A 111,328-nucleotide genomic window follows, 5' to 3' on the forward strand; every position below is an offset into this window, starting at 1 on the left:
AGGCGGCCCGCTCGCCGTACGCCAGCCACAGGCCGCACAGCAGCGCGGCGAACAGGTGGGCGGCGAACATCCCGAACGACGCCGAACCGCCGCCCGTAAAGAGCCCCATGTGATCCATGTGGCTCATGCCCGTGTGGCTCATGCCCGTGTGGCCCATGTCCATGCGGCCCATGTCCATGCGGCTCATGTCCATGTGCCCCATGGAGTCCGTCCGCATCGAGCCCATGCCCGGGGAGGCCGGACCACCGGACGACGCGCGCGTCGACTGGGCGTACGAGAACGCCTCGTGCAGCGCCGTCTGCGCGGCGACCGCGACGGTCACGACCAACGGCAGCCCGCGCTCGCGCCCGGCCAGGCACCAGCCCGTCGCACCGGTCACGGCCAGGCCGGCCACCAGCGCCCAGGCGGGCACGTCGCTGCCGGACATCAGGACGTGGCCCAGGGCGGCGAGCAGCACGCAGACGGCCGCGAACACCGCGGCCCGTATCGTGCGCGCACACCACCCTGCTGTCATGGCGCCTCATCATCGCATCCGGGCTTCGGCCGCCATACGGGGGTACACCGACATATATCCGGTGGAGCAGGAGGAGCAGGAGGAGCAGGACACCGGCCGTCGGGCGGCGGGGGCAGCGCGCGGCGGGGGCCACCACCGGCCGTGACCACCCGCCGGCGGCCCCTGGTCACGAGGGCCGGTCTCCGGGCCGGACCACCACCGCGACGGTCTCGACCGGCGCGCTGCGTTCGAAGTGCAGTGTGAACGGCACGAGGTCGCCCGCCCGCCAGCCGGCCGCGGCCCGCAGGGTCACGTCCACGCCGTGCGGCGACATGGACACCTCGCCGCCGGCGGGGACCGTCACCGCGTCCACGCCCTCCTTGTACGCGGCCGTCTCGCCGGCCATGCGGTGCCGGCCGAGACCGATCTCGCCGGGCGCGGCGACGGACGTCACCTTCACCAGCCGGTCGTCCGCGCCACCGACGTTGGAGACGTCGAAGAAGGCGGCGGTCTCCGTGGTGTTCCCGTACGGCAGGTAGACCCGCCCGGCCGAGACGGTGATCCGCGCCGGGCTGCCCGCCTTCCCGGCCCCGGCCCAGGCGGCCAGGCCGCCCAGGGCGAGGCCGCAGGCGGCCACGGGGGCCAGAGCGGCGGTCAGGGCATCGGTCAGCCGGCGGCGCGACGGCCGCCAGGGGCTCCGCTCGGTCATCGGGTACGCCTCCGTGCGGGCGAGGGCTGCCAGGCGCGCAGCCGCAGGCTGTTGCCGACCACGAGCAGCGAACTGACGGACATGGCGGCCGCGGCGAGCATCGGATCGAGCAGACCGGCCATGGCGAGCGGCACGGTGACGACGTTGTAGCCGAAGGCCCACACGAGGTTGGCCCGGACGGTGCCCAGCGTGCGCCGGGCGAGCCGGACCGCGTCCGCCAGGGCCTCGATGTCGCCCCGGACCAGCGTCACGTCGGCGGCCCCGATGGCCACGTCCGTGCCGCTGCCCATGGCGATGCCGAGGTCGGCACCGGCGAGCGCGGCGGCGTCGTTCACGCCGTCGCCGACGACCGCGACCCGGTGGCCCCGCTCGCGCAGGTCGCGCACGAGGCCGGCCTTGTCCTCGGGCGTGCAGCGCGCGTGCACCTCGTCGATGCCCAGGGCCGCGGCGACCGCCCGGGCGGGGCCCTCACGGTCCCCGGTGGCGAGCACGGGCCGGACCCCGAGGCGCCGCAACCGGTCCACGGCCCGGTAGCTTCCCGGCCGTACGACGTCCCCCACCTCGACCAGGGCCTCGGCCACCCCGTCCACGCGCACCAGGACCGGTGTGTGCGCGGCTGCCTCGGCCACGGACATGGCCCGCGCGAGGGCGCCGGGCAACGTGCCGTCCGGAGCGAGGACTTCGACCAGCCGTCCCTCGACCCGGCCGCTCACGCCCCGGCCGGGCACGGCCTCGAACCCGCTCACCTCCGGCAACGGCTCGCCCACCGCCCGCCGGGCATACGCGGTGACGGCCCGGCCCAGCGGGTGCTCCGACCCCCGCTCGACGGCGCCGGCCAGCCGCAGCACCGCCTCCCGGGCCGGCCCGCCGGGCACGGTCGTGACCCGGGCGACGGCCATGCGGCCCGAGGTGAGCGTGCCCGTCTTGTCCAGCACGACGGCGTCGACGTGCCGGAGTCCCTCCAACGCCCGAGGGCCGCCGACGAGCACGCCCAACTGCGCGCCCCGGCCGGTCGCGGCCATCAGCGCGGTCGGCGTGGCGAGGCCCAGCGCGCAGGGACAGGCCACGACCAGGACCGCCACGCACGCCGTGACGGCGGCCTGCGGATCGGCCCCCGCGCCGAGCCAGAATCCGAGCGCGGTGACGGCCAGCGCCAGCACGACGGGCACGAAGACCCCCGCCACCGAGTCCGCCAGCCGCTGCGCCCGCGCCTTGCCGGCCTGCGCCTCGGTCACCAGCCGGGTGATGCGGGCGAGCCGGGTGTCGGCCCCGACGGCCGTGGCACGCACGAACAGCAGTCCCCCGGCGTTGACCGCTCCGCCGACCACGGCCGAGCCGGGCCGCACCTCGACCGGCTCGCTCTCCCCGGTGACCAGCGAGAGGTCCACGGCGGAACCGCCCTCCACCACCTCGCCGTCGGTGGCGATCCGCTCCCCCGGCCGTACGGCGAAGACCTGTCCCACGCCCAGCCGCTCGATCGGGACGAGCCGTTCGGAGCCGCCCTCGCGGACCGAGACCTCCTTCACGGCGAGCTGGGCCAGTGACCGCAGCGCCGCCCCGGTCCCGCGCCGGGCCCGCGCTTCCAGGAAGCGGCCCGCCAGCACGAACAGCGGTACGCCGGCGGCCGCTTCGAGGTAGAGGTGCGCGGCGCCGTCCGATGCCGACGGCAGGAGGGTGAACGGCATCCGCATGCCGGGCTCCCCGGCACCGCCGAGGAACAGCGCGTACGCCGACCAGGAGAAGGAGGCCAGCACGCCCAGCGACACCAGGGTGTCCATCGTCGCCGCGGAGTGCCGCAGGCCCCGGACGGCCCGCGCGTGGAAGGGCCAGGCGCCCCACACGGCGACCGGGGCGGCCAGCATGAAGCACAGCCACTGCCAGTTCCGGAACTGGAGAGCGGGCGCCATCGACAGCACGAGCACCGGCACGGCGAGCAGCGCGGTGACGACCAGCCGGTCCCGCTCCCGCCGCGCGTCCTTTGCCTCCCGGTCGTCCGCGGGCGGCCCGGGCGGCTCGGGCAGGACGGCGGTGTAGCCGGCCTTCTCGACGGCCGCGACGAGTTCCTCGGGGCCGATCCCCACCGGATGGCTGACCCGGGCCCGCCCGTCGGCCAGATTGACGGTCGCCGTGACCCCGTCCAGCCCGCCGAGCTTCTTCTCCACCCGTCTCACGCAGGCCGCGCAGGTCATGCCGCCGACGGCCAGGTCGGTCGTCACCAGGGCGGCCGCGGGTTCCGCCGCGCCCATCAGTGGTCTCCTCCGCGCATGTCCCCCATGTCGTCCATGCCTCCCGCACCGCCGCCACCGCCGCCGTGGCTCGTGCCGGTGCCGTGCATGCCGGGAGCCACGGGCCCGGCCGCGACGCCGACGGCGTAGGACACCGTGAACACCAGCGCCAGCAGCAGGAGGAACCCGCAGAGAGCGGGCGGCGGGGGTGCGAGCCTTCGCGGCGCGGCGCCCGCGCCGGAAGGGGATCGCCGGGACTCGTCCATCAGCCGCGTCTCCAGATCACGTCCGTACGGCGTCAGCCGGATCGAGCCGTACCGCCTCAGGAGTCGGACCGGCCGGCGGCCGGGTTCCCGAACGGGCATATGGCGCACCTCACTCGGCGGCGCCGGGGAGCCCGGCACCCCGGCACCCTGTCGGGCCGTCGGCCGGCCGGTCGCGGCCGCTTCCCCGGGAAAAAGGGGCGGGCGGGGCGCACCTGCCGGCTGAGGGAGTGCGCCCCGCCCTGGTGGGGACGGGAGGGTGGTCAGTGGGGACGGCGGTCGTGGTGGGAGCGGGTGTGGGTGGCGGCCAGGATGATGAACAGGGCCAGGATCGCCGTGGGGGTGGTGATGGTGGCGAGCCAGGCACCGGGGGTGGTGGGGCCGGCGGCCAGGTGGAGGGCGGCCGTGGCCGCCGCCGCGGTGAGGCCGGCCGTCAGGAGGACGGCGACCACGTGGCGGGTGCGGTCGGGGGCCGGTGGGGGCTGATCGGGGGTCAGCTCCGTCCAGTGGGTGGCCGCTTCATGGGTCTCCCGGAAGTGGCGGACGGACGACCAGACGAACAGGGACACGGCCAGCAGGGTGCCGGTCGCGGCGGCCATGACCGGCCACTTCCAGGGGCCCGTCGTGAAGAGGAGCACCGCGACCGCCGCCGCCGTCGACCAGGCCGTCACGCAGGACGCCGCCCGCACGCGGCGGGACAGGGGGCGGTCGGCGCCGGCGCGGAGGTCGGCGAGGGCCGGGAGGTACCAGACGCAGCCGGAGGCGGTCACCGCGGTGGTGGCCAGGGCCAGTACGGGGTGCGGCACGGTCACCTCGCCGCCTCGGCCTCAAGGGCCGCGATCTCCGGGTGGTGCAGGTCGAACGCCGGGGACTCGCTGCGGATGCGGGGCAGGGTGACGAAGTTGTGCCGCGGGGGCGGGCAGGAGGTCGCCCACTCCAGCGAACGGCCGTAGCCCCAGGGGTCGTCCACGCCCACCGGCTCGCCGTACTTGGCGGTCTTCCAGACGTTGTAGAGGAACGGCAGGAGGGCGAGGCCGAGCAGGAACGAGCCGATCGTGGACACGGTGTTGAGGGCGGTGAAGCCGTCGCTGGCCAGGTAGTCGGCGTACCGGCGCGGCATGCCCTCGGCGCCCAGCCAGTGCTGCACGAGGAAGGTGAGGTGGAAGCCCACCGTCAGCGTCCAGAAGGTGATCTTGCCGAGCCGCTCGTCCAGCATCTTGCCCGTGAACTTCGGCCACCAGAAGTGGAATCCGGCGAACATCGCGTACACGACCGTACCGAAGATCGTGTAGTGGAAGTGGGCCACGACGAAGTACGAGTCGGACACGTGGAAGTCCATCGGCGGGGAGGCGAGGATCACACCCGTCAGGCCGCCGAAGACGAAGGTCACGAGGAAGCCGGTGGCCCACAGCATCGGGGTCTCGAAGCTGAGCGAGCCCTTCCACATCGTGCCGATCCAGTTGAAGAACTTCACGCCCGTCGGGACCGCGATCAGGAAGGTCATGAAGGAGAAGAAGGGGAGCAGCACGCCGCCGGTGACGTACATGTGGTGCGCCCAGACGGTGACCGACAGACCGGCGATGGCGATCGTGGCGCCGATCAGGCCCATGTAGCCGAACATCGGCTTGCGGGAGAAGACCGGGACGATCTCGGAGACGATGCCGAAGAACGGCAGCGCCAGGATGTAGACCTCCGGATGGCCGAAGAACCAGAAGAGGTGTTGCCACAGCAGGGCGCCGCCGTTGGCCGCGTCGAAGATGTGGCTGCCGAACTTGCGGTCGCACTCCAGCGCGAACAGGGCCGCGGCCAGCACCGGGAAGACGATCAGGACCAGGAGCGCGGTCAGCAGCACGTTCCACACGAAGATCGGCATGCGGAACATGGTCATGCCGGGCGCGCGCATGCAGATGATCGTGGTGATGAAGTTGACCGCGCCCGCGATCGAGCCGAAGCCGGACAGCGCCACACCCATGATCCACAGGTCGGAGCCGATCCCCGGCGAGTGCACGGCGTCGGACAGCGGGGCGTACAGGAACCACCCGAAGTCCGCGGCGCCGTCGGGCGCCAGGAAGCCGCCCGCCGCGATCAGCGAGCCGAACAGGTACAGCCAGTAGGCCAGCATGTTCAGCCGGGGGAACGCCACGTCGGGCGCGCCGATCTGAAGCGGCATGATCCAGTTCGCGAAGCCGGTGAACAGCGGCATCGCGAAGATCAGCAGCATGATCGAGCCGTGCATGGTGAAGGCCTGGTTGAACTGCTCGTTCGACATGATCTGCAGTCCGGGCCGGGCCAGCTCGGCGCGCATCAGCAGCGCCAGCACGCCTCCGATCAGGAAGAACACGAACGACGAGACCAGGTACATCGTCCCGATCTGCTTGTGGTCCGTGGTCGTCAACCACTGGATCCACGAGGGCCGTGCGCGTCGTACGGCCGGCTGCTGCTCGCCGGCCGCGGTGACCTCGGCGCTCGGCCGTTCGGTCATCACGTTGTGTATCTGTGCCTCGTCCACCGGATGGCGTCCCTCCCAGCTGTGCATGTCGGAGCGGGGCCGGGAAGCGCCACGCGTGCGGGTTGTGGACCCGGCGCTTCCCGGCCCGCCACATGATCGGCCCGGGGGCACCCCCCGCCGATAGGGCTGAACAGTCCCGGGTACGCCTCTCGGTAGGGCCGAGCGGCCCCTGTTTCCGCGCGACTGCCCCTCGTCGCCACGCCCGCCGGTCAGTGGCGGCGGTAGAGGGGCGACCCGAAGACCGCCCGGTCCCCGGGTACGACCGTGAGCTCCAGGCCCCGGTCCAGGCGCACCCGCAGCAGGGGGTCCGCGGCCAGGTCGGCGGCCAGGTCGCGCACGGCGTCCGCCAGGTTGTGGACGGACGCGGGCAGTTGGTCGTCCGTCTCGGACGGGGGCGGTACGACGACGAGCCGGGCATCCGTGTCGCCGGTGGCCGGCAGCAGGTGGGCCCGGTGTACGGCCGGGTGGCGGGCCAGGATCGCGCGCAGGGTCCCGGCGATCTCGGGGTCGTGCGACGGGGGCAGGTGGGGGCGGCGTTCGGCGACGGCGCGCAGGGCGGCGCCGGAGAGTTCGTAGAAGACCGGGCCCGAGAGGTCGATCAGGAGGGTCTCGGCGCCCGCGTGCCAGGCCGCCTCGACCGCCTTGCAGGCAGGGACCGGTGCGGGGCGGGCGTCGGGACGCCAGCGGGCCAGCGCGTCGAGGCTGGTGAAGGCCGGCAGTCCGCGGCGGCCGTCCGGCAGGCGCAGGGTGGCGACCGCCATGTCGCTCGTCTTCTCGCCCTTGCGGCCGTCCGGGCCGGTCTCCGTCTCGCCGAGGACGGCGATGATCGGGACCAGCAGGCGGGCGTCCGCGAGCAGGGCGAGCAGGTCGGTCTCCGCCGTGACGGAGCGGGTCTCGGACCATGCGGACAGGGCGGCGGCGAGGCGGGGTTCCGGTGAGCCGTCGTCGCCCGCGAAGCCCGGGTCGGGGATGTTCTTGCGCTGCATTGCGCGACGCTAACCGGGCGCACGCGGCGGGCGGCAGGGCCGATCGGTCGGGTCGTTCGGCCCTCGGTGCCTCCCGGAGGGGCTCCGTCAGAGCAACGAGCCCCAGTAGTCCCACCAACGCGTGGCGATCAGCATCACGATCCCCAGGTACCAGGTGAGCGGCACCACCCAGTGGAACTCCAGCACGCCCGCCACCACGGCGCGCGGCGCGCGGATGACCCCGTGCATCAGGTTGTGCGCGGTGGTGTACCAGAACATCGCGATGGTGGCCGCCCAGGCCAGGCAGCACCACAGGCACAGCGCGCCGATGTCGTACAGGGCCTGGCTCATCAGCCACATGCAGAAGCCCGCGCCGAACAGGGTGCCCGCGTTGAGGCCGAGCCAGAACCAGCGCCGGAAGCGGGCGCCGGCCAGCAGGGCGAACCCGACGGTCACCACGACGGGGTAGGTGGCGAGGCCCAGGAGGGGGTTGGGGAAGCCGAAGACGGAGGCCTGGGCGCTGCGCATCACGTTGGAGCAGGACAGCACCGGGCTGAGGTTGCAGGAGGGGGTGAAGTGCGGGTCCTGGATCAGCTGGATCTTGTCGATCGTGATCACGAAGGAGGCGAGGATGCCGAGCGCTCCGGTCACGATCAGCAGCCAGGCGTACGCGCGGGAGGCGGTGGCCGTGGCCGTGGTCTCCGGCGGGATCGGATCGGCGCTCCGCCGGTCCCGCTGCTGGGGGGTGGCGCCGGTGGTCGTGTCACTGGTCATCGGACGTGTTCCGCCTTGCCGGTGGAGGTCGGGGGCCGACGGACCAGTGAAGTCAGGGCATGCGGGGGCGGACAAGGGCCGAACGGCCCGTGCGCGGGTGTTCGAGGTCCCCCCGGGAGCGGGCGGAGGGGACGCGCCGACACCGACACCACGCCGACCTCACCTCCGCACGGGCGTCACCCCGGAAGGGCATCACCCGGTACGAACATCCCCCCGGGCATCACGCCAGCGACAGGAACAGCCTCTCCATCCGTGCCTTCATCGCCTCCGCGTCCTGCCCGTCCTTGCGTCCCGACTCGATGTCCGCCACGCACTGCTGCAACCCGGTCGCGATGATCGCGAAACCGGCGCGGTCCAACGCCCGCGAGGCGGCGGCCAGTTGGGTCACGACGTCCTCGCAGTCCCGGCCCTCCTCGATCATCCGGATCACCCCGGAGATCTGGCCCTGCGCGCGGCGCAGCCGGTTCAGCACGGCCTTCAGGGACGCGCCCTCAAGCTCCAGTTCCACGCTCACTCCTCTGGAAATACCCCTAGGGGTACTGTACGTCCGGGTTCGGGGCAAAGGCGAGCGCCTGCGTCCCCCTCGGGGCAGAAGTTCTAGGCTTCCCCCTGTGAACTTCTGGTCGATCTATCAGCATGGCTTCGCGCGCGTCGCCGCGTGCACCGGCCACACCGTCATCGCCGACCCGGGCGCCAACGCCGAATCGGTCCTGCGCCAGGCGCGCCGGTGCGCCGAGGAGGGCGTCGCCGTCGCCGTCTTCCCGGAGATGGTGCTGTGCGGCTACTCGATCGAGGACCTGCTGCTCCAGGACCCGCTGCTCGACGCGGTCGAGGACGCCCTCCAGCAGGTGGTCGCCGGGTCGGCGGACCTGCTGCCGGTGCTGGTCGTCGGCGCCCCGCTGCGCCACCGCAACCGGATCTACAACTGCGCGGTGGTCGTGCACCGCGGCCGGGTCCTCGGCGTGGCCCCCAAGTCGTACCCGCCGAACTACCGGGAGTTCTACGAGCGGCGCCAGATCGCCTCGGGCGACGACGAGCGCGGCGGCACCATCCGGCTCGGCGGCGCGGACGTGCCGTTCGGCGTGGACCTGCTGTTCGCGGCGGACGACGTGCCCGGTCTGGTGCTGCACGCGGAGATCTGCGAGGACATGTGGGTGCCGGTGCCGCCGAGCGCGGAGGCGGCGCTGGCCGGCGCGACCGTGCTCGCGAACCTCTCCGGCAGCCCGATCACGGTCGGCCGGGCCGAGGACCGCAAGCTGATGTGCCGCTCGGCCTCCGCCCGCTACCTCGGCGCGTACGTCTACGCGGCGGCCGGTCTCGGCGAGTCGACCACCGACCTGTCCTGGGACGGCCAGACGCTGATCTACGAGAACGGGGTGCTGCTGGCCGAGTCCGAACGCTTCCCGCTCGGCGAACAGCTGGCGGCGGCCGACGTCGACCTCGACCTGCTGCGCCAGGAGCGGCAGCGGACGGGCAGCTTCGACGACAACCGCCGTACGCACGCGGCCCGTACCGCCGACTTCCGCACCGTCTCCTTCCTGCTCGACCCGCCGGTCACCGCCGACCTGGGGCTGTGGCGCCGCCTCGAACGCTTCCCGTTCGTGCCCGCCGACCCCGACCGGCTCGCCCTCGACTGCTACGAGGCGTACAACATCCAGGTCGAGGGCCTCCAGCAGCGGCTCGGGGCGATCGGCGGACCGAAGGTCGTCATCGGTGTCTCCGGCGGTCTGGACTCCACGCACGCGCTGATCGTCGCCGCCCGCGCGATGGACCGCGCCGGGCGCCCGCGCAGCGACATCCTGGCCTTCACCCTGCCCGGCTTCGCCACCAGCGACCACACCAAGGACAACGCCCACCGGCTGATGCGGGCGCTCGGCGTCACCGCGGCCGAGCTGGACATCACGCCGACCGCGCGGCTGATGCTGAAGGAGATGGGCCACCCCTTCGCCGCCGGCGAGCCGGTGTACGACGTCACGTTCGAGAACGTCCAGGCGGGCCTGCGCACCGACTACCTGTTCCGGCTGGCCAACCAGCGCGGCGGCATCGTGCTCGGCACCGGCGACCTGTCCGAGCTGGCGCTCGGCTGGTCGACGTACGGCGTCGGCGACCAGATGAGCCACTACAACGTCAACTCGGGCGTGCCCAAGACGCTGATCCAGCACCTGATCCGCTGGGTGATCAGCAGCGGCCAGTTCGACGAGGAGACCGGCTCGATCCTCGCCGCGATCCTGGACACCGAGATCAGCCCGGAGCTGGTGCCGGGCGAGGAGATGCAGTCCACCGAGTCGAAGATCGGCCCGTACGCGCTGCACGACTTCACCCTCTTCCACGTGCTGCGCTACGGCCTGCGCCCCTCGAAGATCGCCTTCCTGGCCTGGCACGCCTGGCACGACGCGGAGTCGGGCGCCTGGCCGCCGGGCTTCCCCGAGGCCGAGCGGGGGACGTACGACCTCGCGGAGATCGTGCGCTGGCTGGAGGTGTTCTGCCGTCGCTTCTTCGCGTTCGCCCAGTTCAAGCGCTCGGCGATGCCGAACGGGCCCAAGGTCTCGGCCGGCGGCTCGCTCTCCCCGCGCGGCGACTGGCGGGCTCCGTCGGACGGCAACGCCCGGGTGTGGCTCGCGGATCTCGCGCGCTTCGACTTCGAGAAGGCGGCGGCCGAGCGCTGACCGGCGTGGCGGACCGAAAGCGGTTGCCCGTCAAGGGCGTTCGGCCCGCAGCTGTGGAACCGGTCTTCTTCCTGAGGCAGTCTTTCCCCTCGTGGCGAGCGTTCCGTTTCAAGGGGGACCCGGCGCACCCCACATGGTGGTGTGCGGGGACGACGGGCTTGCGCACCGGCTGGCGGCCGAGTTGCGCGGGGTGTACGGCGAGCAGGTCACCCTGGTGGTGCCGCCGAGCGAGCGGGCGGCGAGACCACCGGTGGTCGGCCGGGCGCGGGCCGCGTCGGCGGCGCTGCTGGACCGGGTGGTCAACGCGACGGTCGGCGTCCGCCCCGTCGTGCCGGGGGCGCCGGGCGCGGCGACCGCGGCCGGCACCGCGGGCGGCGAACCCGTGCTGGAGGCCGTGGAGCTGACGGAGGCGGTGCTCGCCGAGGCCGGGGTGGCGCGGGCGACCGCGCTCGCGCTCGTGCACGACGACGACGAGACCAACATCCGCGCCGCGCTGACCGCGCGCCGTCTCAATCCCCGGCTGCGGCTGGTCCTGCGACTCTACAACCGGCGACTCGGCCAGCACATCGAGGAACTCCTCGACCAGGCGGCCGCGTTGGCGTACGCGGGCGGGGACGACGGGGGCCGGGAGGCGTCCACCACGGTGCTGTCCGACGCCGACACCGCGGCGCCGGCGCTGGCCGCGACCGCACTCGCGGGCACCAGCAAGGTCGTACAGACCGAGGGACTGCTGCTGCGCGCGGTGGAGCGGCCGCTGCCGGCCGACTCCGGGCTGCACACCCTGGCCCTGCTGTCGGTGAGCGACCCCGCCGGTGTCGCCGGCGGGGATCAGCCGCGGCTGCTGCCCGACGACGAGGAGGTACGGGGGGCCGCCGGGCGCACGGCCGTCGTGCTGGAGCAGGTGTCCACGGCGGGCGGGCCTGAGTCGGCGGCCCCGGGGCGCGGGGTGGGCCTCGTCTCGTCGCTCGCCTCGCTGTTCTCACGGCGGCTGCGGTGGTCGCTGGCCGGTCTGGTGGGGTGTGTGCTCGCGCTGGCGATCGCGCTGTGGGCGGTGACCCGGATCCACCCGGTACGGGCCTTCTATCTGACGCTGCTCGACATGTTCGCCATCGACGACCCCGCGCTCGGCGCGGGGATCGGCCGCCAGTTGCTCCAACTCCTTTCCGCGCTGGTCGGGTTGCTGCTGCTGCCGGTGCTGCTGGCCGCGGTGCTGGAGGCACTGGGTACGTTCCGTACCGCCACCTCGCTGCGGAAGCCGCCGCGGGGGCTCGGCGGGCACGTGGTCCTGCTGGGGCTCGGCAAGATCGGCACGCGGGTGCTGACGCGGCTGCGGGAGCTGAACGTGCCCGTCGTGTGCGTCGAGTCCGACCCCGAGGCGCGGGGGCTCGCGACGGCGCGGCGGCTGCGGGTGCCGGTGGTGCTCGGGGACGTCACGCAGGAGGGGGTGCTGGAGTCCGCGAAGATCCACCGGGCACAGGCGCTGCTCGCCGTGACCAGCGCGGACACCACGAACCTGGAGGCGGTGCTGTACGCGCGGACGGTGCGGCCGGATCTGCGGGTGGTGCTGCGGCTGTACGACGACGACTTCGCCACGGCGGTGTACCGGACCCTGCGCGCCGCCTACCCGCGGGCGCTGACCCGCAGCCGGAGCGTGACGCATCTGGCGGCGCCCGCGTTCGCGGGGGCGATGCTCGGCCGGCAGGTGCTCGGCGCGGTCGCGGTGGAGCGGCAGGTGCTGCTGTTCGCCGCGGTCGACGTGGACGGTCATCCCATGCTGGAGGGCCGGACGGTGCGCGACGCCTTCCGCCCCGGCGCCTGGCGGGTCCTGGCCCTCGCCGGCCGCACCGACACTCCCCCCGACCACGTCCTGACCAAGGCCGACCGCGTCGTCCTCGCCATCACCCGCCAGGGCCTGGCCGCCCTCCGCTGACCCCCCACCGCCGGCCTCGCCGCCGGCCCCTCCGGGAGACGCCGGAGGGTTCGGTGGGCGAGTCGGGGCGGCCGGGCGCCGTCAGGCCGGGAGATGCCTCCGCGCGAAGTCCAGTTCCAGGGCCACCTGCTTGATGCGCTCGTCGACGACCAGGGAGCCGTGGCCGGCCTCGTAGCGGTAGACCTCGTGGGTGGTGCCGCAGGCCCGGAGGCGGTGGACGTAGTTGTCGATCTGGCGGATGGGGCAGCGGGGATCGTTGACGCCCGCGGAGATGTAGACGGGGGCCTTGACGCGGTCGACATAGGTGAGGGGGGAGGACGCCTCGAAGCGCTCCGGGACCTCCTCGGGGGTGCCGCCGAGGAGGGTGCGGTCCATGGCCTTCAGGGCCTCCATCTCGTCGTGGTACGCCGTGACGTAGTCCGCGACGGGGACGACCGCGATGCCCACCGCCCAGGACTCCGGCTGGGTGCCGAGGCCGAGGAGGGTGAGGTAGCCGCCCCAGGAGCCGCCGGTGAGGACGAGCCGCTCGGGGTCGGCTAGGCCCGAGGAGACCGCCCAGTCGCGGACCGCCGCCACGTCCTCCAGCTCGATCAGGCCGACCCGGTGCTTGAGGGCGTCGGTCCACGCGCGGCCGTACCCCGTGGAGCCGCGGTAGTTGACGCGGACCACCGCGTACCCGTGGTCGACCCAGGCGGCCGGGCCCGAGGCGAAGGAGTCGCTGTCGTGCCACGTCGGGCCGCCGTGCAGGTCGAAGACGGTCGGCAGGGGGCCGGTCGCGCCCGCGGGCTTCTGGATCAGCGCGTGGATGCGGCCGCCGGGGCCCTCCACCCACACGTCCTCCACCGGCACCGACGGCGGGCACGTCATGCCGGGCGGGTCCAGGACCACACCGCCGGAGGTGGACCGCACCGCCGACGGCTCGGCGGCGGACGACCACAGGTACTCCACGCTGCCGTCCGGCCGCGCCGTCGCCCCGGAGACCGTGCCGGGCGGGGTGGGGACGCGGGTCAGCTCGCGGCTCGCCAGGTCGTACCGGAACAGCTCGCTGCGGGCCTCGAAACCGTGCGCGATCAGCAGGCCCGAGCCGTCCGGGTACCACTCGGCGCTGACGTCACCGGGCAGCTCCAGGGCGAGGTCCGTCTCCTCCCCCGTGGCGACGTCCCACACCAGCGGCTCCCAGCGGCCGCGGCGCTGGTGCCCGATCAGCAGCCGGGTGTCACCGTCGACCGGGGCGAAGCCCAGCACCTCCAGACCCAGCTCCTCGGAGCCGCCCTTGGTGTCGTCCAGCTCGGCGACCGTCGAGCCGTCCGGGCGCAGCACGCGCAGCGCCGCGTGCATGGCGTCGCCGTGCTCGGTGTGCTCGATGGCGATCAGGGAGCCGTCGTGCGAGAGGTCGCCGACGCCCGCCGACTCGCGGTGCCGGTAGATCTCGACCGGGTCCGCGCCCGCGCGGGCCAGGTGGATCGTCGTACCGTCCTCGTCCGTGGAGCGGCCGACGACGGCGGTGCGGCCGTCGCGGCCCAGGGCGAGGCCGGCCGGGTAGGAGGGGGCGAGGCCCGGGACGGCCGGTTCGTCGGCGCCGCCGGTGAAGGGCTGGCGGCGCCAGATGCCGAACTCGTCGCCGTCCTTGTCGTCGAACCACCAGATCCAGGCGCCGTCGGGGGAGAGCGTGCCGTCCGTCGTGCCGTTCGGCCGGTCGGTGGCCTGGCGCTGCTCGCCCGTGGCGCGGTCCCACGCGTACAGCTCGTACGTCCCCGTCGCGTTCGACACGAACAGCGAGCGGTCGGGTGCGTCCTCGGCCCAGTCGGGCAGGGACACCCGCGGTGCCCGGAACCTCTTCTCCCAGTCCGGCATGTCCGCGCTGCCCGGCGTCTGCGGTGCGCTCGGCGTCGTGCTCTCAGTCTTGGCCCCAGTCATGCGCCCATACTGCCTGGCCGCGGCGACAATTGTGTGGCGGGTGGGCACAGCCTGTGGATAACTTTCGCACCATGAGTACGCAGAGCGCCCCGTCGACGGCCGCGCCCGCCCCGACGTACTGCGGGACTTCGAGACCGCCGAGGTGAGCGACGTCACCGGCAGGACGCTGTTGCGCCTCCGGTGCCACCTCGGCCTCGACACCCCCTCCTGGGCGGGCCCGAGCGTGCGGCCTTCGTCACCAGCGACGTGTACGACGCGACCGGCTCCAGGGTCGTACGCGACCACTTCGCGCGGGACGCGCGGGTGTACGACGAGCCCGGTACGTACGCCGACCGGGGCGCCCCGGCGGCGGGGTGGCCGGGCGGGCGCCGTACCGTGGAGGGCGTGTACCGGTTTCTGCTGACTCCGCGCTGGTGGGGCATCAACGTCTTCGTGCTGCTCGCCATCCCCTTCTGCATCTTCATGGGGTCCTGGCAGCTGAGCCGGTTCGAGGGGCGGGTGCAGGAGGAACACGCCGCGAACCGGCAGGCCGCGTCCGACGGCTCCGAGGCGGCGCGGCCACTGGATTCGATGCTGCCGGTGAACAAGGCGACGTCCGGGCGGCGGGTGTCGGCACACGGGCGGTACGGGACGCAGCTGCTCGTGCCCGGTCGGCAGCTCGACGGGAAGAACGGGTTCTACGTCCTCACGCTGCTGCGGACCGATTCCGGGAAGTCGCTGCCCGTGGTGCGGGGGTGGCTGCCCGGGAAGGCGGCCGCGGGGAAGGCGCCCGCGGCGCCGCGGGGTGAGGTGACCGTCGTCGGCGCGTTGCAGGCGTCCGAGACACCGGGGGACAACGGGGTCAGCGCGCAGGGAGGACTGCCGTCGGACCAGACCGCGGCGATCAGTTCGGCGTCGTTGGTCAACCTGGTGCCGGATCGGCTGTACGACGCATGGGTGACGCTGGACAAGGCGGATGCCGGGATGAAGGCGGTGCCGGCGTCGGCGCCGGACGGCACCGGGCTCGATCTGAAGGCGTTCCAGAACCTCGGGTACACCGGGGAGTGGTTCGTGTTCGCCGGATTCACGGTGTTCATGTGGTTCCGGCTGCTGCGGCGGGAGGTCGAGGCGGCACGGGACGCCGCGCTGGGCCTGGCGCCGGAGGACTCGGAGCCGGTGACGGTCTCCGGCTGAGCCCGCGCCCCGGGCGGCAGGGCCGCCCGCGCGGGTGCGGCACGGCTGCCGCACCCTTCCCCTACATGTCCGCCAGCATCCCCGTGTAGTACACCGTCCCCGCGCACTCCCCCGGTACCTTCGCGGCCGCCGTGGGCCCGCCGGAGGCGGCGGTGTGGGTGACCAGGACGCTCCCGTCGGCCGCCACGTCCGCCGTGCCCAGCTGGGGCGTGGCGCCGGAGGAGTTCGCGACGTCGGCCGTGCCGTCGGTCGCGCTCGGGGTCGGATCGGGGGTGGGGCCGCCGCCGGTCGTGCCGCCGGTCGTGCCGCCGGAGGCGGGGCAGGTCTCGGAGGGGACGAAGGCGAACTTCTCCTGGTAGGCCGCGCCGGGCTGGAGGACCAGGCTCGCGACCTCCTGGGAGGGGTCGGGCAGGCCCGTCGCCGCGTCGCCCGCCGCATGCCGTACGACGGCGATCTTCGCGGGGTCCGCCGCGCCCTGCGCACTCGCGCTCACCGTGCCGGCGGCGCTGACCGCGCAGGCATGGGAGGAGACGTTGGTGACGCGGAACGTGCCGTACACGATCCCCGTGGAGTCCGGCGCGGCCGCGCTGCCCGTGGCGGAGCCCAGCTCGGCCGGCGTGCACGCCGGGACGCCCGTGGCCAGGGTGGCCGAGGGGTCCGCGCCGCCGGCGGTACCGGTGCCGCCCGCGTCGCTCCGGCCCTTGTCGCCGGGCTTGTCGGGACCCCTGCCGGGCCGGCCCGCCCCGCCCGGTGCCTCCCGGCCGCCGCTCGCCGGGCCGCCCCGGTCCTTGTCGTGCCCGGTGCCGGACTGCGCCTGCGAGGACTGGCCGGCCATCGCGGTGTCCGGGTCGGAGCCGCCGCCGGAATCGGAGACATGGACGAGCGCCGGGATCGCCGTACCGAGGAACAGGGCCGCCGCGGCCATGCCCACGGCCGCCTGGCGCTTGCGGGCCCGCCGCGCGGGGACCGCGCGGCGCAGATGCTCCAGCGTGCCCGCGCCCGGCTCGATGCCGTCGACCGCGGAGTGCAGCATCCGCCGCACCGCCGCCTCGTCCGACCCGAGCCCCCCGAGCGTCGGGGCGAGCCACTCCCCCTCGGCCGCCGAACCGGGCCCGCCGGAGGCCGGGTTCAGGCCCTCGGAGCCCGACTCCCATGCGTCGAAGGAGCCCTGGGAACCCCGCGAGTCGCGGGAGCCGGTGAAGTCGGCCCGCTCCGGGTCTCGTTCGGGTCCGAGCCCCTCGGTGCTCCTGTCGTCGGGGCCGTGGTTCACAGTTTCGTTCCCAGCGTGCGGTGAGGTGTGGTCGTGGCGATGCGGTGGGGGCGGTAGGTCATGACAACTGCTCCATGGCCACCCGCAGTGCGGCGATGCCGCGCGAACCGTACGCCTTCACCGAGCCCAGGGAGACGCCGAGCGTCTCGGCGACCTGGGCCTCGGTCATGTCCGCGAAGTAGCGCAGGACCAGGACCTCGCGCTGGCGGCGCTGCAGTCCCTTCATCGCCTTGATGAGGTCGCGGCGCTCCAGCTGGTCGTACGCGCCCTCCTCCGCGCTCGCCATGTCCGGCATCGGCTTGGACAGCAGCTTGAGGCCCAGGATGCGCCGACGCAGCGTGGAGCGGGAGAGGTTGACGACCGTCTGCCGGAGGTAGGCGAGGGTCTTCTGCGGGTCGCGGACGCGTTTGCGCGCCGAGTGGACCCGGATGAAGGCCTCCTGGACGACGTCCTCGCAGGAGGCCGTGTCGTCGAGGAGGAGTGCCGCGAGGCCCAGCAGCGAGCGGTAGTGCGCCCGGTAGGTCTCGGTGAGGTGGTCCACGGTGGTGCCGGTGACGGCCTCCGTGACCGCGGTGTCGTCGGCGCCGTCACGCTGACCGGGTATGCGGGCGGGCCGCGCGGCTGGCATGGGCGCGATCACCGGCATGCCGCCGGGCGTGCGGGGACGCAGCGCCGCACGCGGCGGCCGTAGGGCCGCGGTGCCGCGCGCCCCGGTGAGTTCCAGTACCTCTGCCACGCCAGTTGGACACGTCTGACCCCGCCAGGGTTGTACGCGCCGGGCGTCACATGTGCGACATCCGGCGGTGCCTCAAGTGCCGTCATGCGTCCCGCTCTTCCCCTATGTCCGATGTGGGACGGGGCATCCCGCGCCCGGTCCGCTCACGACGCCCCCACGCCCCGAAGAGTGACCGCAAAGACGCTCCCCGCCCTCCGCGCGGTTGCGGAGAGCGGGGAGGCACATCTTCTGTCGCCGAGAGGGGCGGCTCAAGCGGTTTGGACCATCCCGCCGGACACACTTCGCACACAGATCCTACAAAGCGGTCGCACGGCTCACCCGGCGGACTCCTGGGCGACCAGTTCCGCGATCTGGACGAGGTTCAGTGCGGCGCCCTTGCGCATGTTGTCGCCGCAGACGAAGAGTTCGAGCGCGGTCGGATCGTCCAGCGCCTGCCGCACCCGGCCCACCCAGGTGGGGTCGGTGCCCACCACGTCGGCGGGGGTCGGGAACTCGCCGGCCGCCGCGTCGTCGCACAGCACCACGCCGGGCGCGGTGGCGAGGATCTCGCGGGCGCCGTCGACGCCGGCCACCCCCTGGAAGCGGGCGTGGACCGTGAGGGAGTGGGTGGTGACCACCGGCACCCGGACACAGGTCGCGGCGACCGGCAGGCCGGGCAGCGACAGGATCCGGCGGGACTCGTCGCGCAGCCGCAGCTCCTCCGAGGACCAGCCGTCCTCGGCCGCGGTGCCGGCCCACGGCACGACGTTCAGCGCGACCGGCTCCGGGAACGGACCGGTGGCGTCGCCCACGACCCGTCGTACGTCCCCCGGCGCGGTGCCCAGCTCGGTGCCGGCGACCAGGGACAGCTGGGTCCGCAGCGTGTCCACCCCGGCCCGGCCGGCCTCGCTCACCGCCTGGTACGAGGAGACCACCAGCTCGCGCAGCCCGTACTCGGCGTGCAGTGCGCCGAGGGCGACGATCATCGTGAGGGTGGTGGCGCCGGGGTTGGCGATGATGCCGCGCGGGCGGTTGCGCGCCCGGTGCGCGTTGACCTCGGGCACCACCAGGGGCACGTCCGGGTCGGCGCGGAAGGCGCCGGAGTTGTCCACGACCACGGCACCGGAGGCGACGGCGACCGGCACCCACGCGGCGGCGACCTCTTCCGGCACGTCGAACAGGGCGATGTCGACCCCGGCGAAGGCGTCCTCGGTCAGGGCCGCGACCTCGACCTCCACCCCGCGCACGGTCACCTTGCGGCCGGCCGTGCGGGGGGAGGCGAACAGACGGATCTCGCCCCAGATGTCCGCGCGCTGGGACAGGATCTGGAGCATGACCCGGCCGACCACTCCGGTCGCTCCCACGACCGCGAGCGTCGGCTTGGCGGTCATCGGCCGGTGCCTCCGTAGACGACGGCCTCGTCGGTGTCGGAGTCGAGCCCGAAGGCGGTGTGCACGGCGCGCACGGCCTCCGGCACATCGTCCTTGCGGGTGACGACCGAGATGCGGATCTCGGAGGTCGAGATCAGCTCGATGTTCACGCCCGCGTCGGACAGCGCCTCGAAGAACGCGGCGGTGACGCCCGGGTTGGTCTTCATGCCCGCGCCGACCAGGGAGATCTTGCCGATCTGGTCGTCGTAGCGCAGCGAGTCGAAGCCGATGCCGGGACGGTTGCGCTCCAGGGCGTCGATGGCCTTGCGGCCCTCGGTCTTCGGCAGGGTGAAGGAGATGTCCGTCAGGCCGGTGGCGGCGGCGGACACGTTCTGCACGACCATGTCGATGTTGATCTGCGCGTCGGCGATGGCCCGGAAGATCGAGGCGGCCTCACCCGGCTTGTCCGGCACGCCGACGACCGTGATCTTGGCCTCGGAGGTGTCGTGCGCGACACCGGAGATGATGGCCTGCTCCACCTTCTTGTCCCCAATCGGCTCACTGCTGACCCACGTGCCCTGCAATCCGCTGAAGCTGGAGCGGACGTGGATCGGGATGTTGTAGCGGCGGGCGTACTCCACACAGCGGTGGAGCAGAACCTTGGAGCCGGATGCCGCGAGCTCCAGCATGTCCTCGAAGGAGATCCAGTCGATCTTCTTCGCCTTCTTCACCACCCGCGGGTCGGCGGTGAACACGCCGTCGACGTCGGTGTAGATCTCGCAGACCTCGGCGTCGAGGGCCGCGGCGAGGGCAACGGCCGTGGTGTCGGAGCCACCGCGGCCGAGCGTGGTGATGTCCTTCTTGTCGGCGCTGACGCCCTGGAAACCGGCGACGATCGCGATGTTGCCCTCGTCCAGCGCGGTCCGGATGCGGCCCGGCGTGACATCGATGATCCGGGCCTTGTTGTGCACCGAGTCGGTGATGACGCCGGCCTGGCTGCCGGTGAAGGACTGGGCCTCGTGGCCCAGGTTTTTGATCGCCATGGCCAGCAGCGCCATGGAGATCCGCTCTCCGGCGGTCAGCAGCATGTCGAATTCGCGCCCGGCAGGCATCGGAGAGACCTGCGCGGCGAGATCGATCAACTCGTCCGTCGTGTCGCCCATCGCGGAAACGACGACGACAACCTGGTTGCCGTTCTTCTTCGCTTCCACGATCCGCTTGGCGACGCGCTTGATGCCCTCGGCATCGGCTACGGAGGAGCCTCCGTACTTCTGCACGACAAGGCCCACGTGCGCTCCTCGCTCGGTTCGTTTGTGTCGGCTCAGTCTAACGAGCGTCCGAAATCCACCACCCTGCTCCCGCATGGTGAGACATCGACCGGTGAGACCCCGGCCGGCGGGACCGCGGACGCCCGCTTCCGCAGGGCCTCCTGCCCGCCCGGAGCCGGCCCACGCGGAACGTGCCCCGGGTCACACCCTCGGCCGTACCGGTCCCCGGCTCACACCCGTGGCCGTACCGGTCCCCGCGTCACGAACCGGGCCGGATCCCCAGCGGTCCGCCGATCTCCTCGGCCATCACGCGGCCCGCCTCGAACTCCAGGGTCTCGTCGCCCATGGGGGGCTGGTCGGTGTCCAGGCCGTCCAGCTCCTCCAAGGGCTGGTTGAGGCGGACGTGGATGAGGACCGACTGGAGGGCGCGCAGCACGGCGGAGGCCGTCGCGCCCCAGTTGGAGAAGTAGGAGAACTGCCACCACCACAGGGCCTCGGTGGTACGGCCCGCGCTGTAGTGGGCCATGCCGTGGCGCAGGTCGGTGATGACGTCGGCGAGGTCGTCGGAGATCCGGGCCGGCACCGGCGCCTTGCGGGGCTCGTAGGGGTCGAAGACCTCGGAGTAGACGTCGACGGGCTCCAGCAGCCGGGCGAACTTCTCGCGCAGCTCGTCCACGTCCGGCTCCGGGCCCGGGTCGGGCTCGTAGCGCTCGTCCGGGACGAAGTCCTCGTGGGCGCCCAGCCGGCCGCCGGCCAGCAGCAGCTGGGAGACCTCCAGCAGGAGGAACGGGACCGCCGAGCCGGGCTCGTCACCCCGCGCCACCTCGGTGACGGCCACCAGGAAGCTCTCGATCTGGTCGGCGACCTGTACCGCGAAGTCGTCGGGGTTGTGCGACGTGGCGTGCAGCGTGGCGTCAGACATCTAGGAGTCTTCTCCCCTCGAAGGCGCGGCCGAGGGTCACCTCGTCCGCGTATTCCAGGTCGCCACCCACCGGGAGGCCGCTGGCCAGGCGGGTGACCTTCAGGCCCATGGGCTTGATCATGCGCGCGAGGTACGTGGCCGTCGCCTCGCCCTCAAGATTCGGATCGGTGGCCAGGATCAGCTCCGTGACCGTCCCGTCGGCCAACCGCGCGAGAAGTTCTCGTATACGCAGGTCGTCGGGGCCCACTCCCTCGATGGGGCTGATGGCCCCGCCGAGCACGTGGTAGCGGCCGCGGAACTCGCGGGTGCGCTCGACCGCGACGACGTCCTTCGGTTCCTCCACGACGCAGATCACCGAGGGGTCGCGGCGCGGGTCGCGGCAGATGGTGCACAGTTCCTCCTGCGCGACATTGCCGCACGTCGCGCAGAAGCGGACCTTCGCCTTGACCTCCAGGAGCGCCTGCGCGAGCCGCTTCACGTCCGTCGGATCGGCCTGTAGGACGTGGAAGGCGATCCGCTGCGCGCTCTTGGGACCGACGCCGGGCAACCGCCCCAGTTCGTCGATGAGGTCCTGGACCACGCCTTCGTACAACGGACTGCCCTTCCTGGAGACCTTTCGGTACGTACGCTAGTTGGACCGGGGTCAGAACGGCAGACCGGGGATGCCCGTACCGCCGCCCAGGCCCTGGGCCAGGGGGCCGAGCTTCTGCTGCTGGAGCGCCTGCGCGTTCTCGTTGGCCGCCTGGACGGCCGCCACGATCAGGTCGGCGAGGGTCTCGGTGTCCTGCGGGTCCACCGCCTCGGGGTCGATCTTCAGGCCGCGCAGCTCACCGGCGCCGGTCACGGTGGCCCTGACCAGGCCGCCACCCGCCTGCCCGTCGACCTCCGTGTTCGCCAGTTCCTCCTGGGCCCGCTGCAGATCCTGCTGCATCTTCTGGGCCTGCTGGAGCAGCTGCTGCATGTTGGGCTGGCCACCACCGGGGATCACGATCAGCTCCTCTACGTCTTTCTTCTTGGCACGAGCCTACGTGGTCCGGACGGCCACCACACCGCCACTCTTTCGAGTGACAGAGATGGCGGATCTATACCTGATCAAGACCCTCTTCCGGGCGGAAAAGCCGGGGAAGTCACGACCGGGCCACCCGTTGGGCGGTAGGAAGGGTGGCGCACGTCGGCAGGGGATGTCACGCTACGTGACCGGTCGCGATCAGTAGGGAGTGCCGGGTGGGTCAGCCGGAGATGCAGCCCGAGGGGCCGCCCCAGGACGGGCCGGGCGAGGGCCCGGCCGGACCCCGGCCGGGTGATCTGACCGGGCGTGCGCTGCCGCCCGGCGACTGGGGCGAACCCGGCGAGCGGCTGGACGAGCTGTACCGGTGGGTGGAGCACGGGGCGCTGCGGACGGCGGACTGGTATCTGCGGGACCGGGTGTGGAAGCGGCGCGGGGCACGGGTGCTGCGGGCCGGGGCCGCGGCGGGGGCGGTGACCGGGGCGGCGCTGCCGCTGCTGGATCTGACGGGGGTGGTGGCGGGCGTGGCGCCGTGGGGGTGCCTGGCCCTGCTCCTCACGGCCGCGTGCGCGGGCGCCGACCGGTACTTCGGGGTGACGTCGGGCTGGATGCGGGACGTGGCGACGGCGCAGGCGGTGCAGCGGCGGTTGCAGGCGCTCCAGTTCGACTGGGCGGTGGAGGGGATGCGGGAGGTGCTGGGGCCCGCGGAGGGGACGGCGAGCGAGGCGGCGGAGCGGTGCGTGCTGCTGCTGCGGCGCTTCTCGGAGGACGTCACGGAGCTGGTCCGGGCGGAGACGGCCGACTGGATGGTGGCGTTCCGGACGGGCACGGCCCCGCTGGGGATCCAGGCGGTGGCGTACGTCCCCCGCCAGGAGGCGGCGGGGCAGGAGGGGGGGCTCCCGGGGGGCCGCTTCCCGCTGCCGCCGGGGGGCGGGGCACGGCCGAACATGCCGAGGCAGCGGCCGCCGGAGCCGCGGTGAGCGCGGCCGCGGCGCGGAGCCGACGGGGCCGGCTACTCCGCGCCGCGTGACGAGCCACGGCGGGCCCGCGGCCGGATGACGGCCGTCAGGCGCACAGCTTCAGCCCCTCCGGCGTCCAGCACGGCACGTGCCCGTGCGTGCGGATGATGTCCTGCCCGTTCCCCCGCGTCAGATAGGTCAGGAAGCTGGAGACCAGGGAGTCGGCCGGCGGCCGGCCGTAGGTGTAGGCGTACTCGATCTCCCGGTAGGGGTACCGGCTGTGGCCGTGCTCGATCGCGTCCACCGACGGCGCGTCCCCGTCGAGGCTGAGCACGCGCAGGCCCTTCGCGTCGTCGGCGCGGTTCAACTCGCTGTACCCGATCGCGCCGGGCAGCCGGGCGACCTCGGCCAGCACCTGGTCCGTGGAGTCGAGTTCGCACCGCGTCACCGGCGCCGAGGGGTAGTCCTTGTGCACACAGTCGACCGACGTGTTCGCCATCTCGCTCCCGCCGAGCACCCGCCGCTGGAACACCTGCCGCGTCCCGGAGTTGGCGTCCCGGCTGACCAGGTGCACCGGCAGTGGACGCCCGCCCAGCTGCGACCAGTCGGAGACCTCCCCCGCGTACAGCCGGCGCACGTCGTCCGTGGACAGGTTCCGCAGCCCCACGTCGTCGTTGAGGACGAGCGCGAAGACCGACAACGCCACCCGGTTCTCCCGCAGCGGGGAGAGGTCGTCGGGCCGGGGCCCGTCGGACAGGGCGACGACCGCCGGCGAGCCCTGACCCTTGTGCGCCGCCCCCTGAGCGGCCAACTCCCGTGTCCCCGCGGTCGATCCGTGCGCGTCCACCGTGATGGTGGCGCCCTCGCAGTCCTTCTCGTACTTCCTCGCCACCTCCTCCGTCACCGGCTCGAACGCGGTCGACCCGATCACCGTCAGGGTCCCCTTCTCGCAGCCGATCGGCGGCGGGGTGTCGTCCCGGGCCACCACGATCGCCGCCAGGGTCACCACGCACACCGTGAGCATGATGGTGATGCTCCGCGAGGCCCGGCTGAACAGCGGCGGCTTGTCGTCCGGCGTCGCGCTGCGGTTGGGGTGGACCTCGCCGTCCCGGATACCGCCGATCAGCCGTATCTCCCGGCCCACGTCCCCGCCGGTGAGCAGCACCAGCAGCTTGAAGTGGTCGCCCTTGTTCAGCGGGACGGGCGGGATGCGCAGGGTGTTGCCCTGGTAGCCGAAGCCGCGCTCGGCGGCGAAGTGGTCCATCAGATGGCCGGTGTCGCTCGGCTGCGTCACCGAGACCCCGCGCACCGTGCGGTCCGTGAACACCGCGGTGAGGCCGTGGTCCTCGGGACCGGTGTAGTCGGCGCGGTCGATGCCCAGCGAGCCGTCGTTCTCGACGCGCAGCAGCACCAGCGTGGCGTCCGACATGCCCGGCACCTCGTCGAACAGCCCGAGCCGCCGGTTGGCCCGGCCCGACCGCACGTCGTCGCCTATGGCGTTGTCCATCTGGACGCGGTAGCCGATCCTCTTGCGCCGCGGCACCCGGCGCTCGTACCAGACCATGCCCGCGGACGCGACGATGCCCAGCAGCGCCGTACCGACGGCGACGATGTTCTCCGCGCTCAGCCACTCCATGTGGGTGCCCCCGCAACTCCCCGGAGCCGGATGGGGCAGCAACGGTACGCGCGGGCAAGAGGACGAACCGGACACGTTCGCGGAAGTTCGCCGCGCGTTCAACCAACGCTGGGAACAAGCGGGTCGGCCGTCGTCATCCGGTCACTGCCGGGTGTACGTCAGGCTCTCCCCGCCCCCCGGCTGCGCCCGCCGCAACCGCCCGTCCGACAGCAGGCTGACCTCGGTCGGATCGCCGGGCGTGCAGGAGGAGGCGGGCCTGCCGCTGGTCACGGTGGACGGCCCGATCTCCAACGGCCCCCCGCTGCCCGGCTCCTGGCTGAGATCGGCCTCGAACACGCAGCGGTACGACCCCCCGCCGTCCGCCGGCCCCTCCGCGACCAGCGTCAGCACGCTGTCCCCCACCTCGCCCTGCCGGATGGTGAGCCGGCGGGTGTTGGCGCCGCTCGCGTTGTCGATGGTCGCCGTCCAGGTGCCGAGATAGGCGTCCGGGACGGCCCCGGCGGCCGAGGAGGAGGGCGAGGCCGAGGGAGACGGCGAGCCGGGCCCCGGGCCGCGTTCCCCGGAACCGGTCGGCGACGCGGAGCCGGAGGCCGGCGCGGGCCCGGCCGCACCGCTCCCCTTCCCGCCGACCCCGCTGTTGAGCAGCGCGTACACCGACCCGCCCGCTCCCAGCGCGACGATCACCGCGATCACGACGAGCAGCGCCGTGGACCGCCCGCTGCGCCGCTCGGGCTCGGGTTCCGCGTCGTACGGCGGGTACGGCTGGTACGGCTGCTGGGGGTACCCGTACCCGAAGGTCCGCGGGGCCGGCGCGGAAGCGGCGCCCTGCGCGAAGTACGGCGGCTGGAAGGCCTGCTGGGGATGCGGCTGCGCCTGCGGGTACCCGTACGTCCCCGGAGCCGTCACGGGCAGCGGCGCGTCCCCCGCCGCCGGCGACCGCTCGGCGCCGGCCGCGCTCCGCCCCGCCGCGTCCGGCCCTCCCCCGTCGGAGACGGCCGCGTGCTCGGGCGACCGGCCGTCGCCCCCGGCGGCAGCCGCCGCGCCCGACCCGCGAGAAGCCGCCGACGGCGGTCCCTGCGCACCAGGGCCGCCGCCGAGCCCCGCGACCCCCGTCTCCGGCTCCTCCACCTCCAGCAACCCCACGGCGTGCCGCCCCAGTTGGGCCACCAGCGCCCCCGGCAGCCACGGGTCCCGGGAGCGGCCGTCCAGGACCGTGTCCTGCGCCCCCGTGCGCTCCAGCACCGCGTCCAGCGCGGGCCGCGCCGCCGGGTCCTTGCGCAGGCACTCCCGTACCAGGTCGGCGATGCCCTCCGGCACGCCCGCCAGGTCCGGCTCCTCCTGGGCGATGCGGAACATCAGCGCGTGCACCCCGCTGCCGGCGCTCCCGAACGGCATCCTGCCGGTCGCCGCGTACGTCAGCACCGACCCGAGCGAGAACACGTCGCACGCCGGCGTGACCCGGTCCCCCCGCACCTGCTCGGGCGCCATGAACCCGGGCGAGCCGACCAGCGACCCGGTCACGGTGAGCCCCTCGCCGCCCGCCGTGCCCGTCTCCAGGGCGCGGGCGATGCCGAAGTCGATCACGCGTGGCCCGTCGATGGTCACCAGCACGTTGGACGGCTTCAGGTCCCGGTGCACGATCCCGGCCGCGTGGATGTCCTTCAGCGCGTGCGCGAGCCCGGCGGCGAGAATCCGCACCGAGCGCTCGGGCAGCGCCCCGTGGTCGTGCCCGACGACCTGCTGGAGGCTGGGCCCGGCCACGTACCCCGTGGCCACCCACGGCACCGCCGCCCCGGTGTCCGCGTCCAGGACCGGCGCGGTCCAGTACCCGCCGACCCGCCGCGCCGCCTCCACCTCGCGCCGGAACCGCGCCCGGAACTCCTCCCGCGCCGCCAGCTCCTCGCGGACCAGCTTCACGGCGACCGTACGGCCCCGGTCCGAGCGGGCCAGGTACACCATGCCCATGCCGCCCGCGCCCAGTCGCGCCAGCAGCCGGTATCCGCCGATCTTCTGGGGGTCCCCAGGCCCGAGTTCCTCCATGACCGCCCGCCCTTCCCGCCCCGTCAGCTGTCGCAACGGCCCGAGAATAATCCGGTCGTACAAGGTGCCGGAGGCCCCGCCGTCCACGGTTCCGTAACAGGCTTCACGCCCCCGCCCGACTTAATGTCGACAACCTGTCGCGGATTGGGCCCACCCACGGAACAGGACGCCGATACCCCGTCCGTATCCCGGACATTTACGCTCGCCCGCATGACCCCTCAGCCCAATCCCGGAGCCGGCGCCGCAGTGAAGGCCGCGGACCGTGCGCACGTCTTCCACTCCTGGTCCGCCCAGGACCTCATCGACCCGCTCGCCGTCGCCGGCGCCGAGGGGTCGTACTTCTGGGACTACGACGGCACGCGCTACCTGGACTTCACCAGCGGGCTCGTCTACACCAACATCGGCTACCAGCACCCCAAGGTCGTCGCGGCCATCCAGGAGCAGGCGGCGAAGATGACCACCTTCGCGCCCGCGTTCGCCATCGAGGCGCGCTCGGAGGCGGCCCGGCTGATCGCCGAGCGGACCCCCGGCGACCTGGACAAGATCTTCTTCACCAACGCCGGCGCCGACGCCGTGGAGCACGCGGTGCGCATGGCCCGGCTGCACACCGGCCGCCCGAAGGTGCTCTCGGCGTACCGCTCGTACCACGGCGGCACCCAGCAGGCCGTGAACCTCACCGGCGACCCCCGCCGCTGGCCCTCCGACAACGGCACCAGCGGCGTCGTGCACTTCTGGGCGCCGTTCCTCTACCGCTCCCGCTTCTACGCCGAGACGGAGGAGCAGGAGACCGCGCGGGCGCTGGAGCACCTGGAGACGACGATCGCCTTCGAGGGTCCCGGCACCATCGCCGCGATCATCCTGGAGACCATCCCCGGCACGGCCGGGATCATGGTGCCGCCGCCCGGTTACCTCGCCGGGGTGCGGGAGCTGTGCGACAAGTACGGCATCGTCTTCGTCCTGGACGAGGTCATGGCCGGATTCGGCCGTACCGGCGAGTGGTTCGCGGCCGATCTGTTCGACGTCGTACCGGACCTGATGACCTTCGCCAAGGGCGTGAACTCCGGCTACGTGCCGCTCGGCGGCGTCGCCGTCTCGGGGAGGATCGCGGAGACCTTCGGCAAGCGTCCCTACCCGGGCGGTCTCACCTACTCCGGGCACCCGCTGGCCTGCGCCGCCGCCGTCGCCACCATCAACGTGATGGCCGAGGAGGGCGTCGTGGAGAACGCCAAGCGGCTCGGCGAGACGGTGCTCGCGCCGGGTCTCGCGGAGCTGGCCGCGCGCCACCCGAGCGTGGGCGACGTCCGCGGCGTGGGCATGTTCTGGGCGCTGGAGCTGGTCAGGGACCGGGAGACGCGCGAGCCCCTGGTGCCGTACAACGCGGCCGGTGAGGCGAACGCGCCGATGGCCGCCTTCGCCGCCGCGGCCAAGAAGCACGGCCTGTGGCCGTTCGTGAACATGAACCGCACCCACGTGGTGCCGCCGTGCAACACGAGCGAGGCCGAGCTGAAGGAGGGCCTGGCCGCGCTCGACGCCGCACTGTCCGTCGCCGACGAGTACACGGCGTAAGCACCCGGCGCAATCGGTTCGGCGCTGCCGACCGTAAAGCCGGGACGCGTAAGGTGACGTGCTCGTAAGACTCGAAAGAGTTTGGCCATGTGTGCGAGCACGTCACCCACACGCGTGAGGAGAATCCGGCCATGCCCGGCAACGGCGGCATCGTCACCCGCAGCACCCTGCGCCAGCAGATCGCGGACGCGCTCCGTGACGAGGTGCTGGCGGGTCGGCTGCTGCCCGGCCGGGCGTTCACCGTGAAGGAGATCGCCGAGCAGTACGGCGTCTCCGCCACCCCCGTACGCGAGGCGCTGGTCGACCTGTCCGCGCAGGGCATCCTGGAGGCCGACCAGCACCGCGGCTTCCGCGTGCCCGAGTACTCGCTCGCCGACTACCGGCACATGATCGAGGCCCGCAACCTGGTCACGGACGGCATGTTCCAGTCCCTCGCCGCGGGCCACCCGGCCTTCTGCACCCCGCCCGAGGACCCGCTCACCCGCGCGATGCTCGCGACCGTGCGCCGCCGCGGCGAGGAGGCCCAGCGCGCCGCCGCCGCGGGCGACCTCACCGTCCTGATCGGCTACGACCTGCGCTTCTGGCGCGAGCTCGGCGTCCTGTTCGGCAACCCCTACCTCGGCGACTTCCTGCACCGGCTGCGGGTGCGGGCCTGGGTCTGCGTGGTCCAGTACCTGCGCCTCCTCCCCGATCTGCGTGGCCGGCTGTGGGCGGGGCACACGGAGCTGGTCGAGGCCCTGGCGCGGCGCGACGCGGAGGCGGCCCGCGCCCTGGTCGCCGAGGCCAACGCGCACTCTTTGGCGCTGCTGGAGAACCTGTCCGATAGCTGAGCGGACGTGGGGGTATGGGAGCTCACGTGCACGGATTACGCTTCCCAGACCACCTCTCCGTGTGAGGAGCTCTCTTTGGCCTGTGACCTGTGGCTGGTACCGCTCGTCGACGTGTTGTGCCACACGCCGGACAACCCGTTCGCCGAGGAACTCGCGCACTACAACCACGCGCTGACCGCGGCGGGGCTGCCGCCGGTGCCGGTGTACCAGTACATGCCGGGCCTGTCCGGCGAGGTCGCCCCGGTCGCCGGATTCGACTACGACGCCCTGCACTTCCTGCGCCGCGCCTATCTCCTCCAGGTCTGCGGGCTGCCCGTGACGCCGGTGGACGAACTCGGCGGGGACTACGAGCAGTTGCTGGAGATGTTCGAGTCCACGGCCCAGCAGTCGCACCTCGTGTGGCACTACGACCACGCGGGCGCCTACGTCCCGGTCGACTTCCCGCACCCGCTGTCCGACGAACAACTCCTCGCGGGCGGCGGCCCCTTGGGCTCCGCCCAGGCGCTGCTGCGCGAGCTCCAGTACGTCGCCCCGGCCATCGGCATCGACCCCGCCAACCCTCCGGCGCCCCCCGCACCTCCCGCGGCCCCCACCGAACTGGAGGAACCGGCCGCCCCCACCCCCTACGACCCCAACCCCTTCTCCCGCGAACGCCACGTCTGGCTGGGCCTGCACGCCGCCGCGACGCGCTCGCTGGCGCAGGGCTCGATGATCGTCTTCAGCTGACCGGGGCGTGCCCGGCCCGCCGGCGCCGGCCGCGGACGCCGACCGCCCACCCCCTCGACCGGGCGAGACGGGTGGGCGGGCAGGCGGAGCGGCGGAGCGGCGGCTAGAAGACCGGCGTGCCCGCCTGGGTCAGCTTCCAGTTGCTGACCGCGAAGTCGGCCGGGTCGAGGGACTTCTTCGCGGTGACGTAGTCGATCATCAGCTGGCGGATCTCGTTGGTGGAGCTGTACGCGATCTCCGCCGTGGCGATGTGCGGGTAACCCGAGCCACCGTTGGCGCGGTAGTTGTTGACGGCGACCACGAAGACCTGGTCGTCGGCGACGGGGGCGCCGTTGTAGCTGAGGTTCTTGATGCGGGAGCCCTCGGGCTGGGCGATGTCGATGTCGTAGTCGACGCCGGCCGCCGTGTCGTACATGTAGTCCCAGAAGCTGTTGGCGTTCGTCAGCGTCTCGGTGTCGACCTGCGTGCCCGCCGGCACCTGGTGGTAGTACTTGGCCGCGAACTCCAGGTAGTCCTTCAGCTGGGCGCCCGTGAGCTTCTTGCCGTAGAGCGTGTTGTCGTAGATGTAGAGCCCGGCGATGTCCCTGATGGTGACGTTGCCCTGCGGGATGTCGGCGGTGCGGCTGAAGGGCGCCGCGACCGAGATCAGCGGGAGGGCGGCGTCGGCCGCGGAGAGGCCGGCCTTGACCGTCTCGGTCTGGACCTTGTGGATGAAGTCCATGATCGGCGCGTCCTTCCAGCAGGACTCCGCCGCCGAGAGGTCCGTCGTGCAGGTGCCGACCGGGGTGTTGACGTACTTCACCACCAGCTCGTGGTCGGCCTCCAGGAGCTCCTTGATCTCCGGGTCCTCGTCCACCCCGTTGGGGTTGAGGGTCTGCGCCTTCTTGCTCGTCACCTTCCACTGGCCGTGGTGGAGTTCCAGCTCGAAGTCGAAGACGCTGAGGCGGTAGCCCCAGCAGTACGGCTCGGACAGCAGGACGTCCTCGCCGGTCTCCTCGTTCTTGACGGTGTACGACGGCACCTCGACGTGGGTGTGGCCCACGAGGATCGCGTCGATGCCCGGGACCTGCTCGGCGACCAGGTTGGACGCGTTCTCGATGTAGGGGAGCGCGTCGCCCCACGAGGACGAGCCGTCCAGGCCGGAGTGGTCGGTCAGGAAGACGACGTCACAGCCGAGCGCGCGCAGCCGCGGCACGTACTTCTTCGCCTGCTCGACCAGGCCGGGGAAGACCAGCTTGCCGCCGACGTTGTCCTTGTCCCAGATCGCGATGCCGGGGTTGGTCAGGCCGAGGATGCCGACCTTGATGTCGGGGGCGCCGGGGACCTTGATGCGCTTGACGGTGTACGGCTGGAAGGCGGGCCGCAGCGAGGTCGCGTGCAGGGCGTTCGCGCCGAGCAGCGGGAAGTCGCACTGGTCCTCGAACTTGCGCAGCGTGTCGATGCCGTAGTTGAACTCGTGGTTGCCGAGCGCGGCGGCGTCGTAGCGCATGTGGTTCATGGCGACGGCCATCGGGTGCTTGGGGCCCCTCTCGCCGTCGGTACCGGTGATCGGGTCGACCCGGGCGAAGTAGTAGGCGAGGGAGGTGCCCTGGATGATGTCGCCGGCGTCGACCAGCAGCACCCGGTGCTCGCCCTTGGCCTCGCGCTGCTGCTTGATGAGGGTGGCGACGCGGGCGACGCCCACGGAGTTGCCCTTCTTGTCCTTGTAGGGCGCGTCCGCGTAGTAGTCCCAGTCGAAGACGTGGCTGTGCAGGTCGGTGGTGCCCAGGATGGAGAACGACCAGGTGCGCGGCGCCCTTCCGGAGTGACCGGTCTCGGCCGCCTCGGCGGTGCCGCTGCCCACCGTGCCCGCCGCGGCGACGGCGGCGCCGGTGACGGCCGACTTCTTCACGAACTCCCGGCGGTTCATGGGACTGTGGGTCATTCAAGGCTCCTGAGAGTGGAGTTGGCGCGAGCAGAGGGTCGTTCCATGCGGAGGCTACCCGCGTAGATCGTGCTCGTGCCCCTCATCGCCGCAAACCAGGAAATGACCATGTCCAGGTCAAGGATGAGTCATGTTGGCCGAAATGCGAAAGCGCCCGCCGGCCCCGCCCGAGGGCGGAACCGGCGGGCGCTGCCGCACGGTGAAGCCGAGCCGAATTCCGGCTTACAGGAAGGAGTTGACCTCGATCGTCTCGTCCCGGCCCGGGCCCACGCCGATCGCGGAGATCGGGGCGCCGGACATCTCCTCCAGCGCCTTCACGTAGTTCTGCGCGTTCTTCGGCAGCTCCGCGAAGGTCTTCGCCTTGGTGATGTCCTCGGACCAGCCCGGCAAGTTCTCGTAGACCGGCTTCGCGTGGTGGAAGTCGCTCTGCGAGTAGGGCAGTTCCTCGACCCGCTTGCCATCGATCTCGTACGCCACGCAGACCGGGATCTGCTCCCAGCCGGTGAGGACGTCCAGCTTGGTGAGGAAGAAGTCGGTGAGGCCGTTCACCCGGGTCGCGTACCGCGCGATGACCGCGTCGAACCAGCCGCAACGGCGGTCACGGCCGGTGGTCACACCGCGCTCGCCGCCGATCCGGCGCAGCGCCTCGCCGTCCTCGTCCAACAGCTCGGTCGGGAACGGACCGGCGCCGACACGGGTGGTGTACGCCTTGAGGATGCCGATGACCCGGCTGATCTTCGTCGGACCCACGCCCGAACCGGTGCAGGCGCCGCCCGCGGTCGGGTTGGAGGAGGTGACGAAGGGGTACGTGCCGTGGTCGATGTCGAGCAGCGTGCCCTGGCCGCCCTCGAACAGCACGACCTTGTCCTCCTCCAGGGCCTGGTTGAGGATCAGCACGGTGTCGGCGACGTACGGCTTGAGCTGCTCGGCGTAGCCCAGCAGCTCCTCGACCACCTGGTCGGCGGTGATGGCGCGGCGGTTGTAGAGCTTGGTGAGGACCTGGTTCTTGACGTCGAGCGCCGCCTCCACCTTCTGCTGGAGGATCGACTCGTCGTACAGGTCCTGGACCCGGATGCCCACACGGTTGATCTTGTCCGCGTAGGTGGGGCCGATGCCGCGCCCGGTCGTGCCGATCTTCCGCTTGCCGAGGAAGCGTTCCGTCACCTTGTCGACCGTGACGTTGTACGGCGTGATGACGTGCGCGTTGCCGCTGATGAGGAGCTTGGAGGTGTCGACGCCCCGCTCGTTCAGACCGCTCAGCTCGGAGAGCAGGACCGAGGGGTCGACGACGACACCGTTGCCGATGACAGGCGTGCATCCGGGAGAGAGGATGCCGGAGGGCAGGAGGTGGAGTGCGTACTTCTGGTCGCCGACGACGACCGTGTGGCCGGCGTTGTTGCCGCCCTGGTATCGCACCACATAATCCACTGATCCACCGAGCAGGTCGGTGGCCTTCCCCTTGCCCTCGTCACCCCACTGAGCACCGAGCAGCACAAGTGCGGGCACGCGCGTACACCCCTTCCGGGCGGGGCATGTCCAAGGTCAGGGGCGTGGGCGTAAGGTTCACCGCCGCGTGCCACCGCGACCGCCGTTGGCCGCACAACCGTCGGACCGGATGCCCCGGAATAGACGAAGCCCCTGGCGCAATAGCGCAAGGGGCTCTTGCACAAAGATGCTACCCGAGGAAGCGAGGCAGGACCGAGGTGGCGACTTTCGCGACGTCCGATGAGCTGCTGGTGATCATCGATCCGGGGGCACGGCAGACGGACGGGGAGTCCGTACGGATCGCGAAAGACGTGCTCAGCGCGGGTGCGGCGGCCAAGGTCTGTCTCCCGGAGGGGCCCGAGGAATTCGCGCGGGCACTGGGCCGTAGGGGTTCCCGCCGTCCGGTGGTGGTGGGCGACGACACGGCCCTGATACGGGCGGTGACCCTGCTGCACCGGGAGCGGGAACTGGCCGGATGTGTGCTGTCGGTGGTCCCGGTGGGCGAGGCGCTGGCCCTGGCGCGGTCCCTGGGGGTGCCGACGGGGGCGGTGGCGGCCGCGCGGGCGGTGCTGGACGGCGAGGAGCGCCGGCTGGATCTGCTGGCCGACGAGAGCGACGGGCTGGTCCTCAGCGGGCTGGCCATCCCCTCGGCCCCGGTGCGGGCGCCCGCCCCGGCGCCGATGGCGGCCGCCGCCCGCCCCTGGTACCGGTCCCTGGTGCGCACCCTGAGCCCGCGCCCGACCCGGCTGTCCGCGATACCCGCCCCCGGCCCCACCCGGCTGCGGGTGGAGGTCGACGGCGACACCCTGGTGGACCTGGACCAGCCGGTGGAGTCCCTCTCCCTGGCCCCGGCCACCGGCGGCCTGGCGGAACTGACGGTCCATCCCCTCTCCGTGGGCGCGGAGGCGACGCCCCTGCGGGCCTCGGGGCGCACGGTCACGGTCACCGGCCCCGACTTCCACTACCGCGCCGACACGAAGGTGACGGGCCCGGTACGGCGCCGCACGTGGCGGGTGGCCGAGGGGGCGTGGGCGCTGGTGCTGCCCGCCCACGACTGACTCCTCACGCCTCCCTCCAATGGTCTAGTGACAAATATTTAACCGTGCCGACCCCTTCCCGTGCCTACCGGTCGTCCAGCATCCTGCTCCATCAGGACCCAGGGAGCGGACCCGGAGGGGGTCATTCATGGCAGTGGACGAGGGCGTGGTCCCGGCGGCGGAGACCGGCGGAGGCGAAACGATTCACCGGCTGAAACCCAACGCTGTCGGACTGCTGGGCGTGGTCTTCATGGCCGTGGCGACAGCCGCGCCGATCACCGCGATGACCGGGAACGTGCCGTTCATGGTGTCGTCGGGCAACGGCATCGGGGCGCCCGCCAGCTATCTCGTCGCAATGGTCGTGCTGGCAATCTTTTCCGTCGGTTTCACCTCGATGGCGAAGCACATCACGTCGACGGGCGCGTTCTACGGCTTCATCTCCTACGGGCTGGGCCGCACCGTCGGGCTCGCCTCGGGGCTGCTCGCCACCTTCGCCTACGTCGTCTTCGAGCCCGCGCTGATCGGGATCTTCTCCACCTTCGCCACGACCACCCTGCGGGACCAGACCGGGGTGCACCTGCCCTGGTGGGCCTTCGCGATCCTGATGCTGGCGGTCAACGCGACCGGCACCTGGTTCGGGGTCAGCGTCGCCGAGAAACTGCTGGTGGTGCTGCTGGCGACCGAGGTCACCGTGCTCGCCGCGATGGCGGTGTCCGTCGCCCTGCACGGCGGCGGCCCGCACGGCTTCAGCCTCGCGCCGGTCAACCCGGTCAACGCCTTCAAGGGCACGTCCGCCGGGCTCGGCCTCTTCTTCGCCTTCTGGTCCTGGGTCGGCTTCGAGTCCACCGCGATGTACGGCGAGGAGTCCCGCGACCCGAAACGGATCATCCCCAAGGCGACCATGGTCAGCGTCCTGGGCGTCGGGGTCTTCTACGTCTTCGTCTCCTGGATGGCCATCTCGGGCAACGGCGAGGCGGAGGCCGTGCGGGCGGCGTCCTCCGCGAACCCGCTCACGATGTTCTTCGCCCCCACCGAGCGCTACGTCGGCCACTGGGCCGTCGACGTCATGCAGTGGCTGATGATCACCGGGTCGCTGGCCTGCGGAATGGCCTTCCACAACTGTGCCGCGCGGTATCTGTACGCCCTGGGCCGGGAGGGCGTCCTGCCCTCGCTCCAGCGCACGATCGGGCGCACGCACACCCGGCACGGGTCGCCGCACATCGCCGGAGTGGCGCAGACGGTGGTCGCGGCGGTGCTGATCGGCGCGTTCTGGGCCGCGGGGAAGGACCCGTACACCGGGACGTACGTGCTGCTCGCGATCCTCGGGACGATGGCGATCCTCGTCGTACAGGCCGTGTGCTCGTTCGCGGTGCTGGTGTACTTCCGGTCGCACCACCCCGAGAGCCGGCACTGGTTCCGGACGTTCGCCGCGCCGCTGGCGGGGGGTGTGGCGATGCTCGGGGTCGTGGTGCTGCTGGTGTCCCACATGGGTGCGGCGGCGGGGAGCGAGTCGGGTTCGCTGGTGCTGCGGGCCACGCCGTGGCTGGTGGCGGCCGTGGCGGTGGTGGGCGTGTCGTACGCGCAGTACCTCAAGCGGCGGGTTCCGGAGCGGTACGCGCTGCTGGGGCGGACCGTGCTGGAGGAGACGAGGGAACGGTAGGAGCCCTCCGCCCTCAGCAGGCGTACTTCTCGTCCCGGTAGGCCCGCCACCGTTCCATCATCGCGGCCAGGTCCCGCTCGATGAACTCGAAGAAGTCCAGGGTCTCGGCGAGGCGGCGGCCCGCGGGGGTGTCGACGCCGAGGCTGGTGACGCCCTCGCGCAGGGCGTCCTCCCAGCGCTTGATGACGGCTTCGCGGCTGGTGAGGGCCTCGTACCACTGGTCGCTGTGGACGCGGTAGCGCTCGCGGCGGGAGCCCGGCTCGCGCTCGCGGGAGACCATGTGGACCTGGGCGAGGTAGCGCACCGCGCCGGAGACGGCGGCGGGGCTGATCTTCAGCTGTTCGCCCAGCTCGGCCGAGGTCAGGGTGCCGGTGTCGGAGGCGAGCAGGGCGGCGAAGACGCGGGAGGGCATGCGGGCCATCCCGGCCTCGACGAGCTGGGCCGCGAAGCGCTCCACGAACGTCGAGACCGCCTCGGGGTCCCGGGCCGCCGCTTCCGCCCCCACCGCTTCCGTCATGGTGCCTACGGTACCCAACATTAGGGACCTTCGGTAACTTCACAAGTTTGTGAAAGAAGCGTACGTTCGGTCCATGACGAAGGCAATCACGGTCGCCGGGCTGCACAAGTCCTTCGGCCGTACCCATGCGCTGGACGGCCTCGACCTCGACGTCGAGGCCGGCGAGGTGCACGGCTTCCTGGGGCCGAACGGCGCGGGCAAGTCGACCGCCATCCGGGTCCTGCTCGGGCTGCTGCGCGCCGACGCGGGCGCGGTGCGGGTGCTGGGCCGCGATCCGTGGCGGGACGCGGTGGAGGTGCACCGGCGGATCGCCTATGTGCCCGGCGACGTGACCCTGTGGCGCAATCTGTCCGGCGGCGAGGTCATCGACCTGCTCGGCCGGCTGCGTCAAGGGGGTCGCGCGAAGCGCGTCAGGCAGGGTGGCGGTGGGCGACGGGTCGGCGGGCTCGACCCGCGGCGGCGCGCCGAACTGGTCGAGCGCTTCGAGCTGGACCCGACCAAGAAGGGCCGCACCTACTCCAAGGGCAACCGGCAGAAGGTCGCCCTGGTCGCCGCCTTCGCCTCGGACGTGGACCTGCTGATCCTGGACGAGCCGACCTCGGGCCTGGACCCCCTGATGGAGGAGGTCTTCCGGCGCTGTGTGGAGGAGGAGCGGGCGCGCGGCCGCACGGTCCTGCTGTCCTCCCACATCCTCAGCGAGGTGGAGCGGCTGTGCGACCGGGTCAGCATCATCCGCACGGGGCGGACGGTGGAGAGCGGTTCGCTGGCCGAGCTGCGGCACCTGACCCGGACCAGCGTGACCGCCGAACTCGCGAGCGTGCCAGCCGGGTTGGCGGACCTGCCGGGCGTGCACGACCTCGACGTCCAGGGCCGGCGGGTGCGGCTCCAGGTCGACACCGACCGACTCGACGGGCTGCTGCGGGCGCTCGGCGAGTCGGGGGTGCGGACGCTGACGTCGACGCCGCCGACGCTGGAGGAGCTGTTCCTGCGGCACTACGCGCAGGGCGCCGGCGCCGACGACGCGAACCCGGCCGACGACGCGGACGGGGTGGCGGTGTGAGCGCGGCGTCCCTCTCCGTACGGGCCGGTGGCGCCCGGTCGTTCGCCGGTACCGGCGCCCTGGTGCGCTTCGCGGTGCGCCGGGACCGGGTGATGATCCCGGTGTGGATCGCGGTGATCGCGCTGATGGTGCTGTCCATGCCGAACAGCCTCCAGTCGATCTACGGCACCCCGGCCGCCCGCGCCCAGCTGATGCACCAGATGGCGGCGAACACCTCGCTGCGGGCCATGGTCGGGCCGGTCTTCGCCGACTCGCTGGGCGCGCTCACGGCCTGGCGGGTCGGGGTGTACGCCGGTGCGCTCGCCGCCGTGATGAGCCTGCTGGTGGTCCTGCGGCACACCCGGGACGAGGAGGAGAGCGGGCGGCAGGAGATGGTGTCGTCCGGGATGGTCGGACGGCGGGCGCCGCTGACGGCCGCGCTGGTGACGGCGGCGGGCGCCGACGCGGTCCTCGCGGTACTGGTCGCGGCGGGGCTTTCCGCGCAGGGCCGCGCGGGGGCGGTGGCGTTCGGGCTCGGGGTCGGCGGGGTCGGGCTGGTGTTCGCGACCGTGGCGGCGATCACGGCCCAGCTGACGGAGAGCGCGCGGCTGGCACGCGGGCTGACGTCGGCGGTGCTGGGCGCGGCGTTCGTGCTGCGCGCGGCGGGCGACTCGGCGTCGTCCGACGGTTCCTCGGTGCTGACCTGGCTGTCGCCGCTGGGCTGGCTGGAGGACCTGCGGCCCTTCGCGGGCGAACGCTGGTGGGTGCTCGCGCTGTTCGCGGGGGCGGCGGTGGTCCAGGGCGCGGTCGCCTACGAGCTGGCCGGGCGCCGGGACGTCGGGATGAGCTTCCTGCCCACGCGTCCGGGACCGGCGGCCGGGCGGCTCGGCACGGCGGGCGCGCTGGCCTGGCGGTTGCAGCGGGGCGGCGTGCTGGGCTGGGGACTCGGGTTCTTCGTCGCGGGGGTGGTCTACGGCGGGGTCGTGACCGGCGCGACGGACATGGTGCGGGACAGCGACCAGGCGCGGGAGATCTTCCAGCGGATGGGCGGGCAGTCGGGGCTCACCGACGCGCTGCTGGCCGCGTTGATCGGCATGCTGGGGCTGGTCGCGGCGCTGTACATCGTCCAGTCGGTGCTGCGGCTGAACGGCGAGGAGTCCTCCGGCCGGGCCGAACCGGTCCTCGCGGGCGCGGTGGGCCGGCTGCGCTGGGCGGCCGGGCATCTGGTCATCGCCTTCGGCGGCGCGGCCCTGCTGATGCTGCTCGCCGGCCTGGGCTTCGCGGCGGGCTACGGCAAGGACATCGGCCCCCTCGTGGCCGCCTGTCTCGTCCAGCTCCCCGCCATCTGGGTCATCGGCGGCATCGCCGTCCTGCTCTACGGCGTCCTGCCGCGCGGCGCGACGGCCGCCTGGGGTGTCGCGGGCGCCGTCCTCCTCCTCGGCTGGATCGGCCCCGCCCTCAAGGCCCCCCAGTCCCTGCTGGACCTCTCCCCCTTCACCCATCTCCCGAAGCTGCCGGGCGGGGCGGTGCACTGGCCGCCGATGCTGTTCCTCACGGGGCTCGCGGTGCTGTTGGTCGGGGTGGGACTGGCGGGGTTGCGGAGGAGGGATGTGGCGGGGTGAGGTGATCAATCGACGTACTGCTTGAGCTCCTCGGTGTCGAGTTCGATGCCGAGAGGCTGGGGGATCAGCAGCTTGGCACCGAAGGCCTCCTTGTGGGCGTTGCGGTAGCCGAGGCCGGGGTCCGGATCGCTGAACAGCGTGACAGTGCAGTCGTCGCGGTCGACCAGCAGGTAGAAGGGGATGCCCGCAGCACCGTAGGCCACGGGCGTCTCTTGACGATCTCGACGGTCGGTGTCGGAATCGTGGGAAGTGGCTTCAAGGACCAGGAACGCGCCCTTCGGATCGGCCCATTCGCCATGTCCGGCGAAGTGGCGCCTGGGCACGAGGACCGCGTCCGGCCGCACCCGCCCAGCGCGGTACCTCTCCGCCTTCAGTCCCTGCCCCTGGTAGAGGTCCAGGTCGGGCCGTGCCTGCATGCACTGCTGCATCAGCCACAGCACGATGCTGTTGTGGTCGCCGTCCGGCACTTTCTTGACCCCGATCCGTCCGTTGATGAACTCGAACCTGACGGTGTCGTCGGTCTCCCTGGCCGCGGACTCGGCGATCCTCTCGAACTCCTCCACCGACATCTGGGCCGACTGCAACTCGCGCTCTGCCATAACCGTCATGGTGCCCTCCTCGTAAGGCGGGCACCAGCGTGCCGTGCCGGCGGTTGGCATATGCCAGAACAGCCGCGTGATCAGCCGAACGGGTGATCAGCGCACCTCCACGCTCAGACCCTCCAGCCCCCTGATCACGAAGTTCGGCTTGCGGGCCGGTTCGGTCGCCAGGGCGAGGGTGGGGGCCTGGCGCAGCAGCGCGGTCATGGAGGCGGCCAGTTCGAGGCGGGCGAGGGGGGCGCCGATGCAGTAGTGGATGCCGGCGCTGAAGGAGATGTGCGGGTTGTCGGCGCGGGTGAGGTCGAGGCGGTCGGGGTCCGGGAAGACGGCGGGGTCGTGGTTGGCGGAGCCGAAGAGCATGGCGATCTCGGCGCCGCGCGGGATCGTCGTGCCGTCGATCTCGATGTCGTCCAGGACCCAGCGTTCGAAGAGCTGGAGCGGGGTGTCGTAGCGCATCAGCTCCTCGATCGCGGTCGGCACGAGGCGGTGGTCGGCGCGCAGGGCGGCCAGCTGGGCGGGGTTGCGGAAGAGGGCCCACCAGCCGTTGGCCGTGGCGTTGACGGTGGCCTCGTGGCCCGCGTTGAGCAGCAGTACGGCGGTGGAGATCATCTCCTGCTCGGTCAGCCGGTCGCCCTCGTCGTGCGCGGCGATCAGTCCGGAGATCAGATCGTCCCCGGGCTGCCCGCGCCGCGCGGCGATCAACTCACGCAGGTAACCGGAGAATTCGACCGACGCGCGTACCGCCCGCGCCGCCGTCTCCTCGGACGGGTTCAGCTCGTACATCCCGCAGATCGCCGCCGACCAGGGCCGCAGCAGCCCCCGGTCCGCCTCCGGAATCCCCAGCATCTCGGCGATCACCGCCACCGGCAGCGGCTCGGCGACGTCCTTCAGCAGATCGCCGCCGCCGTCCCGGACGAGGGCCGCCACCAACTCGTCCGCCAGCTGCCGCACATACGGCTCCAGCCGCTCCACCGTGCGCGGCGTGAACGCCTTCGACACCAGTCGCCGGATCCGCGTGTGGTCCGGCGGCTCCAGGTCGAGCATCCCGTGATCGTTGAGCGTGTGGAACGGCTCGTGCGCCGGGGGCGGCGCGGCCTTGCCGAACTCCTCGTGCCCGAAACGGTGTTGGTACGTCCGCCCCAGCCGCCGGTCCCGCAGCAGCGCCGAGACGTCCGCGTGGTGCGGCACCAGCCACTGGTCCGTCGGCTCGTACCGGATCACCCGCCCGCGGGCGCGCAGCTCGGCGTAGGCCGGGTACGGGTCGGCCACGAACGCCGGGTCCCAGGGGTCGAAAACGAGTTCACCGGAGCCTGCCATGCGGCGACGCTAACCCGCCGACCCACCGCCTGACCAGGACCGCACCGCACACCCGTCCCTCCGTCAGCCCGGTGTCACCAGGCGCGCCTCGTACGCGAAGACCGCCGCCTGGGTGCGGTCGCGCAGGCCCAGTTTGACGAGGATGCGGCTGACGTGGGTCTTGACGGTGGACTCGGCCACGACCAGGCGCTCGGCGATCTCCGCGTTGGACAGGCCCTGGGCGATGAGGACGAGGACCTCGGTCTCGCGTTCGGTGAGGTCGCCGTAGGCGGTCCGGGCGGTGGGCGAGGGGCGGCGGGCGTCCGGCAGACGGGAGAACTCGGTGATCAGGCGTCTGGTGACGGAGGGGGCGAGCAGGGCCTCGCCGGCGGCCACCACCCTCACGGCATCGGCCAGTTGACCGGCCGAGGCGTCCTTGAGGAGGAAGCCGGAGGCGCCCGCGCGCAGGGCCTGGTAGACGTACTCGTCCAGGTCGAACGTGGTCAGGACGAGCACCTTCGCCGTGGCGTCGGCCGCGACGATCTCGCGCGTCGCCTCGATGCCGTTGAGTTCGGGCATGCGGATGTCCATCAGGACGACGTCCGGGGCGAGCCGGCGCACCTGCTCCACCGCCTCGCGGCCGTTGACCGCCTCGCCCGCGACCTCGATGTCCGGCATCGCGTTCAGCAGGACGGAGAAGCCCTCGCGGACCATCATCTGGTCGTCCGCGATCAGGACGCGGATCGTCATGCGCCGTCCTCGGCTTCGGGGGCCGGGGCCGGCACGGGGAGGAAGACCGCCACCTCGTAGCCTCCGTCGTCCGTCCTGGCCGCCGTCATCTCGCCGTCCAGCATGGTGACACGCTCCCGCATGCCCGTGATGCCGTGCCCGGCGCCCGGCGACGGCTTCAGCAGGCTCGGCGCGGGCGGCGGACCGTTGACCACGCGCAGCCCGAGGCCGCCGAGGACGTACGAGAGCTCCACGCGGGCGCTCGCCCCGGGCGCGTGGCGCAGCGTGTTGCTCAGTGCCTCCTGGACGATGCGGTACGCCGACAGCTCGACGCCCTGCGGCAGTTCGCGCACCGCGCCCGTCACCGCCTTGTCCACGCGGAGCCCTGCCTCGCGCACATTGGCGAGCAGCCCGTCGAGGTCGGCGAGCGTGGGCTGCGGGGCGTCCGGCGCCGCGTAGTCCTCCGCGCGCACGACCCCGAGGACCCGGCGCAGCTCGGTCAGGGCCGCCACCGCGTTCTCCCGGATGGTGGCGAACGCCTTCTCCAGCTCCGGCGGCGGGTTCTCCACCCGGTAGGGCGCCGCCTCCGCCTGGATCGCGACCACCGACATGTGGTGGGCGACCACGTCGTGCAGCTCGCGGGCGATCGTGGTGCGCTCCTCCAGCAGGGTGCGCCGCGAACGCTCGTGCTCGGTCACCGTCTGCTGCGCGGTCACCTCCAGCGCGGCCTCCCGGCGGACGTGCCGTACGGCGACCACCAGCAGGATCAGCGCGGACAGGAGCAGCATCTGGGCCACGTCGGCACGGTCGTACCGGTGGCCGAACAGGCTCGCGTCGAAGAAGCCGTACACCCCGGTCAGCACCCACATCCAGGCCGCGGTGCGCGGCCGGGTGCGGAGCGCCACGACGGTGAGCACCACCAGATGGGAGAGGAAGCTGCCCGGCGTCCACGTCCCGCTCATCCAGTCGCCCCCGCTGACGATCCCGGTGACCGTGCACGCGGCGAGGGACAGCCAGAACGCCCCGGCGGGGCGCACCAGGGTCAGCAGGACCGGTGCCAGGGCCAGCAGTCCGCAGATCAGGGTCGAGGCAGCGGAGGCGTCGGCGCGGGCGACGCCGAGCCACATGGCCAGCACGCCGAAGAAGGCCACCACGGCGTGCGGGGTCCAGGTCGCGTACTCACGCGGCCGGCCCGAACGGCGGCGCACGAAACGGCTGTCGGGGCCGAGGCGCGGCAGCGGACGGTAGGCGAAGGCGTCGTGGAACAGGTCCTGCCGCAGCCCGGCGAGGGCGTCGGCGGCCAGCCGGAACTCCGGGCTGCGCGGGCGGCCGGCCCCGAGCGGTGGCGTGGCGTGCGTGTGGGTCGTCTCGGTCACACGGGAAACGGTAGGCGGCGGGCGGCGGCCGGTCGTCAGCTTGGAGGGGGGTTCCGCGGGGTCCTTCTCAGGTACTACACGGGGCATACGGCCCTCACCGCGCCCCGGGTCTGACCAGGCCCGACTCGTACGCGAAGATCGCCGCCTGGGTACGGTCCCGCAGTCCCAGCTTCATCAGTATCCGGCCCACGTGCGTCTTCACCGTCTGCTCCGCCACCACCAGGCGGACCGCTATCTCCGCGTTGCTCAGCCCCTGCGCGATCAGTGCCAGCACCTCCGTCTCCCGTTCGGTGAGGTCGCCGACGCGCCGGCGCAGCGGGGAGCGGCGGCCGCCGTCCAGGCGGGAGAACTCGGCGATGAGGCGCCGGGTGATGCCGGGGGCGAGCAGGGCGTCGCCGCCCGCCACCACCCGTACCGCCTCGGCGAGTTTGTCGGCGGAGGCGTCCTTGAGCAGGAACCCGGAGGCGCCGGCGCGCAAAGCGTCGTACACGTACTCGTCCAGGTCGAAGGTGGTCAGCACCAGTACCTTGACGGCGGGTTGGGCGACCGTGATGTGTTCGGTCGCCTGGATGCCGCCGAGTTCGGGCATGCGGATGTCCATCAGGACGACGTCCGGGGCCAGTTCGGCGGCCTTGGCTATCGCCTCCCGGCCGTCCACCGCCTGGCCGACCACCTCGATGCCGGGCTGGGCGTCGAGCAGCACGGTGAAGCCCTGCCGCACCATCTCCTGGTCGTCGGCGATGAGCACGCGGATGGCGTCGGCGCCGCTCGTCATGGGGTCTGTTCTCCTGTCGCGGGCGAGGAAGGCGAGAAGGGCGGGGGGACCGGGGGCGGCGGGTCCTCGGACGGGGTGCCGTCACCGGGGAGGAAGGCCGTGACCGTGAAGCCGCCCCGCGCGGTCGGGGCCGCGGTGACCCGGCCGCCGAGCATCGCCGCGCGCTCGCGCATGCCGAGCAGCCCGTGCCCGGCTCCCTGGGAGGGCAAAACCGGCTGCCCGGCGGGGGAGTTGGCCACCTCCAGATGGAGGCCGTCGGGACGGTGGGCGACCTCGACGCGCACCTTCGACCCCGGCGCGTGCCGCAGCGCGTTGCTCAGCGCCTCCTGCACGATCCGGTACGCCGACAGTTCCACGCCTGGGGTGTAGGGCCGCACCGTGCCCCGCACCTCGGCGCTCACGTCCAGCCCCGCGGCGCGCGTGTTCTCGATCAGGGTGCCGAGCCGGGCGAGGGTGGGCTGGGGGGCGTCCGGGGCGGCCCCGGTGCCGGGCGCGCCGAGCCCGTAGGGGCCCTCGGGGTCCTCGGGGTGCGCGGAGCGCAGGACCCCGAGGACCCGGCGGAGTTCGGTCAGGGCCTCCAGTGCGTTCTGCCGGATGCCCGCGAGGTTCTCCTCCAGTTCGGGCGAGGGCCGCTCCACGAGGTGGGGGGCCACCTGGGCCTGGATGGAGATGACCGACATGTGGTGGGCGACCACGTCGTGCAGCTCCCGGGCGATGCGGCTGCGCTCCTCCAGCAGGGTGCGGCGGGCCCGCTCCTCTGCGGTGAGGCTGGTCTGCTCCACGAGTTCGGCGCGCGCCTGCTGGCGGCCGCGCACGGCGATGCCGAGCGCCACGACCACCGCGGACAGCACCACCGCGGCGACCCCGGTCGGCTGGTAGACGACCCCGCCCCAGCCGCCCTCCAGGAGGGCGGTGACCAGCGCGGTCAGGACCAGCGCCTCGACCGCCACCCGGGCGCGCACGCGCAGCGCGAGCAGCAGCATGACCAGCAGGTGCGCGACGATCCCGGCGACGGTCCAGGGCCAGGAGAACACCACGCCGGGTATCCGGCCCAGGTGGTCGTGGACCGCGGCGGCGCACACCACGGTCGCCGCCATGGACAGCCACCAGGCCGCCATGGGCCGGCGCAGCGCCAGCACGGCCGCACCAGCCTGCGCGAGGCCGATCGCGAAGGAGGAGCCGAGACTCACCCCGCCGTTGTTCGCGAGCTGCGCCACACCGCCGGCCCCGACCCCGAACGCGGCCAGGCACACCAGCCCGTGCGGCAGCCAGCGCAGCCACACGAACACCGGCAGCGGATCGCGCCGGAGCGTGCACAGATCGTCCCGCAACACCACCAGCAACTGCCGCGCCCGGTCCGCGAGCAGCGCGAATCCCTGACGACCCCCCGTTTCGGTCACGCCGTCCACCTTAGACACGGCGACCTCGGGAAACACGGGGGCCCGCCCCCCTTTCCCCGTCGCCCGCGACGCCCCGGTGCACCCGGACCACCCGGCTGCGACGACCGTGCGCACCCCGGTCGCGCGCACGGCGGCCACCGCCCTGTTCGTACGACCGGAACGCGCCCCAGCACACCGTCAGGACCAGCGCGAACACCGGGAGCCAGAGGAGGCGGACGGCGATCCAGGCCGGGCCGTCGGGCGCGGTGTGCAGTCCGGGCAGGCGGCCGGCCGGGAGGGCCGCGGCGGTGGTGGCCATCAGGGCGGTCTGGTGCCACAGGAAGATCGTCATCGCGGAGAGGTTGACCGTGGCCACCGCCGCCCACGGCAGGGGACGGCGCATCGCGCGGCGCAGCCGGTCGCGCAGCAGCAGCGCCAGCCCGCACTGGGCGAGGCCGAAGGTGACGGCGGCGAGGGTCGGCGGGTCGAGGTTGGAGACCGCCGCGCCGGGGACGCCGACCATGGCGGCCGGGTAGCCCGCCCAGCCGACGAGGAGCGCCGTGGCCGTCGTACCGGAGGCGAGCAGGACCCAGCCCGCGCGGCGGGTGTCCAGCTCGCCGCGGGTCCAGGCGGCACCGAGGGTGTAGGGGACCAGCCAGCCGGCGGGCAGGTTCGCCCAGCCGAGCCAGGAGGGGCCGAGGTGCAGGCCGAAGCGCAGCACGTCCACGTGCAGGACGACGGCGAGCGGCCACAGCGGGTGCAGCCGGGTGACGAGCGGGGTCGCGGCGGTCAGCGCGGCGAACACCAGCAGGAACCACAGCGGGGACAGGGCGAGTTTGCCGAGTGTGTGGACGGTGTCCGCCGGGGCGCCGGTGAGCAGCAGGGCCGCGGTGACCACGGCCCACAGGCAGAGGAGGGCGAGGACCGGGCGGGCGAGCCGGGCCAGGCGCGAGTGCAGCCACTGTCCGTACGTCAGGCCGCGGGCGCGGGCGGAGGCGAGGCTCTTGGTGGCCACGTGCCCGCCCACCAGGAAGAACACCGCCAGGGTCTGGAAGACCCAGGAGACCGGGGCCAGCCAGGGCATGCGCCCCAGGGGGCTGGCGGTGTGCAGTCCGTCGTCGTGCGCGACCAGCGCGGTGACCAGCCAGTGGCCGAGGACGACACCGAGGATCGCGCAGGCCCGCAGGGCGTCGACGGCGCGGTCGCGGGAGTCGGGGGTGGCCGCGTCGACGCGGCGGGCGCCGTGCCGTATCGCCGACCGGATGCTCCTTGCCGTACGGCTGCCGGTGTCAGGCACGGGTGACCTCCGAGGTCTCGCCGCGGGTGATCCGGGCCAGGTTGGCGAGGGAGGCCGAGCCCGGGGTGAAGTAGCCGCTGTGGTCGGCGTCGCCCGCGGCGAAGACCCGGGCGCCGAAGGCGCGGGAGACCGGGTCGGTGCCGAGGCCGACGGTGGCGAGGAGCAGGTCGACGCGCACGTGCGGCACGTGGGCCACCCAGTCGTCGGTGCCGCGGGCCGCCCAGACGCGGGCGCGGGTGCCGAGGCCGCGGACGTCGTCCGCGCCGGTGCCGGGGCTGCCGACCAGGGCGATGTCGTCCACGTCGAGCCCGCGCGCGGCCCGGCCGCAGACGACGGAGCCGTAGGAGTGGCACAGGAGGGCGAGGTGCGCGTGGGCGGGGGCGAGGGCGCGCAACTGCCGTACGAGGGCGTGCAGACGGGGGGCGGCCTCGTCGGCGCGGGTGGTGGTGGCGACCGTGGTGCTGACCGTGGCCGGGGTGGTGTAGCCGAGCCAGGCGACGACGGCGGTACGGGGCCCGGGGGCGCGGTCGGCGGCCGCGTACAGGGACTCGGCCGCGCGGTGGAAGCGGCCGTAGGTGTCGAGGGAGGTGTCCGAGCCGGGGACGAGGATCGCGATGCGGTCGGCGTGGGCGAGGTCGCCGAAAACCTCGGTGGCAAGGCCCGCGCCGCGCCCGTCGAAGGCCAGCAGCCGGCGGTGGGCCGAGGCCAGAGTGCGGTCGGCGTCGGCGCGGCGGGAGTCGCCGTGGGCGGCGGCCATCCGGGCGGCGCGGTCGGCGTCGGCGCGGTTGGCGGCGTAGACGGTGGTGAGGGCGGCCGGGGTGAGCGGGGGCAGGGCCGCGGGTGCGGGCGCCGGGACGCGGGGTCGGGCGGCCGCGGAGAGGGGGACGGTGAGGGCCGCGGCGAGGAGGGCGGCGACGAGGGTACGGCGGGTGCGGTGCGGGGGGCGCCCCATGGCGGCTTCCTTCCAGCCGACCCGGCCATCGGGCTTGGCTGGAAGGGAAGTTAGGAAGCGAGGGGGGTCGTCGGCGTCCCGCCGGGGAGCTGTCCTGCGGAGTACCTCTCAGGTACTACGGGTATGACCGCGGTTCCCCTTACGGGTCGCTCACCAGGCGAGCTGGGCGATCTCCTCCGCGACGACGGCGCAGGCGTCGGCGGCCGGGTCGATGAGCGGGAAGTGGCCCACGTCCTCCAGCAGCGTCAGGCCCGCCATCTCCCCCGCCCTGGCGGCGGCTTCGGCGTACGCCTCGCTGACCGCCTGCGGTACGACGAGGTCCGCACGCCCCTGTACGAGGGTGGTGGCGATGCCCGTCGGGAGGAGGAGGGCGGGGTCGGCGTACGGTCGCCTCTGCTCGAAGTGCTCGTTGCCGCCGAGGAGTTGGAGCGAGGCGTTCTCGCACACGCCCAGTTCCTCCGCCACCGTGAAGTCGGCGATCGGGGCGAGGGCGACGACGCCGCGCAGGGGGGCGGCTTCGGGTATGCGCCAGGGGGAGTCCTGGGGCAGGACGTGGCGTGCGGCGGCCCACAGGGCGAGGTGGCCGCCCGCGGAGTGGCCGGTGAGGACGGTACGGCGGGCGTCGGCCCCCGGGACCGCCTCGCGGGCCAGGGCCGGGAGGGCGTCCAGGGCGGCGGCGACGTCGTCGAAGGTGTCGGGCCAGCGGCCGGCCGGCGGGGTCCGGCCCTCGGCGGGCGCCTCGCCGCCGCGTCGGTACTCGACGTTGGCCACGGCGAAGCCCTTGCGCGCGAGGAAGTCCGCGAGGGGTGTCACGTGACGGCGGTCGTAGCGGGCGCGCCAGGCGCCGCCGTGCAGGAGGACGACCAGGGGGGCGGGGGCGCCCTCCGCGGTGCGGGGCGCGTAGAAGTCGATCACCTGATCGGGGTGGGGGCCGTAGGGGGCGGTGGCGTCGGGGTCGACCGGGGTGTGCGAGAAGGCCGACTCCTCTTCGGCGGCGGCGCGGGCTGCGGCGGCGTCGTCCGGCATGCTCCAACCTCTCAACGACGGAACGTTCTTGGTGCGGCGGACCGGGTGGGGGTCTTCGTCGGCCGTTGGCGGGGAACGGTACCAGGCGGGTGACGTGCGTCGACGCGGGGCGGGGGTCCGCCCGCCGGCGCGTGCGGGGCGCCGCCTGCGGCCGACCGCCGCGCGGTTCCCCAGGGGTGCGGGGAACCGCGCGACGAGCCGCCGTCGGCCCGCGGCCGACGGCGGTGGGCGGCCAGGGCCCGTCTTCCGGATCTTGCCGGGGTCGCGGGAGAGGCCTAACCCCTCAGAACCGTCGCCAGGACCCTCGCCGCCCGCTCCGCGTCCGCGAAGCTCGTGTACAGCGGGGTGAAGCCGAAGCGGAGGATGTCCGGGGGCCGGAAGTCGCCCACGACGCCCGCCGCGATCAGCTTCTTCATGACCTCGCCCGCGTCCTCGCAGCGCAGCGAGACCTGGCTGCCGCGCTCCTCGTGGGCGGCCGGGGTCACGGATTCCACGCGGTCCCCGGCGTACTGGGCCACGCACTCCAGGAAGAAGTCCGTCAGCGCGAGCGACTTCGCCCGGACGGCGCCGACCGGCACGCCCTCCCAGACGTCCAGCGCCGCCTCCAGCGCCAGCATGGAGAGGATGTCCGGCGTACCCACGCGCCCGCGCACCGCGCCCGGCGCCGGATCGTACGACGGGCTCATGCCGAAGGGGTCGGCGTGGGAGTTCCAGCCGGGCAGCGGGGAGTCGAAGCGGGGCTGCGCCGCGCGGCGGACGTAGAGGAACGCCGGCGAACCGGGCCCGCCGTTCAGGTACTTGTACGTGCAGCCGACCGCGAGGTCCACCCCGTGCTCGTCGAGCCCCACGGGCAGCGCACCCGCGCTGTGGCACAGGTCCCACACCGCGAGGGCCCCCGCGGCATGGACCGCGGTGGTGAGCGACGGCAGGTCGTGCAGCCGGCCGGTGCGGTAGTCGACGTGGTTGAGCAGCACCGCCGCCGTCCGGGGCCCGAGCGCGTCCGGCACCTGCGCGGGCGTCACCGCGCGCAGGGTGCGGCCGGTCAGCCGTGCCGCCGACTCGGCGATGTACCCGTCCGTGGGGAACGTGGTCGCGTCCACCAGGATCTCGGTACGGTCCTCCCCCGCCATCCGTGCCGCGGCCACCACTGCCTTGAACACGTTGACGCTGGTGGAGTCGCCGACCACGACCTGCCCCGGCGCCGCCCCGACCAGCGGGGCGATCCGCTCGCCGATCCGCTCCGGCGCCGTCCACCAGCCGCTCTCCTCCCAGGAGCGGATGCGCAGCTCGCCCCACTCGCGGCGCACGACGTCCGCGAGCCGGTCGGGGAGGTGCGCGGGCAGCGCGCCGAGGGAGTTGCCGTCGAGGTAGACCACGTCGTCGAGGACGAACCGCGAACGCAGCGGCGCGAGTCCGTCCGCCGCGTCCAGTTCCTCGGCCTTCAGGTTGAGTTCAGACATGGGACCGCGCCGTCCACAGCTCGGGGAACACGTTCTTGCGGGCGCGCCTCTCCAGCCAGGCCACCCCGGCGGAGCCGCCCGTGCCGGCCTTGGCGCCCATCGCGCGGCGGGTGGCCACGAGATGGTCGTTGCGCCAGCGCCACACCAGCTCGGCGACGTCGGTCAACGCCTCGCCGAGGCGGACGAGTTCGCCGTCCTGCTCGCCGGAGTAGACGGCGGCCCATGCCTGTTCGACGGCCGCGTCGGGCTCGTGGCGCTGGGAGACGTCGCGGTCGAGGACGGCGTCCGGGATGGCGTGGCCCCGGCGGGCCAGCAGCCGCAGCACCTCGTCGTAGAGGCTGGGCTCGTGCAGCGCCTTCTCCAGTTCCGCGTGGGCGCGGGGCGCGCCGCGGTGCGGGACGAGCATGGACGCGGACTTCTCGCCGAGCAGGAACTCCAGGCGCCGGTACATCGCCGACTGGAAGCCGGAGCCCTCGCCGAGGGCGCCGCGGTAGGAGTTGAACTGGGCGGGGGTGAGACCGGCGAGCGGGGTCCAGGAGGCGTTCAGGGCCTCCAGCTCGCGCACGGAACGCTTCAGCGCGGAGATCGCGGTGGGCACGTCGTCCGAGCGCAGCGCCCTGGCGGCGGTCTCCCACTCGTGCACGAGCACCGTGAACCACAGCTCCATCACCTGGGTGGTGACCAGGAAGACCATCTCGCCGGGGTCGTCCGAGAGGGTGTGCTGGAGGTGGGTCAGCAGGTCCGCACGGACGTAGTCCTCGTACGGCGTCGTACCCGCGAAATCGAGATGCGGGGTCTCGGGCTCAGCGGCCTCGTGGGGGTGAGCCTGTTGGGACATCGCTGTCTCCTGTTGTTGCTCCGGGTAGCGGTCCGCCCCTGCCGATGCCGGCACGGGGGCCCCGGTCCCCAATCGCATCCTCCGCAATGACCACGGGTACGGCAAGGCCCGCCTGCTGCCAGACGGGCCACACAGGTGACAGCCGGTGTCCGGGCTCAGCCGAGGGTCTGGGCCGCGGTGGGCGAGGAGTCCTTCAGGAACTGCGTGCAGCGCTCGTACTCGTCCTGCTCGCCGATGGCCTGGGCGGCACGGGCGAGGGCGTGCAGGGCGCGCAGGAAGCCGCGGTTGGAATCGTGCTCCCAGGGGACGGGGCCGTGGCCCTTCCAGCCGCTGCGGCGCAGGGAGTCCAGACCGCGGTGGTAGCCGGTACGGGCGTAGGCGTACGACTCCACGACCGAGCCGCGCTCGAAGGCGTCGTCGGCGAGCTGCGCCCACGCGAGGGAGGAGGTGGGGTGCTGCGCGGCGACGTCCGCCGGCGCGGTACCCCCGGCCAGCTGCTCACGGGGTTCGGGGTCGTCGGGGAGGTGGATCGGGGGCGGCCCGCCGAGCAGGTTCTCGTGAATGGTCATGGGTTCAGTCTCGCGTACGCGGACCCACGACCGGCGGCACCCCGAAGGGGCGGCTACGAACCGCTCCGCTCCCCCTCCAGCGGTGGCGCGGCGAGCGAGCAGTGCGTATGCCGCTCGGGATGCCGACACCCCGCCGCCGGACGGCCCTTGACCAGGAAGAACGCCAGCCCCGCCCCCACCACCAGCACCCCCGCGCAGATCGGCATCGCCCGGTCGAACGAGGCGTCGAAGGCCGTGGCCGAGCGGTACGCGTCCGCGCCCATCCCCGCCAGCAGCGGCAGCGCCGCCACCGCGACCAGCCCCGCCGCACGGGCCGCCGCGTTGTTGATGCCGCTGGCGACGCCCGCGCGGGCGGTGTCGACGGAGGCGAGGACCGTCGCGGTCAGCGGCGCGACGAGGGTGACCATGCCCGCGCCCATCACCAGCAGCGCGGGGAGCACGTCGGCCCAGTAGCTCGCGCCCGGCCCGACGCGCAGCATCAGCAGCATCGCGACCGCGCACAGCAACGGCCCGGCGGTGAGCGGCAACCGCGGCCCCGTACGGTCGGACAGCGCGCCCGACGCGGAGGAGAACAGCAGCATCAGGACGGTGGTCGGCAGCAGCGCCGTCCCCGCGGCCAGCGGCGACCAGCCGACCGCCACCTGCAACTGGAGCGCGGTGAGGAAGAAGAAGCCCCCGAAGGCCGCGTACACGCACAGCGTGACCAGGTTGACCGCGGTGAACTGGCGTGAGGCGAAGACGTCCGGCGGCAGCATGGGATCGGGGCGATGCCGTTCGACGTACACGAACGCGGCCGCCGCGCAGAGGCCGAGCACCGCGCTCACCGCCACCGCCGCCGTACCCCCCTGCGCCTCGATGAGCGCGTACGTCAGCAGCGCGAGGGACAGCGCGCCCAGCACCGCCCCGAGGACGTCGAAGCGGCCGTGGGCGCCCTCGTCGGCCGACTCCGGCACGTGCCGCAGGGCCACCGGCACGCAGAGCAGGGCGAGCGGCACGTTGAGCAGGAAGACCCAGCGCCAGCCGGGCCCGGAGACCAGCCAGCCGCCCAGGAAGGGGCCGACCGCCGCGCCGATCCCGCCGAACCCGGACCACAGGCCGACGGCCCGGCTGCGGTCGTCGGGATGGAAGGACGCCTGGATCAGGGCGAGCGAGCCGGGGGTGAGCAGCGCCCCGCCGACGCCTTGCAGGGCGCGCGCCGCGATCAGCGGCACGACGTCCGGCGCGATGCCGCACAGCAGGGAGGCGGCGGCGAACCAGACGACCCCGAGCACGAAGATCTTCCGGCGGCCGTAGCGGTCGCCGAGGGAGCCGCCGAGCAGGATCAGCCCGGCCAGCGTGACCATGTACGCGTTGACGGTCCACTGGAGCGCGCCGAGGCTCGCGTCCAGCTCACGGCCGATGCGGGGCAGCGCCACGTTGACGACGGTCGAGTCCAGCATGGCCATGCTGGAGCCGAGCACCGTGGTGAGCAGGATCCACGTACCCCGGGACGAGCCGAGCCGGACTGCGGGCATGCCCCCACATATAACCGGCGTGCGGCGGCGCTGCGCGCGGACACGGCGGTACGGCGGCCCCGGCGGCCTGGTCGTGCCGACCGCCGGGACCGCCGTACGCGATGTACGGACGTACCGCTTACTTGATCCTGTTGCCCGCCGAGCGCAGGTGCTGCGTGGCCTCCACGACGCGCGCGGCCATGCTCGCCTCGGCCAGCTTGCCCCAGGTGCGCGGGTCGTAGGCCTTCTTGTTGCCGACCTCGCCGTCGACCTTCAGGACGCCGTCGTAGTTCGCGAACATGTGACCGGCGACCGGACGCGTGAACGCGTACTGGGTGTCGGTGTCCAGGTTCATCTTGACCACGCCGTTCTCCAGCGCGGTCTGGATCTCCTGCTCGGTGGAGCCGGAGCCGCCGTGGAAGACGAAGTCGAACGGGGACTCCTTGCCGAACCGCGCGGCCACGCCCTCGCTGAGCTCCTTCAGCAGCTCGGGACGCAGGACGACGTTGCCCGGCTTGTACACGCCGTGCACGTTGCCGAAGGACGCGGCCAGCAGGTAGCGGCCCTTCTCACCGAGGCCGAGCGCCTCCGCCGTACGGATCGCGTCGTCGACCGTGGTGTACAGGGAGTCGTTGATCTCGTGCGAGACGCCGTCCTCCTCACCCCCGGTCGGGGTGATCTCCACCTCCAGGATGATCTTGGCGGCGCGAGTGCGCTCCAGCAGCTCCTGGGCGATGGCGAGGTTGTCGGCGAGGGTCTCGGCGGAACCGTCCCACATGTGGGACTGGAACAGCGGGTTGCGGCCGGCCTTCACGCGCTCCTCGGAGACCGCGATCAGCGGACGGACGTACCCGTCGAGCTTGTCCTTCGGGCAGTGGTCGGTGTGCAGCGCGATGTTGACCGGGTACTTCTCCGCGACGATGTGCGCGAACTCGGCCAGCGCGACCGCGCCGGTCACCATGTCCTTGCTGTACTGACCACCGAGGAACTCGGCGCCACCGGTCGAGATCTGGACGATGCCGTCGCTCTCCGCCTCCGCGAAGCCGCGCAGCGCCGCGTGCAGGGTCTGGCTGGAGGTGACGTTGATGGCCGGGTAGGCGAACTTGCCTGCCTTCGCCCGGTCGAGCATCTCGGCGTAGACCTCGGGGGTTGCGATGGGCATCTGTCCGCTCCTTGTGTTGCGGGTGGGTTCTGCTACGGCCCTGACCTAGACCTGGTGGGTGACGTCGTCGTCGGCCCCCCATCTTTCCAGACAGCATTCCAGACCGGGGGTAACGGACGACGCCCCTCCAAGTCCAGGTCAAAGGGGCGCGTCAGTCCAGACCCAGTTCATCCTTCGAGAAGGCGAAGAGGTACGGGACGTCCGCCTGTTCGGCGATCGCCTCGGCGGCACCGGTGGCCCGGTCCACGATCGTGGCGACGGCGACGACCTCCGCGCCCGCCTCGCGCAGCGCCTCCACCGCGGTCAGCACGGAGCCGCCGGTGGTGGAGGTGTCCTCGACGGCCAGGACGCGCCGGCCCTCGACCTCGGCGCCCTCGATACGGCGCTGGAGGCCGTGCGCCTTGCCCGCCTTGCGCACCACGAAGGCGTCCAGGACCTTGCCGCGCGCGGCGGAGGCGTGCAGCATCGCGGTGGCGACCGGGTCGGCGCCCAGGGTGAGGCCGCCGACCGCCTCGAAGTCCAGTTCGGCGGTCAGGTCGAGCATGACCTGACCGACCAGCGGCGCGGCCGTGCCGTCCAGCGTGATCCGGCGGAGGTCGATGTAGTAGTCGGCTTCCTTGCCCGAGGAGAGGGTCACCTTGCCGTGCACCACGGCCTTGTCCTTGATCTGCTGAAGCAGCTCTGCGCGTACGTCGCTCATGGGGCCCAGCTTAAAGGCGCCGCCAGCTCCAGATCGTGGTCGCCTCCAGCGGCTCCAGGGGCGTGACCAGGCGCGGCTGCGTGTTCAGGCCGTTGGGCGGGCCGGTCTGCGGCTCCACGCACACGGCCTCGGCCTGCTCGTCGTAGACCACCACCCACTCCTCGCGGCTGGCCACCTTCAGCTCCAGCCGCTGCGGCCAGGTGAGCGTGACGTCCACCCCGCCGGGCATGCCGAAGCAGTCGTCCCACGGGCCCGGCCCCGGATCGACGCGGTTGCCGGTGGGCAGGTGGTCGGCGCCGCGCTCCTCCTGCCAGGCGGGCGCGAAGTCCAGGGTCACGTCCGCGCCGTCGAGGGTGCGGCAGAACCAGGGGTGCCAGCCGATCTGCGCCGGGAACGAGTCGTCGTACGTCTCCACGGACATCGTCAGCGTCAGGCTGTCCTCGGCGAGCGCCACGATCTGTGTGACGCGCCCGGAGTGCGGCCAGGGGTCGGTCAGCTCGTGCGTGATCACCGCCTCGCGCTCCGTGACGCGGGCGGTGCGCCAGGCGCCGTCGCGGGCGGTGCCGTGGATGGCGTGCGGCGGGGCGTTGAGGGGCATCTGCCGGACGATGCCGCCGTCGAGGAAACGGCCGTCGCGGATGCGGCCGGCCCAGGGCACCATGGGGAAACAGCCGAAGCGGTCGCCCTGCCGCAGCAGTTGCGTGTCGCCGATCCGCAGGCCGCCGACGCGGCCGCCGCTCCCGGGCCGCACGATCACCTCCGCGTCGCCCGCGGTCAGCGTGATGTCTTCGTCACTCACGGGACGACAGTACTGGGGTGTGCGAGCCCCGAGCGCCGCTTCGGGCCGTGGATGACCTGTCGCGCCCACGCGGCTGAGCCGCGGACCGACACCGCCCCCGCGCCCTCCCGAGGCACCCCGCCGCTCAACGGCGTCTGCGCAGTGCCCGTCCCACCACGATCGCCGACGCCACCGCCAACGCCGCCGCCGGCGCCGCCCACTTCAGTGCCTGGTTCGCCGAAACGGTCTGGGGGGCCGGTACCGGGGCATAGCGACCGCGCGGCGGGGCGTGGTCGACCTCCTCCGCGCTGCGGCCGATCATCGTGCGCCGGGCGTGCGCGGCCTCCGCCGGGGGTACGCCGGTGTCGGCGAAGTCGTCCGCGGGGCCCTCCGCGTCCTCGGCCGCGTCCTCCTCGCCGTCCTCGTCGTCCGCGCCGGGGTCCAGCGAGGATGGCGGGATCTCGGCGTCGAAGACGGACGGGTGCCCGGCCTCCGGCTCCTCTTCCCGCTCCTGCGCGCCCTCCCCCAGCCCCTCAAGGAACCGGGTCAGCAGTCGTGCCGCCGCCGAGGACACCGCCTCCGCGGGAAGCTCCGCGATCCGGCCGGACGCGTCGGCCGTGCCCTCGACCGTCACCGCCGTACCGCCCTCGGTGCCGGCGAGGCGCAGGGTGAGGGCGAGCTTGACCGTGCCGGTGCCGCGGGCCTCGGTGGCGTCGCCCTCGACGGTGTACGTGCCGTCCTCGTGGGCGCGCACCCGCGCCGTCCCCCGGTAGGTGACGGAGTGTCCGCCGACGCGCAGCTTGAGGCGGCCGGCCACGGGCGGGGCGCCGGCGTCCTGCTGGAGCCCGGGGACGGCACGGGCGACGCGCGCGGGGTCGGCGAGTGCCGTGGCGAGACGGTCGGTCGGGACCGGGACGAAGACCTGGTGCTCCATGTCGGCTGAGCCTACCCAGGAGCGGCCGGGTCGTACCCTCCCCGGAGCCGGCACATGCGCGGGCGGCCGGTCAGTACCGCGGATGGATCAGGGTGGAGGCGGGCAGCCCCCCGATCCGGGTCCGCTCGGCCGCCCGCCGGTCCGCCGCGAGCGCGGCCGGGGTGAGCGTGCCTGCGGGGGTCGAGGGGTCGAGGAGCAGGGGCGGGGCGGTGCGGCCCGGGGCGGCCAGCAGGAAGCCCCAGTCCTGCGGGGCCTCCGGCGCGCCGACCGAGCGGTCGGGGCCCGCCGGGAAGCCGGGCTCCCGGCCGAGGACGCGGTAGGGAGTGGCGGTGAACCGGGCGGCGCGCAGGGTCGCGGCGACCGTCCAGAAGACGCGGGGGCGGGTGGTGAGGGGGCCCGCGTGCACGACGAGCCGGCCGCCGGGGGCGAGTGCGCGGCGGGTGAGGCCGTAGAACTCCTCGGAGTACAGCTTGGTGCTGGCGGTGATGCCGGGATCGGGGAGGTCCGCGATCACGACGTCGTACGAGGCCGCGGGCGCGGTGCGCAGCCAGCCCAGGGCGTCGGCGACGGTGAGGTGGACGCGGGGGTCGGCGTAGGCATGGCCGTTGGCGGCGGCCAGGCCGGGGTCGCGGCGGGCCAACCGGGCGAGTTCCGGGTCGAGTTCGACGACGTCGACGCGGCGCACCCCGGGGTGGCGCAGCACTTCGCGGGCGGCGAGGCCGTCGCCGCCGCCGAGGATCAGGACGCGGGAGTGCGCTCCGGTGAGGGCGGGGTGCACCAGGGCCTCGTGGTAGCGGCGGGCGTCCCGGCCGCCGACGCGGAGCCGGCCGTCGAGGTAGAGGTCGAGGGGGCGGCCGTCGGTGCCGCCCGCGAGGACGACCTCCTGCGTCCCCGTCTGCACGGCGACCCGGACGTCCGCGCCGTACACCGCCCGGCGCGCGGCGCGTTCGAAGTCGGCGGACAGGGCGGCGGCCGAGGCGAGGATGCCGAGGACGAGGGCGCCGACGAGGAGCAGGGTCCAGCGGGCGCGGCGGGTCAGGTCGCGCCGGAAGAGGCCGAGGACGAGGGCGCCGCCCGCCACGACGTTGACCATGCCGGTGAGCAGCGCGCCGGTCGACTGGCCGAAGAACGGCAGGAGCACGAAGGGGAAGGCGAGGCCGCCGACGAGGGCGCCGACGTAGTCCGCGGCGAACAGGTCGGCCACGGCGGCGGGCGCGTCCTGTCTGCGGATGCGCTGGATCAGCTCCATCAGGAGCGGGACCTCGGCGCCGATGAGCAGGCCGATGGCGAGGGAGAAGGCGACCAGGAGGCAGCGCGGGCCCTCGGCCCACAGCCCGCCCCAGCCGCCGGTCCAGGCGAACACGGCGTACAGGGCCATCGCGCTGCACCCGCCGACGAGCGCGAGGAGCGTCTCGACGGCGCCGAAGCCGACGGCCGTGTGCCGGCGCAGCCGTTTGGCGCCGAGCGAGCCGATGCCCATCGCGAACACCATCACGGACAGCACGACGGAGGCCTGGGTGACCGAGTCGCCGATCAAGTACGAGGCGAACGCGACGAGTTCGAGCTCGTACACGAGTCCACAGGCCGCGCAGACGAAGACGCACCCGAGGACCAGGAACCGCCCGGTGCCGGGCCGGACGGGGAGGCACCCGGGGCCGGTCCGGGAGGGCGGGGCGCCCGGTGGCGCGGGGGCCTGCGATTCGATCACTCTGCGACGTTACGTCACACGACGGGCGCGCTTTGTCACCCACAGGTGTGGATCTGGGGGCAGTCGACCCCATCCAGGTTTATGCCGCGTGAGAGGTCGGTCCGGCCGGGCGTCCGCCGGTTCGCACCGCACGGGCGCCGCCGCGTCCCGCCGCACGGGCGCCGCCGCGTCCCGCCGCGCGAACTCCGCGGGCTCAGGCCGCCTCGGCGTCCTGGCCGCGCTGCCGTTTCCGTGCCCGCGCGCCCACCCGGGTGCGGGTGGCGACGAGTTGGCCGTCCTGCGGGTAGGCGTGCCACGTGCGCCAGTGCACATGGTCGTCGTGCCGCTGGGCCAGCATCGCGGTGAACGCGTGCGGGCTGCCCGGGAAGACGCCGGCGAGCCCGTGCGGGTGCTCGGAGACGAGGGCGAGCAATTCCTGGGCGCGGCCCGCGAAGGAGCCGGGAGTGAGCATCTCGACGCGCGCCGCGAACTCGTACTCCCACGCGCCGACGCGCTTGGCGACGCCGAGCGGCAGCGGGGTGCTGGAGCCGGGGATGCAGGCCACCGTCTCGGAGCACAGGCCGCGCTCCTCCTCCAGGAGGACCTGGTGGGAGGCGCCGAGCAGTCTCAACTGGAGCTTCGCACCGGTCAGTTCGAGGTCGAGGGTGGCCAGGGCGGGAAGCGGCTCGCGCCCGAGGGCCCAGGCGAGGTCGGCAGCGCGCGTATCGGTGTAACTGGTGTTCAGGGTCGTGAGCATGGATCGGCTCCGCTAACACGCAAATGAGGGGAGAGGCCGTGTCAGCCCGGCCGGCCCGGCCGGTACGAGGCGTCTGCGAGACGTCCTGGGGGCTGCGTTGGCTGCATTGGCGTTTTAGAGGGAATCATGAACAGAGGGGCCGCCACAGCGTTTTTACCCAACTTCGGGGGCTTTCCATCCCTCGGGGGGCTCACAGTTCAACTGTTCCACCACGGCGCACGCCGGGCGCGGGCACGGAGACCCGCACCCCGCGCCCCGGCGGCCTCCGCGGGCCCGTGCGCCTCGGCACTCCCCCCTTGCCCAGGGGCCTCGGCGGCCTCCCCTGCACGGGCGTAGAGGAACGTTCGTTCTTGACCGACCGTTCTTTAATCGCCTACGGTTCCGGGCATGGGACGACCACGCGCCTTCGACACGGACCAGGCCGTCAGTGCCGCCGCCGCCCTCTTCGCCGCCCGCGGCTACGAGGGCACCTCGGTGGACGACCTGGTCACGGCCACCGGCGTCCACCGCGGCAGCCTCTACAAGGTCTTCGGCTCCAAACGGGGCCTGCACCTGACCGCGCTGCGCAACCACCTCGACCACGAGATCCACCCGACCAGCGCCGCCATCGCCACCCTCACCGACCCCGCGCAGGCACTGACGGCGGCCATCGCCTCGTACGACAACGGCCCGGCCGCCGGACTCCTCCTCCTCGCCGCCGCCGAACGCGCCCCCCACGACCCGGAGGTCGCCGCGCTGGTCGCGGAAGGCGTCACCGCGCTGGAGGACGCCCTGCGCCCCTCCCACGGTGACGCCGCCCCCCAACTCGCCTCCACCGTCCTCGGTACCCGCCTGCGCCTGCGCGCCCAGCCGGCCGCCCCCAAGGAGCACTGACATGGCCCTGATCTCCATCGACCGCGAACGCGGCCTGCTGACCGCCGAGTTCCAGGGCCTCGACAAGCTCTGGGCGCTCAAGAGCCGCCTGGAGATCCCCCTCGCCCACGTGCGCGGCGCCACCCACGACCCCGGCATCGCCCGCGAACCGAAGGGCATCCGCGTCGTCGGCACCTACTTCCCCGGTGTGATCACCGCCGGCCGCTTCCGCCACGACGGCGACCGCCTCTTCTGGGACGTGAAGAACCCGGACAAGGCGGTCGTCATCGAACTCGCCGACGGCGAAAGCTACGACCGCCTCGTCATCGAGGTCGACGATCCCCGCGCCACGGTGGCCCTCATCGAGCGGTCCATCGCCCGCGGCTGAGCGTGGTCCACCGCGCCTGCCGACCGCCGTCGACACCCTCAGGCGCTCCTCGACCGCCCAGGGCCACCGGCGGCATCGGGCTCGTCCGTCTCAGCTGCTCCCGCACCCCCCACCGCCCCCGCACGACGACCCCCCGCCGCACGAGGAGTGCCCGCCGCACGAGTGCCCCGAGTGCCCCCCGCCACCGCAGGAGGAGTGCCCGCCGTGGTGACTCCCGTGGCTCCCGTGGTGCCCGCCCGACGACGAGCCGGAGTCCCCGGCCCACCAGCTGCTGTCGGCGCTGCCGGCCGCTCCCCCGCTCCCGATCCTGCCTCTGCCCATCCCCCTGCCCATCCCCCTGCCCATGCCCCGGCCCTTGCCCCGGCCCCGCCTGCCACGCCTGTCGGACACCAGCGCGAGGAGCATGAACACGACGAACACACCGCCGAGCCAGATGATGAACGGATCCATGGCGCCACCCTTTTCCGGTTGCCCGAAGCGACCCCCCGTCGGGCGCCTCGTCCCTTCCCGCGCCGTGCGCGGTGCTCCGGGGATGCCCGCCCGCGGCAGCCGTCAAAGCGGAGTTGAGGAACTTCTGAGGGTACCTACGTAAAAAAACCCCTGACCTGCACATATTCGCAGATCGAAGGCAGTCGGGGACTCACTGGGCCGTGGAGGCCGTGATCTTCCTGGGGTGCTGGAACAGCGTGTCGATGGCCCGTCGGGCCCGCTCCCGGCTGTCGGGCATCGGGTGGGCGTACACCCGCAGCGTCGACGCCGGGTCGGCATGCCCCATGTACTTGCTGACGGCCTCGATGTTCTCCCCCGCGTCTGCGGCGTGGTCCGCCGGACAGTCCCTAGTCCCGCTGGGCGGCGAACAGTTCCAGGTGCGCGCAGGTGGGGCATCGATAGGCGTCGATCTGCCAGTGCGGTCGGCCCATCCTCCTGGCACCGCCGAGCGGGCCTCGCCTCAGGGGGCCCGCGATCCACCGCGCGAACCCGCGAGCGCCTTGCCCGGAGTCCTCGACGAAGCCCGGCTCCAGCCCCGTCGCCCCGCATTGGGTGCACCGTATGTTGTTCATCGTGGAAGTGTAGGGAGCAGCCGCGGACGTCGCTCACCAGGGCCGCTTCCCGCGGCCACGACACCGCGCCCGCCACGCCCGGCGAGAGTTGAGGAACTCCGAGGGTCTGAGGGTACCCACGCGAAAGAGGCCGGTGCGGCCTCGTGCAGTAGTCTTCGTTCAGGGGGGTGTCATGTCCGCGTGGATCATGTTGGGCTCTGGCTGCTTCGTCGTAGTCCTGGGCGTGTTGACCTTGACCGGCAGCCGGGCAATCGCGGCGTCCGTGCGGTCGCCCAGGGCTGGTTGGGGTCGGATGGCGATGGGGAGTGCCTTCGTCCTGGACGGCGGAGCCAAACTCCTCGACTTGCCTTCCGGAGCGGGGATGGTCGTCTCCACCATTGCCCTGGGGCTCGTCGTGCTCGGCGCGGTGCTTCAGATCCGGACTGGAGTGTTCGCCAAGGCTCGGCATACCGGCGATGGAAATTGAGCAGCGCCCTCACTCCCCGGCCAGGACGACCGTCAAGTAGGCCACTGATGTCTGACACCAGCGGCTGACACCAACAGCCGCGAACACGGTCGGATTCCGGTGTACTCCAGCGGCCTGCGCCGAGCCGCTCGCCCAGCGAAATGCGGGGTCCGGATGGCACCGTGATCGACCTGACAAGGATGAGCACAGACCTCAAAGCCTGTGCACGGGGCCGTCGTCGCCACCGGGCCGGCGTCCGTCATCGGGGGTCTGCGGTCCCCCCGCCCGCTGGATTGCCGCCTTCCCCACCCGCGAACAGGACGCCGCCGTACACGCCGTCCGCTGATGTCATCAGGACTCGACCGAACAGACTCTGGCCTTGATGCCGATCAGCTCGCACCGGCTTCGTGAATTCCCGCGTGGTCTGTTCACCTTTCGCGGCTGCACCGTCGTGGCCGCCCGCGCCAGCCCCCTTCACCCGGCACTGCGCGAGGAACGAAGAGGACACCCCGGCGGCGCCTGCGCGGGGTGGCCTCTTTCATTTCCGGAGCGGCCAGCGTCCACAGCGTCCGCAACCCTTCCTCCCCTAAGAGCTGCTTTGACCTGCGGAAAAGCGCTCTTAGTAACTCGAAGTGACCGGACGCTGCGGACGCTGTCTTCCCTCAACTCTCCAGGTGATCCGCGACTGAGCACCAGGGTGCGGCGTTCCTTGCGGACGATCAGCCGCATGCCCGGCGGCCAGCCCTTCAGCACGTCGCCCGCGATCTCGGCGACCCACGCACCGTCCCGACCGGCGCCTCTGCTCGGTCCTACTCGGTCCGCAGCGCGGTGGCGGTCCGGGTCCGTGCCGCCCAGCCGGCCGGCGGCAGTGCGCCGAGCAGGGCGATCACGATCCCGCCGGCCAGCAGGGGGATGAGCAGCCCGGCGGTGTAGACGTGGGACACGCTCGGCGGCAGGTGCCGGCCGATCGCGTTCCCCATCGGGGTCAGCGTCGCCTTCTCCACCGCGACCCCGAGCGGGACCCCGATGAGCCCGGCGATCAGGCCGGTGAGGGACACCGAGGTCAGCACCATCGCAATGGTCTGCTTGGGCGTCATCCCGAGGGCCTTGAAGATCCCCAGATCATGAACCCGCTCCCGGGTGTCCTGCACCACCATGCTCAGCACCCCGAGCGCGGCGACCCCCATAATCATCAGCGCGAGCGTGGCCACCAGGGTGCCCATGGTGATCACCACGATGTTCTTGCCCTCGCCCGAGCTCGGCTGGACCGAGGCGTTCAGCGGGGTCAGCGCGGCGGCGGCTGAGGTGGACCAGTCCGATCCGCTGACGTTGCCGGCCAGCTCGACGTTGAACTGCTCGATGTGCGGGGCCAGACCGGCGGCGGTGAAGGTGGCCGCATCCGTCATGACCGTGTAGTCGCCCACGTTGGTGTCGAAGTTGATGCCGACGACCTTCAGCGGCAGTTGCTTGTTCTGCTGCACCACGGTGACGTTGTCACCGACGTGGATCCCCACCGTCGAGGCCAGCTTGTCGCCGACCACGGCCTCGCCGGGCGCTGAGAACCAGCGGCCGGACAGCAGCTCCAGGTTCGTCCAGGAGAAGTCGCCGGTGACCGTGAACACCCTCGGCGGTTCGCCGCCGGGCGGGGCGCCGACGATGGTCGCGCCGCTCTCGCCCCAGCCGAACGCGGCCTTCGTGCCCGGGGTACGGGCGAGCGCGGCGGCCACCTCGGCGGCGTCCAGGTGCGGCCTGCGCGGGTCGTTGGGGCCGTAGCGACCCCAGGGCACGCCTACGTCGGCTGTGGGTATCACAGACTCCGACGCGGCGTTGAAGCCTGAGGTACTGGTGTCCAGGTACTTGTTGAACCCGGTCCCCAGCCCCACCGCGAACGTGACGCTCACCACGCCGAACAGCACCGCCGCACCGACCAGTACGGCCCGGGCCGGCCGGGCGAAGGGCTGGGCCAGACCCAACGACATGGCCCGGGGCAGCGGCAGCCGCGAGGCAAGACGCTGCGCCGTCCGACCGCCCCCGGCCCTGGGGGCGCGGCCGGCCACCAGAGCCTGCACCGTCGGCATCCGGCCGGCCCGCAGTGCCGGGATCAAAGCCGTGATGCCGACGATCAGCAGGGTGCCCAGCGGCACCACGGCGCTGACCCACAACGGAATCGTGGTACTGGCCGCGCCGAGCTGCTTGGTGGCCTCGTCCAGGATCGGCACAGCCAGGAGATTGCCGGAAACCGTGCCGAGCACCACGCCGAGTGTCGCCGGGATCATGGCCTGCGCGATGTAGGCGCGGGCCACCTGCGAAGGGGTGAAGCCCAACGACTTCAGAATCCCGATGCGCCGGATTCCCGAGGCCACAGCCCCGCTGACCACGATCGCGATGATCAGCACCGACATGAACAGCCCGAGGATCCCGAAGCCGGTCAGGAACGGCACGAAGGACTTGGCGTTGCCGGTCGCCTGCTGCTCCGCGGTCAGGTACGACTGTGCGCCCTCGACCGAGCCGGCCGGCGCAGCGGCGGCCAGCGCGTGCTTGTCGGTGGTGATGTCGGCGTCGGTCCCGGCCTTGGCGAACCGGTAGAGCATCTGCACGTCGGACTTGGCACCGGCGGCGGTGAGCCGCGCGAAACCGTCGGCGGTGGCGAAGGCGGTCGCGCTGTCGGTCACCGAGCCGCCGAAGCCGACGACCTTGAACGACGGCTTGCCCGGCAGGGAGGAGAACACCACCGAATCGCCGAAGCAGACGGTGGCATAGTGCTGCCACGGCAGGGCGATCTCGCCCGGGCCGGCCGGCCAGCGCCCCTGGGTCAGCACGAGTTGGTCCATCCCGGAGGTGCTGCCCAGGCCGGGCCGGGTGGTTACGGTGATCGGACCGTTGTCGTGACCGGCGAAATCCTTCTTGGGGCAGTCCGTGCCGACGGTCGTGTCCAGGGCGGTGGCGATCGGGTACGGTCCGGCCGCCTCGGTGACGCCGGCGGCGTGCGCGGTGGCAGCGGCCTGCGCGGCCGTGGCCTTCGAGCCGTCGAACTGGACCGCCAGGTGCGCCCCGTTCCGAGCACTGAAGGCGTGGTCGAACGGGGCCTGCACGACGGCCAGCAGGCCGAGGGAGAGTACTGAGGACGTCACCGCGGCGAACGTCGTCAGGGCCATGACGATGGACTGGATCCGACGCCGGCCCACGCCGGAGCGTACGACCTTGCCGAGCGCGCTCACCGGCTCACCGCCGGCAACAGGCGGGCCACAGGCCGGAATCCGGCCTCGAAAAGGCGCCGGGGCATCGGCGGCTTGCGCAGTGTCATCCGACCGCTCCCGCCGGACGGGTCAGCGGCGTGCGGGCGGCCAGGCCGGCACCGCTGCCGTCGTTGACGACGTCCCGCTCGACCCCGCCGTCCACCAACTCGATCGTGCGGCGCGCGGTGCTCGCGGCCAACTGCACATCGTGGGTCACCAACAAGATGGTCTGGCCCTCGCTGTTCAGGTCCAGCAGCAGCCGGCGCACATCCTCGGCCGAGCTCGAGTCCAGCGCGCCGGTGGGCTCGTCGGCCAGCAGCAGCGCCGGCTTGTTCATCAGAGCCCTGGCCACCGCCACCCGCTGCCGTTGCCCGCCGGACAGCCGCTGTGGGTAGGCCTTGGCATGCCGGTCGATGCCCAGCGAGCCGAGCAGCTCGATGGCCCGCCGCTTCGCCTCACCCTTGCCCATCCCGGCCAGCTGCGCCGGAACCATGACGTTGTCCAACACGGTCAGGTCGTCGAGCAGATTGAAGAACTGGAAGATCATGCCGATCGAGGCCCGGCGGTACTTCGCCGAACCGGCCTCACCCAGCTGATCGACGCGGGTGCCGTTGACGGTCACGGTGCCACTGGAAGGCTTGTCCAGACCGGCGATCAGATTCAGCAGCGTGGACTTCCCGCTGCCGGAATGGCCGACGATCACCACGCAATCACCGGACGCCACGGACAAGGTCACACCGGCCAGCGCGGGCGGCCCGTCGTCGTACTTCTTTATCGCGTCCTGGAGAGCGATCATCGGCGGATTCGTCATGGCCATGAACCTAGGAACGGACCAGGATCCATCGCGTCGGCCGGCGGATGTCACCTCTCCCCAGGCCGTCGGCCCGGCGGTGTACCCCGCGTACATCCCCGGGGCGACGCGTGGAACCGACGCCGCTGAATACGATCTCCGGATGGAAGAGCTTCTCCAGCGTCTCTCGACATCGAAGCGCGTGACCTGGCTGATGTCACGGGCCGTGGTGCCGGCCACCGCCTGCTTCTACGCGATGCTGCTCCCCTGGACGATGCCGGCCCCTGAGGACGGCCTGTTCCGGTTCCCCGACCTTGAGCCCGTCCAGCTGCTGGGTCTGTACATCGCCCTCGCCCTTCCGGTTCTGCTGGTGCGCCGTCTGCCGGCGACCGTCTTCGCGGTGATCCTGGGCGAATCAGTCCTCGGCGATGCCTTCGGCGCGCGGCCCGTGATCGTGTTCGTCCTGCTCGTCGCCTTGGGCGGGTACCTCGCCGCCCGGCGGCCGAAGGCTGCCGCCGTCGGCTCCGTCGCGGGCGTCGCGGCCGCGTTCGTCAACGACATCCACGGCTACCCCGGGGAGACCGTCGGCGACGCGGCCCAGTGGACCGGGGGGATCGCGTTGTGGTTCGCGGTCGCCTGGGTCTTCGGGGGCGTGTATCGCAAACGCCGTGAATACCTCGAAGCCCTGCACGAGCAGAGGGCGGCCCGCGCCGTCATGGCCGAGCGGCTGCGGATCGCCCGTGAACTGCACGACAGCGTCGCGCACAGCATCGGGATCATCACGGTGCTGTCGGGAGCGGCGGCGCGGGTCGTGGAGACCAAGCCCGAGCAGACGCGGCAGGCGCTGACCGGCATCGAGTCCACCAGCCGCCAGACGCTGCTCGACCTGCAGCGCATGCTGGGGGCGCTCCGCCGCGCCGAGCCGGACGACTCCACGCCGGGGGCCGCTCCGCTGGCGCCGGCCGGCAGCCTGGCCGACATCCCGCAGCTCGCCGAACGCACGGCCGACGCCGGGGTGCGGGTCCAGGTGACCTGGCAGGGCGAGCGGCGTCCACTGCCGCCGGAGATCGAACTGTCGGCATTCCGGATCATCCAGGAGTCGGTGACCAACGTGGTGCGGCATTCCGGGGCGCGAATGTGCCGGGTCGCGGTCGGTTACGAGCCGGAAGGGGTGACGATCGAGGTGGTGGACGACGGGGACGACGGTCTCGGCGGGCCGGGCCGTCCGAGTCACTCCGCGGCCGGCGGGAGCGGCTTCGGCCTGCTCGGCATGCGCGAGCGAGTGACGTTGCTGTCCGGCCAGTTCAGCGCGGGCCGGCGTCCGGAGGGCGGATTCCGGGTGACGGCGAGCCTCCCGGCATGAGCGTGCGGGTGCTGCTGGCCGACGACCAACCCCTGATGCTGGTCGGGCTCCGGATCCTGATCGGCGACACCAACGACCTGGAGGTGGTCGGCGAGGCCGGCGACGGCCGTGAGGCGGTACGCCTGGTGCGTGAACTGCGGCCGGACGTCGTGGTGATGGACATCCGGATGCCGGGCATGGACGGGATCGAGGCTACCCGGCAGGCGACCGCCGAGCCGGACCCGCCCAAGGTGCTGGTGCTGACGACCTTCGACGACGACGAGTACGTCTACGGCGCACTGCGCGCCGGCGCCAGCGGATTCCTGCTCAAGAGCATGGCCCTGAACGCGATCCTGGACGCGATCCGCGTGGTGGCGGCCGGCGACGCGTTGCTCGCGCCGAGCGTCACCCGACGGCTGATCGCCGACTTCGCCGGAACCCCCGCCACCCCCGCGGCCCCCGAACCGGACACCGAGCCCGCCGCGGACCCGAGTCCCATCGCGGGGATCACCGACCGGGAGCGCGAGGTGCTGGCACTGGTCGGACAGGGACTGTCGAACACTGAGATAGCCGAGCGGCTGGTGATCAGCGCGGCGACGGCGAAGACCCATGTCGCGCGTCTGTTCGCCAAGCTCGAGGCGCGAGACCGCGTCCACCTGGCGATCATCGCCTTCGACACCGGGCTCGTGCCGCGTAGACGGTAGGGCAGGATGCTCCGCGGAGGTCACCTCGGGCAGCAGGCCGAGCGCGTCGTAGCCCGCTTCGATCGTGAACCGGCCGTCGGCGAGTTTGCCCCCGCACGGAAGTGGTTCGGCATAACCAACATGCTGAGACAGCACACTTAGGCCGGGCCGTCTGTGGGCCGTCCGAAGGCAACCAAGCACGACAGACGACGACAGCCGAGGACAGCTCTCCTCCAGCTCGGACGCGGCGCGTCGGGCGCCCGTGCAGGCGCCCGACCTCGAAGGCTAGTTGAGGAACTCCAGAGCTTGGGCGCAGGATGGCCGCCATGACCTCCACCGCGCGCCCCCTCCTCAACCGCAGGCTCGCCGAGTTCGGTACGACGATCTTCGCGGAGATGTCCGCCCTCGCCGTCGCCACCGGGTCGATCAACCTGGGCCAGGGCTTCCCCGACACCGACGGTCCCGAGGAGGTCAGGGAGGCGGCCGTGCGGGCGCTGCGCGACGGACGCGGCAACCAGTACCCGCCGGGCCCCGGCGTCCCCGAGCTGCGCACCGCGATCGCCGCGCACCAGGAACGCCGGTACGGGCTGTCGTACGACCCCGACACCGAGGTGCTGGTGACGGCGGGCGCCACCGAAGCCATCGCGGCCGCGCTGCTGGCACTGCTGGAGCCGGGCGACGAGGTGGTGGCCCTGGAGCCGTACTACGACTCCTACGCGGCGAGCATCGCGCTGGCGGGCGGCCGCCGGGTGCCGGTCACCCTGCGCCCGCACGAGGGCAGTTTCCGCCTCGACCTGGACGAGCTGCGCGCCGCCGTCACCGACCGGACCCGCCTCCTGCTGGTCAACACCCCGCACAACCCGACCGGCACGGTCCTCACCCGCGCCGAACTGGCCGCGATCGCCGACCTCGCGGTGGAGCGGGACCTGCTGGTGGTGACGGACGAGGTGTACGAGCACCTGGTGTTCGACGACGCCGAGCACCTGCCGCTCGCCACCTTCCCGGGGATGCGCGAGCGCACGGTGACCATCGGCTCGGCCGGCAAGACGTACTCCTTCACGGGCTGGAAGGTCGGCTGGGTTACCGGCGCCCCCGATCTCGTCGCCGCCGTCCGCTCGGCCAAGCAGTTCCTGACGTACGTCGCCTCCGGGCCCTTCCAGTACGCCGTGGCCGATGCCCTGCGCTTGCCCGACGCGTACTTCGACGAGTTCCGTGCGGACATGCGGGCCAAGCGGGACCTGCTCGCGGGCGGCCTGGAGCAGGCAGGCTTCAGGGTCTTCCGCCCGAGCGGCACGTATTTCATCACCACCGACATCCGCCCCCTCGGCGAAAGCGACGGCTTCACCTTCTGTCGCGCCCTGCCGGAACGGGCCGGGGTCGTCGCCATCCCGAACGCGGTCTTCTACGACCATCAAGAGGCGGGCGCCTCCTACGTCAGGTTCGCGTTCTGCAAACGCACCGAGGTACTGGCGGACGCGGCGGAACGGCTCCGCAAGGCGTTCGCGCACTGACCGCCGCTCAACGGGGCCAGTCGTCCTTGGCGCGGCCGTCCTCCGACTCCGGTCGGCCCGCCACCTGCACCGCAAGAGCCCATCGCAACCCGCGCCCCGGTTCGCCTCGCCTTCCGCACGGGCGAAACACCGGAGGCTATTCGGTGTCCTTCGGGTGTCGCGGGGAGGCGTACACAAGGATCACAGTCGAGGTGTCCGGGCTGACCAGGTAGCGGACCCGGCCGGCGCTGGTGATCTCGTACTCCCACTGCTCCAGCTCGGAGCCCTTCCATTCCCTGGTGGCGTGCCTGCCGCGGAGCTGGTGCTGACGGTTCCAGTTGGCCCGCGACAGCGGGTCTGCGCGAAGGGCTTCCAGGCAGCGATGCGCGTTCGGCAACGCCACCCGGCACAGCTCCTCCCAACCGGTCGCGGCTTCCGTCGTGCCGTAAATGACGTTCCAGCCGCTCAGCGGAGGAACACTGACCCGATCGCCTTTCTTCGGGCTCACTCGTGCACCTCGACGGGGCCGAGGTCGACGTCACCGAGCGGACGGAGCGCTTCCCTGAGCTGGTCAGGATCGGCGTTAATGCGGGCAGTGGCCCGCCACGAGACGATCGCCCGGTGCACAGCCTCCCTGGCGCCCAGTTCAGCAGCGTCGGACAGCGCTTCCAGAAGCTCGACAGTGAATTCCCGGACTTCCTCCGCGTCCAGATGGCGCACCCACGGGAACACCTCGGGCAGCGCGAGCAAAAGCGACTTGGCACCGTCGTCCTGCTTCAACAGTGCGAGGAACAGCCGGGACGCCGTGGTCAGGTTTTCCTCAGCGCGCTCTGCATATATGGCCGTTGTCAACACCATGTCGGGCGCGTCTCGGTGCGTGACACGCAGACATCCCAGAGCGGCGGCCCTGGCCGCGACAGCCTTCGGGTTCCGCGACAGATCGGTGAACGAGACGGACTCCGATTCGAATGCCAAGGGCGCGATGCTCATACTCAGACTGTACTCTGATTGTGTTCTGATTTCTAGCGCGCGACGTGGATAGCAGCTGAAAGCCCCACTCCTGCGACAGGACCCGCTCACTCCGACGCTGCTGCTGCTGCAACGAGTTCACCGGGGGGAACCGACCCGGCCCGACGCGGAGCCAGGAAACAAGCGAAGAGTCATACCGGCCCCGGAGGATACGAACCCGAGCTGGGCTCTACGCGGAAGACGATGTGCGGGCAGTAGCCCTCCTCGGCCAGCCAGGCACGGGCCCGGCCGCGCTGCCGCTCGTCGCAGAACCGGTTATAGCGGCTCCAGGAGCGCTCGTGAACAGCGAGGACGTCCTTGAAGCGCCGGAAGGCGCCCCGCCCGCCGATGGCGATCCGCAGCCGGTCGGCAAGACCGGCGTCCTCCACCTCCTCGATGAACAGCTCCATGTCCCGGTAACCGGCCCTGGACCCCAGAGGCGGCACGTACAGCCATCGCTCCGGATCGTCGTCCTCCTCGGTCTCGGGCCCAGGCCCCAGCTCATCGGTGAACGCGGGCCGGCACTCCCCGGTGGACAGATCGATCCGGCCACCGGACTCGGCCGGGTCACCCTCCAGCAGCATGGCGAGCAGCTCCAGATCGACCGCGAGCGGACGCAGGAGGGGGATCGCCGCGTCTCCCGTGGCCGCGCACAACCGGTCCGCCAGCTCCCCATCGCCCCGGAAGCCACGCTCCTGGAGCGCGCCGAGAAACAAGGCCGCCATCTCCGCAGCATCCGGCAGGCCCTGCGCCGCGGCCCCGGCCACACCGTCGCCGGCCAGCTGGAGCACCTCACGCTCGGGTCCACGACGCAACGCCGCCAGCAGCGCCACCCCGTCCCGCGCGTGGAGCGCGCCACGCAGGGCCCGCAGTCCGTCCTCGCCCCATCCCTCAACCACGACCCCGACGGTAACGCGCCACCAAGACATACGACGCCGGGGCCCATCGGTTTCCCGACGCCCGGCTCCGTGCCGGTGTCGGCGCACCCGACGTCTCGGGGCCAGGCGGAGTCGCCCGGTCAGCGGCGCCGCTTGCGGCCGCTCTTACCTGAGGGGCGCCGAACCTTCCGGGTGCGGCCGATGCGGGCGCCGTGGGTACCCAGTGCCCGTGCCGCCAGCTGCCTGAGCTCGTCGAGTGCGGCCCGGTCCGGGTGCGTGGAGTCCAACGCGGCGGCAACCGCGTCCCTGGCCTGGGGGCCCTGGGCACGCAGCGTCTTCTCGGCGCTGTCCCCGCCGCCCGCCAGTTCCACGAGCTGAAGCAGGCTCTCGGCGAGCACCAGCAGATGCTCGGCATCGGTCATGTCCTCCGGGGACAGCAACTCACGGTGCGCCAGCGCGTTCAGCGCCAGCGGCGCCAGTTGTGTGTCTCGCCGCAGCGTGCGCAGCAGCCGCTCGCCCTCACCGTCCGGCAACGCCGCCAGCAGCACATCGAGCATGGCCTGCGCTCGCGTGCGGAAGGTCATGGTCCTTACGGCGTCGGTCAGTTGCCGCAGGGCACCTTCCCGCCCGCCGCGTGCCGTGATCCAGCCGGCCAGCTCCGTGCGGGCGGCATCCGGGTCGTAGTCCTCGGCCAGCACCCCCAGCAGGCCGGCCGCCGGCGCCTGGGCCAGTTCACCCACCAGCGGTGCATCCCTGCCGACCGCCAGCAGCCGCTGTCGTACGGCCCGGGTACCGAGCTCGGTGAGACGGATGAGTTCGACCGGCCCGGCGGTCAGCTCCTCCCGCCGGGCATCGACACGCTCCCGCGCCGCCGGGTCCGTTGCCGCCCCCGCGACGCCCAGCAGCTCCGCGAGCTCCGGCGGCATGCCCGCGGGCAGCTCGGGTCCGGAATCGGAGAGGTCGACGTCCAGGAACACCGGGTCGGCCATCCCGCGGTCACGCTGGATCGCGCCCAGGTCGTCCAGCAGATCGAGTACCGTGCGCAGGTCCCGGTCGGCGTGCTCGAACCACATCCGGTGCCGGAGATCCGACCCACCGTCCAGCTGGAAGCGGGCCCGATAGGCCAGGTGTACGGAGTCACGCAGCCGCGGCCACGGCATCGGGTACGGCAGGCTGTAGAGCGTGTTCAACACATCATCCAGGATGTCCTCGTAGACGTCGAAGAGCATCGACTCCACGTGCCAGCCGCTCCGCGGGCCGATCAGGGCCTGCCGCAGCTCGAAGCACGCGTCGAAGGCGCGCAGCCACAGCTGCAGCGGGTCGGCCAGTACCGGCCGCGCCTTGGCCACCGCGTACAGACGCCCCTTGGCCACCCGGACCAGCCGCGCCTTCTTCGCCCACTCCACCAGCAGGCCCAGCCGCAGCAGGTCGGCCGAAGAGCGCACCCCTTCGGCCTTGTCGCCGGTGTCCAGTACATCCACCAGCTCACGGGCATCTGCCATCCGCAGCCGCCCCGCCGCCGTCACCGCGCGGCCGTCGCGTCCCGCCCACTCGGCGAGTCCCCGCAACTGCGCGAGAATCGCCAGTGCCTCGGCCCGTCGACGCAGCTCGCCGTCCGGGGGGAGCACCACAGGCAGCTGCGGCTCGGCCCGCGCGACACCGTGCAGTGTGTTGCCGGTCAGCCGCCGCTCCATGATCGTATCGAGGACCCGCTGGTCGTAGACGACCTCACCACGCTGCGCCCGCTCCGCGAAGCGCTGCAACGCCGCCCCGTCCAGGACGTCCACGCCCTGCTCGGCGGCTGTCATGGCCCAGAACTTCGCCATCCCCCAGCGGGTGTGGTCCGCCATCGCCGCCGGATACTGCCCCGCCGTCGCGTCGACCGCCGCGAGGGAGTCCTCAAGGGCGGGGCCGCGCGGGTCCGCCAACTGCGTGGCGTGCAGATAGCGCAGCAGCGTGCGCAGTGTGCCCGGGGCGTCGGCGTGCTCCTCCCCGGGACCTTCGGTGACCTGCTCGGGAAGCCAGGAGAGGAGCAGTTCCTCCACGTGGCGCGACTCCCACAGTCCCAGTCGGCCGTCGACAGTCGCCCGGTGCCGGTAGTCCAGCGCCATCTCAGCCGTGAACCCGTCCACCGGCAGCGCCTGCTCCCCGGCCCACCTGACGAGGCGGTCGACCAGCAGCCCGCACGCCGCCTCGAACTCTTCCTCGGCCTCGGGTTCGAACCGCGTCCGCATGAAATTCGCCCACCCTGTCAGCAGCAGTCCTTGCCGCCCCACGCTATCGCCCCTCCGGGGCCGGCAACTCGGCTGAGGGCGAGCAGCCTGCTACCGCAAGGGTCGTACATGGTGGTTGTCACCCCCAGGCGACCGCGGCATTGAACCTCCGTGCGAGGAACCGGGCTTCGCCGCACGGACTCATCGCAACGGACCGGCCGCACCGGGAGTCCTCGTCAGCGGGCGTCCGCCTCGGGCTCCGGGCACGAGAGTTCGTCGAGGGTGTAGACATCGGAGGCTGTCTTCGCATGGCGTCCGAGGGACACGATCGTGTCGTACTGCATCGACTTGATCGTGCTTGAGTGCTCGAAGCTCCGCGGAGTCGTGATCAGCTTTCCGTCGGCCCCGAACAGGACCGTTTACCCCTTGGGGAACTCGGTGTGCACGATCACGTCGACGCTCATGGACGGCTCCTTCCCGCGTGTGGTCAGGATGCGACGGACAGTGCCGCGTCACCGAGCCAACGGTGCGGCCCCATACCGGTCCGGGCAGGTTGTGTGGCCGGCTCACCAGCGGTGCCGAAGATCCGCAGCGGGGTCTGTCGCACGACAGACAAATAGGTTGGCCAACGAGGAGTGGCCTGGGTGACCGCCGCGCCCGCCCTGGTCAGCGCGGTCCGCGCGGCCAAGCAGTTCCTCACCTACGTCTCCTCCGGCCCCTTCCAGTACGCGGTCGCCGAGGCCCTCGCCCTGCCCGACTCCTACTACGACGCGTTCCGCCGCTCCACGCGGGAGCGCCGGGACATCCTGTCGGCCGGCCTCGCGGCGGCCGGCTTCGAGGTGTTCCGCCCCGCCGGCACCTACTTCGTCACCACCGACATCCGCCCCCTCGGCGAGAAGGACGGCTTCGCCTTCTGCCGCGCCCTGCCCGAACGCGCCGGCGTGGTGGCCATCCCCAACGCCGTCTTCTACGACGACCGCGAGGCGGGCGCCCCGTTCGTGCGCTTCGCGTTCTGCAAGCGCGAGGACGTGCTGCGCGAGGCGGCGGAGCGCTTGCGGGCCATGTGAGGGACGGTTCGCCGCCGGTTGGCCGTGCCCTGCTCGCATCCGGGGGCGGATCCTTGCACAGTGCGGAGGTGTGACCCATGCCGGCACCGTTCTCGCTCCGCCCGTCACCGCACCCGGACCCGCGCCCGGGGAGCGCGCCCGCGCCTCCCTGCTCCGGGCGAGCGGCGTCGCCGTAGGACTGTTCCTCGGCGCGCGGCTCGCCGGCGCGCTCGTCCTCACCCTGCTCTCCGGAGCCGCCGGGCGGCCCGTCCTCGCCCTGCTGGGCCGCTCCTGGGACTCCGTCTGGTACCTGGGCATCGCGGCGCACGGGTACGGCCATGCCCTGGGCCGGCACGGCTACAGCGATCTGGCGTTCTTCCCGCTGTATCCGGCGCTGGTGCGGGCGGTGCGCGAGGTGAGCACGCTCGGCGGGGGCGCGGCCGGGCTGCTGGTGTCCTGGACGGCGGCGCTGGTGGCCGCGGCGGGCCTGTACGCGGTGGGGTCGCTGCTGTACGGACGGGCCGTGGGCCTCGCGCTGGTGCTGCTGTGGGGGCTGCTGCCGCACTCGGTGGTGCTGTCGATGGCGTACACCGAGCCGGTGCTCGCCGCGTGCGCCGCCTGGTCGCTGTACGCGGCGCTGACCGGGCGCTGGCTGTGGGCGGGGACGCTGGCGGCGTTCGCCGGGCTCGCGCGGCCGAACGGGTTCGCGGTGGCCGCCGCCGTGCTCGCCGCGGCCGGCTGCGAGGTGTGGCGGCGGCGCGGCCGGGTTTCCCACAGGCTGTGGACGGGCGCGGCGCTCGCCCCCCTCGGCTGGACCGCGTTCCTGCTGTGGGTCGGGTACCGCCGGGGCGATCTGCTGGGCGGCTACTTCGACGTGCAGGCGCGCTGGGGCTCGCGTTTCGACCTCGGGCGCGACTCGCTGCGCTTCGTGCGCACCCTGCTGCTGCACGGCGGCCGGGTGGTGTTCCCGATCGCGCTGCTGCTGGTGGCCGTGGGCGTGGTGCTGTTCGTGCTGCTGGTCCTGGACCGGCCGCCGCTGCCGCTGCTGGTCTACAGCGGGGTGCTGCTGCTGGTCGTGCTCGGCGGATCGGGCATCTTCGAGTCCAAGCCGCGCTTCCTGCTCCCGGCCTTCCCGCTGCTGCTGCCGCCGGCCCGCGCGCTGGTGCGCACGGCGAAAGCCCGGCCCTGGCACGCGGCCGTGGTGGTCGCGGCCCTGGCCGGGCTGTCGTACCTCTACGGCGCGTACCTGCTGGTGCTGGGGCACGCGCCGCTGTAGCGGACTCGGCGGGGTTACTCCCCGGAGTCGGGCTCGGCGTCGGAGCCGGCCTCGCCGTCCTCCGGCTTCTCGGCCCCGTCGACCTCCTGCTCCAGGCCCAGCTGCTCGACCAGCCACTTGTCGAACTCGATCGCGGCCCGCACCCAGCTGACCGTCGAGGAGACGAAGTGGTTGATGTCGACGCCGGTGCCGATCAGCATCTGGGCCTCGCCGATGAGGCGGACCGTGCCGTCGTCGTGGGTGTGGGTGTAGACCTTGGGCCACAGGGTGCGGCGGTTCCAGTCGTCCACCGACTCGAGGAGCTGGGCCTTGTCCTCGATCTGGTGCGGACGGTCGTAGAAGGTCCGCACCGAGAAGACCTGGTGCTCGGCCTCCCCGCGGAACATGAAGTAGGTGCGGAACTGCTCCCAGGGGGCCGCGAGGTCACCCTCCTCGTCGACGACGTACTTCAGCTCCATCTGCTCCAGGAGCTGCTTCACGAGGTCCTGGTCCGGGAGGACGGGGCCGGCCGGTCCCTGGGGCTGCGGCTCGGGCTGGCCCCCGAAGTTCGGAATCGAGGACGGGTCGATGCTCACCGTGTGTTTTTCCCTTCGTACGGATCCCGCCATCCTCCACCATGCGGGGAGGGGGGTGGCAAGCCCTGACGGGGCCTGTCAGTCTTTGGCTGACATGATCCGCTGCCTGGGCGGCGGACCGGTGAACGGACGGGGACGGGCGTGGCGGCACGGGGACGGACCGGATGGTGGCTGCTCGCGGCGGTCCTGGCGGTCCCCGCGCTGGTGCTGGTCTGGGTGGTCGTGACGGTGGTCCGGGCCGCGACCTCGGACTATCCGCTGGGCGGGGCGCCGGAGAAGGTGTCGTGCGCGCAGGCGCTGACGTTCGGCGGCGGGAAGCTGCCGAAGAAGGCGTACGACACGCGGTGCACCGTGCAGAGCTGGATGGACACGACGTATGACGCCGAGTTCCGGATGCCCCGTACGGACGTACGCGCGTGGCTGTCGGACACCTATCCGTACGGCCCGAAGCCCGGCACCGACCTGTGCGACCCCGGCGCCGACCTCTGCGTGAACATGGACTCGGCCGAGGCACCGCCGCCCCCGGGCGCCTACGCCGACGCGGTGACGGTGAACATCACGTACGAGGGCCCGGACCGGGCCCTCGTACGCTTCGCGGCCTTCACCGAGTGAGCGTCACAGCGTCTTGCCCGTCGCCGGGCCCACCAGCAGCCCCTCGCCGAAGCGGTCCACGCGGACCGTGTCGCCGTCCTTGACCTCGCCGGCGAGGATCTCCCGGGCGAGCCGGTCGCCGATCGCGGTCTGCACCAGGCGGCGCAGCGGCCGGGCGCCGTACGCCGGGTCCATGCCCTCCTCCGCGAGCCAGGCCAGCGCCTCGGGCGTGACGTCCAGGGTGAGCCGGCGCTCGGCGAGCCGCTTGCCGAGCCGGGCGATCTGGAGCCCCGCGATCCGCTCCAGCTCCGGCTTGGTCAGCGCGGAGAACACCACCAGGTCGTCCAGGCGGTTGAGGAACTCCGGCTTGAAGGACGCCCGTACGACCTCCAGCACCTGCTCCTTCTTCTCCTCCTCGCTCGCCACCGGGTCGACCAGGAACTGACTGCCCAGGTTGGAGGTGAGCACCAGGATGGTGTTGCGGAAGTCGACGGTGCGGCCCTGGCCGTCCGTCAGGCGGCCGTCGTCCAGGACCTGGAGCAGGATGTCGAAGACCTCCGGGTGGGCCTTCTCCACCTCGTCCAGGAGCACCACGCTGTACGGGCGCCTGCGCACCGCCTCGGTGAGCTGGCCGCCCTCCTCGTAGCCGACGTACCCGGGAGGCGCGCCGACCAGCCGGGCCACGCTGTGCTTCTCGCCGTACTCCGACATGTCGATGCGGACCATGGCCCGCTCGTCGTCGAAGAGGAAGTCGGCGAGTGCCTTGGCCAGTTCGGTCTTGCCGACGCCGGTCGGGCCGAGGAAGAGGAACGATCCGGTGGGCCGGTCGGGGTCGGCGATACCGGCCCGGGAGCGCCGTACCGCGTCGCTGACCGCGCGCACGGCCTCGCTCTGGCCGATGAGCCGCTTGCCCAGTTCGTCCTCCATGCGCAGCAGCTTCTGCGTCTCGCCCTCCAGCAGGCGGCCCGCGGGGATGCCGGTCCAGGCCCCGACGACGTCGGCGATGTCGTCGGCGCCGACCTCCTCCTTGACCATGGTGTCCCTGGCGGCCTCCTCCTCGGCCTCGGAGGCGGCCTCCAGCTCCTTCTCCAGCTGCGGGATCTCGCCGTAGAGCAGCTTGGCGGCCTTGTCGAAGTCGCCGTCGCGCTGGGCGCGTTCGGCCTGGCCGCGCAGGTCGTCCAGCCTCTCCTTCAGCTCACCGACCCGGTTGAGGGACTGCTTCTCCTTCTCCCAGCGGGCGGTCAGACCCCGCAACTCCTCCTCCCGGTCGGCGAGATCGCGGCGCAGCTTCTCCAGCCGGGCGAGCGAAGCGGGGTCGGTCTCCTTGCCGATCGCCAGCTCCTCCATCTTCAACCGGTCGACGGAGCGCTGGAGTTCGTCGATCTCGACCGGCGAGGAGTCGATCTCCATGCGCAGCCGGGAGGCCGCCTCGTCCACCAGGTCGATGGCCTTGTCGGGCAGGAAGCGGGAGGTGATGTAGCGGTCGGACAGGGTCGCGGCGGCCACCAGGGCGCTGTCCGCGATCTGCACCTTGTGGTGGGCCTCGTAGCGGCCCTTGAGGCCGCGCAGGATCGCGATGGTGTCCTCGACGGTCGGCTCGGCGACCAGCACCTGCTGGAAGCGGCGCTCCAGGGCGGGGTCCTTCTCGATCCGCTCGCGGTACTCGTCCAGGGTGGTGGCGCCGACCATGCGCAGCTCACCGCGGGCGAGCATCGGCTTGAGCATGTTGCCCGCGTCCATCGCGGAGTCGCCGCCCGCGCCCGCGCCGACGACCGTGTGCAGCTCGTCGATGAAGGTGATGATCTGCCCGTCGGAGTCCTTGATCTCGGCGAGCACGGCCTTCAGCCGCTCCTCGAACTCGCCGCGGTACTTGGCGCCGGCGACCATCGCGCCGAGGTCGAGCGCGACCAGCCGCTTGTCCTTCAGCGACTCGGGCACGTCGCCCTTGACGATGCGCTGGGCGAGCCCCTCCACGACGGCGGTCTTGCCGACGCCGGGCTCGCCGATGAGGACGGGGTTGTTCTTCGTACGGCGGCTCAGCACCTGCACGACCCGCCGGATCTCCTGGTCCCGCCCGATGACCGGGTCGAGCCGGCCCTCGCGGGCGGCGGCGGTGAAGTCGGTGCCGAACTTCTCCAGGGCCTTGTACTGGCCCTCCGGGTCGGCGGTGGTCACGCGGCGTCCTCCCCTGGCCTTCTTGAAGGCCTCCAGCAGCTTCTTCGCCTCGGCGCCCTGGCGCCTCAGCAGCTCACCGGCGGCCCCGCCCTTGGCGGCGACCCCGATGAGCAGGTGTTCGGTCGACAGGTACTCGTCGCCGAGGTCCTTCGCGCGCTCGCCCGCGTCCGCGATCACGGCCAGCAGCTCGCGGTTGGGCTGCGGGGGCGCGACGGTGGAGCCGGTCACGCTGGGCAGCGAGGCGAGGAGCTTCTCCGTGCCGGCGCGCACCGCGGCCTGGTCGGCGTCGACGGCGGCGAGCAGGTCGGTGATGTTCTCGTTGTCCTGCCCCTGGAGCAGAGCCAGCAGCAGGTGAGCGGGGGTGAGGTCCGGGTGCCCCTCGGTCACGGCCCGGTTGCTGGCCGCGTTGATCGCGTCCCGGCTCTTGTTGGTCAGCTCGGCGTCCACGTGTGCCTTCTCCTCCTCGACATACCTCTGCCTGCATCCCTGCTGACTTAACCAGCGTACATAAAGTTGAGTCTATTCCACTCAAGGCTGCCCGCGCACCGCCCTACGACTAGGTTTCCGGGCATGGCGACCTACTCCGTGGATCCGGGTTCCCCGGACGACGCGTATCTCCGCTTCTGGCGCGAGCGGCATCTGTGCACCCTGACGACCATCCGCCCGGACGGCAGCCCGCACGTAGTGCCGGTCGGGGTGACATACGACCCCGAAGCGCGCCTTGCCCGGGTGATCTGCAACGGCTCCAGCGCGAAGGCGGTCTACGCGCGCGCCGCCGGCCCCGACGGCGCGCTCGCCGCCGTCTGCCAGGTCGACGGCCGCCGCTGGGCCACACTGGAGGGCCGGGCGCGGGTCTCCACGGACCCGGCGCGGATCAGGGAGGCGGAACGCCGCTACGCCGAGCGCTACGAGCGCGAGCCCTCGCCGAACCCCTCCCGCGTGGTCATCGAGATCTCGCTGGAGCGAGCGCTGGGGCGGGGGTGAACGGGGTGGCGGGCGCGAGCGATTCGACGGCGGCCGTGTTCGATCGGATTCGGCCACACTGCGACGTGGCGCATACCCCGATATGTCGCCACGAACAACAGCGGCGTCACCGTGTTCAGGTCACGGTGACGCCGCTGCGGGGGGAAGCACCTGAGCGATCTTTTACGACGGGGGAATCGCGTCAGGCACTGCGGGGGGTGGCTGAGATGGTCCTGAGGTCGGACTCCACCGGCTCGGTGAGCCGGTGATCCCTCTGGTCCAGGTTCACAAAGATCATTCCGTACCGTATGGCACACCGCACCGGCTGGGGCGCCCCACGCGGCTTGCGCAGGCACCGGTAGGCCCGGACGTCCTCCTCCTCGTCGCGCGTGACGACGACCGGCTCACCGAAGACGGTCACCATCAGCGAGTCTCCCGGGTGGGGGATCGCGGTCACCAGATCGATGAAGTGCCAGCCGGAGCGGTAGGCGGTGGCCATCTCACGGCGGAAGGAGCGGTCGTCGGGAGGCATGGTCACATCAGCTCCCCGAACCGTCTGCCGTGCCCACCGTCGTCGCGGTCACCGCAGTCGTGGACGCCGGCGCCGAAGGCCACTTGCTGTCCGAAGGCCACTTGCTGTCCGAAGGCCACTTGCTGTCCGCGCGCACCTCGGTCTTCGCGTCGAGCGTGGCCACCGACGGCCACTTGCTGTCCGCCCGCGCGTCGCTCTTCGCACCGAAGGGGCCACTCAGCACTCCAAGGGCCACAACGGCGGAGAAGGTGGCGACCAGCACCGAGCGAATCATCTTCTTGCCCATGGTCGACTTCGTCCTCACTTGAAGGTCCCCTTCTTCCCCCGTCGGATAAGACGATGGCTCATTCAGGCACATCATGACCACACAATCAGTGCATCATGTTCCTGCATGTTCAGGACCCTGGGGGGTGGAGATTTGACTTCAAATCAGCACAACACGGCACATCCCCATGCGGTCACCGAACTGTGTGGGGAAGGGGGCCGACTTTACGCCAACGCCCTGCGTACCGGGCGTGTCTCGCGTGCTGACGTGGCGTCGGCTCCCTGCCTGATGGAGTTCGCCCTGCTCCACCCCGACCCGGACGATCCCGACTGGCTGCGCCCGGTGCCGCCGGCGGTGGCGCTGGCCCAGCGGCTTTCGCCCATCGAGCGCGAGATCGCCGACCGCAGGCGCTGGGCCGTGCAACTCTCCGACGTATTCGAGCCGTTCCTCGCGCTGAGCAGCCAGACCGGGTCCGCGACCCATTCGATCACGGTCCTGGAGGGCAGCGACCGCATCAACGCCGCGCTCGACCTGGCCACCGCGCAGTGCCAGACCGCGATGCTCACCGTGCAGCCGAGCAACCGCTTCACCGAACGCAACGTGCGCCAGGGCCTGGAGCGGGACACCGCCCTGGTGGACCGGGGCGTGCACATCCGCACCCTCTACCAGCACACCGTCCGCTACAACCTCAAACAACTCGGCTACGTCGCCCAACTGGCCAGCGGCAAGGTCGAGTACCGCACCATCGACGAACTGGTCGAACGGCTCATCATCTGCGACGAGTCGGTCGCCTTCATCCCCACGCGCGACGACCAGCAGGTGGCCCTCGAACTGCGCAACCCCGGGCTCATCCGCTACCTCATCAAGGTCTTCGAGTTCATGTGGAACCGCGCCGTCCCGCTGACCGCCGGCGCCCCGTACGAGACCGCGCCCGACGGCATCACCGAGATCCAGCACTCCATCGCCAAACTCCTGGTGGAAGGCCATGTGGACGAGGCCATCGCGCGCCGGCTCGGCATGAACGTGCGCACCTGCCGCGCCCATATCGCCAAACTGGCCCAGGCCCTGGGCAGCGGCAGCCGCGCCCAGCTCGGCTACCTCATCGCCCAGTCCGGCATGCTGGAACGCGACCAGTGAGCCGGCCGCACCGGCCCCGTGCGGGCCCCTGCCCGGCGTCGCGGCAGGGGCTCACCGGGAGGCGTCCCGCGCCGTCGGCACGCCCCGGCCGCTGCCGTCCAGGCCCGCCTGGGCGATGCGCACCCCGAGTTGGGCACGGCTCGCCGCGCCCAGCGTCTCCGAGAGGCGGGCGATGTGCGCGCGGCAGGTGCGCACGCTGATCCCGAGCCGCTCGGCGATCACCGCGTCCTGATGGCCCTCGGCGAGCAGCGCCGCGATGGACTGCTCCCGGTGCGAGATGCCCTCGATGCCAGTGTCCGGCAGCGGCGCGGTGAGCGGGATGGCGAGCCGCCACAGCCGCTCGAAGACGGTCACCAGGTACTCCACCAGCGCCGGGTGGCGCAGCTCCAGGGCCATGGTGCGGTCGGCGTTCGCCGGGATGAAGGCCACGGTGCGGTCGAAGAGGATGAGCCGGTCGATGACCTCGTCCAGGGTGCGGGCCTCCACCGTGTCGCCCATCAGCTCCAGGTAGTTGAGCAGCCCCTGCCCGTGCCGGGCCACGTGCGTGTACAGGTCCCGCATCCGCACACCCCGCCCGCGCAGGGCGAGCGCCCGGTGCAGGCCCTCGGTCAGCTCCGCCTCCCGCCGGATGCCGCCCGGCTGCACGGTGAGCACCTCGGTGGTGCACGCCTCGGTCGCCTCGTCCATCGCGGCCTGGATCCGCGACAGCCCGTCCAGCACCCGCACGGCGCTGCCGCCGGCCGGCGCCGCGAGCGCCTGCAACCGGCCGAGCCCGGCGTACCACTCGAAGGCGGCCACCGCCGAGCCCACCCGGCGCTGGCTCTCGCTGACCTCGTCGTGGACCCCGCGCAGCAGCCGGGTCATGACCTCCTGCGGGGAGGTGGGCACCAGCCAGTCCATGTCGTCGGGGTCCGGGTGCAGCAGCGCCAACTCCAGCAGACAGGGCACCGCCTCGGCCTCGACGCGCGGCACCCGGCCGCGACGCACCGCCCGCGCGTACACGCGGTCCCCGGCCTCGCACAGCCGGTCGGCACCGTGAGGATGCTGCTCCGCCCTCCGCCCGGCCATCGCGCATTCCACCCCCGGTGTGCTGCCACTTCCGCAGCGCAACTATGCGTGGCGCCGCCCGGGTCCGCAACACGGCTCCCCGCACCCCGGCGGCCGTTAACCACCGCCTTGCGGGGGTATCTCCCAGGCTCCGGGCCTGGGACCGCGGCAAGCCGGCGGCCGCGCCGGGCAGATACGACCCGGGCACCGGCCGCCGCGCCGGGGGGAGTTACTTCAGGCCGATCGCGTTGCACTCCGCCTTGACCTTGGGGACGCAGATGTCGCCGACGGTGTAGATGCCGTCCGCGACGACCGTCTCCTTGATGGTCTTGCGGGTCAGGGCGCTCACCTGGACCAGCTTGGCCGGGATGTCCTTGGTGGTGGGACTGTCCACCTTGTCCTCGGTGAGGGCGTCGAACTGGATGTCCTTGCCCTGGACCTTGGAGACGGCCATCTGCGCCGCGGCCTCGGCCTCGTCCGGGTAGGACTTGTAGACGCTCATGTACTGCTCGCCCGCCACCACCCGCTGCACGGCGTCCAGTTCCGCGTCCTGGCCGGTGATCGGGGGCAGGCTGGTGACGCCCGCGGCCTTCAGGGCCTTGATGACGCCGCCCGCCATGCCGTCGTTCGCGGCGTACACACCCGCGATGTTGCCCGCGCCGAGCTGGCTGATCGCCCTGGCCATGTTGGCCTGGGCGATCTCCGGCTTCCAGTCCGTGGTGTCGTAGCTGGCCGCGATGGTCACCTTGCCGTTCAGCTCGGACAGCGCGCCCTGCTTGAACTGCTTGGCGTTCGGGTCGGTGGGCGAGCCGTTCATCATCACGATCTTCGTCGCGGTGCCCGCGTTCGAGCCCAGCGCGTCCAGCAGCGAGCGGCCCTGCACCTCGCCGACGAGTTCGTTGTCGAAGGAGACGTAGGCGGTGATCGGGCCCTCGGCGAGGCGGTCGTAGGCGATGACCGGGATACCCGCGTCCTTGGCCTTCCGCACCTCGCCCGCGATGGCGTGCGAGTCGACGGCGTCGAGCAGGATCACATCGACCTTGTCGTCGATCATCTTCTGCATCTGCCCGGCCTGCTTGGCGGAGTCGGCGTTCGCGTTCGCGTACGCGACCTTGCCCTGCTTCGCGGTGAGGTCGGAGACCTTGCTCTTGATGATGGGGTAGTCGAACTTCTCGTAGCGCGTGTTGGTCGTCTCCGGCAGCAGCAGGCCCACGGTGATGTCGTTGCCCTTGGCCGGGCTCGCGCTCGTACTGTCCCCCGTCGCGTTCAGTACGCCGCAGCCGGCCAGCGAGAGGGTCGCCGCGGACGCGGCCACGGACAGGACGATACGACGCATACGAGGGCTCACTTCACGTGTGTTTCGGACGTGGGCGCTGCTACAGGACCCAGGTGTCTGAAAAGACAACGCGGAGCCGACAGCCGACGTCAAGGAGCCTTACTTAACGAGTGCGCAACACTACACGCCGCCGATCTTGTGAAAGCCATGCGGAAACCTCTCCAAACACTCTTTACGGACCGTCCATCCAAGGAGTGTTCACGAGGCGGCAAAGAAAAGGCCGTGTCTCGGGGTCCCGGTGCGCCGAAGGGCCCGCGGACGGGGTGCGTCCGCGGGCCCTTCGGCGTGCGTGGTGAAACGGGCGGTCAGTCGCCCTGCTGCTGGGGCCGCTTGGGCCGCCAGACGACCAGCGCGCTCGTCTGCTGGACCTCCTGATAGGGCACCAGGTCCCTGCGGTAGGAGGCGTGCACGGCGGCCTCGCGCTGGCGCATGGTGGCCGCCGCCCCGTCCAGAGCCGCTTCCAGCTCCGCGACGCGGGACTGGAGCGCGGCGACCTGGTTCTCCAGTTCGATGATGCGCTTGATGCCGGCCAGGTTGATGCCCTCGTCCTGCGACAACTGCTGCACCTGGCGGAGCAGTTCGATGTCACGGGCCGAGTAGCGCCGGCCCCGGCCCGCGGTGCGGTCCGGGGAGACCAGGCCCAGGCGGTCGTACTGGCGCAGCGTCTGCGGGTGGAGTCCGGAGAGCTGGGCCGCCACCGAGATGACGTAGACCGGGGTCTCCTCGGTCAGTTCGTACGGGTTGCGCCGGCGGCCTTCCATCACTCTCAAGCTCCCTTCGCGGCCTCGAACAGCTCCGCCCGCGGGTCCTCGCCCGCGGTCGCCTCGCGATACGCCTCCAGTGCGTCACGAGCCTTCCCCGACAGGTCCTCCGGAACACTCACCTCGACGGTGACCAGGAGGTCCCCGCGGGTGCCGTCCTTGCGGACCGCGCCCTTGCCGCGGGCCCGCATGGTCCTGCCGTTCGGAGTGCCCGGGGGCAGCTTCAGGGTGACCGGCGGGCCGCCGAGGGTCGGGACCCGCACCTCGCCGCCGAGCGCGGCCTCGGCGAAGGTGACCGGGACGGTCACCGTGAGGTTGTCGCCCTTGCGGCCGAACACCGGGTGCTCGCCCACGTGCACGGTCACGTACAGATCGCCCGCCGGGCCGCCCCGCTCGCCGGGGGCGCCCTTGCCGCGCAGCCGGATGCGCTGCTTGTCGGTGACGCCCGCCGGGATGCGGACCTGCATGGTGCGCGAGGACTTGGCGCGCCCGCTGCCCTTGCAGTCCGGGCAGGGGTTCTCCGCGATCAGTCCGCGGCCCTTGCAGTCGGGGCAGGGGTCGGTCAGCGAGAAGCCGCCGCCCGAGCCCCGGGCGATCTGGCCGGTGCCGACGCAGGTCGGGCACACCCGGGGCGTGCCGTTCTTGTCGCCGGTGCCGGAACAGGCCTTGCAGGGCTGCTGGGAGGTCATCCGCAGCGGCACCGTGGCCCCCTCGATCGCCTCGGTGAAGCTGAGGGTGACCTCGGTGTCCACGTCCTGGCCGCGGCGCGGCTGCGCACGGGTCGCCCCGCCCGCGCCGCCGCGGTTGAACAGGCCCCCGAAGACGTCACCGAGTCCGCCGCCGAAGCCACCGCCCTGGGCGGTGCCGGCGCCTCCGAAGAGGTCGCCCAGGTCGAAGTTGAAGCTGCCGCCGCCCGCGCCCGGCCCGGGGCGGAAGCCGCCGTTGCCGAACAGGGCGCGCGCCTCGTCGTACTCCTTGCGCTTCTTGGGGTCGCCGAGGACGTCGTTCGCCTCGGAGATCTCCTTGAAGCGCTCCTCGGCCTTGGCGTTGCCCTTGTTGGCGTCCGGGTGGAACTCGCGCGCGAGCTTCCGGTACGCCTTCTTGATCTCGGCCTCGGTGGCGTCCTTGGGGACGCCGAGGACCTTGTAAAAGTCCTTCTCGATGAAGTCCTTGGTGCTCATCCCCGACGTCCCTCCTTCCCGTCCGCTGTGATGACGTCAGCCCTCGTCCGGGCCACCGTTCTCCTTGTCGTCGGCCGCCTCGGGCTTCTCCTCGGCGCCCTCGGCCTTGACCGCCTTGTCCGACTTCGCGGCCTGCGCGCCCGGCTGCGGCTCGGCCACGGCCACCCGCGCGGGGCGGATGGTGCGCTCGCCGATGCGGTACCCGGGCTGCAGGATCGCCACGCAGGTCGTCTCGGTGACGTCCGGCGCGTAGCTGTGCATCAGGGCCTCGTGGATGGTCGGGTCGAAGGGCTCGCCCTCCTTGCCGAACTGCTGGAGGCCCAGCTTGGCCGCCACGGTCTCCGTCGACTCGGCCACCGACTTGAAGCCGCCGACCAGTTCGCCGTGTTCCCGCGCGCGGCCGATGTCGTCGAGCACGGGCAGCAGCTCGGTCAGGAGGTTCGCGACGGCGATCTCCTTGACCGTGACCCGGTCCCGCTCGACCCGGCGGCGGTAGTTCTGGTACTCGGCCTGGAGCCGCTGGAGGTCCGCCGTGCGCTCGTTCAGCGCGGTACGCACCTGGTCCAGCTGGGCGACCAGACCTGCGTCTGCGTTCGCGTCCCCGGCCGGGGCCGCCCCCTCCTTGGGGGCGGCCTTCGGCTCGGCGTCGTCGGAGGTGGCGCCGGAGGGGACGTCGGGCTTCTCCTCGAAGCCCGGGGTCTCCTCCGTCACGCGGCACCGTCCTTGCGCTCGTCGTCCACGATCTCGGCGTCCACGACGTCGTCGTCGGCCTTGGCCTGGCCGGCGTCACCGGCACCCGCGGCCTGGGCGTCGGCGTACATGGCCTGGCCGAGCTTCTGCGAGACGGCCGCGACCTTCTCGGTGGCGGTGCGGATCTCGGCGGTGTCCTCGCCCTTGAGCTTCTCCTTCAGCTCGGCGATCGCGGACTCCACCTCGGTCTTGACCTCGCCCGGGACCTTGTCCTCGTTGTCCTTGAGGAACTTCTCGGTCTGGTAGACGAGCTGCTCGCCCTGGTTGCGGGTCTCGGCGGCCTCGCGGCGCTTGTGGTCCTCCTCCGCGTAGCGCTCGGCCTCCTCGCGCATGCGGTCGACCTCGTCCTTCGGGAGGGAAGAGCCGCCGGTGACGGTCATCTTCTGCTCCTTGCCGGTGCCGAGGTCCTTCGCCGTGACGTGCATGATGCCGTTGGCGTCGATGTCGAAGGAGACCTCGATCTGCGGGACGCCGCGGGGCGCCGGCGGCAGACCGGTCAGCTCGAACATGCCGAGCTTCTTGTTGTACGCCGCGATCTCGCGCTCGCCCTGGTAGACCTGGATCTGCACGGACGGCTGGTTGTCCTCGGCCGTGGTGAAGATCTCGGAGCGCTTGGTCGGGATCGTGGTGTTGCGCTCGATCAGCTTGGTCATGATGCCGCCCTTGGTCTCGATACCGAGGGACAGCGGGGTGACGTCGAGCAGCAGGACGTCCTTGACCTCGCCCTTGAGGACACCGGCCTGGAGCGAGGCGCCGATGGCGACGACCTCGTCCGGGTTGACGCCCTTGTTGGCCTCCTTGCCGCCGGTCAGCTCCTTGACGAGCTCGGCCACGGCGGGCATACGGGTGGAGCCACCGACGAGGACGACGTGGTCGATCTCGTTGATCGAGATGCCGGCGTCCTTGATGACGTTGTGGAACGGCGTCTTGCAGCGCTCCAGCAGGTCGGCGGTCAGCTGCTGGAACTGGGCGCGGGTGAGCTTCTCGTCCAGGTGCAGCGGGCCCTCGGCGGACGCCGTGATGTACGGCAGGTTGATCGAGGTCTCGGTGGAGGAGGACAGCTCGATCTTGGCCTTCTCGGCGGCCTCGCGGAGGCGCTGGAGGGCCATCTTGTCCTTGGACAGGTCCACGCCGTGGCCGGAGTGGAACTGCTTGACCAGGTAGTCGACGACGCGCTGGTCCCAGTCGTCACCACCGAGGTGGTTGTCACCGTTGGTGGCCTTCACCTCGACGACGCCGTCGCCGATCTCCAGGAGGGACACGTCGAAGGTGCCGCCACCGAGGTCGAAGACGAGGATCGTCTGGTCGTCCTTGTCGAGGCCGTACGCCAGCGCGGCGGCGGTCGGCTCGTTGACGATGCGCAGGACGTTCAGGCCCGCGATCTCGCCGGCCTCCTTGGTGGCCTGGCGCTCGGAGTCGTTGAAGTACGCCGGGACGGTGATGACCGCGTCGGTCACCTTCTCGCCCAGGTAGGCCTCGGCGTCCCGCTTCAGCTTCTGCAGGATGAAGGCGGAGATCTGCTGGGGGTTGAAGTCCTTCCCGTCCAGCTGGATCTTCCAGTCGGTGCCCATGTGGCGCTTCACGGACCGGATGGTCCGGTCCACGTTGGTGACGGCCTGCCGCTTGGCGACCTCACCGACGAGCACCTCGCCGTTCTTCGCGAAGGCGACGACGGACGGCGTGGTCCTGGCACCCTCGGCGTTGGTGATGACGGTGGGCTCGCCGCCCTCCAGAACGCTGACGACGGAGTTAGTCGTGCCCAGGTCGATGCCGACCGCACGTGCCATGGTTGATTCCTCCAGCTGACTTGAGTGGAACAGGCTCAAGTGTGCACGAGCGGGGCGCTGGGGTCAACAGACCTGAGTCATCCAGACTCAAGTCTTATCCGTTCCTTACACGCAACTGCCCGCTGACCTGCGTCGATGCCATACGGCGGGGTCGCTGCACCGGGATCCGAACAGGCGCCCTCAGGAGTACGAGCACCACGAGCACCGCTCCTCCCGCCACCCACAGGACGGATCCCTCCCCCGCCCACCCGGCGTGCACGAGCACCCCGGCGAGCACCGCGGCGAAGGAGCCCGCCCCGAGCAGCACCACGGCACCCGGCTGGGTGAGCCCGAGCCGCCGCAGCCGGTGCACCAGGTGGTCCGGGCCGCGCCGCAGCAGCGGACGACGCCCGAGCAGCCGTACGAGCACCACCAGGCCGGCGTCCGCGAGGGCGACGGCGCCGAGACAGAACAGGACCGCCGCGCTCGGCCCGATCGCGTACCCCGCGCGGGTGAAGACGACCGCGGAGGAGAGCAGGAAGCCGGTGAACAAGGAGCCGCAGGCGCCGAGTCCGACCCGCGCGGGATGCCAGTTGTGCATCAGGAAGCCGGTCAGGGCGGCGGCGAACACGCTGAGCAGGACGGCGAGCCCGTCCATCACCTCGATGGCGGCGCAGACGCCCGCACCGAAGGCGGTCACCACGCCGACGGTCCCGGCCAGCCCGTCCGCGTGGTCGAGCCCCCGGAAGGCGAGCGTGACGACGACGATCCCGGCCACCGCGAGCACACCCCCGGCCACGCCCGTCTCGTCGTACGGCACCACGCAGGCCGCCGCCACGGCCGTACCGGCGGCGATCACACGGCCGCGCAGCCGCCAGACGTCGGCGACCAGGCCGAGCGCGGCGACCCCGACGGCGGCGAGGAGGAGGCCGCCCACCCCCTCGCCCAGGGGGGCGACCCGGGTCCATTCACCCGTCCAGGCGACCAGCGAGGTGACGACGGCGACGGCGAGGCCGCCGAGCAGGGGAAGGGGGCGCTGTCGGCGCCGGTCGACGACTCCCGCCCGCCGTGCGGGCACCCGGAGCAGTGCCGCGAGGACGGCGGTGAGCAGCAGGGCGGCTGAGGCCGCGGCGATCCCGTAGAGCACGGCTCTAAGGTAGAGGCGAAAGTAGCAATTCGGGATGAATAACACGATCAGATTGCCCAGCGGGTGATCGACAGGTCACCATGGGCGGCCCCTCAGCGACCCATATCACCCCGCGCTCCCCTGCATCACGGCGGAAGATAGGGGTAGTCTCAGAGGACTACATAAGTTACCGCTTAGTAATGTTGCTCGGTTAATTCGAGGCCGCCCTCAGGAGCCCCAATGCAACTCGCCGCGATCATCGTGTCGCTGGTCCTGATCGTGGTCGGCGTGGCACTGTTCGGCCGCGCCCTCCTGCAGATCTTCAACTTCATGCGTCTCGGCCAGCCCGTGCCGGCCGGGACCAGGACCAACGAGCCCGCACAGCGCACCATCACCGTGGCCAAGGAGTTCCTCGGCCACACCCGGATGAACCGCTGGGGCGTCATCGGCGTGGCGCACTGGTTCGTGGCGGTGGGCTTCTTCTCCCTGCTGCTGACGATCGTCAACGCGATCGGCCAGCTGTTCAAGGCCGACTGGATCCTGCCGGTCATCGGCGACTGGGCGCCGTACAACGTCTTCGTCGAGTTCCTCGGCACCATGACCACCATCGGCATCCTGGTGCTGATCGCGATCCGCCAGCTGAGCAAGCCGAACAAGCCGGGCCGCAAGTCCCGCTTCGCCGGCTCCAACTTCGGCCAGGCGTACTTCGTCGAGGCCGTCATCCTCATCGTCGGCATCTGCATCTTCACGCTGCACGCCCTGGAGGGCGCCCAGCACCACGTCGACGGCTACGAGGCGTCCTTCTTCATCTCGTACCCGGTCGTCGCCTGGTTCAAGGGCATGAGCGTCGGCACGCTCCAGAACCTCACCTACTTCTTCGCCGCCCTGAAGATCGCGACCTCCTTCATCTGGATGATCACGGTCGCCCTGAAGACCGACATGGGCGTGGCCTGGCACCGCTTCCTCGCCTTCCCGAACATCTGGTTCAAGCGCAACGCCGACGGCGGCACCTCGCTCGGCGCGCTGCTCCCGATGACGTCCGGCGGCAAGGCGATCGACTTCACCGACCCCGGCGAGGACGACGTCTTCGGCGTCTCCCAGGTCGAGCAGTTCTCCTGGAAGGGCCTGCTCGACTTCTCCACCTGCACCGAGTGCGGCCGCTGCCAGTCGCAGTGCCCCGCGTGGAACACCGGCAAGCCGCTGTCCCCGAAGCTGCTGATCATGTCGCTGCGGGACAACGCGCACGCCAAGGCGCCGTACCTGCTGGCCGGTGGCGGCAAGACGGTGGAGGGCGAGGAGAAGGCGTCCGAGGAGCAGCTGGCCGGCGTGCCGGCCGCCGCCCTGGCCGAGGCCGAGCGCCCACTGATCGGCACCGCCGAGGAGAACGGCGTCATCGACCCGGACGTGCTGTGGTCCTGCACCACCTGCGGCGCCTGCGTCGAGCAGTGCCCGGTGGACATCGAGCACGTCGACCACATCGTGGACATGCGCCGCTACCAGGTCATGATCGAGTCGGCCTTCCCCTCCGAGGCGGGCACGATGCTCAAGAACCTGGAGAAGAAGGGCAACCCCTGGGGCCTGGCCAAGAAGCAGCGCCTGGAGTGGACCAAGGAGGTCGACTTCGAGGTCCCGGTCGTCGGCAAGGACATCGAGGACCTCACCGACGTCGAGTACCTGTACTGGGTCGGCTGCGCGGGCGCGCTGGAAGACCGCGCCAAGAAGACGACCAAGGCCTTCGCCGAACTCCTCCACATCGCGGGCGTCAAGTTCGCGATCATGGGCGGCGACGAGAAGTGCACCGGTGACTCCGCCCGCCGCCTGGGCAACGAGCCCCTGTTCCAGGAGCTCGGCATGGAGAACGTGATGGCCCTGAACACGGCGTTCGGCGAGGAGCTGGACGACGACGGCAAGGTCACCGCGGAGTCCAGGAAGCCGAAGTCGGCGAAGAAGATCGTCGCCACCTGCCCGCACTGCCTCAACACGCTCGGCAACGAGTACCCACAGCTCGGCGGCGACTACGAGGTCATCCACCACACCCAGCTGCTCCAGCACCTGGTGGACGAGGGCAAGCTGATCCCGGTCACCCCGGTCGAGGGCATCATCACCTACCACGACCCGTGCTACCTGGGCCGCCACAACAAGATCTACACGCCCCCGCGCGAGATCATCGGCAAGGTCCCGGGCCTGCGCAACGAGGAGATGCACCGCCACAAGGAGCGGGGCTTCTGCTGCGGCGCCGGCGGCGCCCGGATGTGGATGGAAGAGCGCATCGGCAAGCGCATCAACAACGAGCGCGTGGACGAGGCCCTCTCCCTCAACCCGGACATCGTCTCCACGGCCTGCCCCTTCTGCCTCGTCATGCTGACCGACTCGGTCAACGGCAAGAAGAACGACGGCAAGGCCAAGGAATCCATCCAGGTCGTCGACGTCGCCCAGCTCCTGCTGGCCTCCGTGAGGACCCCGGTGGACCCGGCGGGCGAGTCCGAGACCGAGACCGCGCCGGAGCCGGAACCGGTCAAGTGACGGCCGCCACGGCCCGCTGAGACCCACAGCGCCCCCTGCTTCGCACAGGCAGGGGGCGCTGTCGTGTTCAGGGGGTGGGGTCGAGGTGGCGAGGGGAGGGTGGCGGGGCCGCACGAGGAGCCCGGAGCCCCGCGGTCGCGGAGCGGCGGCGCCGGGCCTCGTAGGTCACCGAGGCCCGGTGCCGCCGCGGGTCACGCGTTCTTGGGGCCCGCCTGCTGGACCACGTCGAAGGACCACAGGGTGGACCCGGAGGCGGCGGGCTTCGGGCGCTCGCCGCCGCCCTCGCCGCCGCCCTGGTGCGCGGCCTTCATCGGGCCCTCCATCCACGCCTGGAAGGACTCCTCGTCGCGCCAGCGGGTGTAGACGAGGTACTGGTCGGTGCCCTCGACCGGGCGCAGCAGCTCGAACCACTCGAAGCCGTCGGAGTTCTCCACCGCGTGGGCCCGCGAGGCGAACCGCTTCTCCAGGACCTCCCGCTGCTCGGCGGGCACGGTCAGCACGTTGATCTTCACTACGCTCATGAGTCCATCCTGCGCCAGCGGCCCGCCGGCCGCCGCAGGGGGACCCGGTAACGCGCCGCGGCGCTCACGCACCTACCGGCGTCCACCGCAAAGGCGCCGGCGCGGTCTTCGCGGGCCGAGCAGGTTCAAACCCGGAACCATCCCTGGTGAAACGGCTGACGGCCCCTTAGGGGATGTCACAGGTCGGCCGCAATGCCGGGCCCGGACCGCCGGGCCCGGCACGTCACCCTCCGGGACCAGGTACGTTCGATGACGTGGCTGGATTCAGGATCGGACGCGGGGGCCGGGACGACCGCACCCCCCAGGGACAGCAGCAGGCGCAGCGGGGACCGTCGGGCGCCCGCCCCGGCCCGTCGAGCGGGCGACGCGGCCCGTCGCCGTACGGGCAGCAGGGGCCCCAGGCGCCCGGACAGGGCGCGGGACGGCCGTCGTACGGCTACCCGTCGGCGCCGCAGCAGCCGTACCCGCAGCAGGGGGCGTACCCCCAGCAGTCGTATCCGCAGCAGTCGCCGTACCCACACCAGGCGTACCAGCAGCCGCACCCGCAGCAGTCGTACCCGCAGCAGGGCCGGCCGTACGGCCACCAGGGCCGGGCGGACGACGGCCCGGAGTACTTCGACGACGGCTACGCGGGCGGCGCGCCGGACCCGTACGCGGCCAACAACCCGGGCCACACCCAGGCCTTCTCCATCGACGAGGCCGCCGACTACACCCAGGGCTCGACCTACCAGGCCGGCGCCGCGCCCGCCGCGCCGCTGGGCCCGCCCCTGCACTGGAAGGAGCTGCTGCGGGGCATCGTGCTCGCCCCCGACCAGACCTTCCTGCGCATGCGGGACTACACGATGTGGGTCCCGGCCCTGATCGTGACCTTCCTCTACGGCCTGCTCGCGGTCTTCGGCTTCGACAACGCCCGCAAGGAGGCCATCGGCGCCACGCTGTCCAACGCGGTGCCGATCGTGCTGATCACCGCGGTCGTGATGGTGCTCGGCCTGTTCGTGCTGGGCGTGGTCACCCACACCCTGGCCCGCCAGCTCGGCGGCGACGGCGCCTGGCAGCCCACGGTGGGCCTGTCCATGCTGATCACGGCCCTCACGGACACGCCCCGCCTGGTCTTCGCCATGTTCTTCGGCGGTGACGCGGGCTTCGTGCAGATACTCGGCTGGGCCACCTGGCTCGCCGCGGGCGCGCTGCTCACCATGATGGTGTCCCGCTCGCACGACCTGCCGTGGCCGAAGGCGCTGGGCGCGTCGGCGATCCAGCTGATCGCGCTGTTGTCGATCGTGAAGCTCGGCACGTTCTAGTCCCCGGGCACGCGGAAGGGCCCCCGGCGCGCGGTTCGCGCGCCGAGGGCCCTTTTGTTCGTCCGTCCGGTGCCGTCAGGCGTCGAGGACCTGATCGTCCCGTCGTACGACCGGCGACTGGACGCTCCACGGGAAGTTGATCCAGTCGTCGGTGCGCTTCCAGACGTACTCGCACTTCACCAGGGAGTGGGACTTCTCATAGATCACCGCGGAGCGCACCTCGGCGACGGTGTCGAGGCAGAAGTCGCGGACGAGCTTGAGGGTCTTGCCCGTGTCGGCGACGTCGTCGGTGATCAGGACCTTCTTGTCGGAGAAGTCGATCACGTTGGGGACGGGCGCCAGCATGACCGGCATCTCCAGGGTCGTGCCCACGCCCGTGTAGAACTCCACGTTCACCAGGTGGATGTTCTTGCAGTCGAGGGCGTAGGCGAGCCCGCCGGCCACGAACACGCCGCCCCGGGCGATGCTGAGCACGATGTCCGGCTCGTACCCGTCGTCGGCGATGGTCTGCGCCAGCTCGCGTACGGCACCGCCGAACGCCTCGTAGGTCAGGTTCTCCCGCACGTCACTCATGTTCTGGCAGCCTCACACCTGGGTCCGATGGAAATTGACGTAGGACCGCGAGGCGGTCGGTCCGCGCTGGCCCTGGTACCGCGAGCCGTAGCGCTCGCTGCCGTACGGGAACTCCGCGGGCGAGGACAGCCGGAACAGGCACAGCTGGCCGATCTTCATCCCCGGCCACAGCTTGATGGGCAGGGTGGCGAGGTTCGACAGCTCCAGGGTGACGTGACCGCTGAACCCGGGGTCGATGAACCCGGCGGTGGAGTGGGTGACCAGGCCGAGCCGGCCGAGCGAGCTCTTGCCCTCCAGCCGCGAGGCGAGGTCGTCGGGCAGCGAGATGACCTCGTACGTCGACGCGAGCACGAACTCCCCGGGGTGCAGGATGAACGGCTCGTCCCCGTCCGGTTCCACGAGCCGCGTCAGGTCGGGCTGCTCGACGGAGGGGTCGATGTGCGGGTACCGGTGGTTCTCGAACACCCGGAAGTAGCGGTCCAGCCGGACATCGACGCTCGACGGCTGCACCATGGATTCGTCAAAGGGATCGATCCGTACCCGCCCGGCGTCGATCTCGGCCCGGATGTCCTTGTCTGAGAGAAGCACGTAGCGAGGATACGCAAGGCGCGCGGAGCCATGACAATCGCGACGACTCCGCGCGCCGGTTGTCACGACGCGACTACGCCGCGTCGTGACCTGCTTCTACTCCCACTTCTACCCCTGCTTCTCCAGGGCGACCGGTACGGCGCTGCGGAGCCGGGCGCATCGAGGGCACCGCATGAGCCGACCGGGGCCGAGCCGCTCGGCCTGCTGCATCGGGAACGAAGCGGTGCTGAAGACGTGCCCATCCGCACAGCGGACGACGGTGCGTTCCATCAAGTCCCTTAAGTCCCTTCCCCAAGAGGCTCGTCGGGCTGACCAACCCGACGACAAAAGCCACATTACGGGATCAAAGAGACGACTCTCCAGGCGGCACTCCGGCCCCCACCCGGACCCTTCCCCACCCCTCCACCGTACGCCCCAACTCCCGCCCCCCGCAGCCGGATCCCGACCCTGAAACCCACTCAGGCCCCCGAGCCGTGAGCATCGGAGGCCTGCGATGAGGTACAGTGAGCGAGCGTCGGACACGGACCCCTCTCGGGGGCTTTGTCCGGACTTACGCGGGTGTAGTTTAATGGTAGAACATCAGCTTCCCAAGCTGAGAGCGCGAGTTCGATTCTCGTCACCCGCTCCACGTAAAACCCCCAGGCCAGCGGCCCGGGGGTTTTCTGTTGTCTAGACCGGTGCGCGGGTTGCGCACCACAACCGCACCATAAGGACTCGGCTACGTCCCAGTGGCCTCCTCCCTGTGGTGCGCGGAGTCGCCCGTGTGGTTCTTCGCACGCTCGGCGCGCACCATCTCGTCGAGGCCAGCCGCCAGCTCGCGCTGCCGCTCGTCGTCGGAGTGCTGATAGATCAGTGCGGCCTTCTCCGAGGACTGCCCGGCCCGGACCATGGTGTCTTTGAGCGTCGCGCCGGAACGCGTCGACAGCGTGTGTCCGGTGTGACGAAGGTCGTAGAAGCGGAAGCCGTCCGGCAGACCCGCTGCCATACGGGCACGACGCCATTTCCGCCCGAAGGACGTACGGCGGAAGGCCGCCCCCTTCTCGCCGACGAAGACGAGGCCATCAGGCCCCTTCTCCGCGTACCAGGCGAGGTGACGTCTCACGTCCTTCTCCAAGAAGGCCGGAAGGACGACGAGACGAGCACCCGCGTCGGACTTGGTGACCCCCGGAGCACGCTTCCCGTTGGTGCGCTCGGGCTCAGCAACACGGACCCGTATCACGAGGTTGTCCAGGTCGACGTCTCGCCGCCGAAGGCCGGCCAGTTCCTCGGGCCGCATCGGACCGTACGCGCCCAGGTAGACCATGAGACGCCAACGGATGCCGATGGCTTCGGCAAGCGCATCGACCTGGGCGACGGTGGCGATCCGACGCTCAGCCGCCGACTCCTTCCCCGCGCCCTTGATCCGGCATGGATTGCGGCTGATCAGGTCGTCATCAACGGCTGTCTCCATGAGACCTTTGAGCAGCCTGTACGCCTTGGCAACGGTGGTCTTGGCACTTGTTGCCCGCAGCCGCTCAGCACGCCATTCGCGGACGCGAGGAGCGGTGATCTCGTCCAGGTCGAGCGCGCCGAAGGTCGGGAGGATGTGGAGCCGTAGCAGGTGGTGATAGAGGTCCACGGTGCGAACGGCCAACTCCCGTTCCTCGACCCACTTCTCGGCGTATTCGCGGAAGTTCACGGCGCCCGCGTCGGGAGAGCGCCAGTCTCCGCGGCTGAGATCTGCCTCAACCTGCGAGAGCCAGATTTCAGCGTCCTTCTTGGTCTCGAAAGTCTCCGGTGCACGGACCCGCTCACCGTCAGGCGCGAGATACGACGCCGTCCACTTCCCGGACCGGTACTGACGCACGGCCCCGAAACGGCGCCGTCTGCCCTTCTTGTTGGCCATCAGGCAGCCCTCCGCAGTCCGACGCGGCGGAGTCGAATCGGCTCCACGGTCCGAGAGGCCAGGTACTCGTGAAGGGCGCTCTCGGGGATGCGGACGTGTCGGCCGACCTTGACGTACCGGATGCGCCGCTCCTCAATGAGCCGCCGGGGGAAGCGGGCGGTCGTGCCCAACAGCTCGGCGACCTGGTCGACGGACAGGTAGCGGTCGTTCATGTGGTCGGCTCTCCTTCCGTTCCGGGGGCAGGTTCGAGGGACGCGGCAAGCCAGGTCTCGCCCGCGCTGAGGCCCGTTCCGGCGAAGACCCAGTGCGCGAGGACGAGCGTGGTTTCGCCATCCTGGGGTGTGGGCGGGGCGGCTTGTGCGCGGCGCCATTCGGCGCGGGCGTTGCGGAGGGCGCCGAGGGTGGTGGAGTAGCGGCGGGACTTGGTGGAGAAGTGGCCGCGGAAGCCGAGCATGTGCGCCCATGCGCGTAGGCGGAGGTCTGCCAGTTCGGGGCGTGCGCCGAGGACCCAGGCGGTGCGGATCATGCGGCGGGCGTGGTCGGTGATCCGGGCACCGGCCAGCTCGGCGAGGAAGCGGATCGGCCGATCAAGGGTGCCGGTCGCCGTCTCGGCGCCCTTGGTGGCGTACTTGGCGATGTACGCCGCTACGGCCCGCTCAGTCAGCTCCTGGCTGCCGTCGAAGTCGGCGGAGCGGATCGGGCGGACGTCAAGCTGACGGCCGAAGACGAATGAGTGCGCTTGGCCGTCGACAGTCGGACCGCCGACACGAGCGGCGGTGGCAGCGGCGTGGATTGCGTCGCCCAACAGCTCGGCCGTGGCCCAGGCCGGGGGCGAGGTATCGCCGCCCTTGGGGCCGTCCAGGCGGATGACTGCGTGGAAGTGGACGGCTCCGCGCTTCTGGTACTCGGCGACCTTGGCGAAGGAGATGCGGGCGTGATCGCGGAAGGCCCGTTGCGTGAGACCGGCGCGCTTAGCGACCTCACGGCGGAGGTAGATGGAGAAGCGCCGCCACAGGGCCCCTGCGTGCGCGTTCCAGAGCACGGCGGCTTCGTAGTCGTACCTGTCCGGGTCGAGGGGCGTGCCGAGAGCCGGGTCTGTGTCGTCGTGCCAGCCACCGCAGCGGCAGGGCCGTCCGCTGGAGGGGCGGTTGTGGACCGGGCCGAAGCTCGGGGCGGTGAACGTAGCGAAGACGCGCGGGTGCGTGCCGACCTGCTCAGGGGTGCCCTTGCCGCCGCGGAGCCCGGCGGTGATCAGGTGGTAGGTGTCGCGACGGTAGACCTCCGCGCAGGCCGGGCAGCGGGTGGCACGGCGGTTGTTGCAGCGGACGAGGAGGCTTCCGGCGGGAAGGGCGGCCGAGTCGAGGTGGTGCAGGACGCGCCCGACCTCACCGGTCGTGGTGTCGACGGCGTACTCGGTGCGGTGGCCGTCGAGGCGTACGGGGTGGGTGCAGCCGCCCAGGCCGGAGAGTTGGCGCGCCAACTCTGGCAGGGTGCCGAGTGAGGCGAGCATGGAGAGTTCCGCCAGCGGTGGCGGAGTCTGCCGGGTGATGATGGTTCTTCCTTTCGGCTGTTTCGGCGGTTGGGAGGACGGCCCCGGGGCGGCGGGATGCTTGGCGGCTTGTTGCCGCCCCGGCGGCCGGTCAGCGCTTGTTCGTGCTGCTGACGAGGGAGCGCAGGACCACGGCGGCGATGGCCACGGACACGGCCGACACGGCGACCGCGGCCAGGAGCGCGGTGAGGACGATGCCGACGACGACCACGGCGGCGACCGCGCCCACGTAGGGCGCCAGCGGACGGCCGGCCGAGGGCGCCGGGGCGTGGGTGGGATGCGTGCTGACGATGTTCGAGGTGGGCAGGGTCGGGATGTCGGGCAGCTTGGGACGGAGCACGGCGTATCTCCTGTCAGTCGTGGGTGCCGTTGACGACCTCGACCCCGGAGCGGGTGCCGGAGTCGATGGCCGGCGCGAGGAACGTCTTGGAGAGCAGGAAGCCGAACAGCGCGATCACGACGACGATCCAGACGCGGACGCCGAGGAACTTGACCGCGCCCCAGGCGATGAGGCCCAGGACCAGGACGAGCGGCAGCGAGACGGTCACGGTGGCTCCTCAGCGGACGCGGCAGCGGTGGGTACGGGCGGCGAGTTCGGCGGCGGTGCGGCTGTCGTAGTCGGCGGAGAAGCCGCAGCGCGGGGCGGTGCAGGTCGCGGCGTGCTTCTCGCGGGCCCGGCCGTCGTAGTAGGTGGCGACCTGAACGGGGCCGATGCGGACGACACGGCGAAAGCGCGGGGTGGCGGGCATCAGGGCAGCTCCTTGGAGTCCGGGTGGTTCTCGCCGGTGAAGTCGGCGACGTGGTCGAGCAGCCACCGCCGGATCTCGTCGCCCTCGTACGCGTCGGCGGTGAGGATCACGGGTTCGGCGATGAGCATTGCCTCGGTGAGGCGGTTCTGGCGGGTCAGCTCGGCGGCGCGGTTGAGCGCGCGGAGCGTGGACGGACGCACGGTGGGATGTCCTCCAGGTCAAGTGAGGTGACGGGCGGTGATGGCTTCGGCGAGCGACAGCGGGACGCCGAGGCGTGCGCGCAGGGTCGTTGTGTCGATAGCTGTCCCGGTCCGGGTCCGGTGTTCGTCGGCGACCTTGCGGGCGAGGGCGACGAGGGCGGGCGGAACGGGCGTGGGCGTCGAGGGCGGGGCGGGTGCCGGAAGGGGGGCGGAAGGCAGTTCCGGAGCCGGGTCAGCCACGGCCCCCGGTGTCCCGCTGTTCGCCGGGACCGCTTCCGGCGAGGGCTTCGCTTTCCGTGATCCGTGAGCGAGCAGGGTTCCGCCGAGGAAGGCCACCGCGGGCCACCCGGCGACGAGGATGCGCAGCCAGGCGGGTACGGCGTTCAGGTCGAGCAGTCCGGCCGTGGAGACGTTGGCCCCCAGAGACGCCGTCAGGGCGACGAGGAACCAGCACCAGGCGGCCGGCTTCGGCCCGCCGGAACGGAGCCGGTGCCAGGCGGCGACGAGGAGCAGATCGACGGAGACGGGATAGGCCCACGCCTTCCATCCGTTCTGCCCTGCGGCGGCGGCGAGGTCGTGCAGGTGGGCGAAGGACAGGGCCCCGGCGATGACGGCTTGGACCAGGACCGCGTCCGCGCGGAGAGCGGGCCGGGTCATCAGGACGACTCGCCGCGGCAGTCCCGGCCGTCGTCGGGGTCGTCGTCGGACGGGAAGGCGCCGGGCGGCGGCTCCGGAAGGGACACGGCCAGGGACGGGGTCACGGCGTTGACGAACGCCTCGTCAGCGCCCGACGTGTCGGCGTAGAGGGCGAGTTGGCCAAGCAGGAAGACGGTCCGCACGAAGTCCTCGCAGTCGGGGCACATGGCAAGTGGTCTCCTTCTTTCAGGCATGGCAGGGGTAGGGACTTGGCGCGGAACGGCCGCGCCGGCCGCGGGGCGGGGACGGTTACTCGGTGACCGGCTGGGGAGAAGCCATCGACCCGGACGCCGCCTCTACGGGTGCCGTCGGGACATGCGGGCGGAAGGGCGAGAGGGCCGGTACATCGGGGGCGAAGTGCGCTGCGGCGCGGCAGGTGGCCGCCGCGTCGGCGAGGGAGAGGTTCGGGGTGCGGATGCGGGACCAGCCGCCCGAGGTGTCACCGACGACGGCCAGGCCGGGCCGGTCGGAGGGGATGGAGCAGGCGGCCCAGACGGCTTCCGGGGCGATGTCCCCGAGCGCCATCTTCGACGAGGCTTCGTCGTTGACCCGGTGGCAGACGCGACCGGTGAGCTGTGCGCGGAGCATGGTCGCGCCCTTGCCCAGTTCGGCTCCGAAGCGCTGCCCGCACACCTGGAGGTAGATGCCGACCGCGCGGCCGAGCTGGGCGAGGCGGATGAGCTGGGTGACCATCTCGTCGCGCCGTTCCTCTTCCTTCCGTGTGGCGACGAGGAAGAGTTCCGCCACCTCGTCGACGAACAGAACGATGGGCGCCGGACGTTCGTCGTCCGGCAGTCCCCAGATGTCCGAGGTGATCAGTTCGTCCGGGGTGCCCGGGGCGATGCCCTGCCGGGCCTTGATCAGGTCGTATCGGTCCTCCATTTCCTTGACGAGCACCGGCAGCAGCTCGGCCGCCTGGTCAGGGTCGGTGGCCAGCGCGGACAGCCGGGCGGCGAAGGGTGACAGTTCGACACCGCGCTTGCAGTCGATGCCGACCAGGACGACCGGCTGAGTGGCCAGCCGGGCGAGCAGGTTCCGCAGGTACATGGACTTGCCCGACAGCGTGGCGCCGAGGACGAGTTCATGCGGCACGGCCCGATAGTCACGGACGTACGCCGTCGCGTCCTCCCGCATGGCCACAGGGACTCGGAGCAGCCCCAGGCCCGTACGGCTGCGGGGCATGCGCACTTTCCGGAGGACGTCGAAGCCGACGAGGCGCAGTTCGACGAGCCCGGGCTTGACGTCCCGGACGTGCACGGCGTGGACGCCCCAGGCGTGTCGCAGCCGTTCGGCCGAGGCCGCCACGTCCGTCGGCTCCTGGCCGGGGGCCAGCCGCAGCCGCATGCGCAGCCCGGTCGAGGTGGGACGGATGAGGCCCCGGCGGGGCGGGACCGGCCGGACCTCTCGCCGGGTGGTGGCCCGTACGGCCAGGACTCGCCAGCGCGGAGGCTCGACGGTCAGGCCGCAGGCGTCCATGGTCGAGGAGTACGAGGCCAGCAGCCGGGCCACCGACACCGGCAGCCCGACCGTGGACCAGTACGCCGCGGGGTGAGCGTGCCGGACGTAGGCCGCGCCACCTATCGCGGCGAGCGACCCGCCCAGCTCGGCCACCGTCGCCAGGTCCGTCACGGCGATCAGCCCGCCTGAACCATCGGGAAGGCACCAGGAGCAACGGCGGTGGCCCGGTAGGCGATGCCGTGCCGCTGCTGCCCGTTGAACACGCTTTCCCACGGCCGGGCCACCAGACCCGGCAGCGAGACCGGGGCACCGACGGTCAGCCCCTCCGTCACCCCGCTCTCGGGGATGGTGACCTGGATCAGCGACGACTCGCCCTCGTTGATGTAGACGACGCCGACGGTCATCAGTGCCTCGCCGCTCACGGCGTCCTTGGCGATCTCACCGGTCTGCCGGTCACGCACCTTCGGCGCCGGCGCTTCCGTGAGCAGGATCGTGGCGGTCGAGGCGTCAACACGGATCACACGCACTGAGATGTCTCCTTCAGAGTCGGTCCAGTTCGAACCTGACAAGTTGACTTAGCAAGTTCGGAGCTAGAGATGCCAAGTTGACTTGTCAAGCTTGATTCGCGGAAGAATTGATGCGCCGTCAGACGGCTCAGTTCAGGCGGTAGGTGTCCTCCAGTTCCTGCCGATCGGCAGGAAGGAGCACGTCGGAGACTTGCAGCGCCCGCCCGGACGCATCACAGGCGACGACGAGGACACTCAGGACAGGAACGCCGTCAGGAAGCCCGAGCAACTCGGCTTCGGCAGCGTCAGGTAGCCGAGCGGACACCCGCTCCGTCACATGGTCGAAGCGGACTTTCTTGCGCGCCTCCAAGTGCTCACGCATGCCGGACGTCAGCGCGTCCCCTGCGGCCAGGTCGGTCCCGTCAACGAGGCCGGCGGGGAAGTACGACGAGACCAACTCGACCGCTTCGCCGTCCTCCTCGACCAGGAATCGACGCCGGACAGCCTTGGCGCTCTTGGCAAGCCCCAGAGCCGAGGCCACGCGTGCCGGGACCGCCGCTTCGCCGACGTCGACCAGGCGGCCAGGAGTCCGTGACTCATCACGCACCAGGGCCTCAAGGCCGCGCCGGTCTTTTTCCTCGACGACCGCGGGGCGTCCGCGCACGATCGTCCCGTAGCCCTGCCGGGACTCCAGCCAGCCGTCCCGCTTCAGCAGCTCCAGGGCTCGCACGACTGTGGGCCGGGACATCCCGAATGCCTGAACCAGCTGATTCTCGCTGGGAACCCGCGTACCGGGCGCATACGTGCCGTCCTCGATGCGACGTTGGATCGTCTGCGCGAGGCGCACGTACTTGGGTGCCTCCACTTCATACGCCATGAACGCCGCCCGTCGAGATTGGCCAAGTCAACTGGTCAACCAGACTAGCGATGTATCTACCCTGACAGTAGAAGGGGTGGGCACCCTTCTTATGCCCGCCAGGCATCAGCCATCACGAAGGCGACCACCGTTCCCCCGAAGCGGCTGGGCCCGGAGTGCCACGACTCGGCGATGGAGTCGACCAGGAGCAGTCCGCGCCCGTGCGCGTCCTCGGCGTCCGGCCGGCGCAGGCGAACATTCGCCGGGAAGCCGGGATTGTGCACCTCCACCCGCAGCGAGGTGTCGTACCGGAACCACTCCACCCGAACACGCCACTCCCCCTCCGACCGCCCGTAGAGGATCGCGTTGGTCACCAGCTCCGAGATCATCAGCGTGCAGTCGTCGACCGAACAGGCCGGGTTGTACGGAGCGATGAGCTTCCGGAACCAGCGCCGAGCCCGGGGTACGGACTCCGGAGTCGGATCCAGGATCATCGCTCCCAACCGCGGCGAGTCCTCGCAGGGATAGCGGTCGATCACGTATGTCATCCGCGCTCACTCCTTGCCGCTGCCGTCGCAGTCGAGGCAGCGCCGCTTCGACGTGGCACGGGTGCGGTCGTTGGCGGCGGCAAGGGCCACCGATGTGCGCGAACCAACACGCTTCCAGCCACGCCCCCGACATCCCCGGCAAGCTAAGTGCGCGCTCTGATCCGGCCGCCGACTCGTCACGCCCGTGCCCCCTTCCGTAAGTGGCCTTAGCCACTTGCTGGATAGTGGCATTAGCCACTTGCGGTGCGCAAGCCGTTCTCGCGAACTATCTCCCAATCAGGCGAGGGGGTACCCCTGCTCGAACGCCCAGCGGTGCGGCGGGTAGGTCGCCTCGGAGAACTCCAGGGGCCGGTCCTGGAGGTCGTAGACCACGTGGTGGACGATCAACACGGCCGAGCCCGCGTCCAGTTGGAGAGCAGCTGCTTCTTCCTCGGTGGCGGTCCGGGCGCACATGCGGTCTTCGGCGTAACTGCCCTTCCGGCCCGTCATGTTCTCGACGTACATCAGCGTCCCTTCCTGGATCCGCTCGGGTTCCAGGAGCTTGGGCGCGCGCTGGCCGACGTCCGGCGCGAACCATGACGTGGACAGGGTGATCGGGCCGTCCTGGTTGTTCGTGACCCGCCGGCGGTGCGCCGCCCGACGATCCTTCGACAGCCCCAGGGCCTCAGCGACATGATCGGGCGCATCCATCCAGCCGGTGGACGTGATCACCGCATACTCACCGGGCGTGTAGATCTTCCCGGTCTGCCGAGCGCGGCCGTACAACTCCCGTGCACGCCGGTTCACTTCGAGGCTGCGCACGTAGGTTCCCGACCCCTGGCGCTTCTCGACGAGCCCCTGATGGCTCAGCGCCTCCAGCGAACGGGCCGCTGTAGGCCGGGAAACCTTCCAGTCCGCCGCCAACTGCCGTTCCGAGGGAACCTCGTCCCCCGCGCGCAGGTCACCCCGAAGGATCTGATCACGGATGTAGTGCGCGATCTGGAGATACTTCGGCTGAGCCTCCTCGATCTGCGGCATGTCCCCTCCTCGTAAAAGTGGCTATGGCCTTTAGCCACTATAGGGTGAGTGGCCAATACCAGAGCCCGTAATGTGGAGCACATGACGCGGTTGATCGTCGCAGCAGGAGGAGGGGGCGACGCTGTCGCCGCCGCAATGCTTCACGCCGCCCTGTACGGCGACGAGGACCAGGCGGTGATCCTCACCTACGCCTGGGACCGCCTCCTGGTCGACCCGATCCCGGGCCCCCGCGGAGCCAACAACTTCACCGGGCTCGAACCTCTCACCCGCTCCGTCTGGTCAGTGCCGGCCACCGCCGAGCCGATCGCACCGGCAGGTTCCACACTCCCCCGGCTCGCGGCAGCGCTCCCGCACACGTTCGCCTTGCTCGACCCTCACCACGGCGCCGAGGGCATCGCACGGCAGATGGAAGAACTGGTGGACCACCTGACCCCCGCGTCGATCGATCTGCTGGACGTCGGCGGAGACATCCTCGCCCAGGGCGACGAACCCACGCTGAAGAGCCCACTCGCCGACGCGCTCACCCTCGCTGCCTGCTGCCAGGTCAACGCCCCGATCCGACTGCTGGTCGCAGGCCCAGGGCTGGACGGCGAGATCTCGCCCGACGTCCTACGCCCCTTGCTCGGACCTCTTGCCCACACCTTCACGTCGAAGGATGTGGAGGCGATCAGCAGTGTCCTGGAGTGGCACCCCTCAGAGGCAACCGCGATGCTCGCCGCCACAGCCCGAGGAGTCCGCGGTATCTGCGAAGTACGCGACGCCGGCCTCCCCGTCCCCCTCACCGACGAGGGAGCCACCGTCCACGAAGTCGACCTGGACGACGCGGTCAGCCGCAACAACCTGGCCCGCGCCATCATGACGACCGCCGCCCTGGACGAGGCCGAGGCGTACAGCCGGGAAATCTGCGGCTTCTCGGAAATCGACTACGAACGCAACAAGGCAACCTGGCTCACCGGGCCGGCACCGGCGAAGCTCGAACCCGATGACGTACTGTCGCGGCTCGACCAGTTCCAGCGGGAGGCCCAAGCCCGGGGAGTCACCCACACGACCTTCCGCCGCATCACAGAGGCCCTGAACTTCAGCGGCTCCCAGCGCGAAGAGCTACGCCAACTCCTCATCAGCAGCCGCCCGGAGCAGTATGCGGCACCCTTGTGGCAGGTCGTATGACGAGCGACGGCACTCCCGCGTCGGCCGGTCTGCCTGATGGCCAGGCCTTGCTGGCAGGAACGGACTGGGCCGCATTGAGGCACGCCTATGGGTTTGCCACTGAGGCACCGGGGATGCTGGCCGCGCTGTGTGACGCAGACCAGAGCACAAGAACCAAGGCGCTCGATTACCTGCACGGCACCTTGCACCACCAGAACACGCTCTACGAGGCAACGGTACCCGCGGCGCTGTATATAGCCGCGATCTTGCCGGATCCGCGTACGACCCGGGCCGTCATCAAAGAACGCCGTTCCTTCCCTGGTTGCATGCGCGCTGAGCTGCTGGCCTGGATTGCCTCAGTCGCGAGTGAGGTAACAAACGAGGCTGAAACCTTGTGTCAGCGGCTTGGGCTGCCTCTCGACGGCTACCCGCCAGCAGTCGGCATCCGAATGATTCGGCCTCTCCTGTTCTCGGCGTCTCTTTCCTGCACCGAGGACACCGACCGGCACGTGCGCGAAGCGGCTCTGACAGCCTGCATCCCACTCCTCGACGATTCCCAGTTGCTCCACCACCGACGGGCTTTGGTGCCCTTGGTCCGGGAAGTCTTGGGCACGAGTCCACTTTGGCAGCACCGCGAACGAGCCATCGATGCCCTCGACGCATGGGGCGAGGACTCCTCAGGCTTGGAAGGCCAGCGGAACCCGTTCCTGTTCTGCGATTCCGACCTATCGGTCGAAGGCTCACCGGCATGGCCCGCCGGCCCCAGCTCCGCCGAGGGGTACAGCGAAGAACCACCGTTCTGATGGGACTCGCCCAAGATCAACGAAGCGGTCAGCCGGTGAGTTACAACTATCTCTACGGGTTCAAGCCCCGGCTGCGCTCCGCTCCGCCGGGCGCGCTTCCCGGCTCTGGCTGCGCCCGCGCTCCTGCCTTCGGCCCGCTCGGCGCTGCCGCCGCCGACGCGCGCCCACATGTGGATAGGCCGGTAGGCATAAGTCGATCACTGCATAGAGCGGCCTACGGTCAAGACGATGCCTCCGGCGGGGGATCGGCCGGCACCGGGATGGAGGGGGCGCCGTTCCCGTCTGCGAGTCCGTAGTGGCGTGCGCGGGGTGCTCCCATCCCGTCCACCGTCGACCCAGGCAGAGCCGAGCAGACGCGGCCCATGGCGTCCAGGTCGTTCGTACAGTGGCGCGCTCCACCTGGACGCCATGAACCACGCCCGCTCCACGGTGTGTGGGTCGACGGCGGACGGGATGGGAGCTGGGGCAGTTGGCGTGTCGATGAAGGATGCGTGTGCGGCAACCACGTAGAAGGCGGCATTTACAACCCTTTGCGGCGTGGCGCACATCCAGACCCACATCTGCGAAGTCACCTGCGCGACAGCAGAGCTGCATGTCAGCATCGGATTCATTCGGACGGCACGGAGGATGAAATGAGAGCTCAGGAGTCCCGCATCTCTGTGGCGTTGGTGGGTCACCCGATCTACTACCCGTACGAGGTCTGGGATCTAGGACTCGACCAGCTTGACATGTTCACTGAGGAGATCATCGACGAACTCGATGCGATTGCTTGGGCTGATGGCGAGCGGAGCAACCACACTGTGTCTGCGCGGACCGGCAAGCACAGCTGGGGCGCGGCGGGGTCCTATTCCGAGATCGTCATGCAGATCTCGTCGAACGTGGCGGGAGGCGTTGGCGCCGTAGCGATCACGGCAGCGATCAAGACTGTCTACGAGAAGCTGAAAGGTCGCTCGCAGGGTGAGACATGGAATTTCATGCCCTCGGCCGAACGAGCACTCGGGCTCGCGCAAGATCGTATTCACCGGAACCATGATGTGGATGTTGAAAAGCTCACCGTTGTGCAGTCCAGCGCTGACGCGGAGGCTCAACGCTACGAGTTTGAGTTCACCCACGAGGACGGCCGGAAGTTCGGTGCGACGGTAGGTGCCATCGCAGGGATGCCCTCGTGTACACGTGTGTGGGTCCAGAACTTTGAACCCGGGCTGCGCCCTTTGCCCGCACTTCCGGACCAAGAAAGTCGATCCGCCGACTCCAACTCGTCAAGCCCACCGCCGACGTCTGACACCAGCGACTGACACCAACAAGGGCGAACGCCAGTGATCGTGGTCGAACGTCGACGGACAGTTCGTCGAGGCACAGCCTGAGTCGGCAGACGCCCCAGGGATCCGCGATCGACCTGATAAGGATGAGACCAGACCTCAAAACCAGCAAGCAGCACGGGGGCCGTCCACCGACAAGGACGACCCCCGTCGACTTGACTCAGCCGGCGACTCCGCTGACCTTAGCCATGAAAGCCGGGGACGTCTCCGCCCAATACCCCACGAGCTATGCGGATGAATGTATCGATGGATTCACGGCGTTGGGCCTCTGCGGCGTTGTACTGGGGCGTCGATATCCCCGACATCATCCGCTCGACACCTCTGTGCTCAGCATGCAGGCGGTGTAGTTGGATACCCTCGCTTTGCATCTGTTGCCAAACAGCGCTGCCTGCTCCTGCCACCTCTTCGGACCCCTCCAAGGCGACAACGTTGAGCGCCTCAGAGAGGCGATCCATGGCGGGGAGAAGTGCCTCGAGGGATGGATTATCTTCATCAGTGTTCGATGGAGGTTGCGCACGCCAAGCGGCCCGAAGGGCATCCTGAAACGACTCCACGCGTTGCAGGAATATCAAATATGACTCTTTGCGGGTGTCTCTGTGGTGTGTTCTGCGCTGCTCTAGGCGTTCCATCTCAGTGTTGAACTTTTGTGTCTGCAACTGCCTTCTATTTACCCACATGGCAAAGCCGCCGGTAGTCAGCCCGCCACCAAGCGTTGACGCAGCGGTGATTAGGGCTACAGCGATGGTGTCCTTCATAGGCAAGATTGTGATCGCTGCCACCCGCGCCCGTCGATACCCACGGACACGTGGACGACGCCGAGAGCGCCGATCGCCTCATTCCACCTGGGGAAGAGTGAGACAGCCTTCCTGCACCGCCGTCTCAGTTTCCGTCTCATTCACGCCCGTTCACGGCCGTACAGAGGGGGCCAGCGGTCAGGCTCGCCGCACGAACCAGCCGCCCATGAACGCTGATGAACTCCCCGGCACACACCCCACCATCGCACCACCACAGTTGGAAAGCGTGCGCTTCGGCTCGGGCGCTCGACGTGCTGACCCGCGTGCGCCGGATCGCGCGATGCCGCTGGCCATGCGCCCTGCCCTGCGTAGGCAAGGTGCCCCAGTCTGGATGCCCAGACTCAAGGCGGACCGGGGGAGGGGAAAGGACCGTGGGTGAGTGGAAGCAGGGAAAGTGCGGTTGGCCGACGGACCGAGGCAGCTGCCGCAACAAGACGATGAAGGGCACGTCGCGTTGCTACCGCCACCAAGGCGACTGGACGAAGCGCGGCCAGGCCGAGCTGAAGAAGAAGGCGAGCAAGCGCCGCAAGAAGTAGCCCGACACGCGAGGGTGAGTGTCCAACTGCGTGACAACGCCGACGAACAGCAGCGGACGAGCACGGACGGCTGCGGACCATCAGCGCAGGTGAGGGGCAGAACAGCCCGGAGTCAAGGCCCCTTACAAGTTGCTTCGGTCCGAAGAGGTCATCGTCCCAATGCTGCACGACCAGGGTTTCGTTGTTGCAGCTCTGACGGATGAAACGGGCAGCGTGGCTGGGACCGGGATCGGCGGAGGGCAGCGAGGCATACGCGCGCCTGGTCGGTCGGCGCAGTCCGCCGGCGCAGTGAGCAAAGGTGGCTCAGCAGACAATGGGTGCGTGACGTTGAAAATTTGGGTTGATGACTGGCAGATCCAGTGCTGCGGGCAGAGCTTCGCACCGGGGGATGTTGTCTCGTGGAACCTGCTGGAGGTCGATCCTGAGGACTACGCCGACGTCGTGGGTAGCGCGCGTGCGGCGGAGATTGACTTCCGAGAAGAGCATCACGGCGAGGAACAGCAGTGTGCGCCCGCCTCATTGGAGGTGTTGGCGGTTGCAGAGGTGCACTGCCGCTACGCAGTTCCGCCAGGCAGCGCGGCCGATGTCCACTACCCAGTCCGGGACACGACCGTACTGGTTCCTGTCAGCGAAGCGGACGGCTGGGCGCAGGGTCGGCCAGAGGTCCGCTTCGTGGGCTACCTGGTGACTGCCCGGCGTACCAAGACCGAGGCGTGAGGGGTGTGGCTGGGCTCCGCACCACAGATGCACCAGATCGGGCGGGGAACAGCGGGGAACCACGGTGAAAGGAGCCGAACTCGCGGAGGCCGCCCCTGGTCGTTCGCCCAGGTCAGCCGAAGAATCGGCCCTGAATGCCCGCAGCTTCCCAAGCTGAGAGCGCGAGTTCGATTCTCGTCACCCGCTCTATGAGAAACCCCCGAGTCGGAGTGCCGGGGGTTCTTGTGTTGTCCGGATGCCGCCCGGTGCAACGTCATGTCCCCAGGGACGCTGATCACGACCGTATCGACAGGCGGGGCCAACCAGGAGATGACCGGGCGGGCCTGTCGGAAGCACTCCGCAGGACCGGGGTCGAGGGCCACCGCTTCTACAGCTGGCCGGTCATCGACGTCCCCGACGCCGCGAAGTCGATGCCGCGGGTCAGAGGCGGCTGGGGCACCACACCGGGCTCAGAGGGGGAGTTCGAGTGTTGGTTTCAGCGCGATCGACCGCTTCGCCGCGGGGCGCTCCCTGCCCCGCAGGGATTTTCATGCGGCAGCCCCGAGGACAATATCTATGGTCGCGGCATAAGAAATCGGCGTGGCGCACGGTGACTATTCCTGCGATCAGAGTCGGTGCGGAATTATTTACCCAGCAGGGCCGGCATCGACGTGCTACTGTCGTCATCAGTTGCAGGTGAGGTTGCCAGAAGGTTTTTCCGACGGCCGATCATCACGGCGACATGGAATACGCACAGGGCGTGTTCCTGACACCGTCCCCGAAGGAGAAACAAAATGGCTACCGGCACCGTGAAGTGGTTCAACGCGGAAAAGGGCTTCGGCTTCATCGAGCAGGACGGCGGCGGCGCCGACGTCTTCGCCCACTACTCGAACATCGCCACCCAGGGCTTCCGCGAGCTCCTGGAGGGCCAGAAGGTGTCGTTCGACATCGCGCAGGGACAGAAGGGCCCGACGGCCGAGAACATCGTTCCCGCCTGACAATGCGGCACTGACGCATCCTTCGCAGCTGGGGCCCGCACCTTGGGGTGCGGGCCCCGGCTCGCTTTGTTTTCAGGGTTGTCCGACCCGACTGTTTCGGCTCGTTCTCGCGATTCTCTGCGCCGCTCAT

General features: G+C 71.4%; 108 protein-coding genes, 1 tRNA gene and 1 pseudogene (1 of these 110 running past the window's edge). 31 read left to right on the forward strand and 79 right to left on the reverse strand.

The annotated features are described in order from the left end of the window. Positions 1-514 carry the 5' portion of a hypothetical protein gene (locus ACWDD7_RS00255; RefSeq protein ID WP_450455359.1) on the reverse strand. 185 nt of this gene lie to the left of the window's left edge, so only the first 514 of its 699 coding nucleotides appear in the window; its start codon is at positions 512-514; the stop codon falls past the left edge of the window. On the opposite strand from ACWDD7_RS00255, the gene ACWDD7_RS00260 reads away from it, so the two are divergent. Next, a complete protein-coding gene (locus tag ACWDD7_RS00260; RefSeq protein WP_450455361.1) occupies positions 513-659 on the forward strand; it encodes a hypothetical protein in 147 nt (48 codons plus the stop codon). The genes ACWDD7_RS00255 and ACWDD7_RS00260 overlap by 2 nt on opposite strands. A 21-nt stretch (positions 660-680) precedes the next feature. Here the strand turns inward: ACWDD7_RS00260 and ACWDD7_RS00265 are convergent, their stop codons facing one another. The 8 genes from ACWDD7_RS00265 to ACWDD7_RS00300 form a co-directional block, all read right to left on the reverse strand. Next, positions 681-1,202 (reverse strand): copper chaperone PCu(A)C, encoded by a 522-nt coding sequence (locus ACWDD7_RS00265; protein ID WP_450455363.1) that lies wholly within the window; start codon positions 1,200-1,202, stop codon positions 681-683. Continuing rightward, entirely contained in the window at positions 1,199-3,448 is a 2,250-nt protein-coding gene (locus ACWDD7_RS00270; RefSeq protein ID WP_450455365.1) for a heavy metal translocating P-type ATPase, read from the reverse strand. Before ACWDD7_RS00270 ends, ACWDD7_RS00265 begins: the two co-directional genes overlap by 4 nt. Continuing rightward, positions 3,448-3,693 (reverse strand): hypothetical protein, encoded by a 246-nt coding sequence (locus ACWDD7_RS00275; RefSeq protein ID WP_450455828.1) that lies wholly within the window; start codon positions 3,691-3,693, stop codon positions 3,448-3,450. The genes ACWDD7_RS00270 and ACWDD7_RS00275 overlap by 1 nt, the downstream gene beginning before the upstream one ends. 260 nt (positions 3,694-3,953) lie before the next feature. Continuing rightward, entirely contained in the window at positions 3,954-4,502 is a 549-nt protein-coding gene (locus ACWDD7_RS00280; protein ID WP_351869249.1) for a hypothetical protein, read from the reverse strand. After that, complete coding sequence (gene ctaD / locus ACWDD7_RS00285; protein WP_351869246.1) at positions 4,499-6,172, reverse strand: aa3-type cytochrome oxidase subunit I; 1,674 nt, start codon at positions 6,170-6,172, stop codon at positions 4,499-4,501. Before ctaD ends, ACWDD7_RS00280 begins: the two co-directional genes overlap by 4 nt. A gap of 236 nt (positions 6,173-6,408) precedes the next feature. Beyond that, a complete protein-coding gene (locus tag ACWDD7_RS00290; RefSeq protein ID WP_351869243.1) occupies positions 6,409-7,185 on the reverse strand; it encodes an SseB family protein in 777 nt (258 codons plus the stop codon). Between the two features lie 87 nt (positions 7,186-7,272). Then, positions 7,273-7,938 (reverse strand): vitamin K epoxide reductase family protein, encoded by a 666-nt coding sequence (locus tag ACWDD7_RS00295; RefSeq protein ID WP_351869240.1) that lies wholly within the window; start codon positions 7,936-7,938, stop codon positions 7,273-7,275. Between the two features lie 220 nt (positions 7,939-8,158). Next, positions 8,159-8,446: a metal-sensitive transcriptional regulator gene (locus tag ACWDD7_RS00300; protein WP_351869237.1), complete on the reverse strand. Its 288-nt coding sequence runs from the start codon at positions 8,444-8,446 to the stop codon at positions 8,159-8,161. A gap of 103 nt (positions 8,447-8,549) precedes the next feature. Here ACWDD7_RS00300 and ACWDD7_RS00305 point away from each other — a divergent pair, with 103 nt between their 5' ends. Further along, positions 8,550-10,604, forward strand: a complete 2,055-nt coding sequence (locus tag ACWDD7_RS00305; RefSeq protein WP_450455367.1) for an NAD(+) synthase — start codon at positions 8,550-8,552, stop codon at positions 10,602-10,604. 133 nt (positions 10,605-10,737) lie between these two features. Then, positions 10,738-12,534, forward strand: coding sequence for an NAD-binding protein (locus ACWDD7_RS00310; protein ID WP_450455829.1), 1,797 nt, complete (start codon positions 10,738-10,740; stop codon positions 12,532-12,534). A gap of 81 nt (positions 12,535-12,615) precedes the next feature. On the opposite strand, the gene ACWDD7_RS00315 is transcribed toward ACWDD7_RS00310, so the two are convergent. Next, entirely contained in the window at positions 12,616-14,388 is a 1,773-nt protein-coding gene (locus tag ACWDD7_RS00315; protein WP_450455830.1) for a prolyl oligopeptidase family serine peptidase, read from the reverse strand. A 447-nt stretch (positions 14,389-14,835) separates the two neighbouring features. On the opposite strand from ACWDD7_RS00315, the gene ACWDD7_RS00320 reads away from it, so the two are divergent. Next, on the forward strand, positions 14,836-15,624 hold the full coding sequence (locus tag ACWDD7_RS00320; protein WP_450455831.1) for an SURF1 family protein: 789 nt from the start codon (positions 14,836-14,838) through the stop codon (positions 15,622-15,624). A 61-nt stretch (positions 15,625-15,685) separates the two neighbouring features. On the opposite strand, the gene ACWDD7_RS00325 is transcribed toward ACWDD7_RS00320, so the two are convergent. The 7 genes from ACWDD7_RS00325 to ACWDD7_RS00355 form a co-directional block, all read right to left on the reverse strand. Further along, positions 15,686-16,894 (reverse strand): hypothetical protein, encoded by a 1,209-nt coding sequence (locus ACWDD7_RS00325; protein WP_450455369.1) that lies wholly within the window; start codon positions 16,892-16,894, stop codon positions 15,686-15,688. 58 nt (positions 16,895-16,952) lie between these two features. Beyond that, positions 16,953-17,630: a SigE family RNA polymerase sigma factor gene (locus ACWDD7_RS00330; protein ID WP_351869228.1), complete on the reverse strand. Its 678-nt coding sequence runs from the start codon at positions 17,628-17,630 to the stop codon at positions 16,953-16,955. Positions 17,631-17,944: 314 nt separating this feature from the next. Next, the gene (locus ACWDD7_RS00335; protein ID WP_450455371.1) at positions 17,945-19,000 is read right to left on the reverse strand and encodes an aspartate-semialdehyde dehydrogenase; all 1,056 of its coding nucleotides are present in this window, start codon (positions 18,998-19,000) and stop codon (positions 17,945-17,947) included. Next, complete coding sequence (locus ACWDD7_RS00340) at positions 18,997-20,268, reverse strand: aspartate kinase (protein WP_285556958.1); 1,272 nt, start codon at positions 20,266-20,268, stop codon at positions 18,997-18,999. Before ACWDD7_RS00340 ends, ACWDD7_RS00335 begins: the two co-directional genes overlap by 4 nt. Positions 20,269-20,506: 238 nt before the next feature. Further along, the gene (locus ACWDD7_RS00345) at positions 20,507-21,169 is read right to left on the reverse strand and encodes a DUF5063 domain-containing protein (RefSeq protein ID WP_351869221.1); all 663 of its coding nucleotides are present in this window, start codon (positions 21,167-21,169) and stop codon (positions 20,507-20,509) included. Next, positions 21,162-21,761 carry a recombination mediator RecR gene (gene recR, locus ACWDD7_RS00350; protein ID WP_450455374.1) on the reverse strand — a complete coding sequence of 200 codons (600 nt, stop codon included), beginning with the start codon at positions 21,759-21,761 and terminating at the stop codon, positions 21,162-21,164. Before recR ends, ACWDD7_RS00345 begins: the two co-directional genes overlap by 8 nt. Positions 21,762-21,812: 51 nt before the next feature. Then, positions 21,813-22,157 (reverse strand): YbaB/EbfC family nucleoid-associated protein, encoded by a 345-nt coding sequence (locus tag ACWDD7_RS00355; protein WP_351869215.1) that lies wholly within the window; start codon positions 22,155-22,157, stop codon positions 21,813-21,815. 236 nt (positions 22,158-22,393) lie between these two features. On the opposite strand from ACWDD7_RS00355, the gene ACWDD7_RS00360 reads away from it, so the two are divergent. Continuing rightward, positions 22,394-23,155, forward strand: coding sequence for an SLATT domain-containing protein (locus ACWDD7_RS00360; protein ID WP_351869212.1), 762 nt, complete (start codon positions 22,394-22,396; stop codon positions 23,153-23,155). Positions 23,156-23,240: 85 nt separating this feature from the next. On the opposite strand, the gene ACWDD7_RS00365 is transcribed toward ACWDD7_RS00360, so the two are convergent. Both ACWDD7_RS00365 and ACWDD7_RS00370 read right to left on the reverse strand, forming a co-directional pair. Continuing rightward, entirely contained in the window at positions 23,241-24,770 is a 1,530-nt protein-coding gene (locus ACWDD7_RS00365) for a substrate-binding domain-containing protein (RefSeq protein WP_450455375.1), read from the reverse strand. 141 nt (positions 24,771-24,911) lie between these two features. Further along, on the reverse strand, positions 24,912-26,810 hold the full coding sequence (locus ACWDD7_RS00370) for a serine/threonine-protein kinase (protein ID WP_450455833.1): 1,899 nt from the start codon (positions 26,808-26,810) through the stop codon (positions 24,912-24,914). 210 nt (positions 26,811-27,020) lie between these two features. Here ACWDD7_RS00370 and ACWDD7_RS00375 point away from each other — a divergent pair, with 210 nt between their 5' ends. The 3 genes from ACWDD7_RS00375 (at position 27,021) to ACWDD7_RS00385 (ending at position 29,932) form a co-directional block, all read left to right on the forward strand. Beyond that, on the forward strand, positions 27,021-28,376 hold the full coding sequence (locus ACWDD7_RS00375; protein ID WP_351869206.1) for an aspartate aminotransferase family protein: 1,356 nt from the start codon (positions 27,021-27,023) through the stop codon (positions 28,374-28,376). Positions 28,377-28,507: 131 nt separating this feature from the next. Further along, entirely contained in the window at positions 28,508-29,206 is a 699-nt protein-coding gene (locus ACWDD7_RS00380; protein WP_450455377.1) for a GntR family transcriptional regulator, read from the forward strand. Positions 29,207-29,281: 75 nt separating this feature from the next. Continuing rightward, the gene (locus tag ACWDD7_RS00385) at positions 29,282-29,932 is read left to right on the forward strand and encodes a hypothetical protein (RefSeq protein ID WP_351869200.1); all 651 of its coding nucleotides are present in this window, start codon (positions 29,282-29,284) and stop codon (positions 29,930-29,932) included. Positions 29,933-30,035: 103 nt separating this feature from the next. Here the strand turns inward: ACWDD7_RS00385 and ACWDD7_RS00390 are convergent, their stop codons facing one another. Together ACWDD7_RS00390 and ACWDD7_RS00395 are read right to left on the reverse strand one after the other, a co-directional pair. Beyond that, positions 30,036-31,856, reverse strand: a complete 1,821-nt coding sequence (locus ACWDD7_RS00390) for a bifunctional metallophosphatase/5'-nucleotidase (protein ID WP_450455379.1) — start codon at positions 31,854-31,856, stop codon at positions 30,036-30,038. Positions 31,857-32,078: 222 nt separating this feature from the next. Further along, positions 32,079-33,362: an adenylosuccinate synthase gene (locus ACWDD7_RS00395; protein ID WP_351869195.1), complete on the reverse strand. Its 1,284-nt coding sequence runs from the start codon at positions 33,360-33,362 to the stop codon at positions 32,079-32,081. Positions 33,363-33,559: 197 nt separating this feature from the next. On the opposite strand from ACWDD7_RS00395, the gene ACWDD7_RS00400 reads away from it, so the two are divergent. Together ACWDD7_RS00400 and ACWDD7_RS00405 are read left to right on the forward strand one after the other, a co-directional pair. After that, the gene (locus tag ACWDD7_RS00400; protein ID WP_450455380.1) at positions 33,560-34,399 is read left to right on the forward strand and encodes a diacylglycerol kinase family protein; all 840 of its coding nucleotides are present in this window, start codon (positions 33,560-33,562) and stop codon (positions 34,397-34,399) included. A gap of 127 nt (positions 34,400-34,526) precedes the next feature. Further along, positions 34,527-36,038, forward strand: a complete 1,512-nt coding sequence (locus ACWDD7_RS00405) for an APC family permease (protein ID WP_450455382.1) — start codon at positions 34,527-34,529, stop codon at positions 36,036-36,038. Positions 36,039-36,051: 13 nt separating this feature from the next. Here the strand turns inward: ACWDD7_RS00405 and ACWDD7_RS00410 are convergent, their stop codons facing one another. Next, positions 36,052-36,555 carry a GbsR/MarR family transcriptional regulator gene (locus ACWDD7_RS00410; protein ID WP_450455383.1) on the reverse strand — a complete coding sequence of 168 codons (504 nt, stop codon included), beginning with the start codon at positions 36,553-36,555 and terminating at the stop codon, positions 36,052-36,054. A gap of 73 nt (positions 36,556-36,628) precedes the next feature. Here ACWDD7_RS00410 and ACWDD7_RS00415 point away from each other — a divergent pair, with 73 nt between their 5' ends. Together ACWDD7_RS00415 and ACWDD7_RS00420 are read left to right on the forward strand one after the other, a co-directional pair. Continuing rightward, positions 36,629-37,615 (forward strand): ABC transporter ATP-binding protein, encoded by a 987-nt coding sequence (locus ACWDD7_RS00415; RefSeq protein WP_450455385.1) that lies wholly within the window; start codon positions 36,629-36,631, stop codon positions 37,613-37,615. Then, entirely contained in the window at positions 37,612-39,216 is a 1,605-nt protein-coding gene (locus ACWDD7_RS00420; RefSeq protein WP_450455386.1) for an ABC transporter permease, read from the forward strand. The genes ACWDD7_RS00415 and ACWDD7_RS00420 overlap by 4 nt, the downstream gene beginning before the upstream one ends. A 5-nt stretch (positions 39,217-39,221) precedes the next feature. Here ACWDD7_RS00420 and ACWDD7_RS00425 read toward each other — a convergent pair whose 3' ends face one another. From ACWDD7_RS00425 to ACWDD7_RS00515, 19 genes are all read right to left on the reverse strand, one after another. After that, a complete protein-coding gene (locus ACWDD7_RS00425) occupies positions 39,222-39,824 on the reverse strand; it encodes a Uma2 family endonuclease (protein ID WP_450455388.1) in 603 nt (200 codons plus the stop codon). An 87-nt stretch (positions 39,825-39,911) separates the two neighbouring features. Continuing rightward, positions 39,912-41,132 (reverse strand): cytochrome P450, encoded by a 1,221-nt coding sequence (locus tag ACWDD7_RS00430; RefSeq protein ID WP_450455389.1) that lies wholly within the window; start codon positions 41,130-41,132, stop codon positions 39,912-39,914. Between the two features lie 63 nt (positions 41,133-41,195). Further along, a complete protein-coding gene (locus ACWDD7_RS00435; protein ID WP_351869044.1) occupies positions 41,196-41,861 on the reverse strand; it encodes a response regulator transcription factor in 666 nt (221 codons plus the stop codon). Next, on the reverse strand, positions 41,858-43,216 hold the full coding sequence (locus ACWDD7_RS00440) for a sensor histidine kinase (protein ID WP_450455391.1): 1,359 nt from the start codon (positions 43,214-43,216) through the stop codon (positions 41,858-41,860). Before ACWDD7_RS00440 ends, ACWDD7_RS00435 begins: the two co-directional genes overlap by 4 nt. Positions 43,217-43,310: 94 nt before the next feature. Beyond that, positions 43,311-43,991, reverse strand: a complete 681-nt coding sequence (locus ACWDD7_RS00445; RefSeq protein WP_450455393.1) for a response regulator — start codon at positions 43,989-43,991, stop codon at positions 43,311-43,313. Further along, positions 43,988-45,391: a sensor histidine kinase gene (locus ACWDD7_RS00450; RefSeq protein ID WP_450455395.1), complete on the reverse strand. Its 1,404-nt coding sequence runs from the start codon at positions 45,389-45,391 to the stop codon at positions 43,988-43,990. Before ACWDD7_RS00450 ends, ACWDD7_RS00445 begins: the two co-directional genes overlap by 4 nt. A gap of 10 nt (positions 45,392-45,401) precedes the next feature. Further along, positions 45,402-46,667, reverse strand: a complete 1,266-nt coding sequence (locus tag ACWDD7_RS00455) for an acyltransferase family protein (protein WP_450455396.1) — start codon at positions 46,665-46,667, stop codon at positions 45,402-45,404. Next, the gene (locus ACWDD7_RS00460) at positions 46,660-47,619 is read right to left on the reverse strand and encodes an alpha/beta hydrolase (protein WP_450455398.1); all 960 of its coding nucleotides are present in this window, start codon (positions 47,617-47,619) and stop codon (positions 46,660-46,662) included. Before ACWDD7_RS00460 ends, ACWDD7_RS00455 begins: the two co-directional genes overlap by 8 nt. Before the next feature lie 150 nt (positions 47,620-47,769). Next, entirely contained in the window at positions 47,770-48,645 is an 876-nt protein-coding gene (locus ACWDD7_RS00465; protein ID WP_450455400.1) for an alpha/beta hydrolase, read from the reverse strand. A 275-nt stretch (positions 48,646-48,920) separates the two neighbouring features. Continuing rightward, positions 48,921-50,105, reverse strand: coding sequence for a kynureninase (gene kynU / locus ACWDD7_RS00470; protein ID WP_450455402.1), 1,185 nt, complete (start codon positions 50,103-50,105; stop codon positions 48,921-48,923). Next, positions 50,098-50,943 carry a tryptophan 2,3-dioxygenase family protein gene (locus ACWDD7_RS00475; protein WP_351869020.1) on the reverse strand — a complete coding sequence of 282 codons (846 nt, stop codon included), beginning with the start codon at positions 50,941-50,943 and terminating at the stop codon, positions 50,098-50,100. The genes kynU and ACWDD7_RS00475 overlap by 8 nt, the downstream gene beginning before the upstream one ends. Positions 50,944-51,098: 155 nt before the next feature. After that, positions 51,099-51,512, reverse strand: a complete 414-nt coding sequence (locus tag ACWDD7_RS00480) for a DUF3151 domain-containing protein (RefSeq protein WP_450455405.1) — start codon at positions 51,510-51,512, stop codon at positions 51,099-51,101. Between the two features lie 53 nt (positions 51,513-51,565). Continuing rightward, the gene (locus ACWDD7_RS00485) at positions 51,566-53,026 is read right to left on the reverse strand and encodes an MFS transporter (RefSeq protein WP_450455407.1); all 1,461 of its coding nucleotides are present in this window, start codon (positions 53,024-53,026) and stop codon (positions 51,566-51,568) included. A gap of 118 nt (positions 53,027-53,144) precedes the next feature. After that, on the reverse strand, positions 53,145-54,167 hold the full coding sequence (gene fbaA, locus ACWDD7_RS00490; RefSeq protein WP_351869008.1) for a class II fructose-bisphosphate aldolase: 1,023 nt from the start codon (positions 54,165-54,167) through the stop codon (positions 53,145-53,147). Between the two features lie 151 nt (positions 54,168-54,318). After that, entirely contained in the window at positions 54,319-54,867 is a 549-nt protein-coding gene (gene pyrE / locus ACWDD7_RS00495) for an orotate phosphoribosyltransferase (protein ID WP_450455409.1), read from the reverse strand. A gap of 10 nt (positions 54,868-54,877) precedes the next feature. Beyond that, entirely contained in the window at positions 54,878-55,666 is a 789-nt protein-coding gene (locus ACWDD7_RS00500; RefSeq protein WP_351869005.1) for an aldose epimerase family protein, read from the reverse strand. A gap of 124 nt (positions 55,667-55,790) precedes the next feature. Further along, a complete protein-coding gene (locus ACWDD7_RS00505; protein WP_450455411.1) occupies positions 55,791-56,579 on the reverse strand; it encodes an SRPBCC domain-containing protein in 789 nt (262 codons plus the stop codon). Positions 56,580-56,649: 70 nt separating this feature from the next. Next, the gene (locus ACWDD7_RS00510; RefSeq protein WP_450455413.1) at positions 56,650-58,287 is read right to left on the reverse strand and encodes a polyamine aminopropyltransferase; all 1,638 of its coding nucleotides are present in this window, start codon (positions 58,285-58,287) and stop codon (positions 56,650-56,652) included. Between the two features lie 193 nt (positions 58,288-58,480). Beyond that, positions 58,481-59,023 carry a DUF2617 family protein gene (locus ACWDD7_RS00515; protein ID WP_450455415.1) on the reverse strand — a complete coding sequence of 181 codons (543 nt, stop codon included), beginning with the start codon at positions 59,021-59,023 and terminating at the stop codon, positions 58,481-58,483. A gap of 387 nt (positions 59,024-59,410) precedes the next feature. On the opposite strand from ACWDD7_RS00515, the gene ACWDD7_RS00520 reads away from it, so the two are divergent. Beyond that, positions 59,411-59,896, forward strand: a complete 486-nt coding sequence (locus ACWDD7_RS00520; protein ID WP_351868993.1) for a TetR/AcrR family transcriptional regulator — start codon at positions 59,411-59,413, stop codon at positions 59,894-59,896. A gap of 1 nt (position 59,897) precedes the next feature. Next, complete coding sequence (locus tag ACWDD7_RS00525; protein WP_351868990.1) at positions 59,898-60,263, forward strand: hypothetical protein; 366 nt, start codon at positions 59,898-59,900, stop codon at positions 60,261-60,263. A gap of 640 nt (positions 60,264-60,903) precedes the next feature. On the opposite strand, the gene ACWDD7_RS00530 is transcribed toward ACWDD7_RS00525, so the two are convergent. Next, positions 60,904-61,038 carry a hypothetical protein gene (locus tag ACWDD7_RS00530; protein ID WP_450455417.1) on the reverse strand — a complete coding sequence of 45 codons (135 nt, stop codon included), beginning with the start codon at positions 61,036-61,038 and terminating at the stop codon, positions 60,904-60,906. A 61-nt stretch (positions 61,039-61,099) separates the two neighbouring features. Continuing rightward, a complete protein-coding gene (locus ACWDD7_RS00535; RefSeq protein ID WP_351868987.1) occupies positions 61,100-61,324 on the reverse strand; it encodes a hypothetical protein in 225 nt (74 codons plus the stop codon). Positions 61,325-61,496: 172 nt separating this feature from the next. Between ACWDD7_RS00535 and ACWDD7_RS00540 the strand changes: the two genes are divergently transcribed. Further along, a complete protein-coding gene (locus ACWDD7_RS00540) occupies positions 61,497-61,790 on the forward strand; it encodes a hypothetical protein (protein ID WP_450455420.1) in 294 nt (97 codons plus the stop codon). 788 nt (positions 61,791-62,578) lie between these two features. Here the strand turns inward: ACWDD7_RS00540 and ACWDD7_RS00545 are convergent. Beyond that, entirely contained in the window at positions 62,579-64,987 is a 2,409-nt protein-coding gene (locus tag ACWDD7_RS00545) for an ABC transporter permease (RefSeq protein ID WP_450455422.1), read from the reverse strand. An 82-nt stretch (positions 64,988-65,069) separates the two neighbouring features. Next, positions 65,070-65,816, reverse strand: a complete 747-nt coding sequence (locus tag ACWDD7_RS00550; RefSeq protein WP_450455424.1) for an ABC transporter ATP-binding protein — start codon at positions 65,814-65,816, stop codon at positions 65,070-65,072. A 142-nt stretch (positions 65,817-65,958) separates the two neighbouring features. On the opposite strand from ACWDD7_RS00550, the gene ACWDD7_RS00555 reads away from it, so the two are divergent. From ACWDD7_RS00555 to ACWDD7_RS00565, 3 genes are all read left to right on the forward strand, one after another. Continuing rightward, positions 65,959-67,158 carry a sensor histidine kinase gene (locus ACWDD7_RS00555; protein ID WP_450455426.1) on the forward strand — a complete coding sequence of 400 codons (1,200 nt, stop codon included), beginning with the start codon at positions 65,959-65,961 and terminating at the stop codon, positions 67,156-67,158. Continuing rightward, complete coding sequence (locus tag ACWDD7_RS00560; RefSeq protein WP_450455428.1) at positions 67,155-67,841, forward strand: response regulator; 687 nt, start codon at positions 67,155-67,157, stop codon at positions 67,839-67,841. The genes ACWDD7_RS00555 and ACWDD7_RS00560 overlap by 4 nt, the downstream gene beginning before the upstream one ends. 296 nt (positions 67,842-68,137) lie before the next feature. Next, on the forward strand, positions 68,138-69,331 hold the full coding sequence (locus tag ACWDD7_RS00565; protein WP_450455430.1) for a pyridoxal phosphate-dependent aminotransferase: 1,194 nt from the start codon (positions 68,138-68,140) through the stop codon (positions 69,329-69,331). A 136-nt stretch (positions 69,332-69,467) separates the two neighbouring features. Here ACWDD7_RS00565 and ACWDD7_RS00570 read toward each other — a convergent pair whose 3' ends face one another. The 4 genes from ACWDD7_RS00570 to ACWDD7_RS00585 form a co-directional block, all read right to left on the reverse strand. Beyond that, a complete protein-coding gene (locus ACWDD7_RS00570) occupies positions 69,468-69,818 on the reverse strand; it encodes a hypothetical protein (protein ID WP_450455432.1) in 351 nt (116 codons plus the stop codon). After that, complete coding sequence (locus tag ACWDD7_RS00575) at positions 69,815-70,300, reverse strand: hypothetical protein (protein ID WP_061927666.1); 486 nt, start codon at positions 70,298-70,300, stop codon at positions 69,815-69,817. Before ACWDD7_RS00575 ends, ACWDD7_RS00570 begins: the two co-directional genes overlap by 4 nt. Positions 70,301-70,470: 170 nt before the next feature. Further along, positions 70,471-71,217: a UPF0158 family protein gene (locus ACWDD7_RS00580; protein ID WP_450455434.1), complete on the reverse strand. Its 747-nt coding sequence runs from the start codon at positions 71,215-71,217 to the stop codon at positions 70,471-70,473. A gap of 119 nt (positions 71,218-71,336) precedes the next feature. Continuing rightward, positions 71,337-73,430, reverse strand: a complete 2,094-nt coding sequence (locus ACWDD7_RS00585; protein WP_450455436.1) for a hypothetical protein — start codon at positions 73,428-73,430, stop codon at positions 71,337-71,339. Positions 73,431-74,044: 614 nt separating this feature from the next. Here ACWDD7_RS00585 and ACWDD7_RS00590 point away from each other — a divergent pair. Then, positions 74,045-74,476 (forward strand): annotated as a pseudogene (locus ACWDD7_RS00590) (aminotransferase class I/II-fold pyridoxal phosphate-dependent enzyme); the annotation flags it as partial. Positions 74,477-74,546: 70 nt separating this feature from the next. Continuing rightward, the gene (locus ACWDD7_RS00595) at positions 74,547-75,731 is read left to right on the forward strand and encodes a hypothetical protein (RefSeq protein WP_450455438.1); all 1,185 of its coding nucleotides are present in this window, start codon (positions 74,547-74,549) and stop codon (positions 75,729-75,731) included. 14 nt (positions 75,732-75,745) lie between these two features. On the opposite strand, the gene ACWDD7_RS00600 is transcribed toward ACWDD7_RS00595, so the two are convergent. Beyond that, complete coding sequence (locus ACWDD7_RS00600; RefSeq protein ID WP_351868966.1) at positions 75,746-76,306, reverse strand: YbjN domain-containing protein; 561 nt, start codon at positions 76,304-76,306, stop codon at positions 75,746-75,748. Positions 76,307-76,447: 141 nt separating this feature from the next. Here ACWDD7_RS00600 and ACWDD7_RS00605 point away from each other — a divergent pair, with 141 nt between their 5' ends. Further along, positions 76,448-76,918, forward strand: coding sequence for a hypothetical protein (locus tag ACWDD7_RS00605; protein WP_450455440.1), 471 nt, complete (start codon positions 76,448-76,450; stop codon positions 76,916-76,918). A gap of 3 nt (positions 76,919-76,921) precedes the next feature. Here ACWDD7_RS00605 and clpB read toward each other — a convergent pair whose 3' ends face one another. Next, the gene (gene clpB, locus ACWDD7_RS00610; protein WP_450455442.1) at positions 76,922-79,519 is read right to left on the reverse strand and encodes an ATP-dependent chaperone ClpB; all 2,598 of its coding nucleotides are present in this window, start codon (positions 79,517-79,519) and stop codon (positions 76,922-76,924) included. Positions 79,520-79,642: 123 nt separating this feature from the next. Here clpB and ACWDD7_RS00615 point away from each other — a divergent pair, with 123 nt between their 5' ends. Continuing rightward, entirely contained in the window at positions 79,643-80,056 is a 414-nt protein-coding gene (locus ACWDD7_RS00615; RefSeq protein WP_351868959.1) for a pyridoxamine 5'-phosphate oxidase family protein, read from the forward strand. 181 nt (positions 80,057-80,237) lie between these two features. Here the strand turns inward: ACWDD7_RS00615 and ACWDD7_RS00620 are convergent, their stop codons facing one another. Then, entirely contained in the window at positions 80,238-80,573 is a 336-nt protein-coding gene (locus ACWDD7_RS00620) for a Rieske (2Fe-2S) protein (protein WP_285556881.1), read from the reverse strand. 1 nt (position 80,574) lies between these two features. Beyond that, entirely contained in the window at positions 80,575-80,853 is a 279-nt protein-coding gene (locus ACWDD7_RS00625; RefSeq protein WP_450455445.1) for a hypothetical protein, read from the reverse strand. Between the two features lie 105 nt (positions 80,854-80,958). Here ACWDD7_RS00625 and ACWDD7_RS00630 point away from each other — a divergent pair, with 105 nt between their 5' ends. Next, positions 80,959-81,969, forward strand: coding sequence for a helix-turn-helix transcriptional regulator (locus ACWDD7_RS00630; protein WP_351868954.1), 1,011 nt, complete (start codon positions 80,959-80,961; stop codon positions 81,967-81,969). Positions 81,970-82,020: 51 nt separating this feature from the next. Here the strand turns inward: ACWDD7_RS00630 and ACWDD7_RS00635 are convergent, their stop codons facing one another. The 7 genes from ACWDD7_RS00635 to ACWDD7_RS00665 all read right to left on the reverse strand — a co-directional run bounded on the left by ACWDD7_RS00635 (position 82,021) and on the right by ACWDD7_RS00665 (position 89,957). Continuing rightward, positions 82,021-83,037 (reverse strand): helix-turn-helix transcriptional regulator, encoded by a 1,017-nt coding sequence (locus tag ACWDD7_RS00635; protein WP_351868952.1) that lies wholly within the window; start codon positions 83,035-83,037, stop codon positions 82,021-82,023. 208 nt (positions 83,038-83,245) lie between these two features. Beyond that, a complete protein-coding gene (locus tag ACWDD7_RS00640) occupies positions 83,246-84,352 on the reverse strand; it encodes a sugar ABC transporter substrate-binding protein (RefSeq protein WP_450455448.1) in 1,107 nt (368 codons plus the stop codon). A 305-nt stretch (positions 84,353-84,657) separates the two neighbouring features. After that, complete coding sequence (locus ACWDD7_RS00645) at positions 84,658-85,113, reverse strand: heat shock protein transcriptional repressor HspR (protein ID WP_285556871.1); 456 nt, start codon at positions 85,111-85,113, stop codon at positions 84,658-84,660. Positions 85,114-85,118: 5 nt separating this feature from the next. After that, the gene (gene dnaJ, locus ACWDD7_RS00650) at positions 85,119-86,294 is read right to left on the reverse strand and encodes a molecular chaperone DnaJ (protein WP_450455452.1); all 1,176 of its coding nucleotides are present in this window, start codon (positions 86,292-86,294) and stop codon (positions 85,119-85,121) included. A 36-nt stretch (positions 86,295-86,330) separates the two neighbouring features. Then, positions 86,331-87,005: a nucleotide exchange factor GrpE gene (gene grpE / locus ACWDD7_RS00655; RefSeq protein ID WP_450455454.1), complete on the reverse strand. Its 675-nt coding sequence runs from the start codon at positions 87,003-87,005 to the stop codon at positions 86,331-86,333. Further along, on the reverse strand, positions 87,002-88,831 hold the full coding sequence (dnaK, locus tag ACWDD7_RS00660; protein WP_351868942.1) for a molecular chaperone DnaK: 1,830 nt from the start codon (positions 88,829-88,831) through the stop codon (positions 87,002-87,004). Before dnaK ends, grpE begins: the two co-directional genes overlap by 4 nt. Before the next feature lie 94 nt (positions 88,832-88,925). Next, a complete protein-coding gene (locus ACWDD7_RS00665; RefSeq protein ID WP_450455457.1) occupies positions 88,926-89,957 on the reverse strand; it encodes an MraY family glycosyltransferase in 1,032 nt (343 codons plus the stop codon). Between the two features lie 219 nt (positions 89,958-90,176). Here ACWDD7_RS00665 and ACWDD7_RS00670 point away from each other — a divergent pair, with 219 nt between their 5' ends. Continuing rightward, complete coding sequence (locus ACWDD7_RS00670; protein WP_450455459.1) at positions 90,177-92,459, forward strand: (Fe-S)-binding protein; 2,283 nt, start codon at positions 90,177-90,179, stop codon at positions 92,457-92,459. Positions 92,460-92,650: 191 nt separating this feature from the next. Here the strand turns inward: ACWDD7_RS00670 and ACWDD7_RS00675 are convergent, their stop codons facing one another. Further along, positions 92,651-92,980 (reverse strand): antibiotic biosynthesis monooxygenase family protein, encoded by a 330-nt coding sequence (locus tag ACWDD7_RS00675; RefSeq protein WP_351868935.1) that lies wholly within the window; start codon positions 92,978-92,980, stop codon positions 92,651-92,653. A gap of 173 nt (positions 92,981-93,153) precedes the next feature. On the opposite strand from ACWDD7_RS00675, the gene ACWDD7_RS00680 reads away from it, so the two are divergent. Beyond that, entirely contained in the window at positions 93,154-94,281 is a 1,128-nt protein-coding gene (locus tag ACWDD7_RS00680; RefSeq protein ID WP_351868933.1) for a Yip1 family protein, read from the forward strand. Positions 94,282-94,356: 75 nt separating this feature from the next. On the opposite strand, the gene ACWDD7_RS00685 is transcribed toward ACWDD7_RS00680, so the two are convergent. From ACWDD7_RS00685 to ACWDD7_RS00695, 3 genes are all read right to left on the reverse strand, one after another. After that, the gene (locus ACWDD7_RS00685; protein ID WP_351877784.1) at positions 94,357-94,854 is read right to left on the reverse strand and encodes a phosphoribosyltransferase; all 498 of its coding nucleotides are present in this window, start codon (positions 94,852-94,854) and stop codon (positions 94,357-94,359) included. A 12-nt stretch (positions 94,855-94,866) separates the two neighbouring features. Then, the gene (gene dcd, locus ACWDD7_RS00690) at positions 94,867-95,442 is read right to left on the reverse strand and encodes a dCTP deaminase (protein WP_285556852.1); all 576 of its coding nucleotides are present in this window, start codon (positions 95,440-95,442) and stop codon (positions 94,867-94,869) included. Positions 95,443-95,550: 108 nt separating this feature from the next. Further along, the gene (locus tag ACWDD7_RS00695; protein ID WP_351877781.1) at positions 95,551-95,712 is read right to left on the reverse strand and encodes a hypothetical protein; all 162 of its coding nucleotides are present in this window, start codon (positions 95,710-95,712) and stop codon (positions 95,551-95,553) included. A gap of 284 nt (positions 95,713-95,996) precedes the next feature. On the opposite strand from ACWDD7_RS00695, the gene ACWDD7_RS00700 reads away from it, so the two are divergent. Then, positions 95,997-96,070 (forward strand) — tRNA-Gly (locus ACWDD7_RS00700). A 90-nt stretch (positions 96,071-96,160) separates the two neighbouring features. On the opposite strand, the gene ACWDD7_RS00705 is transcribed toward ACWDD7_RS00700, so the two are convergent. The 14 genes from ACWDD7_RS00705 to ACWDD7_RS00770 form a co-directional block, all read right to left on the reverse strand. Then, on the reverse strand, positions 96,161-97,327 hold the full coding sequence (locus ACWDD7_RS00705) for a tyrosine-type recombinase/integrase (RefSeq protein ID WP_450455462.1): 1,167 nt from the start codon (positions 97,325-97,327) through the stop codon (positions 96,161-96,163). Next, positions 97,327-97,539, reverse strand: a complete 213-nt coding sequence (locus ACWDD7_RS00710) for an excisionase family DNA-binding protein (protein ID WP_358279009.1) — start codon at positions 97,537-97,539, stop codon at positions 97,327-97,329. The genes ACWDD7_RS00705 and ACWDD7_RS00710 overlap by 1 nt, the downstream gene beginning before the upstream one ends. Further along, complete coding sequence (locus ACWDD7_RS00715) at positions 97,536-98,837, reverse strand: replication initiator (protein ID WP_450455465.1); 1,302 nt, start codon at positions 98,835-98,837, stop codon at positions 97,536-97,538. Before ACWDD7_RS00715 ends, ACWDD7_RS00710 begins: the two co-directional genes overlap by 4 nt. A 130-nt stretch (positions 98,838-98,967) precedes the next feature. Further along, complete coding sequence (locus tag ACWDD7_RS00720) at positions 98,968-99,216, reverse strand: SpdD protein (protein ID WP_450455467.1); 249 nt, start codon at positions 99,214-99,216, stop codon at positions 98,968-98,970. Positions 99,217-99,229: 13 nt separating this feature from the next. Further along, positions 99,230-99,424, reverse strand: a complete 195-nt coding sequence (locus ACWDD7_RS00725) for a hypothetical protein (RefSeq protein WP_450455468.1) — start codon at positions 99,422-99,424, stop codon at positions 99,230-99,232. A gap of 9 nt (positions 99,425-99,433) precedes the next feature. Next, entirely contained in the window at positions 99,434-99,625 is a 192-nt protein-coding gene (locus ACWDD7_RS00730) for a mobile element transfer protein (RefSeq protein WP_450455470.1), read from the reverse strand. Beyond that, a complete protein-coding gene (locus ACWDD7_RS00735; RefSeq protein WP_351889167.1) occupies positions 99,625-99,825 on the reverse strand; it encodes a hypothetical protein in 201 nt (66 codons plus the stop codon). The genes ACWDD7_RS00730 and ACWDD7_RS00735 overlap by 1 nt, the downstream gene beginning before the upstream one ends. Before the next feature lie 18 nt (positions 99,826-99,843). Continuing rightward, entirely contained in the window at positions 99,844-100,482 is a 639-nt protein-coding gene (locus tag ACWDD7_RS00740; protein ID WP_450455472.1) for a DUF2637 domain-containing protein, read from the reverse strand. Further along, positions 100,482-100,688, reverse strand: a complete 207-nt coding sequence (locus ACWDD7_RS00745) for a hypothetical protein (RefSeq protein ID WP_351889172.1) — start codon at positions 100,686-100,688, stop codon at positions 100,482-100,484. The genes ACWDD7_RS00740 and ACWDD7_RS00745 overlap by 1 nt, the downstream gene beginning before the upstream one ends. 82 nt (positions 100,689-100,770) lie before the next feature. Beyond that, the gene (locus ACWDD7_RS00750; RefSeq protein ID WP_450455474.1) at positions 100,771-102,150 is read right to left on the reverse strand and encodes an FtsK/SpoIIIE domain-containing protein; all 1,380 of its coding nucleotides are present in this window, start codon (positions 102,148-102,150) and stop codon (positions 100,771-100,773) included. 5 nt (positions 102,151-102,155) lie between these two features. Then, on the reverse strand, positions 102,156-102,506 hold the full coding sequence (locus ACWDD7_RS00755; RefSeq protein WP_450455476.1) for an SCO3933 family regulatory protein: 351 nt from the start codon (positions 102,504-102,506) through the stop codon (positions 102,156-102,158). 127 nt (positions 102,507-102,633) lie between these two features. Continuing rightward, positions 102,634-103,362, reverse strand: coding sequence for a GntR family transcriptional regulator (locus ACWDD7_RS00760; protein WP_450455478.1), 729 nt, complete (start codon positions 103,360-103,362; stop codon positions 102,634-102,636). 89 nt (positions 103,363-103,451) lie between these two features. Then, positions 103,452-103,889 carry an ATP-binding protein gene (locus ACWDD7_RS00765; RefSeq protein WP_392215505.1) on the reverse strand — a complete coding sequence of 146 codons (438 nt, stop codon included), beginning with the start codon at positions 103,887-103,889 and terminating at the stop codon, positions 103,452-103,454. Between the two features lie 276 nt (positions 103,890-104,165). After that, the gene (locus ACWDD7_RS00770) at positions 104,166-104,906 is read right to left on the reverse strand and encodes a GntR family transcriptional regulator (protein WP_392215503.1); all 741 of its coding nucleotides are present in this window, start codon (positions 104,904-104,906) and stop codon (positions 104,166-104,168) included. Positions 104,907-104,987: 81 nt separating this feature from the next. Between ACWDD7_RS00770 and ACWDD7_RS00775 the strand changes: the two genes are divergently transcribed. The 3 genes from ACWDD7_RS00775 (at position 104,988) to ACWDD7_RS00785 (ending at position 108,150) form a co-directional block, all read left to right on the forward strand. Further along, positions 104,988-106,073: a DUF1152 domain-containing protein gene (locus tag ACWDD7_RS00775; protein ID WP_450455481.1), complete on the forward strand. Its 1,086-nt coding sequence runs from the start codon at positions 104,988-104,990 to the stop codon at positions 106,071-106,073. Further along, positions 106,070-106,855 (forward strand): hypothetical protein, encoded by a 786-nt coding sequence (locus ACWDD7_RS00780; RefSeq protein ID WP_450455483.1) that lies wholly within the window; start codon positions 106,070-106,072, stop codon positions 106,853-106,855. The genes ACWDD7_RS00775 and ACWDD7_RS00780 overlap by 4 nt, the downstream gene beginning before the upstream one ends. A 632-nt stretch (positions 106,856-107,487) precedes the next feature. Further along, positions 107,488-108,150, forward strand: a complete 663-nt coding sequence (locus ACWDD7_RS00785) for a hypothetical protein (protein ID WP_450455485.1) — start codon at positions 107,488-107,490, stop codon at positions 108,148-108,150. A 206-nt stretch (positions 108,151-108,356) separates the two neighbouring features. Here ACWDD7_RS00785 and ACWDD7_RS00790 read toward each other — a convergent pair whose 3' ends face one another. Next, a complete protein-coding gene (locus ACWDD7_RS00790) occupies positions 108,357-108,929 on the reverse strand; it encodes a hypothetical protein (protein WP_450455487.1) in 573 nt (190 codons plus the stop codon). A gap of 896 nt (positions 108,930-109,825) precedes the next feature. Here ACWDD7_RS00790 and ACWDD7_RS00795 point away from each other — a divergent pair. Both ACWDD7_RS00795 and ACWDD7_RS00800 read left to right on the forward strand, forming a co-directional pair. Continuing rightward, the gene (locus ACWDD7_RS00795) at positions 109,826-110,221 is read left to right on the forward strand and encodes a DUF6578 domain-containing protein (RefSeq protein WP_450455489.1); all 396 of its coding nucleotides are present in this window, start codon (positions 109,826-109,828) and stop codon (positions 110,219-110,221) included. 773 nt (positions 110,222-110,994) lie between these two features. Beyond that, complete coding sequence (locus ACWDD7_RS00800) at positions 110,995-111,198, forward strand: cold-shock protein (RefSeq protein WP_028799214.1); 204 nt, start codon at positions 110,995-110,997, stop codon at positions 111,196-111,198. Positions 111,199-111,328 lie beyond the last annotated feature (130 nt).

It is taken from the genome of Streptomyces sp. NPDC001056, assembly GCF_053598955.1.

Excerpts from the sequence above, each read along its gene's own strand:
- ACWDD7_RS00540 (WP_450455420.1), top strand. The coding sequence starts at position 61,497 with ATGTCCGCGTGGATCATGTTGGGCTCTGGCTGCTTCGTCGTAGTCCTG.
- ACWDD7_RS00560 (WP_450455428.1), top strand. The coding sequence starts at position 67,155 with ATGAGCGTGCGGGTGCTGCTGGCCGACGACCAACCCCTGATGCTGGTC.
- pyrE (WP_450455409.1), bottom strand. The coding sequence starts at position 54,867 with ATGAGCGACGTACGCGCAGAGCTGCTTCAGCAGATCAAGGACAAGGCC.
- ACWDD7_RS00565 (WP_450455430.1), top strand. The coding sequence starts at position 68,138 with ATGGCCGCCATGACCTCCACCGCGCGCCCCCTCCTCAACCGCAGGCTC.
- ACWDD7_RS00685 (WP_351877784.1), bottom strand. The coding sequence starts at position 94,854 with ATGAGTGACGTGCGGGAGAACCTGACCTACGAGGCGTTCGGCGGTGCC.
- ACWDD7_RS00445 (WP_450455393.1), bottom strand. The coding sequence starts at position 43,991 with ATGACGAGCGGCGCCGACGCCATCCGCGTGCTCATCGCCGACGACCAG.
- ACWDD7_RS00695 (WP_351877781.1), bottom strand. The coding sequence starts at position 95,712 with ATGGAACGCACCGTCGTCCGCTGTGCGGATGGGCACGTCTTCAGCACC.
- ACWDD7_RS00530 (WP_450455417.1), bottom strand. The coding sequence starts at position 61,038 with ATGGGGCATGCCGACCCGGCGTCGACGCTGCGGGTGTACGCCCACCCG.
- ACWDD7_RS00790 (WP_450455487.1), bottom strand. The coding sequence starts at position 108,929 with ATGAAGGACACCATCGCTGTAGCCCTAATCACCGCTGCGTCAACGCTT.
- ACWDD7_RS00585 (WP_450455436.1), bottom strand. The coding sequence starts at position 73,430 with ATGCGGACGCGGTTCGAACCCGAGGCCGAGGAAGAGTTCGAGGCGGCG.
- ACWDD7_RS00410 (WP_450455383.1), bottom strand. The coding sequence starts at position 36,555 with ATGACGGAAGCGGTGGGGGCGGAAGCGGCGGCCCGGGACCCCGAGGCG.
- ACWDD7_RS00525 (WP_351868990.1), top strand. The coding sequence starts at position 59,898 with ATGGCCCTGATCTCCATCGACCGCGAACGCGGCCTGCTGACCGCCGAG.
- ACWDD7_RS00405 (WP_450455382.1), top strand. The coding sequence starts at position 34,527 with ATGGCAGTGGACGAGGGCGTGGTCCCGGCGGCGGAGACCGGCGGAGGC.
- ctaD (WP_351869246.1), bottom strand. The coding sequence starts at position 6,172 with ATGACCGAACGGCCGAGCGCCGAGGTCACCGCGGCCGGCGAGCAGCAG.
- ACWDD7_RS00335 (WP_450455371.1), bottom strand. The coding sequence starts at position 19,000 with ATGACCGCCAAGCCGACGCTCGCGGTCGTGGGAGCGACCGGAGTGGTC.
- ACWDD7_RS00380 (WP_450455377.1), top strand. The coding sequence starts at position 28,508 with ATGCCCGGCAACGGCGGCATCGTCACCCGCAGCACCCTGCGCCAGCAG.
- ACWDD7_RS00415 (WP_450455385.1), top strand. The coding sequence starts at position 36,629 with ATGACGAAGGCAATCACGGTCGCCGGGCTGCACAAGTCCTTCGGCCGT.
- ACWDD7_RS00475 (WP_351869020.1), bottom strand. The coding sequence starts at position 50,943 with ATGTCCCAACAGGCTCACCCCCACGAGGCCGCTGAGCCCGAGACCCCG.
- ACWDD7_RS00740 (WP_450455472.1), bottom strand. The coding sequence starts at position 100,482 with ATGACCCGGCCCGCTCTCCGCGCGGACGCGGTCCTGGTCCAAGCCGTC.
- ACWDD7_RS00645 (WP_285556871.1), bottom strand. The coding sequence starts at position 85,113 with ATGGAAGGCCGCCGGCGCAACCCGTACGAACTGACCGAGGAGACCCCG.
- ACWDD7_RS00295 (WP_351869240.1), bottom strand. The coding sequence starts at position 7,938 with ATGACCAGTGACACGACCACCGGCGCCACCCCCCAGCAGCGGGACCGG.
- ACWDD7_RS00435 (WP_351869044.1), bottom strand. The coding sequence starts at position 41,861 with ATGACGATCCGCGTCCTGATCGCGGACGACCAGATGATGGTCCGCGAG.
- ACWDD7_RS00765 (WP_392215505.1), bottom strand. The coding sequence starts at position 103,889 with ATGACATACGTGATCGACCGCTATCCCTGCGAGGACTCGCCGCGGTTG.
- kynU (WP_450455402.1), bottom strand. The coding sequence starts at position 50,105 with ATGTCTGAACTCAACCTGAAGGCCGAGGAACTGGACGCGGCGGACGGA.
- ACWDD7_RS00630 (WP_351868954.1), top strand. The coding sequence starts at position 80,959 with ATGTTCAGGACCCTGGGGGGTGGAGATTTGACTTCAAATCAGCACAAC.
- ACWDD7_RS00480 (WP_450455405.1), bottom strand. The coding sequence starts at position 51,512 with ATGACCATTCACGAGAACCTGCTCGGCGGGCCGCCCCCGATCCACCTC.
- ACWDD7_RS00575 (WP_061927666.1), bottom strand. The coding sequence starts at position 70,300 with ATGAGCATCGCGCCCTTGGCATTCGAATCGGAGTCCGTCTCGTTCACC.
- ACWDD7_RS00775 (WP_450455481.1), top strand. The coding sequence starts at position 104,988 with ATGACGCGGTTGATCGTCGCAGCAGGAGGAGGGGGCGACGCTGTCGCC.
- ACWDD7_RS00315 (WP_450455830.1), bottom strand. The coding sequence starts at position 14,388 with ATGCCGGACTGGGAGAAGAGGTTCCGGGCACCGCGGGTGTCCCTGCCC.
- dnaK (WP_351868942.1), bottom strand. The coding sequence starts at position 88,831 with ATGGCACGTGCGGTCGGCATCGACCTGGGCACGACTAACTCCGTCGTC.
- ACWDD7_RS00710 (WP_358279009.1), bottom strand. The coding sequence starts at position 97,539 with ATGAACGACCGCTACCTGTCCGTCGACCAGGTCGCCGAGCTGTTGGGC.
- ACWDD7_RS00260 (WP_450455361.1), top strand. The coding sequence starts at position 513 with ATGGCGCCTCATCATCGCATCCGGGCTTCGGCCGCCATACGGGGGTAC.
- ACWDD7_RS00275 (WP_450455828.1), bottom strand. The coding sequence starts at position 3,693 with ATGGACGAGTCCCGGCGATCCCCTTCCGGCGCGGGCGCCGCGCCGCGA.
- ACWDD7_RS00715 (WP_450455465.1), bottom strand. The coding sequence starts at position 98,837 with ATGCTCGCCTCACTCGGCACCCTGCCAGAGTTGGCGCGCCAACTCTCC.
- ACWDD7_RS00520 (WP_351868993.1), top strand. The coding sequence starts at position 59,411 with ATGGGACGACCACGCGCCTTCGACACGGACCAGGCCGTCAGTGCCGCC.
- ACWDD7_RS00555 (WP_450455426.1), top strand. The coding sequence starts at position 65,959 with ATGGAAGAGCTTCTCCAGCGTCTCTCGACATCGAAGCGCGTGACCTGG.
- ACWDD7_RS00615 (WP_351868959.1), top strand. The coding sequence starts at position 79,643 with ATGGCGACCTACTCCGTGGATCCGGGTTCCCCGGACGACGCGTATCTC.
- ACWDD7_RS00365 (WP_450455375.1), bottom strand. The coding sequence starts at position 24,770 with ATGGAGTGGCTGAGCGCGGAGAACATCGTCGCCGTCGGTACGGCGCTG.
- ACWDD7_RS00625 (WP_450455445.1), bottom strand. The coding sequence starts at position 80,853 with ATGGGCAAGAAGATGATTCGCTCGGTGCTGGTCGCCACCTTCTCCGCC.
- ACWDD7_RS00760 (WP_450455478.1), bottom strand. The coding sequence starts at position 103,362 with ATGGCGTATGAAGTGGAGGCACCCAAGTACGTGCGCCTCGCGCAGACG.
- ACWDD7_RS00460 (WP_450455398.1), bottom strand. The coding sequence starts at position 47,619 with ATGGGGCGCCCCCCGCACCGCACCCGCCGTACCCTCGTCGCCGCCCTC.
- dnaJ (WP_450455452.1), bottom strand. The coding sequence starts at position 86,294 with ATGAGCACCAAGGACTTCATCGAGAAGGACTTTTACAAGGTCCTCGGC.
- ACWDD7_RS00465 (WP_450455400.1), bottom strand. The coding sequence starts at position 48,645 with ATGCCGGACGACGCCGCCGCAGCCCGCGCCGCCGCCGAAGAGGAGTCG.
- ACWDD7_RS00670 (WP_450455459.1), top strand. The coding sequence starts at position 90,177 with ATGCAACTCGCCGCGATCATCGTGTCGCTGGTCCTGATCGTGGTCGGC.
- ACWDD7_RS00675 (WP_351868935.1), bottom strand. The coding sequence starts at position 92,980 with ATGAGCGTAGTGAAGATCAACGTGCTGACCGTGCCCGCCGAGCAGCGG.
- ACWDD7_RS00770 (WP_392215503.1), bottom strand. The coding sequence starts at position 104,906 with ATGCCGCAGATCGAGGAGGCTCAGCCGAAGTATCTCCAGATCGCGCAC.
- ACWDD7_RS00640 (WP_450455448.1), bottom strand. The coding sequence starts at position 84,352 with ATGCGTCGTATCGTCCTGTCCGTGGCCGCGTCCGCGGCGACCCTCTCG.
- ACWDD7_RS00370 (WP_450455833.1), bottom strand. The coding sequence starts at position 26,810 with ATGGAGGAACTCGGGCCTGGGGACCCCCAGAAGATCGGCGGATACCGG.
- ACWDD7_RS00745 (WP_351889172.1), bottom strand. The coding sequence starts at position 100,688 with ATGTGCCCCGACTGCGAGGACTTCGTGCGGACCGTCTTCCTGCTTGGC.
- ACWDD7_RS00535 (WP_351868987.1), bottom strand. The coding sequence starts at position 61,324 with ATGAACAACATACGGTGCACCCAATGCGGGGCGACGGGGCTGGAGCCG.
- ACWDD7_RS00310 (WP_450455829.1), top strand. The coding sequence starts at position 10,738 with ATGGTGGTGTGCGGGGACGACGGGCTTGCGCACCGGCTGGCGGCCGAG.
- ACWDD7_RS00345 (WP_351869221.1), bottom strand. The coding sequence starts at position 21,169 with ATGTCTGACGCCACGCTGCACGCCACGTCGCACAACCCCGACGACTTC.
- ACWDD7_RS00635 (WP_351868952.1), bottom strand. The coding sequence starts at position 83,037 with ATGGCCGGGCGGAGGGCGGAGCAGCATCCTCACGGTGCCGACCGGCTG.
- ACWDD7_RS00785 (WP_450455485.1), top strand. The coding sequence starts at position 107,488 with ATGAGAGCTCAGGAGTCCCGCATCTCTGTGGCGTTGGTGGGTCACCCG.
- ACWDD7_RS00270 (WP_450455365.1), bottom strand. The coding sequence starts at position 3,448 with ATGGGCGCGGCGGAACCCGCGGCCGCCCTGGTGACGACCGACCTGGCC.
- ACWDD7_RS00265 (WP_450455363.1), bottom strand. The coding sequence starts at position 1,202 with ATGACCGAGCGGAGCCCCTGGCGGCCGTCGCGCCGCCGGCTGACCGAT.
- ACWDD7_RS00515 (WP_450455415.1), bottom strand. The coding sequence starts at position 59,023 with ATGCTCACGACCCTGAACACCAGTTACACCGATACGCGCGCTGCCGAC.
- ACWDD7_RS00780 (WP_450455483.1), top strand. The coding sequence starts at position 106,070 with ATGACGAGCGACGGCACTCCCGCGTCGGCCGGTCTGCCTGATGGCCAG.
- ACWDD7_RS00430 (WP_450455389.1), bottom strand. The coding sequence starts at position 41,132 with ATGGCAGGCTCCGGTGAACTCGTTTTCGACCCCTGGGACCCGGCGTTC.
- ACWDD7_RS00705 (WP_450455462.1), bottom strand. The coding sequence starts at position 97,327 with ATGGCCAACAAGAAGGGCAGACGGCGCCGTTTCGGGGCCGTGCGTCAG.
- ACWDD7_RS00390 (WP_450455379.1), bottom strand. The coding sequence starts at position 31,856 with ATGACCCACAGTCCCATGAACCGCCGGGAGTTCGTGAAGAAGTCGGCC.
- fbaA (WP_351869008.1), bottom strand. The coding sequence starts at position 54,167 with ATGCCCATCGCAACCCCCGAGGTCTACGCCGAGATGCTCGACCGGGCG.
- ACWDD7_RS00485 (WP_450455407.1), bottom strand. The coding sequence starts at position 53,026 with ATGCCCGCAGTCCGGCTCGGCTCGTCCCGGGGTACGTGGATCCTGCTC.
- ACWDD7_RS00680 (WP_351868933.1), top strand. The coding sequence starts at position 93,154 with ATGTCACAGGTCGGCCGCAATGCCGGGCCCGGACCGCCGGGCCCGGCA.
- ACWDD7_RS00800 (WP_028799214.1), top strand. The coding sequence starts at position 110,995 with ATGGCTACCGGCACCGTGAAGTGGTTCAACGCGGAAAAGGGCTTCGGC.
- ACWDD7_RS00290 (WP_351869243.1), bottom strand. The coding sequence starts at position 7,185 with ATGCAGCGCAAGAACATCCCCGACCCGGGCTTCGCGGGCGACGACGGC.
- ACWDD7_RS00375 (WP_351869206.1), top strand. The coding sequence starts at position 27,021 with ATGACCCCTCAGCCCAATCCCGGAGCCGGCGCCGCAGTGAAGGCCGCG.
- ACWDD7_RS00550 (WP_450455424.1), bottom strand. The coding sequence starts at position 65,816 with ATGACGAATCCGCCGATGATCGCTCTCCAGGACGCGATAAAGAAGTAC.
- ACWDD7_RS00425 (WP_450455388.1), bottom strand. The coding sequence starts at position 39,824 with ATGACGGTTATGGCAGAGCGCGAGTTGCAGTCGGCCCAGATGTCGGTG.
- ACWDD7_RS00505 (WP_450455411.1), bottom strand. The coding sequence starts at position 56,579 with ATGGAGCACCAGGTCTTCGTCCCGGTCCCGACCGACCGTCTCGCCACG.
- ACWDD7_RS00730 (WP_450455470.1), bottom strand. The coding sequence starts at position 99,625 with ATGCCCGCCACCCCGCGCTTTCGCCGTGTCGTCCGCATCGGCCCCGTT.